At 62.2% G+C, this 115343-nt stretch carries 108 protein-coding genes, 4 tRNA genes and 1 pseudogene (2 of these 113 only partly in view); 48 read left to right on the forward strand and 65 right to left on the reverse strand.

The window, feature by feature from the left end:
- The 4 genes from guaB to rpmH form a co-directional block, all read right to left on the reverse strand.
- Positions 1-415: the 5' portion of an IMP dehydrogenase gene (gene guaB, locus ACLGGT_RS17615; protein ID WP_008281029.1), read on the reverse strand. It extends 1034 nt beyond the left edge of the window; the window shows 415 of its 1449 coding nt (coding positions 1-415); it begins with the start codon at positions 413-415; the stop codon falls past the left edge of the window.
- Positions 416-493: 78 nt separating this feature from the next.
- Entirely contained in the window at positions 494-742 is a 249-nt protein-coding gene (gene yidD, locus ACLGGT_RS17620; RefSeq protein ID WP_008281030.1) for a membrane protein insertion efficiency factor YidD, read from the reverse strand.
- Complete coding sequence (gene rnpA, locus ACLGGT_RS17625) at positions 739-1179, reverse strand: ribonuclease P protein component (RefSeq protein ID WP_081506196.1); 441 nt, start codon at positions 1177-1179, stop codon at positions 739-741. Before rnpA ends, yidD begins: the two co-directional genes overlap by 4 nt.
- A 23-nt stretch (positions 1180-1202) precedes the next feature.
- Positions 1203-1337: a 50S ribosomal protein L34 gene (rpmH, locus tag ACLGGT_RS17630; RefSeq protein ID WP_008281032.1), complete on the reverse strand. Its 135-nt coding sequence runs from the start codon at positions 1335-1337 to the stop codon at positions 1203-1205.
- A 294-nt stretch (positions 1338-1631) separates the two neighbouring features.
- On the opposite strand from rpmH, the gene ACLGGT_RS17635 reads away from it, so the two are divergent.
- From ACLGGT_RS17635 to ACLGGT_RS17650, 4 genes are all read left to right on the forward strand, one after another.
- Positions 1632-2372, forward strand: coding sequence for a TVP38/TMEM64 family protein (locus ACLGGT_RS17635; protein ID WP_081506197.1), 741 nt, complete (start codon positions 1632-1634; stop codon positions 2370-2372).
- Between the two features lie 2 nt (positions 2373-2374).
- Positions 2375-3793, forward strand: a complete 1419-nt coding sequence (locus tag ACLGGT_RS17640; RefSeq protein ID WP_219434425.1) for a dihydrolipoyl dehydrogenase family protein — start codon at positions 2375-2377, stop codon at positions 3791-3793.
- A gap of 27 nt (positions 3794-3820) precedes the next feature.
- Positions 3821-5212, forward strand: a complete 1392-nt coding sequence (locus ACLGGT_RS17645; protein ID WP_437197046.1) for a sensor histidine kinase — start codon at positions 3821-3823, stop codon at positions 5210-5212.
- Between the two features lie 56 nt (positions 5213-5268).
- Positions 5269-5345: transfer RNA gene (locus tag ACLGGT_RS17650), tRNA-Arg, on the forward strand.
- 238 nt (positions 5346-5583) lie between these two features.
- Here ACLGGT_RS17650 and ACLGGT_RS17655 read toward each other — a convergent pair.
- The 3 genes from ACLGGT_RS17655 to ACLGGT_RS17665 form a co-directional block, all read right to left on the reverse strand.
- Positions 5584-8766, reverse strand: a complete 3183-nt coding sequence (locus ACLGGT_RS17655; protein ID WP_437197047.1) for a Hint domain-containing protein — start codon at positions 8764-8766, stop codon at positions 5584-5586.
- Between the two features lie 726 nt (positions 8767-9492).
- A tRNA-Thr gene (locus ACLGGT_RS17660) sits at positions 9493-9568 on the reverse strand.
- A gap of 53 nt (positions 9569-9621) precedes the next feature.
- A complete protein-coding gene (locus ACLGGT_RS17665; protein ID WP_081506204.1) occupies positions 9622-10521 on the reverse strand; it encodes a hypothetical protein in 900 nt (299 codons plus the stop codon).
- 112 nt (positions 10522-10633) lie between these two features.
- Here ACLGGT_RS17665 and ACLGGT_RS17670 point away from each other — a divergent pair, with 112 nt between their 5' ends.
- From ACLGGT_RS17670 to ACLGGT_RS17685, 4 genes are all read left to right on the forward strand, one after another.
- Positions 10634-11095, forward strand: a complete 462-nt coding sequence (locus ACLGGT_RS17670) for a (2Fe-2S)-binding protein (protein ID WP_151979407.1) — start codon at positions 10634-10636, stop codon at positions 11093-11095.
- A gap of 3 nt (positions 11096-11098) precedes the next feature.
- Entirely contained in the window at positions 11099-13339 is a 2241-nt protein-coding gene (locus ACLGGT_RS17675) for a xanthine dehydrogenase family protein molybdopterin-binding subunit (protein WP_437197049.1), read from the forward strand.
- 43 nt (positions 13340-13382) lie between these two features.
- Entirely contained in the window at positions 13383-14435 is a 1053-nt protein-coding gene (locus ACLGGT_RS17680; protein WP_437197051.1) for an AbrB family transcriptional regulator, read from the forward strand.
- 108 nt (positions 14436-14543) lie between these two features.
- Positions 14544-15299 carry an SDR family NAD(P)-dependent oxidoreductase gene (locus ACLGGT_RS17685; RefSeq protein ID WP_375553561.1) on the forward strand — a complete coding sequence of 252 codons (756 nt, stop codon included), beginning with the start codon at positions 14544-14546 and terminating at the stop codon, positions 15297-15299.
- A 3-nt stretch (positions 15300-15302) separates the two neighbouring features.
- Here ACLGGT_RS17685 and ACLGGT_RS17690 read toward each other — a convergent pair whose 3' ends face one another.
- The 3 genes from ACLGGT_RS17690 to ACLGGT_RS17700 all read right to left on the reverse strand — a co-directional run bounded on the left by ACLGGT_RS17690 (position 15303) and on the right by ACLGGT_RS17700 (position 18436).
- On the reverse strand, positions 15303-17120 hold the full coding sequence (locus ACLGGT_RS17690) for an ABC-F family ATP-binding cassette domain-containing protein (protein WP_437197053.1): 1818 nt from the start codon (positions 17118-17120) through the stop codon (positions 15303-15305).
- Between the two features lie 41 nt (positions 17121-17161).
- The gene (locus tag ACLGGT_RS17695; RefSeq protein ID WP_437197054.1) at positions 17162-17899 is read right to left on the reverse strand and encodes a GNAT family N-acetyltransferase; all 738 of its coding nucleotides are present in this window, start codon (positions 17897-17899) and stop codon (positions 17162-17164) included.
- A 78-nt stretch (positions 17900-17977) separates the two neighbouring features.
- On the reverse strand, positions 17978-18436 hold the full coding sequence (locus tag ACLGGT_RS17700; protein WP_037297655.1) for an outer membrane protein assembly factor BamE: 459 nt from the start codon (positions 18434-18436) through the stop codon (positions 17978-17980).
- 88 nt (positions 18437-18524) lie between these two features.
- Between ACLGGT_RS17700 and ACLGGT_RS17705 the strand changes: the two genes are divergently transcribed.
- The 8 genes from ACLGGT_RS17705 to ACLGGT_RS17740 all read left to right on the forward strand — a co-directional run bounded on the left by ACLGGT_RS17705 (position 18525) and on the right by ACLGGT_RS17740 (position 24160).
- Positions 18525-19088 (forward strand): YceD family protein, encoded by a 564-nt coding sequence (locus ACLGGT_RS17705; protein ID WP_437197055.1) that lies wholly within the window; start codon positions 18525-18527, stop codon positions 19086-19088.
- Positions 19089-19247: 159 nt separating this feature from the next.
- Positions 19248-19454, forward strand: a complete 207-nt coding sequence (gene rpmF, locus ACLGGT_RS17710) for a 50S ribosomal protein L32 (RefSeq protein WP_008281050.1) — start codon at positions 19248-19250, stop codon at positions 19452-19454.
- 23 nt (positions 19455-19477) lie between these two features.
- Positions 19478-20584 (forward strand): phosphate acyltransferase PlsX, encoded by a 1107-nt coding sequence (gene plsX / locus ACLGGT_RS17715; RefSeq protein WP_008281051.1) that lies wholly within the window; start codon positions 19478-19480, stop codon positions 20582-20584.
- Complete coding sequence (locus ACLGGT_RS17720) at positions 20581-21555, forward strand: beta-ketoacyl-ACP synthase III (protein ID WP_008281052.1); 975 nt, start codon at positions 20581-20583, stop codon at positions 21553-21555. The genes plsX and ACLGGT_RS17720 overlap by 4 nt, the downstream gene beginning before the upstream one ends.
- 111 nt (positions 21556-21666) lie before the next feature.
- On the forward strand, positions 21667-21969 hold the full coding sequence (gene ihfA, locus ACLGGT_RS17725) for an integration host factor subunit alpha (protein WP_008281053.1): 303 nt from the start codon (positions 21667-21669) through the stop codon (positions 21967-21969).
- A gap of 14 nt (positions 21970-21983) precedes the next feature.
- Entirely contained in the window at positions 21984-22862 is an 879-nt protein-coding gene (locus ACLGGT_RS17730) for a MerR family transcriptional regulator (RefSeq protein ID WP_437197058.1), read from the forward strand.
- Positions 22863-22929: 67 nt separating this feature from the next.
- Positions 22930-23006: transfer RNA gene (locus ACLGGT_RS17735), tRNA-Pro, on the forward strand.
- 80 nt (positions 23007-23086) lie between these two features.
- The gene (locus ACLGGT_RS17740; protein WP_081506212.1) at positions 23087-24160 is read left to right on the forward strand and encodes a 2'-deoxycytidine 5'-triphosphate deaminase; all 1074 of its coding nucleotides are present in this window, start codon (positions 23087-23089) and stop codon (positions 24158-24160) included.
- A gap of 4 nt (positions 24161-24164) precedes the next feature.
- Here ACLGGT_RS17740 and ACLGGT_RS17745 read toward each other — a convergent pair whose 3' ends face one another.
- Entirely contained in the window at positions 24165-24341 is a 177-nt protein-coding gene (locus tag ACLGGT_RS17745) for a hypothetical protein (RefSeq protein ID WP_008281056.1), read from the reverse strand.
- Positions 24342-24575: 234 nt separating this feature from the next.
- Positions 24576-24863, reverse strand: coding sequence for an acyl carrier protein (locus ACLGGT_RS17750; RefSeq protein WP_151979399.1), 288 nt, complete (start codon positions 24861-24863; stop codon positions 24576-24578).
- A gap of 70 nt (positions 24864-24933) precedes the next feature.
- On the opposite strand from ACLGGT_RS17750, the gene ACLGGT_RS17755 reads away from it, so the two are divergent.
- On the forward strand, positions 24934-25713 hold the full coding sequence (locus tag ACLGGT_RS17755; RefSeq protein ID WP_375553551.1) for a class I SAM-dependent methyltransferase: 780 nt from the start codon (positions 24934-24936) through the stop codon (positions 25711-25713).
- On the opposite strand, the gene ACLGGT_RS17760 is transcribed toward ACLGGT_RS17755, so the two are convergent.
- Genes ACLGGT_RS17760 through ACLGGT_RS17770 form a run of 3 tightly spaced genes read right to left on the reverse strand, consistent with a single transcriptional unit; the run spans position 25708 to position 31101 of the window.
- Entirely contained in the window at positions 25708-27204 is a 1497-nt protein-coding gene (locus tag ACLGGT_RS17760; RefSeq protein ID WP_437197061.1) for a class I adenylate-forming enzyme family protein, read from the reverse strand. The genes ACLGGT_RS17755 and ACLGGT_RS17760 overlap by 6 nt on opposite strands.
- A gap of 4 nt (positions 27205-27208) precedes the next feature.
- Positions 27209-29050 carry a beta-ketoacyl synthase N-terminal-like domain-containing protein gene (locus ACLGGT_RS17765; protein ID WP_437197063.1) on the reverse strand — a complete coding sequence of 614 codons (1842 nt, stop codon included), beginning with the start codon at positions 29048-29050 and terminating at the stop codon, positions 27209-27211.
- Positions 29047-31101, reverse strand: coding sequence for an AMP-binding protein (locus ACLGGT_RS17770; protein WP_437197064.1), 2055 nt, complete (start codon positions 31099-31101; stop codon positions 29047-29049). The genes ACLGGT_RS17765 and ACLGGT_RS17770 overlap by 4 nt, the downstream gene beginning before the upstream one ends.
- A 104-nt stretch (positions 31102-31205) precedes the next feature.
- Between ACLGGT_RS17770 and ACLGGT_RS17775 the strand changes: the two genes are divergently transcribed.
- Positions 31206-32222 (forward strand): hypothetical protein, encoded by a 1017-nt coding sequence (locus ACLGGT_RS17775; protein WP_437197066.1) that lies wholly within the window; start codon positions 31206-31208, stop codon positions 32220-32222.
- Positions 32223-32259: 37 nt separating this feature from the next.
- On the opposite strand, the gene ACLGGT_RS17780 is transcribed toward ACLGGT_RS17775, so the two are convergent.
- The 8 genes from ACLGGT_RS17780 to ACLGGT_RS17815 form a co-directional block, all read right to left on the reverse strand.
- Positions 32260-34629, reverse strand: a complete 2370-nt coding sequence (locus tag ACLGGT_RS17780) for a class I SAM-dependent methyltransferase (protein ID WP_437197067.1) — start codon at positions 34627-34629, stop codon at positions 32260-32262.
- A 403-nt stretch (positions 34630-35032) separates the two neighbouring features.
- Positions 35033-35689 (reverse strand): SMC-Scp complex subunit ScpB, encoded by a 657-nt coding sequence (gene scpB / locus ACLGGT_RS17785; protein ID WP_219434485.1) that lies wholly within the window; start codon positions 35687-35689, stop codon positions 35033-35035.
- Positions 35690-35693: 4 nt separating this feature from the next.
- The gene (locus ACLGGT_RS17790) at positions 35694-36482 is read right to left on the reverse strand and encodes a segregation and condensation protein A (protein WP_081506219.1); all 789 of its coding nucleotides are present in this window, start codon (positions 36480-36482) and stop codon (positions 35694-35696) included.
- Complete coding sequence (gene nagZ / locus ACLGGT_RS17795; RefSeq protein ID WP_437197068.1) at positions 36475-37503, reverse strand: beta-N-acetylhexosaminidase; 1029 nt, start codon at positions 37501-37503, stop codon at positions 36475-36477. Before nagZ ends, ACLGGT_RS17790 begins: the two co-directional genes overlap by 8 nt.
- Positions 37479-38408 carry an SPOR domain-containing protein gene (locus ACLGGT_RS17800; protein ID WP_437197069.1) on the reverse strand — a complete coding sequence of 310 codons (930 nt, stop codon included), beginning with the start codon at positions 38406-38408 and terminating at the stop codon, positions 37479-37481. The genes nagZ and ACLGGT_RS17800 overlap by 25 nt, the downstream gene beginning before the upstream one ends.
- A 72-nt stretch (positions 38409-38480) precedes the next feature.
- A complete protein-coding gene (gene argS / locus ACLGGT_RS17805; RefSeq protein WP_437197070.1) occupies positions 38481-40226 on the reverse strand; it encodes an arginine--tRNA ligase in 1746 nt (581 codons plus the stop codon).
- Positions 40227-40277: 51 nt separating this feature from the next.
- Positions 40278-40922: a hypothetical protein gene (locus ACLGGT_RS17810; RefSeq protein WP_437197071.1), complete on the reverse strand. Its 645-nt coding sequence runs from the start codon at positions 40920-40922 to the stop codon at positions 40278-40280.
- A gap of 98 nt (positions 40923-41020) precedes the next feature.
- Positions 41021-42271, reverse strand: coding sequence for a deoxyguanosinetriphosphate triphosphohydrolase (locus tag ACLGGT_RS17815; RefSeq protein WP_437197072.1), 1251 nt, complete (start codon positions 42269-42271; stop codon positions 41021-41023).
- An 80-nt stretch (positions 42272-42351) separates the two neighbouring features.
- Here ACLGGT_RS17815 and ACLGGT_RS17820 point away from each other — a divergent pair, with 80 nt between their 5' ends.
- The 3 genes from ACLGGT_RS17820 to ACLGGT_RS17830 all read left to right on the forward strand — a co-directional run bounded on the left by ACLGGT_RS17820 (position 42352) and on the right by ACLGGT_RS17830 (position 43834).
- Positions 42352-42675 carry a HesB/IscA family protein gene (locus tag ACLGGT_RS17820; protein WP_008281073.1) on the forward strand — a complete coding sequence of 108 codons (324 nt, stop codon included), beginning with the start codon at positions 42352-42354 and terminating at the stop codon, positions 42673-42675.
- Positions 42676-42738: 63 nt separating this feature from the next.
- Positions 42739-43521, forward strand: coding sequence for an exodeoxyribonuclease III (gene xth, locus ACLGGT_RS17825; protein ID WP_219434490.1), 783 nt, complete (start codon positions 42739-42741; stop codon positions 43519-43521).
- Positions 43522-43630: 109 nt separating this feature from the next.
- Positions 43631-43834 carry a YgaP family membrane protein gene (locus ACLGGT_RS17830; RefSeq protein ID WP_437197073.1) on the forward strand — a complete coding sequence of 68 codons (204 nt, stop codon included), beginning with the start codon at positions 43631-43633 and terminating at the stop codon, positions 43832-43834.
- A 423-nt stretch (positions 43835-44257) separates the two neighbouring features.
- Here the strand turns inward: ACLGGT_RS17830 and ACLGGT_RS17835 are convergent, their stop codons facing one another.
- Both ACLGGT_RS17835 and uvrA read right to left on the reverse strand, forming a co-directional pair.
- Entirely contained in the window at positions 44258-45256 is a 999-nt protein-coding gene (locus tag ACLGGT_RS17835) for an Lnb N-terminal periplasmic domain-containing protein (protein WP_437197074.1), read from the reverse strand.
- A 2-nt stretch (positions 45257-45258) separates the two neighbouring features.
- Positions 45259-48117: an excinuclease ABC subunit UvrA gene (gene uvrA, locus ACLGGT_RS17840; RefSeq protein WP_151979387.1), complete on the reverse strand. Its 2859-nt coding sequence runs from the start codon at positions 48115-48117 to the stop codon at positions 45259-45261.
- Between the two features lie 218 nt (positions 48118-48335).
- On the opposite strand from uvrA, the gene ACLGGT_RS17845 reads away from it, so the two are divergent.
- Positions 48336-48704 carry a DUF6152 family protein gene (locus ACLGGT_RS17845; RefSeq protein WP_008281079.1) on the forward strand — a complete coding sequence of 123 codons (369 nt, stop codon included), beginning with the start codon at positions 48336-48338 and terminating at the stop codon, positions 48702-48704.
- On the forward strand, positions 48704-49135 hold the full coding sequence (locus tag ACLGGT_RS17850) for a hypothetical protein (RefSeq protein WP_437197076.1): 432 nt from the start codon (positions 48704-48706) through the stop codon (positions 49133-49135). The genes ACLGGT_RS17845 and ACLGGT_RS17850 overlap by 1 nt, the downstream gene beginning before the upstream one ends.
- A 26-nt stretch (positions 49136-49161) precedes the next feature.
- Here the strand turns inward: ACLGGT_RS17850 and ACLGGT_RS17855 are convergent, their stop codons facing one another.
- From ACLGGT_RS17855 to ACLGGT_RS17885, 7 genes are all read right to left on the reverse strand, one after another.
- On the reverse strand, positions 49162-50001 hold the full coding sequence (locus tag ACLGGT_RS17855; protein ID WP_219434494.1) for an ATP-binding protein: 840 nt from the start codon (positions 49999-50001) through the stop codon (positions 49162-49164).
- Positions 50002-50931, reverse strand: coding sequence for a twin-arginine translocase subunit TatC (gene tatC, locus ACLGGT_RS17860; protein WP_081506229.1), 930 nt, complete (start codon positions 50929-50931; stop codon positions 50002-50004).
- A complete protein-coding gene (tatB, locus tag ACLGGT_RS17865) occupies positions 50928-51410 on the reverse strand; it encodes a Sec-independent protein translocase protein TatB (protein ID WP_422001123.1) in 483 nt (160 codons plus the stop codon). The genes tatC and tatB overlap by 4 nt, the downstream gene beginning before the upstream one ends.
- Positions 51411-51417: 7 nt before the next feature.
- Positions 51418-51642, reverse strand: coding sequence for a twin-arginine translocase TatA/TatE family subunit (locus tag ACLGGT_RS17870; protein WP_008281084.1), 225 nt, complete (start codon positions 51640-51642; stop codon positions 51418-51420).
- Positions 51643-51803: 161 nt separating this feature from the next.
- On the reverse strand, positions 51804-52931 hold the full coding sequence (gene prfB / locus ACLGGT_RS17875; RefSeq protein ID WP_081506231.1) for a peptide chain release factor 2: 1128 nt from the start codon (positions 52929-52931) through the stop codon (positions 51804-51806).
- Between the two features lie 70 nt (positions 52932-53001).
- On the reverse strand, positions 53002-55506 hold the full coding sequence (locus ACLGGT_RS17880) for a penicillin-binding protein 1A (protein WP_437197077.1): 2505 nt from the start codon (positions 55504-55506) through the stop codon (positions 53002-53004).
- Between the two features lie 112 nt (positions 55507-55618).
- Positions 55619-56854 carry an N-acetylmuramoyl-L-alanine amidase gene (locus ACLGGT_RS17885; protein WP_437197079.1) on the reverse strand — a complete coding sequence of 412 codons (1236 nt, stop codon included), beginning with the start codon at positions 56852-56854 and terminating at the stop codon, positions 55619-55621.
- 148 nt (positions 56855-57002) lie between these two features.
- On the opposite strand from ACLGGT_RS17885, the gene ACLGGT_RS17890 reads away from it, so the two are divergent.
- Entirely contained in the window at positions 57003-58010 is a 1008-nt protein-coding gene (locus ACLGGT_RS17890; protein WP_008281088.1) for a GlxA family transcriptional regulator, read from the forward strand.
- On the opposite strand, the gene ACLGGT_RS17895 is transcribed toward ACLGGT_RS17890, so the two are convergent.
- The 5 genes from ACLGGT_RS17895 to ACLGGT_RS17915 form a co-directional block, all read right to left on the reverse strand.
- Entirely contained in the window at positions 58007-59059 is a 1053-nt protein-coding gene (locus ACLGGT_RS17895) for a glycosyltransferase family 4 protein (RefSeq protein WP_437197080.1), read from the reverse strand. The genes ACLGGT_RS17890 and ACLGGT_RS17895 overlap by 4 nt on opposite strands.
- Complete coding sequence (locus tag ACLGGT_RS17900; protein WP_437197081.1) at positions 59049-60014, reverse strand: zinc-dependent alcohol dehydrogenase; 966 nt, start codon at positions 60012-60014, stop codon at positions 59049-59051. The genes ACLGGT_RS17895 and ACLGGT_RS17900 overlap by 11 nt, the downstream gene beginning before the upstream one ends.
- Positions 60015-60019: 5 nt before the next feature.
- Positions 60020-60838 (reverse strand): RibD family protein, encoded by an 819-nt coding sequence (locus ACLGGT_RS17905; protein WP_437197083.1) that lies wholly within the window; start codon positions 60836-60838, stop codon positions 60020-60022.
- A gap of 110 nt (positions 60839-60948) precedes the next feature.
- The gene (locus ACLGGT_RS17910) at positions 60949-61722 is read right to left on the reverse strand and encodes a class I SAM-dependent methyltransferase (protein WP_437197084.1); all 774 of its coding nucleotides are present in this window, start codon (positions 61720-61722) and stop codon (positions 60949-60951) included.
- A 1-nt stretch (position 61723) separates the two neighbouring features.
- Complete coding sequence (locus tag ACLGGT_RS17915; RefSeq protein ID WP_008281093.1) at positions 61724-62119, reverse strand: 6-pyruvoyl trahydropterin synthase family protein; 396 nt, start codon at positions 62117-62119, stop codon at positions 61724-61726.
- A gap of 164 nt (positions 62120-62283) precedes the next feature.
- On the opposite strand from ACLGGT_RS17915, the gene mdoH reads away from it, so the two are divergent.
- From mdoH to ACLGGT_RS17945, 6 genes are all read left to right on the forward strand, one after another.
- Positions 62284-64074 (forward strand): glucans biosynthesis glucosyltransferase MdoH, encoded by a 1791-nt coding sequence (gene mdoH / locus ACLGGT_RS17920; RefSeq protein ID WP_237183512.1) that lies wholly within the window; start codon positions 62284-62286, stop codon positions 64072-64074.
- Positions 64075-64089: 15 nt separating this feature from the next.
- The gene (locus tag ACLGGT_RS17925) at positions 64090-64692 is read left to right on the forward strand and encodes a YceI family protein (RefSeq protein ID WP_008281095.1); all 603 of its coding nucleotides are present in this window, start codon (positions 64090-64092) and stop codon (positions 64690-64692) included.
- 113 nt (positions 64693-64805) lie between these two features.
- The gene (locus tag ACLGGT_RS17930; RefSeq protein ID WP_081506237.1) at positions 64806-66056 is read left to right on the forward strand and encodes a sarcosine oxidase subunit beta family protein; all 1251 of its coding nucleotides are present in this window, start codon (positions 64806-64808) and stop codon (positions 66054-66056) included.
- A 13-nt stretch (positions 66057-66069) separates the two neighbouring features.
- Entirely contained in the window at positions 66070-66357 is a 288-nt protein-coding gene (locus ACLGGT_RS17935; protein ID WP_008281097.1) for a sarcosine oxidase subunit delta, read from the forward strand.
- Positions 66354-69308 (forward strand): sarcosine oxidase subunit alpha family protein, encoded by a 2955-nt coding sequence (locus tag ACLGGT_RS17940; protein ID WP_151979378.1) that lies wholly within the window; start codon positions 66354-66356, stop codon positions 69306-69308. The genes ACLGGT_RS17935 and ACLGGT_RS17940 overlap by 4 nt, the downstream gene beginning before the upstream one ends.
- Positions 69301-69861, forward strand: coding sequence for a sarcosine oxidase subunit gamma (locus ACLGGT_RS17945; protein WP_437197087.1), 561 nt, complete (start codon positions 69301-69303; stop codon positions 69859-69861). Before ACLGGT_RS17940 ends, ACLGGT_RS17945 begins: the two co-directional genes overlap by 8 nt.
- 135 nt (positions 69862-69996) lie before the next feature.
- On the opposite strand, the gene ACLGGT_RS17950 is transcribed toward ACLGGT_RS17945, so the two are convergent.
- Genes ACLGGT_RS17950 through ACLGGT_RS17960 form a run of 3 tightly spaced genes read right to left on the reverse strand, consistent with a single transcriptional unit; the run spans position 69997 to position 72988 of the window.
- Positions 69997-71139 (reverse strand): trans-sulfuration enzyme family protein, encoded by a 1143-nt coding sequence (locus tag ACLGGT_RS17950; protein WP_437197090.1) that lies wholly within the window; start codon positions 71137-71139, stop codon positions 69997-69999.
- Positions 71136-71888, reverse strand: a complete 753-nt coding sequence (locus tag ACLGGT_RS17955) for a maleate cis-trans isomerase family protein (protein WP_008281101.1) — start codon at positions 71886-71888, stop codon at positions 71136-71138. Before ACLGGT_RS17955 ends, ACLGGT_RS17950 begins: the two co-directional genes overlap by 4 nt.
- Complete coding sequence (locus tag ACLGGT_RS17960) at positions 71888-72988, reverse strand: anhydro-N-acetylmuramic acid kinase (protein WP_422001099.1); 1101 nt, start codon at positions 72986-72988, stop codon at positions 71888-71890. The genes ACLGGT_RS17955 and ACLGGT_RS17960 overlap by 1 nt, the downstream gene beginning before the upstream one ends.
- A 63-nt stretch (positions 72989-73051) precedes the next feature.
- On the opposite strand from ACLGGT_RS17960, the gene tyrS reads away from it, so the two are divergent.
- Positions 73052-74305, forward strand: a complete 1254-nt coding sequence (gene tyrS / locus ACLGGT_RS17965; RefSeq protein ID WP_008281103.1) for a tyrosine--tRNA ligase — start codon at positions 73052-73054, stop codon at positions 74303-74305.
- A gap of 61 nt (positions 74306-74366) precedes the next feature.
- On the opposite strand, the gene aroB is transcribed toward tyrS, so the two are convergent.
- Together aroB and ACLGGT_RS17975 are read right to left on the reverse strand one after the other, a co-directional pair.
- Positions 74367-75485 carry a 3-dehydroquinate synthase gene (gene aroB, locus ACLGGT_RS17970; RefSeq protein ID WP_437197093.1) on the reverse strand — a complete coding sequence of 373 codons (1119 nt, stop codon included), beginning with the start codon at positions 75483-75485 and terminating at the stop codon, positions 74367-74369.
- Positions 75482-76063, reverse strand: coding sequence for a shikimate kinase (locus ACLGGT_RS17975; protein WP_219434507.1), 582 nt, complete (start codon positions 76061-76063; stop codon positions 75482-75484). The genes aroB and ACLGGT_RS17975 overlap by 4 nt, the downstream gene beginning before the upstream one ends.
- Positions 76064-76153: 90 nt before the next feature.
- Between ACLGGT_RS17975 and ACLGGT_RS17980 the strand changes: the two genes are divergently transcribed.
- Genes ACLGGT_RS17980 through ACLGGT_RS17990 form a run of 3 tightly spaced genes read left to right on the forward strand, consistent with a single transcriptional unit; the run spans position 76154 to position 78790 of the window.
- Positions 76154-76303, forward strand: a complete 150-nt coding sequence (locus ACLGGT_RS17980; protein ID WP_008281106.1) for a hypothetical protein — start codon at positions 76154-76156, stop codon at positions 76301-76303.
- The gene (locus ACLGGT_RS17985) at positions 76290-77822 is read left to right on the forward strand and encodes a hypothetical protein (protein WP_437197095.1); all 1533 of its coding nucleotides are present in this window, start codon (positions 76290-76292) and stop codon (positions 77820-77822) included. The genes ACLGGT_RS17980 and ACLGGT_RS17985 overlap by 14 nt, the downstream gene beginning before the upstream one ends.
- Positions 77819-78790, forward strand: coding sequence for a site-specific tyrosine recombinase XerD (locus tag ACLGGT_RS17990; RefSeq protein ID WP_437197096.1), 972 nt, complete (start codon positions 77819-77821; stop codon positions 78788-78790). Before ACLGGT_RS17985 ends, ACLGGT_RS17990 begins: the two co-directional genes overlap by 4 nt.
- Here the strand turns inward: ACLGGT_RS17990 and ACLGGT_RS17995 are convergent.
- Entirely contained in the window at positions 78727-79542 is an 816-nt protein-coding gene (locus ACLGGT_RS17995; protein WP_437197098.1) for a metallophosphoesterase family protein, read from the reverse strand. The genes ACLGGT_RS17990 and ACLGGT_RS17995 overlap by 64 nt on opposite strands.
- Before the next feature lie 70 nt (positions 79543-79612).
- On the opposite strand from ACLGGT_RS17995, the gene ACLGGT_RS18000 reads away from it, so the two are divergent.
- The gene (locus tag ACLGGT_RS18000) at positions 79613-80920 is read left to right on the forward strand and encodes an HlyC/CorC family transporter (RefSeq protein ID WP_008281110.1); all 1308 of its coding nucleotides are present in this window, start codon (positions 79613-79615) and stop codon (positions 80918-80920) included.
- Positions 80921-80929: 9 nt separating this feature from the next.
- On the opposite strand, the gene ACLGGT_RS18005 is transcribed toward ACLGGT_RS18000, so the two are convergent.
- A complete protein-coding gene (locus ACLGGT_RS18005) occupies positions 80930-81505 on the reverse strand; it encodes a hypothetical protein (RefSeq protein WP_237183514.1) in 576 nt (191 codons plus the stop codon).
- Positions 81506-81649: 144 nt separating this feature from the next.
- On the opposite strand from ACLGGT_RS18005, the gene ACLGGT_RS18010 reads away from it, so the two are divergent.
- The 8 genes from ACLGGT_RS18010 (at position 81650) to ACLGGT_RS18045 (ending at position 87296) form a co-directional block, all read left to right on the forward strand.
- Positions 81650-82087, forward strand: a complete 438-nt coding sequence (locus ACLGGT_RS18010) for a TerB family tellurite resistance protein (protein WP_008281113.1) — start codon at positions 81650-81652, stop codon at positions 82085-82087.
- A 42-nt stretch (positions 82088-82129) separates the two neighbouring features.
- Positions 82130-82570, forward strand: a complete 441-nt coding sequence (locus tag ACLGGT_RS18015; RefSeq protein ID WP_437197099.1) for a TerB family tellurite resistance protein — start codon at positions 82130-82132, stop codon at positions 82568-82570.
- Positions 82567-83322, forward strand: a complete 756-nt coding sequence (locus ACLGGT_RS18020) for a phosphate/phosphite/phosphonate ABC transporter substrate-binding protein (protein ID WP_437197101.1) — start codon at positions 82567-82569, stop codon at positions 83320-83322. The genes ACLGGT_RS18015 and ACLGGT_RS18020 overlap by 4 nt, the downstream gene beginning before the upstream one ends.
- Before the next feature lie 123 nt (positions 83323-83445).
- A complete protein-coding gene (locus ACLGGT_RS18025; RefSeq protein WP_437197103.1) occupies positions 83446-84222 on the forward strand; it encodes an ABC transporter ATP-binding protein in 777 nt (258 codons plus the stop codon).
- 30 nt (positions 84223-84252) lie between these two features.
- Positions 84253-84966, forward strand: coding sequence for a transporter substrate-binding domain-containing protein (locus tag ACLGGT_RS18030; protein ID WP_081506249.1), 714 nt, complete (start codon positions 84253-84255; stop codon positions 84964-84966).
- 58 nt (positions 84967-85024) lie between these two features.
- Entirely contained in the window at positions 85025-85906 is an 882-nt protein-coding gene (locus ACLGGT_RS18035) for an ABC transporter permease (RefSeq protein WP_081506250.1), read from the forward strand.
- Positions 85903-86709, forward strand: coding sequence for an ABC transporter permease (locus tag ACLGGT_RS18040; protein WP_008281120.1), 807 nt, complete (start codon positions 85903-85905; stop codon positions 86707-86709). The genes ACLGGT_RS18035 and ACLGGT_RS18040 overlap by 4 nt, the downstream gene beginning before the upstream one ends.
- The gene (locus ACLGGT_RS18045) at positions 86709-87296 is read left to right on the forward strand and encodes a nucleotidyltransferase family protein (RefSeq protein WP_437197106.1); all 588 of its coding nucleotides are present in this window, start codon (positions 86709-86711) and stop codon (positions 87294-87296) included. The genes ACLGGT_RS18040 and ACLGGT_RS18045 overlap by 1 nt, the downstream gene beginning before the upstream one ends.
- Here the strand turns inward: ACLGGT_RS18045 and ACLGGT_RS18050 are convergent.
- Genes ACLGGT_RS18050 through ACLGGT_RS18070 form a run of 5 tightly spaced genes read right to left on the reverse strand, consistent with a single transcriptional unit; the run spans position 87293 to position 92806 of the window.
- On the reverse strand, positions 87293-87976 hold the full coding sequence (locus tag ACLGGT_RS18050; RefSeq protein WP_437197108.1) for a DUF2339 domain-containing protein: 684 nt from the start codon (positions 87974-87976) through the stop codon (positions 87293-87295). The two genes, ACLGGT_RS18045 and ACLGGT_RS18050, sit on opposite strands and share 4 nt — an antisense overlap.
- A complete protein-coding gene (locus ACLGGT_RS18055) occupies positions 87952-89949 on the reverse strand; it encodes a DUF2339 domain-containing protein (RefSeq protein ID WP_437197109.1) in 1998 nt (665 codons plus the stop codon). Before ACLGGT_RS18055 ends, ACLGGT_RS18050 begins: the two co-directional genes overlap by 25 nt.
- A gap of 3 nt (positions 89950-89952) precedes the next feature.
- A complete protein-coding gene (locus ACLGGT_RS18060; RefSeq protein ID WP_081506253.1) occupies positions 89953-90954 on the reverse strand; it encodes a YcjF family protein in 1002 nt (333 codons plus the stop codon).
- A complete protein-coding gene (locus ACLGGT_RS18065) occupies positions 90951-91397 on the reverse strand; it encodes a GNAT family N-acetyltransferase (RefSeq protein ID WP_008281124.1) in 447 nt (148 codons plus the stop codon). The genes ACLGGT_RS18060 and ACLGGT_RS18065 overlap by 4 nt, the downstream gene beginning before the upstream one ends.
- Positions 91394-92806, reverse strand: coding sequence for a YcjX family protein (locus ACLGGT_RS18070; protein WP_008281125.1), 1413 nt, complete (start codon positions 92804-92806; stop codon positions 91394-91396). Before ACLGGT_RS18070 ends, ACLGGT_RS18065 begins: the two co-directional genes overlap by 4 nt.
- 198 nt (positions 92807-93004) lie before the next feature.
- Between ACLGGT_RS18070 and ACLGGT_RS18075 the strand changes: the two genes are divergently transcribed.
- A complete protein-coding gene (locus tag ACLGGT_RS18075) occupies positions 93005-93625 on the forward strand; it encodes a thiamine phosphate synthase (RefSeq protein WP_081506255.1) in 621 nt (206 codons plus the stop codon).
- A 9-nt stretch (positions 93626-93634) separates the two neighbouring features.
- On the opposite strand, the gene ACLGGT_RS18080 is transcribed toward ACLGGT_RS18075, so the two are convergent.
- The 3 genes and pseudogenes from ACLGGT_RS18080 to ACLGGT_RS18090 form a co-directional block, all read right to left on the reverse strand.
- On the reverse strand, positions 93635-94468 hold the full coding sequence (locus ACLGGT_RS18080; RefSeq protein WP_437197110.1) for a lysophospholipid acyltransferase family protein: 834 nt from the start codon (positions 94466-94468) through the stop codon (positions 93635-93637).
- Positions 94465-95231 (reverse strand): annotated as a pseudogene (locus ACLGGT_RS18085) (GNAT family N-acetyltransferase). Before ACLGGT_RS18085 ends, ACLGGT_RS18080 begins: the two are co-directional and overlap by 4 nt.
- Positions 95232-95339: 108 nt before the next feature.
- The gene (locus ACLGGT_RS18090; RefSeq protein WP_040651557.1) at positions 95340-95522 is read right to left on the reverse strand and encodes a DUF3553 domain-containing protein; all 183 of its coding nucleotides are present in this window, start codon (positions 95520-95522) and stop codon (positions 95340-95342) included.
- 26 nt (positions 95523-95548) lie between these two features.
- Here ACLGGT_RS18090 and ACLGGT_RS18095 point away from each other — a divergent pair, with 26 nt between their 5' ends.
- Positions 95549-96148 carry a histidine phosphotransferase family protein gene (locus ACLGGT_RS18095; RefSeq protein WP_437197111.1) on the forward strand — a complete coding sequence of 200 codons (600 nt, stop codon included), beginning with the start codon at positions 95549-95551 and terminating at the stop codon, positions 96146-96148.
- Here the strand turns inward: ACLGGT_RS18095 and ACLGGT_RS18100 are convergent.
- The 8 genes from ACLGGT_RS18100 to ACLGGT_RS18135 all read right to left on the reverse strand — a co-directional run bounded on the left by ACLGGT_RS18100 (position 96138) and on the right by ACLGGT_RS18135 (position 103069).
- Positions 96138-97403, reverse strand: coding sequence for a glutamate-5-semialdehyde dehydrogenase (locus ACLGGT_RS18100; protein WP_437197112.1), 1266 nt, complete (start codon positions 97401-97403; stop codon positions 96138-96140). The genes ACLGGT_RS18095 and ACLGGT_RS18100 overlap by 11 nt on opposite strands.
- A gap of 18 nt (positions 97404-97421) precedes the next feature.
- On the reverse strand, positions 97422-98528 hold the full coding sequence (gene proB, locus ACLGGT_RS18105) for a glutamate 5-kinase (protein ID WP_037297675.1): 1107 nt from the start codon (positions 98526-98528) through the stop codon (positions 97422-97424).
- Positions 98516-99559 carry a GTPase ObgE gene (gene obgE, locus ACLGGT_RS18110; protein ID WP_081506258.1) on the reverse strand — a complete coding sequence of 348 codons (1044 nt, stop codon included), beginning with the start codon at positions 99557-99559 and terminating at the stop codon, positions 98516-98518. Before obgE ends, proB begins: the two co-directional genes overlap by 13 nt.
- Before the next feature lie 35 nt (positions 99560-99594).
- Complete coding sequence (locus tag ACLGGT_RS18115) at positions 99595-100134, reverse strand: GNAT family N-acetyltransferase (protein ID WP_008281134.1); 540 nt, start codon at positions 100132-100134, stop codon at positions 99595-99597.
- A gap of 185 nt (positions 100135-100319) precedes the next feature.
- Positions 100320-100589: a 50S ribosomal protein L27 gene (gene rpmA / locus ACLGGT_RS18120; protein WP_008281135.1), complete on the reverse strand. Its 270-nt coding sequence runs from the start codon at positions 100587-100589 to the stop codon at positions 100320-100322.
- A gap of 11 nt (positions 100590-100600) precedes the next feature.
- Positions 100601-101215 carry a 50S ribosomal protein L21 gene (locus ACLGGT_RS18125; protein ID WP_008281136.1) on the reverse strand — a complete coding sequence of 205 codons (615 nt, stop codon included), beginning with the start codon at positions 101213-101215 and terminating at the stop codon, positions 100601-100603.
- 199 nt (positions 101216-101414) lie between these two features.
- The gene (locus ACLGGT_RS18130; protein ID WP_037297677.1) at positions 101415-102221 is read right to left on the reverse strand and encodes a hypothetical protein; all 807 of its coding nucleotides are present in this window, start codon (positions 102219-102221) and stop codon (positions 101415-101417) included.
- Positions 102222-102223: 2 nt separating this feature from the next.
- Positions 102224-103069: a DUF2059 domain-containing protein gene (locus ACLGGT_RS18135; RefSeq protein WP_219434522.1), complete on the reverse strand. Its 846-nt coding sequence runs from the start codon at positions 103067-103069 to the stop codon at positions 102224-102226.
- Between the two features lie 133 nt (positions 103070-103202).
- Between ACLGGT_RS18135 and ACLGGT_RS18140 the strand changes: the two genes are divergently transcribed.
- The 3 genes from ACLGGT_RS18140 to ACLGGT_RS18150 all read left to right on the forward strand — a co-directional run bounded on the left by ACLGGT_RS18140 (position 103203) and on the right by ACLGGT_RS18150 (position 108821).
- Positions 103203-103292: transfer RNA gene (locus ACLGGT_RS18140), tRNA-Ser, on the forward strand.
- A gap of 183 nt (positions 103293-103475) precedes the next feature.
- Entirely contained in the window at positions 103476-104411 is a 936-nt protein-coding gene (locus ACLGGT_RS18145; RefSeq protein WP_437197113.1) for a hypothetical protein, read from the forward strand.
- 138 nt (positions 104412-104549) lie between these two features.
- The gene (locus tag ACLGGT_RS18150) at positions 104550-108821 is read left to right on the forward strand and encodes a choice-of-anchor I family protein (protein WP_437197114.1); all 4272 of its coding nucleotides are present in this window, start codon (positions 104550-104552) and stop codon (positions 108819-108821) included.
- Between the two features lie 88 nt (positions 108822-108909).
- Here the strand turns inward: ACLGGT_RS18150 and ACLGGT_RS18155 are convergent, their stop codons facing one another.
- The 5 genes from ACLGGT_RS18155 to tgt all read right to left on the reverse strand — a co-directional run.
- On the reverse strand, positions 108910-109380 hold the full coding sequence (locus ACLGGT_RS18155) for a hypothetical protein (RefSeq protein WP_437197115.1): 471 nt from the start codon (positions 109378-109380) through the stop codon (positions 108910-108912).
- A 60-nt stretch (positions 109381-109440) separates the two neighbouring features.
- Complete coding sequence (lon, locus tag ACLGGT_RS18160; RefSeq protein ID WP_437197116.1) at positions 109441-111852, reverse strand: endopeptidase La; 2412 nt, start codon at positions 111850-111852, stop codon at positions 109441-109443.
- 186 nt (positions 111853-112038) lie between these two features.
- The gene (locus ACLGGT_RS18165; protein ID WP_219434526.1) at positions 112039-113280 is read right to left on the reverse strand and encodes a PAS domain-containing protein; all 1242 of its coding nucleotides are present in this window, start codon (positions 113278-113280) and stop codon (positions 112039-112041) included.
- A 225-nt stretch (positions 113281-113505) separates the two neighbouring features.
- Positions 113506-114582 (reverse strand): alkene reductase, encoded by a 1077-nt coding sequence (locus tag ACLGGT_RS18170; protein ID WP_219434527.1) that lies wholly within the window; start codon positions 114580-114582, stop codon positions 113506-113508.
- A gap of 141 nt (positions 114583-114723) precedes the next feature.
- Positions 114724-115343, reverse strand: the 3' portion of a protein-coding gene (gene tgt / locus ACLGGT_RS18175) for a tRNA guanosine(34) transglycosylase Tgt (RefSeq protein WP_437197117.1). 505 nt of this gene lie beyond the right edge of the window; only the last 620 of its 1125 coding nucleotides appear in the window; its start codon lies beyond the right edge, outside the window; it ends in the stop codon at positions 114724-114726.

The raw sequence follows: 115343 nt of genomic DNA on the forward strand, positions 1-115343 counted from the left end.
AGCGCATGTCGCGATTGGTCACAATCCCCACCACGCGCCCGGTCTCATCCACCACCGGAAAGCCGGTGACGTTATAGCGGTCCTGCAACGCCTTGGCATCGGCCAGCGTCTGATCGGGGCTGAGCGTGATGGGATTATAGACGATCCCGCTTTCGAACCGCTTCACGCGGCGCACTTCGCGCGCCTGTTCCTCGATGGTCAGGTTGCGATGGATCACCCCCATGCCACCCGATTGCGCCATGGAAATCGCCATACGCGCCTCGGTCACGGTATCCATGGCCGAGCTTAAAAGTGGAATGTTCAGCGTGATGGATTGCGTCACGCGCGTCCGTGTATCCGCCGTGTTGGGCAGCACACTCGATGCCGCCGGCACCAGCAGAACATCATCAAAGGTGAGGGCCTCGCGAATCTCCATCGCATATCTCCATGGACAGCTCGTTTGGCGCTTCCCTATTGCATGGATAGGCATGAGGTAAAAGGGCGATTCGTCCTTTTATTCCGCAGCGTCCCGCCTCTTGCGCGGCTCGGGCACCGGGTCATGGCCACATTGTCCCCAGGGGTTGCACCGCAGGATACGCCAGCCCGCCAACAGCCCCCCGCGCAACGCGCCATGCTTTTCCAGCGCGTCCAGCGCATACTGGCTGCACGTCGGATGATAGCGGCAATGCCAGCCCACCCAAGGGCTCAGGATCAGCCGATAGGCCCGAATAGGCAGCGCCAGCACATGCGCAAGCGGGCTCATGCCCCCCCCGACAATTTGCGCAGCGCATAAGACAGATCGCGCTTAAGCGCCTCATAGGGGCGCGCGCCGGTCTCTTCCGCCTTGCCGATCAGCACATAGTCCCATCCCGGCAGGCCCTGAGCGGGCAAGAGCTCGCGCGCCAAGGCGCGCAGACGCCGCTTGGCTCGGTTGCGCGCCACGGCATTGCCAACCTTCTTGGAACAGGTAAACCCAACCCGGATTGCCGTATCACCATCGCGCCGGTCACGCCCCTGCACGAGCATTGATCCGGTGCCCTGCCGCCGCGCCCGCGCCGCCGCCAGAAAATCAGCGCGCTTGCGCAGCACCGTCCATTTTTCCGGCACATGCCCTTGCGGCTCAGTGGCTCGCGGTGAACATGACGAAACCGCCGGTGGCGTTATCCCTGCATCACTGCGGGGGGCCTCCGGCGGTGTCATTTTCGTCTCGCTATCGCGCGCGCTTATGCGCAGAGCGACTTGCGGCCCCGTGCACGGCGCGCATTCAGAATCTTGCGGCCAGCTTTGGTTGCCATACGCGCACGGAACCCGTGGCGATGCTTGCGAACGAGGTTCGAGGGTTGAAAGGTGCGTTTCATCGCTCCGTCTCCGACTTATTGGGCCACGCGTCTGAGGAATCGCGCAACGATCATATCTATCCGAAGCCCGTCCTATAGAGCGCCCCTTTTCCCGTGTCAAACCCCGGGCCAGAGATTTGCAACAAAAACATGCTCCAACCGGGCCAATGAATGTTACAAACTCTGCATAACACAGGCCCAACACCGCGTCATCCCATCACCCATGATCACCCCCGCGTGAGGCCACTGGCGCAGGGCACCCGCAGCATGCAACTAGATGTCAGAGGCCCAACCCAAAGCGAGACGATAGCGATCATGGATCACAGTACAGGCAACAGCAAACGGGCAAAGCCCTCCGTCGCACGGCATCTGCCGCTGGCGATCATTCTGATCGTAGCGGTGGTCGGGTTCATCACGCTCCGCGATTATCTCACCTTCGATACGCTGCGCGACAACCGCGAGGCGCTCTTGGCCTATCGCGACGCGAATATCACCCTGATGGCGCTCGCCTTCATCGCAATCTATTTCGTGATCGTGGCCTTTTCGCTTCCCGGCGCGGCGGTGGCTTCGGTCACCGGCGGCTTTCTCTTCGGCCTCGTGCTGGGCACGGGCTTTAACGTGATCGCCGCCTCACTCGGGGCCTTCGCCATCTTTCTTGCGGCCCGCGCCGGGCTGGGCCAAACCCTCGCCGCCAAGCTCGAAACCTCCGATGGCACGCTCAAGCGGCTCAAGGAAGGGCTGCACGAGAACGAGATCAGCGTGCTCTTTCTCATGCGCCTCGTTCCAGCCGTGCCGTTTTTCGTGGCCAATCTCTTGCCCGCTCTGGTCGGCGTGCGCTTTTTCAACTTCGCCTTCACCACCGTGTTGGGCATCATTCCCGGTGCCGTCGTCTTCACTTGGATTGGCGTGGGCTTGGGCGAGGTGTTTGACCGGGGTGGAACCCCCGATCTTTCCCTGCTCTGGGAACCCCAAATCATCGGGCCTATTCTGGGCCTCAGCGCGCTTGCCGCCATGCCGATGATCCTCAAGGCCCTGCGTGGCAAAAAGGAAATCTGAACATGACACGATTGAAGACCGATCTTCTGGTCATCGGGGCCGGCTCCGGCGGCCTGTCGCTGGCCGCTGGCGCAGTGCAAATGGGCGCAAACGTGATCCTGCTCGAAGGGCACAAGATGGGCGGCGACTGCCTCAACTTTGGCTGCGTGCCCTCCAAGGCGCTGATCGCCAGCGGCAAAGCGGCCTATGCCCAGTCGCACGCCGCCCAATTCGGCATCGCGGATCAAAGCCCCAAGGTGGATTACGCTGCCGCCAAGGACCATGTCGCAGATATCATCGCCCAGATCGAACCCGTCGACAGCCAAGAGCGCTTCGAAGGCTTGGGCGTGCGCGTTCTGCGTGACTACGGCGAATTCCTCTCACCGACCGAGGTCAAGGCTGGCGAACACATCATCACCGCCCGTCGCATCGTCATTGCGACCGGCTCATCGCCCTTCGTCCCGCCCATTCCGGGGCTCGACACTGTGCCTTATGAAACCAACGAAACCCTCTTTGATCTGCGCGAACGCCCCGACCATCTGCTCGTTGTGGGCGGCGGCCCGATCGGCATGGAAATGGCGCAGGCGCACCGCCGCTTGGGCTGCGCCGTGACGGTGATCGAGGGGGCCAAGGTGCTCGGCAATGACGATCCCGAAATGGCCGCCGTGGTGATCGACCAATTCCGCGCCGAGGGCATCCAGATCGAAGAAGGGGCCTTGGCCGCCGAAATTCGCGGACAGGCGGGCGCCATCGAGATCGAGGCCAAAGACGGGCGCATTTTCAAAGGCTCTCACCTGCTCATGGCCGTGGGCCGCAAGTCCAACACAGACCGCCTCAATCTCGACGCCGCAGGCATCGAAACCACCAAACGCGGCATCAAGGTCGATGCGTCCATGCGCACCACCAACCGCCGCGTCTATGCCATTGGCGATGTCGCGGGCGGGCTGCAATTCACCCATGTTGCGGGCTATCACGCGGGCCTCATCATCCGTCAGGCGCTCTTGGGCCTGCCCGCGAAGAATCGCACCGATCACATTCCTTGGGCCACCTATACCGATCCCGAACTGGCCCAAGTCGGGCTAACCGAGGCTCAGGCGCGGCAGGAACACGGCGGCAATCTCGAAGTCGTCCGCTTCCATTATTCCCACAACGACCGCGCCATTGCAGACCGCAAAACCGCCGGTCTGATCAAGGTTATGGTGGTGCGCGGCCGCCCCGTCGGTGTCTCTATCGCGGGTGCACAAGCGGGCGAACTCATCAATCTCTGGGCGCTCGTCCTCGCCAACGGGCTCAAGATGAAACACGTGGCCAATATGGTTGCCCCCTACCCCACCATGGGCGAAATCAACAAACGCGCCGCCGGGGCCTATTTCTCGCCCCGCTTGTTTGACAGCGCAGGCGTCAAGCGTATCGTTGGCTTTGTGCAACGCTGGCTACCCTGATCGCAGCCATCCTCGGGAGGGGACATTTTGCTGAATTCGCTTTCCGGGCGCTTCCTGATCCTGACGGCCATTTTCGTGATGCTGGCCGAGATTTTGATCTTTGTCCCCTCCATCGCCCGCTTTCGCGAAGATTACCTGCTGACCCGGCTGGAACGGTCCCAAATCGCCTCGCTCGTGCTTTTGGCCGATGAAGAGGTAACGCCTGACCTCCAAGAAGAACTCTTGCGCAACGCCGAGGTGTTCAACGTCGTGCTGCTGCGCGATGATGCCCGCCAGTTGATCCTGTCCTCCCCCGTGCCCGAACCCGTAGCGCAGACCTTCGACCTGCGCGACGCCCCCGCCATTACCCTGATCCGCGATGCCATGATGCGGCTTGTCACACCCGAGCGCCAGATCATCCGTGTCATCGGCGAGCCGGTGCGCATGGGCGGGATGTTGATCGAGATCACCCTCGATTCCTCCGGCTTGCGCGCAGCGATGATCGACTACGGCCTGCGCATCCTCTGGCTCTCGCTGGTGATTTCCATCTTCACGGCTGTGCTGCTCTTTCTCGCCGTGCGCGTGACCCTCGTCAAACCGATCAAGCGCGTGGTTGCCGCCATGCAGACCTATGCCGCCGCCCCCGAGGATGTGCGCCGCGTGCTGCGCCCCACCGCCCGCGTCAAGGAACTGCGCCAGGCCGAGGAAACCCTGCAATCTCTGCAAACCCAACTCACCGGCGCACTCAAGCAAAAAGAGCATCTCGCCCAGTTGGGCGGGGCCGTGGCCAAGGTCAATCATGACCTGCGCAATATCCTCACCTCCGCCCAGCTTTTCACTGACCGGATCGAGACCAGCGAAGATCCCACCGTCAAACGCCTCGCCCCCAAACTCATCAACGCCCTCACCCGCGCCGTGCATCTGTGCGAAGCCACGCTGGCCTATGGCAAGGCCGAAGAGCCGGGGCCCGTCTTTGCCCGCCTCTATCTCGCGGATGTCGTGGCCGATGTGCTCGACAGCGAGCGTCTCGCCGCAGGCGATGCCGATGTCAGCTTTGCCGAGGATGTGCCCGGCGACCTCGTCGTGCTGGCCGATGCCGAACAGCTCTATCGCATCATCGGCAACCTCGTGCGCAACGCTCGCCAAGCCATCGTCAATAGCGGCCGCCCCGGTGAGATCAGCGTGATGGCCGTTGAGGATGCCGCCGAATGGATGATCCGCGTTGCGGACACCGGCCCAGGCCTGCCCCGACGGGCGCGCGAACATCTCTTCAAACCCTTTCAGGGCGGCACCACCAAGGGCGGCAGCGGCCTTGGCCTGACCATCGCCGCCGAACTGGTGCGCGGCCATGGCGGCACGCTCATTCTCGAACGCAGCGACGCCACGGGCACCGCCTTCTGTATCACCCTGCCCAAGGGAAATTTCGGCGCGACGTCATAATTTCTTCCAAAACGCCCTTGCATTGCCCGACGTCAGAGTCTAATTGCTGCCCTCACGGACCGATAGCTCAGCTGGATAGAGTACTTGACTACGAATCAAGGGGTCGGGGGTTCGAATCCTCCTCGGTCCGCCATTTATCCCCTTGATCCAGCTGAAATTCTTCTAACAATCTGATCTGCCCGCTGGCCCAGAAATCTGGGTCGTTTGCCCCGGCGTGTCGATGCACGATGCGGTGCTTTGCCGCCCCTCTGCGCGCAAAACACCCCTCACGCCCCTGCCCCAGCCGCCCCTCGCAAACCACCCATCAAAACGAAACAATCCCGGCTCTTAACCGGGATTGTCCACGTTTTGATAACAATCAGGCCCGCCGTTCAGCGCACCAGCAATTGCGCCTCATGCCGCTTGAGCGAGCGCCGCGCCGCCTGATAGGCTTCGATCCCCTCGACTGCGCGCAACTCCGGGAAGAGGTCATAGATCTCGTCCCGCTGTGCCGCGCCCATGCCGTCCAGAACCTGCTCACCGGGTTGGAAACTCTCGGTCCAGGTGCCGTTCGACAGAACCACCTCATGCTGGTCGCACATAAAGTGGATATAGGTCGCTGCGCGTGTCTCGACTTGGCTCACACCCTCGATCCCGATCAGGTGCTTGGCCGCGGCCAACACCTCACGCTCTTCGAAATAGAGCGCGGCACGATCCGAATTGAGCAGGATGCGGTGCTGCGGGCTCAAAAGCATGTCCCGCTCCGGCAAACCATGCCCCAGCGAACCGGCACGGATCAGGATTGGGCGCAGATGCGGCGAGCGCGCCAATTCGTCCCCGCTCAGCCCCCGCTGACCGATCCAACGGATCTCTTGCAGACCGTTGTCGCGGGTGATCACCTTGTCTCCAACCTTCAACTCTTCCACCAGCTTTTCGCCACGCGGCGTGGCAATCGCCGTGCCGGGGGTAAAGCAAGGAATAAGGTTCTCGATCTCGCCGAACACCAAAGATCCGGTAACCGTCCCATCACGATCCTGGAAGTTGACCGTGCCCGAGGTCGAATCGCCGTCCGGGTCCGTTGTTTGCCCGACAATCTCGAACCGACCCAGACCGCGCAGGTCGAGCGTGTCAAAATCGTCGCCGCCGGTGCCACCATCAATTGTGTCACCCGCGCCAACATCGACGAACACATCGCGGTCATCGAGGCCAACAAGACGATCTGCACCCAAACCACCGCTGATCGTGTCATTGCCGGCACCGCCGGTGATCGTGTCATCCCCCTGACCACCAATCAAAGAGTCGTTGCCGTCAGCGCCCACGATGAAATCGTTGTCAATGCCACCGTCGATCACATCATCCCCGGCACCGCCGAGAATTGTGTCATCATCGTCCTGACCAAAGATCGTGTCATTGCCATCGCCACCGTCGATCAGGTCCCGGCCATTGCCCGGCTCCGGATCGGTCGCATCGGGAATATTGATCGAGTCGGGAAAGCCTTCTTCAAGCCCGCCAAAGATCACATCGTCCCCGGCACCGCCGTTGATCGTGTCAGACCCTTCGCCACCGATCAGCGTGTCATTGTCGTCATCGCCGTCGATCACATCGGCATCAATGCCCCCGTCGATCAAATCCGCCCCGGCCCCGCCGGAAATCGTATCCGCATCGTCGCCTGTGGTGATCACATCGTCGCCATCACCGCCAAACACCAGATCGCGGTCATTCTCGGGATCAAGATCGGCCGGCACCGTGGTGCCGAAACCAAGATCAGGCAAAGGCAACGTCGACGTAGAGGTGCCGGAATCAATGGTGTCATTGCCCGCGCCGCCGTCAATCGTATCAGAGCCATCCTCGCCAAAGATCAGATCAGCCCCGTCAGCCCCGTCAACCTGATCATCGCCAACCCCGGCAAAGACCACGTCATCCCCGGCACCCGCCCGGATGCTGTCATCATTCGGCGCAGCCCCCGGCAAAAGCGCGTCATCGTTATCAACGAAATCGCCGTCCGGATCGCCTGCATAGCCCAGATCAATCAGATCGTCTCCAGCAGTGCCATCCACAATCCCGTCACGGGTGGGCGGCGGCGGCGGCGGGGCGATGCCCACCGTGACTGTCACGGTGGCCGTATCGGTGCCACCATTGCCATCCGAAATCGTGTAATCAAACGTATCCGTGCCGCTGAACCCGGCGTTCGGCGTATAGGTCACGGTGCCGTCGCCATTGACCGTGGTGGTGCCATTGGCCCCATCCGTGGCTCCTGTCACCGACAGCGGGTCGAAATCCGCATCGGTATCATTGGCCAGAACCGGAATCGTAACCTCTGTTTCAAATCCTGTTGTGACACCGTCGTCATTGACAGCATCCGGCACGGTATTGTCGGGCCGGATCAGGTTTTCGATCTCGGCAAAGGTCATGTCGCCGGTCACAGCCCCATCGCTGCCCAGAAATTCGACCCGACCAGAGGTCGAATTGCCATCCGGATCAACCGTCTCATCCACAACGCGCAGGGGGCCTGCACCGCGCAGATCAAGCGTGTCATTGTCCACGCCCGTGCTGCCGCCATCCACCACATCGCCCGCCGTGCCGCCGATGATCAAGTCTTCGTCAGCCCCGCCAGAGATATTGTCCGCACCGGCACCGCCCGACAGAACGTCGTTCCCGGCCTCACCCAAGAGCGTATCGTCACCCTCGCCGCCAACCAGCGTATCGTCGCCCGGCAATCCGGCATCGACCACGCCGCCCGTCAGCCCGAAATACACATCCGTGACATTCAGACCATCCGACGTGCCATCGGCATCAGAATACCGGATCACAAGCTGCGATACCGGTCCCGCAATCGACACCGTAAGACTATGCGCCGGGCCATCATCGGTGCCCGACCCCGCACCCATCGCTTGCTCCGCGCTCAGCACCGTCACGGCAGAGCCGCCGACAAGGGTCACGGGGATCAGGTTATCCGCCGCGTCAAAGGCAAAGATCTGCACATTCTCTGTGCCATCAAGGTCATTGATATTGAACGAAACATTCGAAACTTCGGACGAGAATTCAAGCTTGAGATCGGTCGATCCCGGCGCTGCCAGATCCGCCGACAGCGAACTGCCCCCATCAGCCACGGTGCCATCCGTGACAACCCCTGTCACATTCTGCGGATTGTCAGCAAAGGTGGTATCATCGGTCACGGTGCTGGTCAGCACCGAAAAGGTCACATCGACAGAGCCGGAATTCTGCGTAAACGCTGTGATTGGATCGCCCGCATCGATCGGATCGGCACCATTGGGATCGGGCGCCTCGCTCCACTGGAACACTTCCCGCGCACCCGCCGTCGCATCGGGCGTGTCGCCCACCAACAGATCATTGCCCGCGCCGCCCTCGACCGAGTCGCTTCCCGATCCGGCAAATACCGTATCGTTACCAGCACCCGCTAGAATGGTGTCATCGCCGCCAAATCCGTCCACGACGTCATCGTTAGACCCGTCGGGCGCATCATTTGCATCAATCCGATCCCCCTCGGGATCGCCCGCGTAGGCAATATCAATTCTATTTCCGGAATTGTCGCCGTCGACTCTGTTAATTGCCATGTTCCATCTCCCGTGCCTCACCGACACATGCTTGCGACCCTGTTCAAAACGCCTGCATCGATCCCGATTCAACGGAACAAGAGCGACCGGCACAGAACCAAAGGGAAGGAATGCCCAACGGCATTACACAACGGGACGAAACAGCCCAAAACTTCCAATAACAGCGATCATTCAAGAGTCGGGGATTGCGGCAGCTTTCCACGAAACATCGCGTTGGTTTTGTGCGGTCGCCCCCGCGACCTACAGACATGACCCCCCAGATGGGCTGTCCAGACATTATCCTTTTGAATAGTCTGGCCCAAGTGGAATCTGGCGCAAACGTGCCGAAAATACGCCTCTTAGGTTAATTTTGGCCTTGTTATCGCCACAAATCCCTCTCCCAAGACACGCCAACTGTTTCTGTCTCTGGGCAGGGATTCATCAAAAATTACGCGAAATTAAAGCAAAACGCTCGGATTTCAGCACGACTCACACGCATAGCGTGTGTTTGTTTCGGATCCCATGACATATCCGCGCAAACACGGGCTTCAGGGCGCCTCTGTGTTTAAAAAAAGGCAGAGCGGAAAATTCGGCAACAATGCACCACACAAAACGTCTCTGTTGCCAGATTGGAAACACGACTCTCCAAAGATAGCCGCGAATCTCTGAATAGCTGTGGATAACATCCCCGGCCACATCCGCATGACCGGCCTAAGCCTGCCGCCGTCTTGATCACATTTTGGGAAATGGTGCCCCCACACGGACTCGAACCGCGGACCTACTGATTACAAATCAGTTGCTCTACCAGCTGAGCTATAGGGGCTTGCGCGCCTGATTAGCCAAGCCTTTCCACCTCTGCAAGCAGAAATCGCGTGCTCAGGGCGTGATAACTTGAACGCCCTGCATGCGTTGGATCGTATACAGGTCCTCGTCATAGAGTTCCGTCAGTTTGGCCACCAGCGCATCGGTCCAGCCCGGCGCATCCAATTCTTCTTCGATCGCCGCCTCATCGGCGAACTTGTCAAGAAAGGCCGCCACCACCCGCCTCTTCTGCACCTCGGTCAGGCCGGGATGCGACGCCAGATAGCCGCGAAACCTCTCACGCCCCGCCGGGGTCATGATCTCTTCGATCAGGCTGAATTCCCCTTCAAATGCGACCGTCGGATCAATGCCCGCCATTTCCCGCACAACCTGGCTCCAGATCAGCGGCGTATCTTCGTTGCACCACACCGTCACTGGAATATCCGGATGATGCCGCAGCACCCGCGTGATCAACTCGGACCAGCGCAGATGCGCTGCATCATGGCCCCGCAACAGCGCCTCCACCGTGTCAAAGTCGGTCTCTTTCAGAAGAGGCGGCAGGAACGTCGCCGGATTGACCACCCCGATAAACAGTTCCAGATGATCATCCGGAAACAACTGCCGAAACAGGTTCAACCGATGTTCGGCCGCGCCATACAATACGCCCCCATTCACCGCCATCTTGGGCGTGCCGAAAAACCCCGGATTGGACAGGACCAGCCGATCGACAGCCCCCTCGTTGCTGATCGCATCCACCAAAACATCACGCGCATCCGGGGCAAGCCCCGAGTCCTGCGCGTGGTGCAATACATCGCGCACCAAACGGCGATAGCGCTGCGGATCGGGAACATTGGTTCCGTGACGCGCCAGCATCTCGCGATTGGCGGACAGGCAGTTGATCAGCCTGTCCTCGTCAGTGTGATGGGCGCCTGCGTGAATGACAACCTGCATCCGTTTTCCGGTCTCTTGGATCATTGCCCCTCACTATACGGTCTTTGCGCCCGAGTGAAACAGCAATTGCCATGCCATCTGGACAACTGAACCGATCAGTTTATCCTTGATCCTATCCCTGTCACAAAGGCCACCCATGCAACTCACCGTCAACGGCACCGCACATTCTCTTGAGGATCTCGAACCCGAGATGCCGCTCCTCTGGGCGCTGCGCGATGTTCTGGGCCTCACCGGGCCGAAATATGGCTGCGGCATCGCCCAATGCGGTGCCTGCACCGTCCATATCGACGGCGTGGCCACCCGCTCTTGTCAGGTGGCGGTGGGCGATGTCTGGGGGCCTGTGACCACGATCGAGGGGCTGGGCACCCCCAACGCGCCGCATCCCGTGCAGGCCGCATGGATCGCGCATCAGGTGGCGCAATGCGGCTATTGCCAGTCCGGCCAGATCATGCAGGCCGCAAGCCTCCTGAGTGAAACCCCCGATCCCACCGATACCGAGATTGACGACGCACTCTCCGGCAATCTCTGCCGCTGTGGCACCTATCCGCGTATCCGCGAGGCGGTCAAAACCGCCGCGCGCACGCTCAAGGGGGCATGACTCATGGGTCGCGCCAAAACCATCGCCCGCCGCACATTCCTGATCGGCTCCGCCGCGATTGCGGGTGGAGTGGCCTTCGGTGTCTGGCGGTACAAGACGCCCTATGCCAATCCGCTCTTGACCGATTTGCCCGAGGGGGCGACGGCCCTCACCCCCTATGTGCTGATCACCTCGGACGCGATCACCCTCATCACCCCCCGCGCCGACAAGGGGCAAGGGGCGGTATCCCTCCAGGCGGCCCTGATCGCCGAAGAACTCGATGTGGATCTGGACCAGATCAAAACCGATCCCGGCCCCCCCAGCCCCGCCTATTACAACACCGCCCTGTCGGGCGATGCCGTGCCCTTCCGCGCCACCGACGATAGCTGGCTTGCCGAAACCGTGCGCGGCCTTGCCGACGCGCCGATGAAATTTCTGGGCATGCAGATCACCGGCGGGTCCACCACTGTGCCTGATAGTTACGACAAACTGCGCCACGCCGGGGCCGTCGCGCGCGAAACGCTCAAAGCCACCGCCGCGCGGCTGCATAACATCTCCGTAACCGATTTACGCACCGACCGTGGCGCGGTGATCCTGCCCGATGGCACCGGTCTCAGCTACCAAAGCCTTGCCGCCGAGGCCGCAAACACCGATCCCGTAACCGATGTCACCCTGCGCGCGCCCTCCGAATGGCGCCTGATCGGCCAACCGATGCAACGGATCGACATCGTCGCCAAATCCACCGGCACGCAAAGCTACGGCATCGACGTCACCCTCCCAGACATGGCCCATGCCGCCCTCCGCCTCAACCCTGCTATGGGCGGCGCACGCCTTAGCCATGATGCCACCCCCGCCCTCGCAATGCGCGGCGTGATCAAGGTCGTGGCCCTGCCCGAAGGCGTCGCCGTCATCGCCGACAACACTTGGCGGGCAATGCAGGCGGTCGCCGCCATCCCCGTCGAATGGGGCCCCGCCCCCATCCCGCCCGAGATGGACGCCCATTGGCAGGCCCTCTCCGACAGTTTCACCCCCGACCGCCAAGACAGCCAATTCCGCGACGCGGGCGATGTGGAAACCGCCCTCTCAGAGGGCCCCGATCTTGAGGTCGAATACCGCGCGCCCTACCTCGCCCACGCCCCGCTTGAGCCGCTGAACGCGACCGTGCTCTACACACCCGACCGGGTCGATATCTGGACCGGCACCCAAGTGCCGCGCTTTGTACAAAATAACGTAGCAAAGCTTACAAACCTTACGCCTGACGCAATCCACGTTCACGCCCTGATGATCGGCGGCAGCTTTGGCCACCGCCTCGAAGACGAGGTGACGCGCCACGCCACCCGCATCGCCATGGAACTGCCCGGCAGGCCCGTGAAACTCACCTATTCCCGTGAAGAGGATATGACCCACGACTTTCCCCGCCAGATCGCTATGGCGCGCGGGCGCGGGCGCGTCGCCAATGGTCAGGTCGCGGCCTATGATCTGGGCATCGCCATGCCCTCGGTTCTCGCCTCGCAAATGGGCCGCCAAGGCATCCCCGCCCCCGGTCCAGACCTGCAAATCGTGGCCGGAGCATGGGATCAACCCTTTGATATTCCTCACTACCGTGTCACCGGATACCGTGCGCCCGAATTGGCCCCGATCTCGTCTTGGCGCTCGGTCGGGGCCTCGTCCAACGGGTTTTTTCACGACAGCCTGCTTGACGAATTGATCCACGCCGCCGGGGCCGATCCCTTGGCCGAGCGCCTGCGCCTCTGCAATCACGCCCCCTCGCGGCAGGTGCTCGAGGCGGTGGGCGAGATGTCGAACTGGGGCAGCCCGCTTGCCACAAATCAAGGGCGTGGCGTGGCCTTCTGCCTCTCCTTCGGTGTGCCCTGCGCGCAAGTCGTCGAGGTCACAAACACCGAAAACGGCCTGCGCCTAGACCACGTCTTCGTCGCCGCCGATGTGGGCCGCATCCTAGATCCCATCAACTTTGAAGGGCTGGTCAAAGGCGGTGTGCTCTTTGGTCTGGGCCATGCGATGCACGGTCAGATCACCTATGCCGGTGGCGCAGCAGAGCAGATGAATTTCGATACATTTCAATCGCTTCGCCTCAATCAATGCCCTGAAATCACCGTGCGCGGGCTGGAAAACGGCCCCAAGATCAAGGGCATCGGAGAGCCACCCGTGCCCCCCGCAGCCCCCGCGCTGGCCAATGCGATCTTTGCCGCCACGGGGCAACGCCTGCGTGAAATGCCCTTTGAGAAATTCGTCAAATTCCTCTGACCGCCCCTTGCCCCCGCCCGCGCCCGGTGCTTGAAGAGGCGCCATGCCGATCCACGCAACCACCCTCCTCCTGCTGACGTGCTCTGCTCTTTCGGGCTTTGTGGGCCAAGCCATTGGCCTGCCTCTGCCCTTCCTGTTGGGTCCGTTGGCGATCTCTGCCCTGATCGCCACCGCCCTGCCCGAACGCTTGCCCTGTGGCTACCGCTTTCCCCAAAAACTGCGCCTGATGTTCATCGCCATCATCGGCCTGATGATCGGGGCCCAAGTCACACCTGCCCTATTCACCGAGGCCCATCACTACGCGCTAACCTTTGGCGCTGTCACACTTTTCGTCGTTCTGGCCCATACCATGGGCTATACGATCTTTCGGCATCTCGGCGGCTATGACCCCACCACCGCCTTTTATGCCAGCACCCCCGGCGGGCTTTATGAAAGCATCGAACTGGGCGAGGCAGCAGGTGCCGACGTGACCCGCCTGATGATGCAGCAATTCCTGCGCATCATCGTGGTGGTGACGGCCCTGCCCCTTGGCCTCTCGCTCTGGCTTGGGGCCCCTGTGGGCAGCTCGGCGGGCATGACCATGGCCCGCCCGGATGTGCCCTGGTCAGACCTGCCGTTGATCGTGCTGGCGGGGCTGGGGGGATTGGGGCTGGGCCATCTGCTGCGCCTGCCAGCGGGGCAGATGACCGGGCCGATGGCCCTTGCCGCAGCCCTGTCACTTAGCGGCTGGCTCAGCTTTGACATCCCCCAATGGCTTGTAAATATGGCACAAATCGTGCCTGGAACAGCGCTGGGCATGCGCTTTACCGGGCTCAGCCGTGGCCTCTTGCTGCGCGGAACGGCGCTGGCCTTGGCGGCGATCGGGTCCATGTTGGCCTTGGGTGTGGTGCTGGCCGTTACGCTGCACGAGATGACAGGCGAGGCGGTCGATGTGCTCCTCATCACGCTCGCCCCCGGCGGTGTCACCGAAATGGCGCTGGTGGCGCTCAGCCTTCAGGCAAATCCGGCCTTCGTGACGATCCACCATATCTACCGCATCGTGCTGACCGTGCTGACGCTGGGGGTCATCACCCGCCTGCGACAGCGCAAAGGGTAAGCGAAGGGCTCGAGTATTTGTACCAAGAAGAGGCCCAAGACAGTCTTTGACAGGACAGGTCGCAGGCAGTATTTGAACATATGTTCATTTAAAACAAACGAGGGCACCATGCGCATAGAGGATACAGCCGCGATCATCACCGGTGGGGCCTCGGGGTTGGGCGAGGCGACCGCGCGGCATTTCCGCACCATGGGCGCTCAGGTGACGCTGCTCGACCGCGATGCAGAGCGTGGCGCGGCCATTGCCGCCGACATTGGCGCATATTTCGTCGAAACCGATGTGACAGATGAGGCATCAGTCGCCGCCGCCATCGCAGCAGCCACAACCGCCATGGGACGGATCACCGCCGCAATCAACTGCGCAGGCATCGCCACCGGCGCCAAGGTGCTGGGCCGCGATGGCCCCCACCCGCTCGATCTCTTTCGTCGCACGCTCGACATTAACCTTGTGGGCTCGTTCAACGTGGCACGGCTGGCCGCGGCGCAAATGGCGCTGAACACGCCCGACGCAGATGGCGCACGCGGCGTGATCATCAACACCGCCTCCATCGCCGCCTTTGACGGGCAAAAGGGCCAGGCCGCCTATGCCGCCTCCAAGGGGGGTATTGTTGGCCTCTCGCTGCCCATGGCGCGCGATCTGGCGCGCGAAGGCATCCGTGTTATGGCCATTGCCCCCGGCATCTTTGCGACGCCGATGCTGCGCGGATTGCCACAAGAGGTGCAGGACAGTCTGGCGGCTGAGGTGACATTTCCCAAACGCTTGGGTGATCCGGCAGAATATGCCCGGCTTGCCGCCTTCATCATCGACTGCGGCTATCTCAACGGCGAGGTGATCCGCCTCGATGGCGCGCTGCGGATGCAGTAACGCTCAGCCCTCTGCGCGCTCCGCCAAGGCCAGCCATTCCTCTTCCGCCTGGGCCAGAGCGCTCTGACGGGTGGTCAGCGCCTCGGTGGCTTTCTTGAACTTGACCGGCTCGCGGGTAAAAAGCGCGGCATCCGAAAGCAGATCTTCGAGCTTGCCAATCTCGGCGGCAAGCCGTGCCATCACGGCGGGCAGCTCCTCCAATCGGTGCTTTTCCGTAAAGCTGAGCCGCGTGACAGCGGCCTTGGATTGCTTCAACTCCGGTGCCTTGGTGTCTGTTTTATTGGCCTTTTTATCCGCCTCCATGGCGGCATCCGCGCCCCGCTGCGCGCGGTAATCCGACCAGCCCCCGGCATAGGTGGTGGCCCGGCCATCCCCCTCCATCGCGATGGTCGTGGTCGCCACACGGTCGAGAAAATCACGGTCATGGCTGACCAAAAGGACGGTGCCGTCGAAATCATCCAGCAACTCTTGCAAGAGGTCCAGCGTCTCGATGTCGAGATCGTTGGTCGGCTCGTCCAGCACCAACAGATTGCTTTCGCGCGCCATCAGCTTGGCCAGCAAAAGCCGGGCCTTCTCGCCCCCTGACAGCGATTTGACCGGCGCACGCGCCTGCCGCTCGTCAAACAGGAAATCCTTGAGATAGGCCACCACATGCCGGGGCTGCCCGCGCACCAGCACCTGATCCGCCTGCCCAGAGACGCGCATATCGGCATCCCCTGTCAGGCTCTCCCAGAGGGTCATCTCGGGGTCAAGCTGCGCTCGTGCCTGATCGAACACCGCCGGCACCAGATTTGTGCCATGGGTCACGGCACCGCTGTCGGGCTCGATCTCTTTGAGCAGCATCTTGAGCAATGTCGTCTTGCCTACCCCATTGGGGCCGACAAAGGCCACGCGATCCCCACGCAGGATCTTGATGCTGAACTTCTGCAAGATGAGCTTGTCACCGTAAGCCTTTGAAATATCAACGGCCTCGATCACTTTGCGGCCCGACGTTGGCCCCGAATCAAACGCCATGGCCGCCGTGCCCTGACGCCGGATCTGGCTGCTACGCTCGGCGCGCAATTCGGCCAAGGCGCGCACCCGACCCTGATTGCGCTTGCGCCGCGCACTGATGCCTTCGACCGCCCACCGCGCCTCGGACTTGATCTTGCGATCCAGCTTGTGGCGCTGCTGATCCTCATCATCCCAAACCTTGTCGCGCCAAGCCTCGAAATTCTCGAACCCTTTTTCCTGTCGCCGCGTCATTCCCCTGTCAATCCAGAGGGTTGCGCGCGTCAGTTCACGCAAAAACGCACGGTCATGGCTGATCAGAACAAAGCCCTTGCGCGTCTCGCGCAGCTCATTTTCCAACCAGGCAATCGCCTCGATATCAAGATGGTTGGTCGGCTCGTCGAGCAGCATCAGATCCGGGGCCTCGGCCATCAGCTTGGCCAGAGCCGCGCGCCGCCGCTCGCCCCCCGACGCCGTGCTGACCGGGCGCGCAGGATCAAATTTCAGTCCCTCACCCGCCATCTCAACGCGGTAGGCCTCAGCCGGGTCCAACAGGCTTGCGGCATAGTCGCCGAGCGTGGTGAACCCGACCATATCGGGCTCTTGTTCCATATAGCCCACGCTGATCCCCGGCGTCACAACCCGAAGCCCGCGATCTGGCTCGACCAGACCGGCCATCACCTTCATCAGCGTCGATTTTCCCGACCCGTTGCGCCCCACAAGCGCCACCCGGTCGCCGGGTTGCACCACTAGCGAGAGGTCATGAAACACAGGCTCACCCCCAAAGGTAAGCGAAATGTCGGTGAGCTGTAAAAGAGGTGCGCGTGCCATGGGCGCGGGCTATCCTGCCGCCTCGCCAGCGTCAAGGGACCTCAACCGGCAAGCGCGCGCAGCAGCCGCTTGCGCGTCGCCGGAATGGCCCCGATCTCGACACCGGTGAACACATGCAAGGTGTTCAGATGCCGGTCGATCACCGCATGATCGCTGACCCATCCGCCCATCATCAAATAGGTGCGCAAGAGGGGCGGCATATGCCGCATCGCCAGCTTCAGGTCGGGTTTGTGTCGCCGCAGCCGCTCTGCAAAGCGGAACACGGCCGGGGCCTTGACCTGCGGCCACCAGCGTCGCGGCGCAAGATGCCGTTCACGCAACATGGCAAATGCATCCAGATAGGTCTCGGTCTTGGTGCCATGAAAGGACGAACAGCCAAACAGCATCTCAACGCCATTGTCATCGACAAACCGCGTCATAGCGGCCCATGCCACCCTCAAGATATCGGGATCAAGCTGCCCCGGTGCGATACAGAACCGCCCCATCTCGGCCATTTTGCCTTCGAATCCCGCAAGCGCTGACAAGTCATAGAATTGCGCCGAATAGCTCTGCGCAATCTCGGCCCCGCCATTCAGCATCAACATCCGAAAGCAACACACCAACGCGCCGCTGCCCGTCTCTTCAATCAGAACATGCGTGCAGATATCATCGAAACGGTCGCAATCCAGCCCATCGGCTTCGCCCAGAAAGGCCCGTGCGCGCAACCGCTGTGCAGCAACCCGATCCTCGGGCGTGGTGCCGATCCGTGCCTGATACCGCTGATTGCCAAGCCCTGCCATGCCGCGACCTCGTCTGCGCTGAGCGACCCTAGTCCCGGTCGCTCTAGCACGCAAGCTGTGACAGCGGCATGACCCGGCCTAGTTGCCGAACCCTTCGACAGGGTTGATATTGCCGATATTGCTCAGGAGCTGACGCAAGAAGCCGTTGCTGACCACCGAAGAATCGGTCACGCGCCGCGCAAGTGGGACAACCTGACCATCTTCAAGCCCGAATTCCTCGATATTGGCGATCGTGTCATTGTCATTGAAGGAAATCGCCAGAACGCGGCGCTCCACCACCTGAGGGCGGAACATGCCATATTCCCGCACCCGGCTGCGCACATAATAATAATCGCCATCCGCCAGCACCCCCGAGAGCGATGGCGGCCCGATCACATCATCCACAGTGGCGCGGCTATCCACGCCCACCACGAGGTTTTGCAGATCTTCTTCGGGTGGAACATAACCGTGATTGCGATAGGTGGCAGCGCAGCCCGTTACGACCATCAGACAGCACAGCGCCAAGGCGCTGATCACTCGGTTTCGGATCGCTGTCATTTCTGCCCTCTTGTATCGGCCTGCTTCGGCTTTTATCCCGTTTACAGCAAGGTGATGCAATGGTTCAAGAAAGGAAGCGAGGGGAAAGATGTCACAACACCCGCAAAACACCCGAGCGATCCGCGTGGCCGACCTTTCGGCGCGCCGTCCCGTGACCTTCGATATCGCCCCCGACGCCGCAGAGATGGCCCGCATCGCAAGCGATCTTGGGGTGCTGGGTCTGCGCAAGCTGCGCCTGCGCGGCACGCTTACGGCTGAGGGGCGCGCCGACTGGCTCTTGCAGGCCGATCTGGGTGCCACCGTCTCGCAGCCCTGTGTCGTCACGCTTGAACCTGTGCAGACCCGCATCGACGAGTCGGTGATGCGCCGCTTTTCCCCCGACGCGCGGCTTGACGCCCCGGATCCGGGCGCCGAGATCGAGATGCCCGAGGATGACACACTCGAACCGCTGGGCACGGAAATCGACCTTGCGCGCGTGATGATCGAGGCGCTGAGCCTCGCCCTGCCCCCCTATCCCCGCAAGGATGGGGCCGAACTCGGCCAACTGACCGTGGCCGAAGAGGGCGTGACCCCGATGCAGGACGAAGAAACCAAACCATTCGCTGCCCTTTCGGGCTTGCGCGACAAGCTGGGCAAGCCCGACACGGAATGATCCCACCGCACGCCAAGAATCGCTTGCCCCGGCATTAAATCTCTGTATTTTCCCGCTCTCACCGGAATTTGGGGTTGAACCGGCGGCTCGTAACATACTAAGAGCCGCGAACACCCGTGAAACAGGGCCAGATCGGCCCACAGGAATTGAGGTTGCGACATGGCCGTCCAACAGAACAAAGTATCGAAATCGCGCCGCAACAATCGCCGCGCCCATGACGCGCTGGTTGCAGGCAACCCGAACGAGTGCACCAACTGCGGCGAACTGAAGCGCCCGCATCACGTGTGCTCGGCGTGTGGACACTATGCCGACCGTGAGGTCGTGGCATTGGTGGAAGAAATCGACCTGGAAGACGACGCGGCCTGAACCCGCAATAGGCGATTTGCTGCATGACCGCTCGCAGGGACCATTCCAAGGCGGGTGCAGGACGCACCATCATCTCGATTGACGCCATGGGCGGGGATCAGGGGCCGGCAACGGTTGTTGCCGGCATTGCCTATTCTGCGTCCAAAAACCCCGATATCGGCTTTATCGTTCACGGCCCGAAAGAAGAGCTTGAGCGTCTGATAGCCAAGCGTCGCGGCTTGGCCGAACGGTGCGAAATCCGGCATGCCCCCGAAGTCGTCACTATGAACGACAAGCCGTCGCATGTGGTGCGCCACGGGCGTGACACCTCTATGTGGTCCGCGCTCGAATCGGTGCGCATGGGCGAGGCAACCGTATGTGTGTCTTGCGGCAATACCGGCGCGCTCATGCTCATGTCTGTGCTGCGCCTGCGCAAACTGCCGGGCATCTACCGCCCGGCCATTGCCGTGATGTGGCCCTCGAAAAATCCGCAAAAGCATAACATCATGCTCGACGGTGGCGCGGATATCCGCGCCGATGCCAAGGACCTCATGCAATACGCCCTGATGGGTGCGTCTTATGCCCGCAACGGCTTTGGGCTCGAGCGCCCGCGCATTGGCTTGCTCAATGTCGGCACCGAAGAGCACAAGGGCCGCGCCGAGTTGAAAGAGGCCTATGATCTTATCGCCGCCAACGCCCGGATTGCAGATTTCGATTTCGTGGGCTTCGTCGAAGGCCGCGACCTGCCCGGCACCAAATGCGATGTGATCGTCACCGACGGCTTTACCGGCAACGTCGCTCTGAAGACCGGCGAAGGCATCGCCAAACTGATCGCCGACCTGCTGCGCGAGGCCTTTGCCTATTCCTTTCTCTCGCGGCTGGCCTCGGTGCTGGCCTATACCTCGCTTGCGCGCCTGAAAAAGCGGATCGACCCGCGCCGCGCCAATGGCGGGGTCTTCCTCGGGCTGAACGGCACCGTGGTCAAATCGCATGGTGCCGCCGATTCCATGGGCGTCTCCTCGGCGATCAAGCTGGCGTTCGAGCTGGCGCAATCCGGCTTTTCTGAACGGCTGGCGGCGCGGGTTGCCTCCGCCGCCCTGCTCGATCAGGATGCCCACCCAGAGCCCCAACCAGAGGCCGAATCTGAATGACACTGCGCGCCGTCGTCCAAGGCATCGGACATTATCTGCCTGAACGTATCGTTCCCAACGCGGAATTCGAAGCAACCCTCGACACGTCGGATGAGTGGATCCGCACGCGCTCTGGCATAGAACGCCGCCATTTCGCGGCCAAGGATCAACCCACCTCGGATCTTGCCGTGCGCGCCGCCCGCGCCGCGCTCGAACATGCGGGCCTCACGCCCGATGACATCGACGGTATCGTCGTGGCCACCTCTACCCCGGATCTGACCTTTCCCTCGGTCGCAACCATGGTGCAAAGCGAATTGGGCATGACCCGCGGCTTCGGCTTTGACGTGCAGGCCGTCTGCGCAGGCTTTATCTACGCGCTCACCACCGCCAACGCCCTCCTCCTGTCGGGTCAGGCGCAGCGCGTACTGGTGATCGGCGCAGAAACCTTCAGCCGCATCATGGACTGGACAGACCGCTCCACCTGCGTGCTGTTCGGCGATGGCGCAGGGGCTTTGGTGCTGGGCCTCGAAGAGGGGGCTGGTACATCCGAGGATCGCGGCATCCTCTCTGCCGATCTGAATTCCGACGGGCGCTACCGCGACATGCTCTATGTCGATGGCGGCGTGTCCACCACCGGCGAGGCGGGCAAATTGCGCATGCAAGGGAACCCGCTCTTTCGTCAAGCGGTGGAAAAACTGGCCTCAACCGCCGAGACAGCCCTGGCAAAAATCGGCCTCAGCGGTTCAGACGTGGATTGGATCGTACCGCATCAGGCCAACATCCGCATCATCCAGGGCACGGCCAAAAAACTGGGGCTGCCGATGGAGCGCGTGATCGTCACCGTGCAGGATCATGGCAATACCTCCGCCGCCTCCATCCCCCTCGCGCTCTCGGTTGGCGTGGCCTCGGGCAAGATCAAACGCGGCGATCTCCTCCTTGCCGAGGCGATTGGCGGCGGTCTGGCGTGGGGCGCGGTGGCCCTGCGCTGGTAAAACGTCGGAAAATGGGCGAAAACACGCGGGTGAACGGCTGCCGCTAAGTGGTTGAGATTGACTCGTAAAATTCTTCGCCGCAAAGTAACCGAAAAAAATCGCGGGGATGTGATGACTGACAAGACATTGACACGGATGGATTTGAGCGAGGCCATCTTTCGCGAGGTGGGGCTATCGCGCAATGATGCGGCCCAACTGGTCGAAAGCGTTCTGGGCCATATGTCCGACGCGCTGGTGCGCGGCGAGCAGGTTAAAATATCGTCTTTCGGCACCTTCTCGGTGCGTGACAAGACAGCGCGCGTGGGCCGCAACCCCAAGACTGGCGAAGAAGTGCCGATCAACCCGCGCCGTGTGCTGACCTTTAGGCCCTCTCACCTCATGAAAGACCGCGTCGCCGACGGCACCAAAAGCTAAGGATATCGCCGCCCATGGGCAAAGCCGCCGACGCCTTTCGAACCATCAGCGAAGTCGCGGATTGGCTTGAAGTCCCGGCGCATGTTCTGCGCTTTTGGGAGAGCAAGTTCACGCAGATCAAGCCGGTCAAACGCGCAGGTGGGCGCCGATACTATCGCCCCGCGGATATGGCCTTGCTTGGGGGCATCAAGGTTTTGCTGCACCATCAAGGCATGACCATCAAGGGCGCGCAGAAATACCTGCGCGAGAATGGCATCCAACAAGTGTCCGATATGTCGCCGCCCTTGGATGAAGAGGCCCAAGGTGCGCTCAGCGGCATTGCGCTTGATGTGCCCTCTGTTCCCGCCCGCCCCGCCGATGTGCTGGCCTTTACCCGCCCCGACGGGGCCGATGACCCCGCCGCTGACCCAGAGGACACGGCTGAGGTCGCAGTAGAGCCTGAGGCACTGGATGACGGCGCATATGAGGCAGACGCAGAGGCCCCGCTTTCGCCGCAGACCAAGGCCCCCGCACCCGACGAAGACTTGGACGCGCCTGCCTTACCGCCAATAGAAGACCAGACGCCTCACGAGGCGGCATCCGCCGCGCCAGAACTGTCCGACACAGCCCCCTCTTTTCACACAGCGCCGGAACCCGAGGGCGACACCGCAGCGAGCGCAGAGGATGAAACTCCGCCCTTGGAACCGGACGCGTCCCCTACGCAAACCGCGCCGCATCCACGCGCGTCCTCTGATCTGCCCGCCGATCCGTCTGATGATGTGGCTGCCGCTCCGGGTTTGCTCACGGCCCTCAGCGCCCTGCCCCGTCCCGTATCGCCGCAATTGGCCGCACGTCTGGCCCCGCTGGTCGCGGCCCTCCAGACCCATGCAGCCTCTGGCACAAAAGACCGCTAAATCCCTGCCCGATTTCGGGATTTACCTCTTGCCCCTGCGGTCAAAATCGCTATTAACGGCCCATCGTCGGGCTATAGCGCAGCCTGGTAGCGCGTCCGTCTGGGGGACGGAAGGTCGCAGGTTCAAGTCCTGCTAGCCCGACCATAATTACCGACGATCCTGCCCGCCTCGGCCCCTCGGGCACCCTGACCAAATCGCGGGGCGCAACGAGAGGGGGGGCAGAGATGACCGGGGTTCTTTCCAGCCAGCAAATCCGCGCCATGATCGAAACGGGCACCCTGTCGGGCACGCCCGCGATCCTGCCCGAACAGGTCCAGCCCGCCAGCCTCGATCTGCGCTTGGGTCAGGTGGCCTACCGCGTGCGCGCCTCTTTTCTGACCGGGGCCGGGCGTACGGTCACGGACCGCCTCGCAGAGTTCGAGATGCACCGCATCGACCTCAAGGCCGGGGCCGTGCTGGAAAAAGGCTGCGTCTATGTCGTGCCACTGATGGAATCGCTTGCCCTGCCCATGGGCGTGCAGGCTGTGGCCAACGCCAAATCTTCGACCGGGCGACTCGATCTGCTGACGCGCTTGATCACGGATGGTGGTGTGGAATTTGACCGCGTGACGCCCGGCTATGCTGGCCCTCTCTATGCCGAGATTTGCCCACGCTCCTTTTCGGTTCTGGTCCGCCCCGGCATGCGCCTCAATCAAATCCGCTTTCGCGCCGGTCAGGCGGTGCTTTCGGATGATGCCCTGCGCGCGCTCCACGCACAAACGCCGCTGGTGGATGGCACCGCGATGATCGACGACGGGCTTGGCTTTTCCGTCGATCTGCGTCCTGTCTCGGGCACGCTGGTGGGCTACCGCGCCAAGCCGCATACCGGCGTGATCGACCTTGACCGCATCGGCCACTACGATCCCGCCGCCTATTGGGAAGAGGTGCATTCCGAAAACGGCCAGATCATCCTTGATCCCGGCGCGTTCTATATCCTTGTCAGTCGAGAAGCCGTGCATATCCCGCCCGAATGCGCCGCCGAAATGGCCCCTTACGTGGCCATGGTGGGCGAATTCCGGGTGCATTACGCAGGCTTTTTCGATCCAGGCTTTGGCCATGCCGCCGCTGGCGGCACCGGATCACGCGGCGTGCTTGAGGTCCGCTGCCACGAGGCCCCCTTTGTTCTGGAACATGGCCAGATCGTCGGGCGGCTGGTCTATGAACGCATGGATCAGGTGCCCGACCATTTGTATGGCGCGGGCATTGCCTCGAACTACCAAGGCCAAGGATTGAAACTGTCCAAGCATTTCAAGGCGTAACGCCTCAGAAGCGCCCCATCTTGCGACCGATCTTCATCGCCTGCCGCCCCCGCTGCACGGTCTTGCGGGCCGCCGCGTCATCGCCGCCGCTCATGCGTTTGCTTACCGCATTCATGCCACTGCGCGTCACCCGTTGCAGGATCATCCGCACCACCATGTTGATCATCTGATTGGCGTTCATCGCGCCACTCCTCTTGCTGCCTCTGGCATCAACATAATGCCTAAACGTGCCGATTTGAGGGCAAGTCAGAATTAATCCGCAACTTTCGTATCATTTTTGCCCAACTCTCCCCGCCATAGGCTCCGACAACGCCCGAGCACCTGATGTCCGGATAACAGGCAAACGCAGCGGCAGCAGAATCAAGGACTGCTGCCATTCACAGGGCGCGCCCCACCGCACCATCATCACGCCTCTTCAGGCGGCGACGGACCGCTCGTCCAAGCGCTTGGCCAGATGTTGGGAAAAGGCGGTGACGCTTGGGTGGTCGAACACTTGATCGGGGTTCACTTCGATCTCGAACTCTTCTTCCATCATGCCGCACATGATGGTGATCTCGACCGAATCCAAACCGTAAGTGTCAAACCGATCATCCACCGGAAACGGGTCTTGCGCCACGTCGATCACAGAGCTGATGTAACTTGCCATCCAAGTTTCGATGCTCTTTGCGTCGGCACGTGCCGGCTGCTGCGTTTCAGAGGGCATGATCGACCTTTCAGAGCTGGAATGCGATTGTGTATTGCCTACACAGCAGTATTCAACAAAAACTAATGCTATGCAATCACACCCAGCAGATCAAGACGCGAACGAAAGCCTCCGGTTGTCAGAGCAAGCCTATGACACCGCCATTTTCCATCCACGGTTCCGGCAGTTCTATGGTGAGAGCGACCTCTACAACTTTGGCTTTTGGCATGACGCAGATGGGCAGCGGATTGACCATCCCGGCGAAGCGGCCCGCGAATTGGTCCGCCGCCACATCGCACAAGATCCCAACCGCGCGCGGGCACGCCGCGTGCTTGATGTGGGGTGCGGGCTGGGGGCCTGCACGGCGCAGATCGCATCCGCCTATCCGCAGGCAGACGTGATCGGGATCAATTATTCCAGCGCGCAGATTGACCATGCAAGCCGTCTTTACGCAGGCCCGCGCATCTCCTTCCAACGGATGCGCGCCGAAAGCATCGCCTTTCAGGATGATACCTTCGACTGCATTCATGCTATCGAGACCGCCATGCATTTCCGCACGCGCCAGCAATTCCTTGAAGAGGCGCGTCGGCTCTTGCGTCCCGGTGGGCGGTTGATCCTTACCGATGTCCTTGTTGATAAGCCAACGAGCTTTGTGCCCCACGAGAATGTTCTTCCCACGGTCGGGGCCTACCGCTCGGCTCTCGAAGCCGCAGGTCTGATGCCCGTGACAGTCGAGGATATTCACGCAGACACCACCCTACCCTTTGTCAGGATGCTGAAACGCAACGCGATGGCCGCCTATGCGCGCGGGCTTGAGCGGTCCATCAAAGCATACGTGATTGCCGTCGCCGAAAGACCGGATGAGTCATAAGGTGCCGTGCTCGCAGGCCTTGCGAAGAAGATCGCGCCGAAGCTTGCCCATGGCGTTTCGGGGCAAGGTCGACACCACATAGACACGCTTGGGGATTTTGGTTGCGGGCAATTTGCCGATCAATTCCGCGCGGATGGCGGCAGGTGTCAGGGTTGTGCCCACCGCCGAGACAACCGCGGCCATGACAGCCTGGCCTGCGTGCGGATGCGGAACGCCAAACACGCAGACATCAACGACCCCGTTGATCGCAACAAGCGCAGCCTCGACTTCGGAGGGCTGGATGTTCAGGCCTGCATAGATGATGAGGTCATCGGCACGCCCCGTGATATGCAGAAAGCCGTCCGTGTCGACCCATCCGACATCTCCGGTACGAAAAAAGTCGTCAGGCGCGGTTTTACGCGCCGTTTCCGCCCAGTCATCGAGATAGCTGGGCAGTGCGAGAGGGCCGCGGGCCTCTACCTCTCCGATCTCTTGCGGAGGCGCGGTTTCGTGCGTCACAAGGGACCTAATGCGCAGGCTCCACCCCGGAAGAGGCAGACCGACCGATCCGGCCCGGTTTCGTGCGGGGCTGTTGGCAGTCATAATCAGCGTCTCTGTCATCCCGTAACGTTCGAGCAACGGCAGCCCCAGCCTGTCTTCGACCTGTTCCCGGACCTCTGGAAGGATCGGAGCCGAGCCGCAGATAGCGAGCCTCAGCTGTCGGGCCGCGCCCGCCGTGAACTGCGGATGCTGAAGCAACTGCCCATAGTAAAAGGGCACGCCCATAAAGCAGGTGACCCGAGGCAACCACGCGACAGCATCGCCCGGATCAAAGCGGGGCCGCAAAACCACAGTGCCGCCTGCCAGCAGGATCGGCATGGGGGCAACGATCAGGCCATGAGCATGCGTCGTTGGCAAGACATGCAGCAGGCGATCGGACGCGTCGAGATCCCAGATGATCCTCAGCGCATCCGTGTTGGCGAACAAGGCACCGTGACTGTGGATCACGGCCTTGGGCCTCCCGGTGCTGCCAGAGGTAAACAGGATGATGGCACCGGCCTCGTCATCCACGGAAAATCTGTCCGGGTCGGTGTGCTCCGTCGCGTGGAGGGGATCGTGCGGCCTTGCGGGATCAGCGTCAAGACATCGGGACACCGCCGCAGGTCCGCTCTCCGTCCGCGCGCGCCATCCGTCCTCGCGCTCCCCGATCAGCAGAACAGGCCCGGTTCGGGAAATCTGGTCCGCCACAACCTCTGCGGGGCTATCCGGGTTCAGCGGTAGCACCACAAGCCCCGCCCGCAGAGCCCCAAGCAGCACGACGATCTGCGCCAGCGATTTCTGCATGGCAAGGCAAACCCGGTCACCGGGTTCAAGACCTTGGGCAAGGAACGCCGAGGCCGCGCGTCCCGTCGCCGCGTCCAATTCACCATAGGTAAGCGTGACCACCTCGTCGTCAAAAGCAATGGCATCCGCGTTGGCCCAGCCTGCCTTAAGTCGCTGATAAAAGGTCAATGTCTCATCCCCTAGGTGCTCGGGCCGGTCGTACTGCGTCGAACCAGTGCCGCTGTCGGTCAAAAGGATAGCCCGGCAGGTCCGTCCCATCCGCGGCTGACGGGCTGATCGCATCCAGGCAAAGCGTCGCGCCGGCAAGGTGCAGGGCAAGGACCGCGTCTTCCATCGTCTCGGGACGGGTGCCCGGATCGGGCACCGCCGCCTGCGACAAGCCAAGAGCGTAGCGGGGCCAGACCTGCTGCAAGACCCGATGCAGATCAGCCCGGTCTGAGGGGATATTGAGCGCAATCTCTCCCGCCGGTGCGACGGGCCCCGGAGAGGGCAACGCGAGACTGCGCGTGAGGGCCTCCTGCGCCTCCTCCTGCGATGCCGCGACAAATCCGGATCGGTAGCTCAGTCCGACCCACCGGCGCCGCGTCGCCAAGGCGATCTTTCCCAGATCGGCCCCCGGCGCGCGGAGCGTCTCCAGCAGTTGGCTTGTGCGCGTTCTCAGACTGTCGGGCGATGCGGCGGACAGCAGGAAAAGATGACGACCACCGGCAGGCAACGCCCGATGGAGTGACATGTCGGCATTGGACACAAGGATATGCGCATTCAGACCGCTCATGCCAAAGGAACTGACCCCCATCACCCGGCGGGGACCGGGCCAGACCCTCTGATCCCGCACAATCTCGAATGGCACCTCGTCCCAGTCGATCCGTGGCGACGGCGTCGCAAAGCAGGGCTGCCTTGGCATGAATCCGTCGCGGACCATCAAGATGGCCTTGATCAGACCGGCCACCCCAGCCGCAGCCTCTAGATGGCCGAGCGTCGCCTTCACCGATCCCACGACAACCTTTGTGTCAATCCGATCACCAAAGACGTCTGCCAATGCCGATATCTCAATCGTGTCACCCAATACGGTGGCAGATCCATGTGCCTCGATGGCCCCGATATCGGTGGGCTTTAGTCCGGCCGCCTCCACCGCTTGCAGAATGACGCGCGCCTGCGCCCGGCGCGAGGGCGCGCTCAGCCCGTTGCTGCGGCCATCCTGTCCCATCGCCCAGCCGGGCAAGACGGCATGGATGCGGTCGCCAGCCGCCAACGCGCATGACAGCCGTTTCAGAACCAGCACGCCACAGCCTTCACTGCGGACAAAGCCTGATGCGGTCGCGTCGAAACTGCGGGTTTCACCCTTGGCCGACAACACACTCATCCCGGAAAGTGCCCGAAAAGGTTCAACCGACAAAAGAGCATTAACGCCCCCTGCAAGCGCAACATCACAATGACCAAGGCGCAGATTGTCCCCCGCCAACGCGACGGCGGCGGCCCCCGAGGAACAGGCAGTATCGATGGTCAGGCTTGGCCCTGTCAGACCCAAGCAATAGCTGATACGCCCCGAAATCGCAGCATTCTGCGCGCCATTCGCACAATGGGGGTTTCCAGCACCGGATATGCCCGCTTGGGCCATCCGGAGCGCATAGTCAGACGACCCAGCCCCCATGAAGACGCCGATGGGCGCATCCTCAAGGCAAGCCGGCGAAAACCCGGCATCCTCAAGCGCGTGCCAGCTCGTTTCCAGAGCAAGCCGTTGCTGCGGGTCGATCAGCGGGGATTCGTTCGCCGAGATCCGAAACGGACGCCGGTCGAAGAACGCGATATCATCCAGAGTACCGGCCCGCGTGACGGGAAAACCTTCGCGCAGGGACAGGTCTTCGGACAGTCCCCACAAGGCCCATCGGTCGGGCGGAATGTCGCGGATGCCTGTCTGCCCCGAGCGGAGCAGCCGGTTCAGCTCTGCGGGTCCGTCCACTCCGGGAAACCTGCACGCAAGACCAATAACAGCGATCGGTTCGTCCGGCCTCATGACGAACCTTGCGCGAGCGCAAGCGCCAAGCCAGACGGGGTGGGAATTTCGAAAAGCAGTTCGGGCTGAATGTCGCGCCCAACCGCCTGTTCCAAATCCACCACCATTTCCGTGATCATCAAGGAATCCATGCCTTGGTCCGCCCAGGGCAGCTGAGGATCAACGTCTTGCGGCGCGCAATTGACCGCTGCGGCAACCCAATCGGTCAGAAAACGCAGATATGCGCCCGGCCCCGCGCTCTTCTGCGCGATAGCCCCGGCAAGGGTCCGGGTCGCCTCGATCTGTGCGCCGCGCGCTCTGAGCGGTCCCGGCTCCCAATCGAGCACCAGCAGCCCGCTCTCGGTCTCCAGCCTTGCGTGCGTGTCGCGGCGCCGGAGCTTGCCACTTGAGGTCCACATCAATGTGCCGGGCCGCGCCAGACGCACGCGCGCCACATCAACCCCAGACCCTGCCATGAGGTCGCGCCAGATCCGTTCGGCCACACCGGTGCCGCCATCCGCCCCTAGCCGGCCCTGCGCGATCTCAACAATCAGATCGACATTTCCTGCGTCCCGCTGATAGGCCGCGATCCGGCCGGGCCGGATAGCTGGATCTGCGCCGGTGATCAAAAGTTCCAGGTCAGCCGCGTGCAGGGTCCGGCCCCGCCAGAGCACGATGTCCTTGATGCGCCCCGTCACATACAATTCATCGTTCCAAAGAAATCCTAAATCCCCGCTGCGCAGATATGGTCCGTCGCCAGTCGCGGTGAACTGCCCGAATGTCGAAACGCTTTCCTCGGGTCGGTCATGATACCCAGAGCCGACGCTTTCCCCTGCAATCCAGATTTCGCCGATGCGGTCAGAGCGGCAGGGAACGCCAGTTTCCGGCTCGACAATCCGGACCCCGCCGGTCGTGCGAACCGGGCCGGAAGAAACAAGACAGCGCCCCGTTCCCGCCACCAGTGGCACAACCCTGCCCGCTTCAAGCGCCTCCGGATCGAACCAGTGGGTCGTGGCCCCGCCGCCACGTGCAGCACCCGACACCAAGAGCGTCGCCTCGGCCAGTCCATAACACGGCAGAAAGCACTGAGGATCAAAGCCCACAGGCTTGAACACGTCGGCAAAGCGGGCAAGGGTTTCGGGCTGGACAGGTTCCGCCCCGTTCAACGCGACACGCCAGCTTGACAGATCAAGGGTTTTTAGGCGGTCAGAAGGAATGCCGCGCGCGCAGAGGTCAAAGGCGAAATTCGGTGCAACCGAAACCGTGCCACGCCATTTGCTGATTGTATCAAGCCAGAGATAGGGACGCCGTATGAAGCTTTCGGGCGCGAGAACATAAGTCGGATCGCCACGCCAGAGATTGAAGAGCAGCCCGCCCATAAGCCCCATATCATGTTCGGGCGGCAGCCATGTGACCACGCGCTCCTCGCTCTCACTTCGCAGACAGAGGTCTATCGCACACATCTGGGCATGGAGCGCGCCTTGCGTCACCACTACCCCCCGCGGATGTCCTGTCGAGCCGGACGTATACTGAATGATGGCCACATCCTCGGGCACAATCCTGTCAGGAATTACCGATGCCGCACGGTCGACGGTGTCGAGCGCAATGACCGACGGCAAGGCCGCGATGCCGATCCCGTCCTCGGCAAGTGTTTTGGCGATGGCAGGCGACGTCAGCAGAACCGCACAGTCAGCCTCTGCCAAAATAGCGCCCGCCCGCGTTCTTTTCGTGTCATTGGTCGGCACCGCGACCGGCACCGCAGCACAGCCCGCAAAGAAGGCCCCGAAGAGGGCGATCACAAAACCCGGTCCATGCTCAAAGATCAACGCCACGCGCGCGCCATGGCTACAGCCTGCTGCGGTCAAGACCCCCGCGACATGTGACGCACGTGCAACCAGATCCTCGAAACTCAGCACATCCGGTGGTCCGGCCGGGTTGTGAAAGAAATAGCACGCCGCATCTGGCCGTGCCGCTGCATGCGCCAGCACCCTGCCCGGCACGGTTTGGCTTGCCAGTGCCGCTGCGGCACCTTCAGCACGCGCCACGCAGTGTTCGAAAAGCGATTGCGTCATGGCGCAACCTCAGGTCTGATCAAGGGCGGGGGTATCGTCAGCGCCTCGGTCATGGTTTGGCCGCCGCGCAAGGTGTGTCCCAACATCGCTGCAAGGGGACCTAAATGCCAACCCGCCGTCTCTTGATCATCGGCTTCTCTAACGTGGCCACAAGATCCGGCTTCTCCGATCCCACCATCGACCGGCTTCGTGCCGAGACACCAGACGTTACCGTGCTTCGGGTCGGGCTGGGCGCCCAACAGCCGCATGTGATCCCCCCCTACCTGCGCCTTGCCGCCGCAAAGCTCGGGCCATTCAGCCACGTTCTGTTCGAGGTAAACGCGTCGGCCTTTGCCCTGCATCCCCTGACGACCCCGGCGCGCGGGCGCGAACTGCTTCTCGACATGGCACTTGTGGCTCAGGATATAGGGGCCGACCCGGCTTTTTTTCTTCACCACCGCCGTTGGACATCGCCGGTTCATCACGATTTCAACGCGCAAACCCGCGAATTCTGCAAGGAATTTCGCATCCCATTGTTGGACATGGCCGAAGGATGGCTTGCCGAGGTTGGGGCCGATGTCGTGGCGGGCCTCCTGCGCGATGATGTCCACACGACCTACGAAGGTGGTGAGGTCATGGCAGACCGCGTCACCCCGTTCCTGAAACGCTGCCTCGATCAGGCTGCTTGGTTCCACGCCGTTTCCTTGCCCAAACCGATCTGGCGCCGCGGTCTCCTCGACACAGATGCAATTCAGCACGACCACCCGATGGAGCGTCATGACTGCATGGATTTGCCCCTCCACTACATGCGTCTCGAAAACACGGGCGCAGTCCTGCGATTTGGGCAAGAGTATCATGCCCAGGCTCTCGTCCACCTGTTCCACCGGGCTGGCGGGCACATCAACCTGCGCCTCGACCCATCGGGCCATAGTCTGCAAGTCTCCACCGTCGATCCTTTCAGCTACGCACCCAGAATCGGAACCGTCGCCTTCGATTTCTACCGCGGCCTCCACCTGCGTGAGATAACGATATCCCCCACCGTGGAAGCCCCCGAAATCAAACTGCTCAAGGGCGAACCAGAGCGGCCCTTGCGCAGCTACATCGGCCCGCTTCTCACGCTCGAGCCTGCGACCCCGTCCTGACGCCCCCCCCATGGCTATTACCCGATGGGCGCCCGGCCTACCTCTCACGGTGCAAGATCCAAGACTGCCGCAGATCCTCGATATCGAACCCATGATCCTGCGCGAATGCCTTGATGCTGTGTTGCACGACAAATGCACCCGTCTGGTCCTGCCACAGCCAGTTATCGCCGCACAACACGGCGTCGGGAAAGAGGTCATGCGCCACATCAAGCTCGTCGCGGTGCTTGAAGCCGTCAAGGTAGATCAGCTCAATAGGGATGTCGCGCCGCCGCAAGTCGTGCAACGCCTCTGGAGATGCACAGCCCAACGGAACCAAGCGATCCTTGAACAAGCGTAGTGCGTTCAGGGCAACGGCGAAATTGCCGTACTTTCGCAGTAGGCGGGCGATGCGCGTGACCTCAGCGTCGGACAGATGATTGGCATGGGGCGCCATCCCTTCGACAAAGCTGGCCCAATCTCCATCCCACGGGTCTATCCCAATGACCGTCAGATCAGGCTTTGCCTTGAGCCAATGCAGCAAAGACCCCCCAAGGAAACACCCCACCTCGGCCATCAATCGGATGTCCCGGTTCAGGATCTGTCGCAAGATGATCTCGCGACCGCCATCACCGTCCGCGTCGCGCGCAAGGTGAAACGGTGCGTGTTCATCCCATGGAAACTCCGGCCAGGGATTATCCCTCTGCAAGGCGTCGAGGCCCAGGATGACGGGCGATCCCGTTGGGGCGTTCGCGGCAAGATCGGCCTCTTGCGTCTTGGGCTTTGCGCCCTGCGGCCCGCTCGCAGCATTTGGGGCCAGCGACCACCCCACATCAGACGGCGGTGCCGCGTCCACCTGCGTAGTCAGCATCTCTGCCGGAGGTCTGGCACCCTTGCGATAGTGAAAGATGCTGTGACCCGACACGCCTTGCCAAGCAACCGTCGGAATGACGGCGCGGCGCAGATCGTCGCGCGCGAACAACTCGACAGGCACGATCAGATGCTGTCCCGGCCCCCATACTTTGGTCAGAAGCGCCTGTAGATCCACCGCCCCGAAAATACGCATATGGTCTTCTTGACCAAAGCGCGTCAGTCGATCGACCGGGCGAAGATCTGGCGACAGATCCTCTAGCGTGTGTTCGCCGCGGACTGGAACCGACAGGAAATGCAACCCGCCGGGTGCAAGAATGCGGTCAAGGTCCTGCAGCACGCCATCAACTGAGCAAGGCAGATGTTCCAGAACATGACTATGCACGATCAGGTCATAACTTGCATCCGGGATACCGGCCAGATCGACGCACAGATCAAGCTTTCGGACCGTGAGAAACTTGCTCTTGTAGCGCTCCGCATCAAGATCCGCACCATGATAGGCATCCCCGGAAAGCTCGACAAATTTTCGGGCCAGTCCCAACTCCGGCGCAAGATGAAGGATGCGTTTGCCTTTCTCGAAAGCGCCCAGTCGATCAAGCACCATCCACATAAGCCGGTTGCGCTCCACCCCCCGACAGGATGAACACCGCGCATGGGAGCGACCGTTGAAATCCTCAAACTCGGTCCCGTGACAGATCGGGCAACAAAGATCCTCGTCAACCGTCCGGATCGTGGTGGGGGCACCCTGAACGGATTTCACCTCGGCCACAGGTTTGTCCGCACCAGAGAGCGAGGACACCGGGCGCCGTCTGCCCGCCGATGCAATCTTGCGCAGGATGAATGTGGCGTTGGTGTTGAGAGGTTCGACAGGACCGCCGCGGCGCGTGATGGTCAGCCTGCCCCCAAGCGAGCGGATCATGTCCGCAAGATCGGCCCCGTAATCCGTATAGACCAAGCATTTCGTCCCGTCGCCAGCGTTGTGGTAGCGCTCCGGCTTCAGGTGCACCTCCGCCCCCTCCTCTACCCGAACCCTCGGTTCGGTCCGGTCAGGAAAGGGATAGTCATTCGGAATGGTAAAGACGTGAATCCCGCCGGGCCGAAGAACGCGCAGGGTTTCGGCAAATGCGCTTTCGACATCGGGAAGATGCTCCATCACATCGCTCGTGATGATGAGATCAAAGCTGTCCTCGTCAAAGGTCAGCTTGGTCAGGTCCTCGTTACGCACGCCATCAGGTGCTAGTGCCCCGATCGCAAGGTCGGGCCGAAAATAGGATCTTGTATAGTGCGGCAGCGTATTAAAACGCGCAACGAAAGGTCCCCGCAAGGCTGGCTCATAGACGGCGACATTGGACAGAAAGCCTCGTGCCACCAATTCGTCAATCGACAAAGCCTGCCCGCGTCCGAATTCATCAAGGATAACGGCCGCCTGGTCACGCCAGCGCATCGTGAACCGACAATTTGGGCAGGGATAGGACTCGCGCAAAGAGCGGTGATCGCCACGTCGAAATACGCCCACATGGCCGCAAATCGTGCACAGACCCTGAAATTCATTCTCCGGCACGAATATATTTCTCCTTTTAGACTGGGTAGATGGCCGAAAAACCCAACCGGACGCCTGCACGCAGCTCGATAGTTGAGACCGGCACTTGCCTTGTCAATTGTATTCATCCGGAAAGCGCCGTCTTTTGGGCTGAGGATTTTTGCCCCGGATCTGACACCCTCTCCGGCAATCGGTATAGACTCAAAGTCGAGATCTTACATCTCACCGATAAAGGCCACCATCAGCACTGGACAGATGCCGCGCAGGTTCGGATTGCAAAAGAAGAATGTAGCCGCCGCAGGCCTGTAACCAAGACGGCCCGCACGCTTAGGGTACTCTGGCGGAAGACTGGCGATCCCTCTTATCCATGGCCAACGCCCTTCAATCGCCGCCGCAATCGCGCCGACGGCACGGATGTGCCGCGTCAGTCCTCGAAGAGCTCGTTCTGTCCCGGTGCACTCTCGTCCTCGTCCTCTTCGCTGCCCATCTGCGGCATGGTCCCCGGCGGCGGGCGATTGTCCAACAGGCCCGCAGCCCGCAACTCCTTGAGCCCAGGCAGGTCCCGCGCGCTCTCTAGCCCGAAATGATCCAGAAACTCTTGCGTCACCACAAAGGTCACAGGCCGCCCGGGCGTCATCTTGCGCCGCCCGAACCGGATCCACTCCATCTCCAGTAATTGATCCACCGTGCCCCGGCTGACCGCCACGCCGCGAATCTCCTCGATTTCGGCACGCGTCACCGGCTGGTGATAGGCGATGATCGCCAATGTCTCGATCGCAGCCCGGCTCAGCTTGCGGGTCTCAACCGTCTCGCGGCTCATCAAATAGCCAAGGTCCGGCGCAGTGCGGATGGCCCAGGCATCACCCACCTTGACCACACGCACGCCGCGCCCCTCATAGCGTTTGCGCAGATGCACCAGCGCTTCGGCAGGATCGCTGCCATGCGGCATCCGCTCGGCCATGTCGCGGGTGGTCAGCGGCTCGGTGCTCGCAAACAGCATCGCCTCAATCATCCGCTCCTGCTCGCCAATGGGGGGCGCTTGAAACAGGCTTTGTTCTTTTTCTTCAGGTGCTTCCGACATACTCTTAATCCTTGCGCCGCAGCTCGATAGCGGCGAAAACCTCCGCTTGCCGCACCTCTGCCCGCCCTTCCTTGACCAGTTCCAGCGCCGCCGCAAAGGTCGAGGCCGTGGCCGATCGCCGCCGCCCCGGATCGGTGGTGAACCCCTCTGGCAAATAGCTCAGGATATCGGTCCAGGTGCCTGCATAGCCGATCAAACCCCGCATCCGCTCCAACGCCTGCTCCATGGTAAAGATCGCATCGCGATCCATCACAAAGGGGCGGAATTCGTCGCGCGTCCTGATCCGGGCATAGCCCTGCATGAGGTCAAGCAGCGTCGCCGTATAGGTCACACGCCGCAGGCGCGCCACGTCCTCTGGCACCCCGCGTGCAAAGAAATCGCGCCCCAGCCGGTCCCGTCCCATCAGACGCGCCGCGCAATCGCGCATCGCCTGCAAGCGCTCCAACTGAAACGCCAGATGCGCCGCCAATTCCTCGCCCGAGGGTCCGTCTTCGCTCGGGTCTGGCGGCAACAGCAGCCGCGATTTGAGAAAGGCAAGCCACGCCGCCATCACCAGATAATCCGCCGCCAGTTCCAGCCGCAGCGCCTTGGCGCGTTCCACAAAGGCCAGATATTGCCGCGCCAGTTCCAGCACCGAAATCTTGCGCAGGTCCACCTTTTGCGTCCGGCTCAGCGTCAGCAAAAGGTCAAGCGGCCCCTCGAACCCATCGACATCGACAATCAGCGCCTCAGCGGCCAACCGCTCGGCGACATTGACCGGCCCCTCATCCCTGTCGAAATCGTCCTCACTCATGCGCACACCCGCCCGTCAGCGCATCAAGCTGTGCCGATAGGGCGGAAATGTCAATCTCTTGGGGGGTCTTGCGCCATGTCAACGCCCGGTCGGCACGGATTTGCGCAGGCTCGGTCATCTCGCCGGCTGCCTCTGCCACCGCCTGCCGTTCCGCCAGGGTCCCGTTGCAATGCAGGATCACATCGCACCCGGCCTGCAAGGCCGCCCGCGACAGGTCCGGCAAGGTGCCACGCAACGCTTTCATGGAAATGTCATCAGTCATAATCAGCCCGTCAAAGCCGATTTCGTCCCGGATCACCTGCATCATCGGTGCGGATAGGGTCGCAGGCGCGGCATCAATCGCGCTATAGACCAGATGCGCCGTCATCCCCAAAGGCAGGTCGTTCAACGCTCTAAAAGGCGCAAAATCAGTATCTTGCAGGTCACTCTTCAGCGCCGTGACCACCGGAAGATCATGGTGGCTATCCGCCTCGGCGCGACCATGTCCGGGGATATGTTTGACCACAGGCAATACGCCCCCGTCTAGCAGCCCATTCGCCACCGCACGGCCCAGATGCGCCACCGTATGGGGATCAACGCCATAGCAGCGATTACGCAGAAACGGATGCGTCGCAGGCCCCGCCACATCCACCAACGGCGCGCAATTGCTGTCGATGCCAAGCGCGTGCAACTCTGCCGCAATCAGACGATAGCGCAGATACATCGCCTCAGCCGCGCGGCTGCCCGCCGCCTCTGCCTGATCCAACGGCGCAGGCCACTCGCGCCATAGCGGCGCGCGCAATCGCTGCACGCGCCCTCCCTCCTGATCAATCGTGACCATCGCGTCATGACCAGCCGCTTCGCGCATCTCTGCCACAAGGGCGCGCACCTGATCCGGGCTGTCGATATTGCGCGCGAAGAGAATGAATCCAAAAGGGCGCGTGTCGCGAAACAGCGACTTTTCCTCTGCCGTCAGCCGCAGACCCTCCGCATCGAGGATCGTCGCCCCAAACCGCGTCACCGCGTGACCACCGGGATGCACTCGGCGCGCTCCGCGACCAGTGCCGAACAGAACCGCCGCGCATCCCCCAGATCGGCAAAGCCCATGGCCCGCAACCGGTAGAATGTGCGCCCGCCACTTTCAGCGCGCTGAATAACCCGTTGTTTTCCATCAAGGAAATCACCGAACCGCCCCGCCAGACGGTCCCATTCCGCGCGCGCCACCTCGGCCGAGTCAAACGCGCCAAGCTGCGCCAACCGCGTGCCAAGTGGGATCGTTTCCGCATCCACCTCCTCCGAGGGCGCAGATCGCGCCGCCGCCACCGCAAGGGCGACTGCTTCGGACACCGAGGTAAGCGATGCAGGGCGCGCACGCGGGCGCACGACCGCTTGCGCAACGGCCACGTCTTCCACGTCAGGGGTCTCGACCGCCTCCGGGCCCGTCACCTCTTCCTCCAGCGGGGTTATCGGCGCGGCCCCCGCCGCAATCTGATCCGCAAGCGCAAGGATTGAGGCGTTTTGAACCTCCTCCGGCACAGCTTGTGGCGCAGGCTCTGTGACTTCTGCACGCGGAGTGGCCTCTGCGACCTCCGACGTCGGGGTCAGCGGGGCCACATCCTCCAGCGACAATTCAAGCGGTGGAGGGGCCAGAACCAACCGATCTGCCGGGGCCGCTGCCGTGCCTTCGGCGGCCACGGCATTAACCGACAGCCCTTGATTGGCTGCAGCATCGCCACCGGGATCGGCGGGTGCCTCGCGCATTGGCCCTTCGGCCGCGCGCACCACCGGCACGCCTGACACATCGCGCAGGACCATCTTGGTGCCCCACACCCCAACGCCCGCGATCAGCGCAAGCGAGAGTGCCGCGCCGGTCAGATTGGTCAGCCTGACAATGAGCTTTGCGCGCTCAGGCCCCGGTTCGGGCCGTGCATAGTGCATATCTGCCATGTCGCCTCTTGCTCTCCGGCGATACATGGTCGCCGGGGATGTACTGTTCTGCCTCATCCCCGGCTTGGTGCGTTAACGCATCTCTTCCGCCGGAGTTACGCCCAGAATACCAAGGCCTGCGGAAATAACAACGGTTACAGCACGCGCAAGGGCGATTTTCGCCTGTGATGTGGCCACATCGCCCTCTTGGATGAAACGCAGCGACGCATCGTCATTGCCCCGGTTCCACAAGGCATGCAAATCAGACGCCAGATCATAGAGATAGAATGCCACGCGATGCGGCTCATTGCTGCGCCCGGCAATCTCGACCAAGCGTGGCCATTCCGCGATCTTGCGCGCCACCGCCAGCTCTGCCTCATGGGTCAACCCGCTGAGGTCCGCTTGCGCCAATGTCGCATCCTCCACCGCAATTCCGGCCTCTGCCGCCTTGCGCAGCACCGAATTCACCCGCGCATTGGCATATTGCACGTAGAACACCGGGTTATCCTTGGATTGCTCCAAAACCTTGTCGAAATCGAAATCCAAAGGCGCATCGTTCTTGCGCGTCAGCATCACAAAACGGGTCACATCCGCGCCCACCTGATCAACCACATCGCGCAGCGTCACAAAGGTGCCCGCGCGCTTCGACATCTTGAACGGCTCGCCGTTCTTATACAGCTTCACCAGTTGGCACAGCTTGATATCCACCGGCACCCGGCCATTCGACAGCGCCGACACCGCCGCCTTCATCCGCTTGACATAGCCGCCATGATCCGCGCCAAAGACGTCGATCAAGAGGTCAAAGCCCCGGCTGATCTTGTCATAATGATAGGCGATATCAGGCGCGAAATAGGTCCAGCCACCGTCCGACTTCATGATCGGACGGTCCACATCATCGCCATGTTCGGTGGATTTGAACAGCGTCTGCTCGCGCGGCTCCCAATCCTCGGGCATTTTGCCCTTGGGCGGCTCCAGCACACCGCGATAGATCAAGCCCTTGCTGCGCAAATCCTCGATCGCCGCCTCGATCAACCCGGTGCCATAAAGCGACTTTTCCGAATAGAACACGTCCATCTCGACGCCAAGCGCCGCAAGATCCTCGCGGATCAGCGCCATCATCTTGTCCGTGGCGAAATCGCGGATCGGCTCTAGCCAAACCTCCTCGGGCTGCCCAACATAGGCATCGCCCACTTGCACCTTCAGCGCCTCACCCACCTCGATCAGGTAATCACCGGGATAGGTGCCATCGGCAAAGGCCACCGCCTGCCCATGCGCCTCAAGATACCGCAGATAAACCGACCGGGCCAGCACATCGACCTGCGCACCGCCATCATTGATGTAATATTCGCGCGTGACCTCATAGCCCACATAATCCAGCAACCGCGCCAGAGCATCGCCAAACACCGCGCCCCGCGTATGGCCCACATGCAGTGGCCCCGTCGGATTGGCGCTGACATATTCCACATTCACCCGCTTGCCCGCCCCAAGGGTCGAGCGACCATAGCCCGTGCCCTCGGTCAGCGCCGCACGCGCCACCCGCTGCCACACCGCAGGGACCAGCCGCAGGTTAAGAAACCCCGGCCCCGCCACCTCGGCGCTCTCGACACGGCCATCCTCGGCCAGCCGTGCCGCCAAAGCATCGGCAATCTCGCGCGGCTTGAGGCCCGCAGGCTTGGCCAGCACCATCGCCGCATTGGTTGCCATATCGCCATGCGCCGCATCGCGCGGCGGCTCGACCGTCACACTGGCCATATCCAGCCCCACGGGCAACTGGCCGCCTGCCTGCATTGCCGCCAGCGTTTCCAGCACGAGGTCGCGCATATCGGTAAAAAGGTTCATAAAAGCTATCCTTGCTGCCTTGGCTCGGGTTATCCAACGGCGCGCGGCGCGTCAATCACAAGCGGCGCAAACCGTCACGCAAGACGACTGCACCCCGCCCTCACCCCCAGGTGCAAAGCCCAGAAATATAGCAGGCTCCAACACCACCGACAGCGCAGCCGTCGTGCCCCGTCGCAGCCCCTCGGCCCGCAGCAAACGCAGCGTGTGAACCGGCTGCGCACCACCTGCCTCTTGGGCCAGATAGCCGCCCAAATGATCCAGACCCAGACGGCACGCCCGTTCCGCCGCCCCTGCCCCCGCGCAGGGGACTGCGTTGACAATCAAGCTCCGGCCCTGCCCCGCCCGCAAACCGGGGCGCAGCGCGCGGCTCAACCCGGCAATGCCCAGCGTCACCGCCCCCAAGCGCGCCGCCATGCGCAAAGGTTGCAAATGGATCAGCAAATCAATCGGTGTCTGCCCCCAAAGCGCCCCCAACCGCGCGCAGACCGACGGGCGCAGCACATCCAGCGCCAGCGTCTCGATGCGCCCCGGAACCAACCGCGCCAGTGCCTGACACCGCCGATCTTCCCGGTCAATCACGATCACCTGCGCCCCGGCCCGCGCCAACCCCTGCGCGAGCACAACACCCGCCGCACAGCCCGCCGCAGCGATCAGCACGGTCTTGCCCGCAACATGCTCCGCGAAACCCACTATCACCAAAGCGCCCCAAATAGCATGAGATGGTTAGCATCAGGCCGCACAGCACACAACGCAGGCTGCACGCAGAAGCGTATAAACTTTTTCGTTATAAGAGCCTAGACACCGTTATCGGAGAAATCACGCGCGCCTTCACCCGTTAGGCTTGCATATTCCTGCAGGGCAAACCGATCCGTCATCCCTGCGATATAGTCACTAACCAGCCGCGCCAGCGCGGTCTCATCCGCCGCCTGCGCCACGTCGCGGCGCCACTCCTCGGGCAGGTGATCCGGCGCGTTCAGATAATGGGGAAACAGCGTGCTCACCACCCCATGCACCCGCAGGCGCATGTCGTTGACTTCGGGCGCGCGATACATGCGCGCAAAAAGAAACGCCCGGATTTGCTTTAAATCCCCCCAAAGCGCATCCGAGAACCGGATCACCGGACGCCCCAGATGCCGCACCTGTGCCACCGAAACTGGAGCAGCGTCCTCCAACAGATACCGTGACCGCGTGATCACATCCCCCACCATCACCCCGAACACGCGGCGCAGCGCCTCATGCCTGCGGCGTTTGCGATCGAGCCCGGGATAGAGCCGGTCCACCTCGGCATAACAATCCCCCACAATGGGCAAGCCTGCGATTTCGTCATCGTCAAACAACCGCGCGCGCAACCCGTCATGCAGATCGTGATTGTTATAGGCAATATCATCCGACAGGGCCGCCACCTGCGCTTCGGCACTGGCATGGGTGTGCAATTCCAGATCATGCCGCGCATTGTAATCCGCCAAGGCATAGGGCAACGACCCCGTCACAGGGTCATCACTCCTGAGGGGCGTTACAGGGCCATGGCCCCGGAGGGGCGTCACAGGCCCATCGCCCCGGAGGGGCGTCACAGGCCCATTATGCTTGGCCAACCCCTCCAGCGTCTCCCATGTTAGGTTCAGCCCGTCGAACTCGGCGTAATGCCGCTCTAGCGATGTCACGATCCGTACCGCCTGCGCGTTGTGGTCAAACCCGCCATAGGGTGCCATCAACGCATCCAGCGTGTCCTCACCCGCATGGGCAAAGGGCGGATGCCCCAGATCATGCGCCAGCGCCACCGCCTCGGTCAGCTCGCCATTCAGGCCAAGCGCACCCGCAATCGTGCGCGCCACCTGCGCCACTTCGATGGAATGGGTCAGCCGTGTGCGGAAATAATCCCCCTCATGCGCCACAAACACCTGCGTCTTGTGCTTGAGCCGCCGAAACGCGCTGGAATGGATGATGCGATCCCGGTCGCGCTGAAAGGGCGAGCGAAACGCGCTTTCCTCTTCCGCAACACGCCGCCCACGCACCTGCGCGGGATCAGAGGCATAGGGGGCCGTCATCGCTGCTTATCCTTGTCGCCAGAGGTCAGGCCCCATATATTGCACCTGACAGCAAACGTGAACCAGTCAGGAGCATTCCGATGCAATTGCCGCCCAAGGTGACCCCCCGCGCCTTTGCCCGCCTCGCCGAAATCGGTGCAGGCGATCAGGGTCAAGCCCTGCGCGTCGCCGTCGAGGGCGGCGGCTGCTCTGGCTTTCAATACGAAATCAAACTCGACGAGCCCGCCCAAGACGATCTGATTCTCGAAGGCGACGGGCAAAAGGTCGTGGTTGATTCCACCTCCCTGCCGTTTCTTGCCGGGGCCACGATTGATTTCTCCGAGGAATTGATTGGCGCGCGCTTTATCATCGACAACCCCAACGCCTCCTCGTCCTGCGGCTGCGGCACGTCGTTTTCGATGTGACCGCTTGTCACCCCCGCCCCCCTGCGCGATAGAGAATGCCAGAGGACAAAAGGGGGCCGCGCCATGAAAATCGCCACGTTCAATATCAACGGCATCAAAGCCCGGATTGACGCCCTGCCCGCTTGGCTTGACGAGGCGTCCCCCGATGTGGCCCTTCTGCAAGAGATCAAATCCGTCGATGACGGCTTCCCGCGCGAGATTTTCGAAGAGCGCGGCTATAACGTCGAAACCCATGGGCAAAAGGGCTTTAACGGCGTGGCGATCCTCTCGAAGCGCCCGCTCGAGGATGTCACGCGCGGTCTGCCCGGCGACGACACAGACGAACAGGCCCGCTGGATCGAGGCAACAGTTGTCGGCGATCACCGCGCGTTGCGCCTCTGCGGTCTCTACCTACCCAATGGCAATCCCGCACCGGGGCCGAAATACGACTATAAACTCGCATGGATGGACCGCCTGCACGCCCGCGCCCGCGACCTTCTGGCCAGCGAAGAACCGGTGCTGATGGGCGGCGATTACAACATCATCCCGCAGGATGAGGATGCCGCCCGCCCCGACGCATGGCGCGAGGATGCGCTGGCCCGCCCCGAAAGCCGCGCCGCCTTTCGCCGCATCCTCAACCTCGGCTTTACCGAGGCGTTTCGCGCGCAGGTACAGGGGCCGGGGCATTACACCTTCTGGGATTATCAGGCCGGCGCTTGGAACAAGAACGACGGCATTCGCATCGACCACTTCCTGCTCAGCCCGCAGGCAGCAGACCTGATGACCGATTGCGGCATCGACAAGGATATACGTGGCCGCGACAAACCCTCGGATCACGTCCCGCTCTGGGTTGAACTCAACGCCTGAGCCGCCGATCTGTCCCCCTCTGTGACCAGATCACAGACGCTGCCCCCACCCGCATGCGACTATGGCGCATCAACCGGGCCTCCGCGCCCCTCAATCCATAGGTGATCCCATGCTCAAGAAAAATGTTGGCTCTATCGACCGCGCCCTGCGCATCCTCTTTGGCCTCGCGCTGCTGGCAGGTTTCGCGCTCAACCGCGAGAGCGCCTATAGCTGGCTCTATCTGATCGGGATCATCCCGCTGGTGACAGGTCTCATGTCCTCCTGCCCGCTCTATTCGATCCTCGGCCTCTCGACCTGCCCGCTCAAGAAATAACGGCAAGGTTTCGCCCAAGGCGCACGCCCCGTCTTGGCATCGGGCGTGACACGGCCCATGTCTGTCGTACACACGAAAGGACAGGCCATGAAACACACGATGATCCTGTTGATGTTGGGTATCACCTTTGGCGGGGCCCCGGCCTTTGCGGCCAACGGCCATTGACCGCCGGGACTGGCCAAGAAACACAACGGCTGTCAGCCCCCCGGTCAGGCGAAGAAGCAAGGATATTACCGCATCGGCGACCGCATCAACGAGGATTACATCATTCTGCGCAATCCCGGTCGCTACGGTCTGGACCGGAACGAGACCTATTACCGCGTTGGCGATCAGATTTACCGCGTGAACCGCGAAACACGCGAAATTCTCGACCTGATCGGCGCTGCGGCGGCGGTTCTGAACTGACCGTTTCGCGATAAGGCGCTAGTCGCGCCACCCCTGCCGCAGCAGCCGCGAATAGTCCTGACTGCTCAGCCCGTCAACCGGGCTGGGCGGCAAGACGGCGCGCGCTTTCAGCTCTGCCAACGGCACCGTCTCTGCCCCCGGCAAAACCCCCAGATCATAAAGATATCCGGGCAACCGCCCCGACAAGATGACCCGCAGGTCAAACACCAGACCCTCCGCAATGCCGCGCACCAACCGATAGGGCATTGTCGTGCAATTGGTCCAAAGCGTGTGATACCAGCGCGGTTCCTCGGCCAAGGCGTTGCCATAGTCCAGAAACGCCCGAAACAACGCCGCCCGCTGCCCAGCACTCATCGCCACCGGATAGAGCGACACTGACTCGCCTCGCGCATTGGTGCGCAGATGCACGATGTCGCGCTCGTCGGCGGCAATCAACACCAGCTCATAGCGCTTGAAAAAACCGCCAATGGCCGAAAATTCTTCGCCTACTTCCCTGCGGATCTCGCCGGAAAACACGATATGCCGCCCATCGGCAAACCCGAAACTGACCAGCGTATGCGCGATCTCCGGACTATCCCAGACCGACATGATCATATCAACAGAGGTGATCTGCTCCGGCTGAACCTCCAGATCATACCAGCGCTCAACCGCCTCGGTCGGGCTTGACCAGCGAAAATCCCGGATGTTGCGCACCAGAACCGCGCCTTCGCGCACCGGCTCTGCGGTGACGCCGCGCGCCACTTCCGCCATCCAATCCCGGTCCTGTCGCGGCGCAATCCCGCCCCACCACAGCGCCCAGACCGCCAAAACCACGGCACTCAGCCCCAAGGCCCGGCGCAAACGCCCCTGCAACAGCATCCGCACAAGCGCAAGCCAGACGAACACCCCCACCAGATAAAGCAGATAAATCCAAGGTGCCGCGATCTGGAAATGCAGGCTTAGCCCAATCCAGACCGCAAGCCCCAAAAGCCAAGCGATCCCCAAGCCGCGTCCACAGATCGCCGCAGCGCGCCGCATCCCTATTCCGCAGCCACGCGCCGCGCCGCCAATATCTCCTTGAGATAGCGCCCGGTATGGCTGCGCGGCTCTTCGGCCACCTCTTCCGGCGTGCCCACCGCCACAATCTCGCCGCCGCCATCGCCGCCCTCAGGGCCAATGTCGATGATGTGATCAGCCGTCTTGATCACATCAAGGTTATGCTCGATCACAATGACCGAATTGCCCTGATCAACCAATTCATGCAGCACTTCCAACAGCTTGTTCACATCCTCGAAATGCAGCCCCGTCGTCGGCTCGTCAAGAATATAGAGCGTGCGGCCCGTGGACCGCTTGGCCAGCTCTTTCGACAGCTTCACCCGCTGCGCCTCGCCCCCCGAAAGGGTCGTCGCCTGCTGGCCCACCTTGATATAGCCAAGCCCCACGCGCATCAGCGCATCCATCTTTTCACGGATGCTCGGCACCGCCTTGAAAAACTCCTGCGCCTCTTCCACCGTCATATCAAGAACGTCCGCTATGCTCTTGCCCTTAAAGCGGATTTCCAGCGTCTCGCGGTTATAGCGCGCGCCTTTGCAGGTCTCGCATTCCACATAGACATCCGGCAGGAAATGCATCTCGATCTTGATCAGACCATCACCCTGACAGGCCTCGCAGCGCCCGCCCTTAACGTTAAAGCTGAAACGCCCCGGCTTATAGCCGCGCGCCTTGGCCTCTGGCAGACCGGCGAACCAATCGCGGATCGGTGTAAACGCCCCCGTGTAGGTTGCGGGGTTCGAACGCGGCGTGCGCCCGATGGGCCGCTGATCAATATCAATCACCTTGTCGAGATGCTCCAGCCCCTTGATCGTCTCGCAGGGGGCCGGCGTCTGCCGCGCGCCATTGAGGCGCATCGAGGCGGTCTTGAACAGCGTCTCAATCGTCAGCGTCGATTTCCCCCCGCCCGACACGCCCGACACACAAACAAACTGACCCAGCGGAAAGGTCGCCGTCACCTCCTTGAGGTTGTTGCCCGTCGCCTTGACCACCGTCAGCTTCTTCTTGTTGCCCTTGCGCCGTACCTCGGGCACCGCAATCTCGCGCGCGCCTGACAGGTATTGCCCGGTCAGCGATGCAGGATCAGCCGCCACCGCGTCAGGCGTGCCATGGCTCACCACCCGGCCGCCATGCACCCCGGCACCGGGGCCAATGTCAAACACGTAGTCAGCGGTGCGAATGGCCTCTTCGTCATGCTCGACCACGATCACCGTATTGCCCTGATCCCGCAGATTGCGCAGGGTTTCCAACAGTCGCCCATTGTCGCGCTGATGCAGGCCAATCGACGGCTCATCCAGCACATAAAGCACGCCCGTCAACCCGCTGCCGATCTGGCTGGCCAGCCGAATTCGCTGGCTCTCACCACCCGACAGCGTGCCCGCATTGCGGCTCAGCGTCAGGTAATCCAGCCCCACGTTGTTGAGAAACCCCAACCGCTCGCGGATTTCTTTAAGAATGGCGCGCGCAATCTCGTTTTTCTGCTTGCCCAGATGATCCGGCACCGTGCGGCACCACTCCAGCGCCTCGCGGATCGACATCTGCACCACTTGGCCCACATGCAGGCCCGCAATCCGCACCGCCAGCGCCTCGGCCCGCAGGCGATAGCCACCGCAGGCCCCGCAAGGGCGGTTGTTCTGATAGCGCTCGAATTCCTCGCGCACCCAGCTTGAATCGGTCTCTCGATAGCGGCGTTCCATATTGGGAATAACGCCCTCGAACACCCGGCTCACCTGATAGACACGCCCGCCCTCATCATAGCGAAATCCGATCTCTTCCTCACCAGACCCGTGCAAGAACACCTGCTTCACATGCGGGGGCAGGTCTTTCCACGGGCTGTTGCGATCAAATTCGTAATGTTTGGCAATGGAATTGATGGTCTGCGTGAAATAGGGGCTCTTGCCCTTGCGCCAGGGTGCAATTGCCCCATCCGCCAGCTTCAGCGCCTCATCCGGCACCACCAACCGCTCGTCAAAGAACAGCTCCGCCCCCAACCCGTCACACTCGGGACAGGCCCCAAAGGGCGCGTTGAACGAAAAAAGCCGCGGCTCGATTTCCGGAATGGTAAAGCCACTGACCGGACAGGCGAATTTCTCGGAAAAGATCATCCGCTCCGGATCACCCTCCTTGGGCGCGGTTTCCAGCACGGCAATGCCATCCGCCAAATCAAGCGCCGTGCGGAAACTATCCGCAAGCCGGGTCTGCAACCCGTCTTTGACCACCAGCCGGTCCACCACAACATCAATGTCATGGCGGAATTTCTTGTCGAGCGTGGGCGGTTCATCCAATTCGTAAAACTGCCCGTCGACCTTGACCCGCTGAAACCCGGATTTGCGCAGTTCCAGAAATTCCTTGCGATACTCGCCCTTGCGGTCGCGCACGATGGGGGCCAGCAGATAGGCGCGCGTGCCCTCCTCCATCGCCATCACCCGGTCCACCATATCCTGCACCTGTTGCGCCTCGATGGGCAGGCCGGTGGCGGGCGAATAGGGCGTGCCGACGCGGGCAAAGAGCAGCCGGAGGTAGTCGTAAATCTCCGTCACCGTGCCCACGGTCGAACGGGGATTCTTGCTTGTCGTCTTTTGCTCAATCGAAATCGCCGGGCTCAGACCGCTGATATGATCCACATCCGGCTTTTCCATCATGTCGAGGAACTGCCGCGCATAGGCGCTCAAGCTCTCGACATAGCGTCGCTGCCCCTCGGCATAGATCGTGTCAAAGGCGAGGCTGGATTTGCCAGAGCCCGACAGCCCGGTGATCACCACCAGCTGATCGCGTGGAATATCCACGTCGATATTCTTGAGGTTATGCTCGCGCGCCCCGCGCACCTCGATATATTTCAGATCGGCCATTCTGACCCCCCGGATCACCATTCCCCACACATAGGCGAGAGCCGCGCCGCTTCCAAGGTAATTTTGTGAACAGAGCGCGAACATGCAACAATCGCCCTGCCCGTTCTCGGCGCATCGCCGCCCGTACAGAACCGCGCCGCAAAATGATCAGGCAAAATTCATTTGACCTGGCCCTGCCGCGCCCCCACCTACTTGGCACAGCACGAAAGGAGACCGCTATGACCCTGACACGCCGTTTCATCGCGCTTGGCCTACCCGCGCTCCTCTTTGCCCGGCCCGCCATCGCCCATCACGGCTGGCGCTGGACCGACGATGGGCGGTTCGAATTGCGGGGCCTCATCACCGAGGCACGCTTGGGCAATCCGCATGGCGTCTTGACCATCGACGCAGAGGGCGAGATCTGGAAGGCCGAGGTCGGCCAACCATGGCGCAACGAACGCGCCGGTCTAACCGACGCCATGCTTGCCCCCGGCACGGACATAAAGATCATTGGCAAACGCGCCGCTGATCCCAAGGAGCGTCTGGTCAAGGCCGAGGCGATCGAGCTTTCAGGCGCGCTCTTTGAGCTGTACCCCGAACGCCTTTGATGGATTGGGCGGCAACGCTTGAGGCCCAGCCCTTCGCTCAGGCCCTGCGGGCCTCGCGCTGGACATATCCGCTGGGGAATGCGGGTCATATCCTTGGTCTGGCCCTGTTGATCGGGGCCGTCGTGCCCATGGATGTCCGGCTCTTGCGCGGCGATCTGCGCGCGATCAGGATGCTACGCGTCTATGCGATTGGCGGGCTCTGTCTCGCGCTTGCCTGCGGCAGCCTGCTCTTTGCGGCGCAAGCGTCGGACTATGTGGCAAATAGCTGGTTCCGCTGGAAAATCGCACTTTTGGTCGTGGCTCTGGTGAACGCGGCCTTGCATCTGCATCCGCTGGCACTGTCACGCCCCCGCCAATGCGCGGCGGCCATACTGTCGCTTTGCCTGTGGATCGCCGTCCTGCTCTGCGGTCGGATGATCGCCTATTCCTGAGGCGCAGCAGGCACGGCATCCCGCCCCTAACCGACGCTGACGCCCCGCCGCCCCGCCAAATCGGTGAAGTATTGCCACGCCACCCGGCCCGACCGCGCCCCGCGCGTGGCCTGCCATTCAATCGCCTCAGCGCGCAGCGTGTCTTCGTCAATCTCGACACCGTAGGCATCGCAATAGCCCCGGATCATCGCCAGATACTGATCCTGATCGCAGGCATGAAACCCAAGCCAAAGCCCGAACCGATCCGACAAAGACACCTTTTCCTCGACCGCCTCAGACGGGTTGATCGCCGATGACCGCTCATTCTCGATCATGTCGCGGGGCATCAGATGCCGACGGTTTGACGTGGCATAGAACACCACATTGTCTGGCCGCCCCTCGATCCCGCCATCCAGAACCGCCTTGAGCGATTTGTAATGCTGATCGTCATGGGAAAAACTGAGGTCATCACAAAACAGCAAGAACCGGGTTTGCGCACCGCGCAAAAGGTTCAGCAACCGGCTGACCGACGGCAAGTCTTCGCGCTGCAATTCCACGATCTTGAGCGGCAGGCCCTCTGCCCGAACCGCCGCATGCACCGCTTTCACAAGGCTGGATTTTCCCATGCCCCGCGCGCCCCACAAGAGGGCGTTATTGGCGGGCAGCCCCCGCGCGAATTGCAGCGTGTTTTGCAACAGCGTATCGCGCGACCGATCCACCCCCACCAAAAGGCCCATATCGACCCGGCTCACGTGGCGCACCGGCTCCAACCGATCTGGGCTGACATGCCAGACAAAGGCATCCGCAGTATCGAAATCAGGGGCCGAAAGCGGTGCCGGGGCCATCCGCTCCAGCGCGGCGGCGATACGGTCCAACGGATCACTCATTCAATTCTTGCCTTTTTCCTCGGACGCGTCGGCCTCAGCAGCATCCGCCGCCTCTTCCTCGTCAAACCACAGCCCCTGCGCACGCAATTCCGCCTCACGCTTTTTCTCAACCCACGTCACCAGTTGGATTGAAATCTCGTACAGGCCGTAAACCACCACGAAAAGGATCAGTTGCGTCACCACATCAGGCGGCGTCACCAGCGCGGCCAGAACAAGGATACCGATCACGGCATATTTGCGCACCGATTTCAGACCAATCGCACTCACCAACCCCGCTTTCCCCATCAGCGTCAGCAAGACCGGCAATTGAAAGCAAAGCCCAAAGGCGATGATGAATTTCAGCGTGATATCAAGGCTTTCGTTGACCTTACCAAAAAAGGTGATGCGAATGCCCGTAGCCTCAGGGGCCGCCGCCGCACCCGGCACCACCTCTGGCCCAACCAACCCCGTCATCAGATCGGCAATGATCGAGGGCACATCGGCAAAGCCAAGAAAGAACGCCATCGCAAGTGGCGTCACCACCAAATGCGCAAAGGATGCCCCCAACAGGAACATCATCGGCGACGCGATCATGAACGGCAAAAACGCGTTCTTTTCCTGCTTATAAAGCCCCGGCGCCACAAAGCGCCACATCTGGAACCCGATCACCGGAAAGGCCAGCGCAAAGCCGAACACCATCGAAATGCGGAACAACGTAAAGAGATATTCCTGCGGGCTGGTATATTGCATCGTGGGCGACGGGTCGCCCAACTCGCGCAATGTCGCCTCGATCGGCTCTAGCAGGAATTGCAAAATCGGCTCGGCCACGGCAAAGGCCAAACAGATCCCGATGATAAAGGCGATCACCGACCGGATCAGCCGGGTGCGCAGCTCGGCCAGATGCTCGATCAGCGGCGCACTGCTGTCCTCGATCTCGTCGCGCGGGGTCATGCCTCGTCCTCTGGCTTGGACGTCTTCCCTTTCGGCGCAGCCTTGGGCTTCGCGGCGGCCTTGGGCTTGGACGCCACCTTGTCCGGCGCGGCCTCAGCCTCGGCTTTCGCAGCTTTGCGCGCCTCTGCCATCTCAGCGGTGGCGGCGCGGCCCTTTTCGGCCGAGGCCTGCTGTTCGGCGCTCAGCGTGGGCTTGGTCACATCGTTCAGATCGCGCGTGACGCTGTCCGTCGTCTTGCGCACCTCATCCATCGCGGTCTTCATAGGGTTTGCAGCGGATTTAAAGGTTTTTTGAATGTCGCCCACGCCGGATTGATCGGCGGCATCATTCATCGCGCGGCTAAATTCGCGGGCCATGCCCTTGGCCTTGCCCACAAAATTCCCCACAGCCCGAAACATTCCCGGCAGGTCCTTGGGGCCCACCACGATCAAGGCCACGATGCCGATAAGCAAAAGCTCCGTCCAGCCAAGATCGAACATTTAAGGATCAGACCTTGTCTTTGTCTTCGGTCGGGGTCACGTCGCGCGCGGTCTCAGCAGACTCTTTGCTGGTGTCATCCAGTTCCTTGGTGCCCTCGGCCACGCCCTTTTTGAAAGAGGTGATACCCTTGCCCACTTCACCCATGAGCGACGAAATCTTGCCGCGCCCAAAAAGCACCAGCACCACCACCGCGATCAGAAGAAGCCCCGGAAGGCCAATATTGTTCAGCATTTCAATTTCTCCCTTTCTCGGGGGTCGGTTGTCGTCCCCGGGAATTTCAACTTCGTATCTAATGGGTCATCCCGGCGGATAAAAGCGGCAAAGCAGCGATGCCCCCCGGATTCCCTACTTATTTGCCCGGACCATACCCTACGCAGGCCAACCCGCATGGGTCAATCACCCCCCTGCGCCTCGGCCCGGCTCTTGCCGCTCACATTCATCGCCAGCGTGGCGGCCATGAATTCATCCAGATCACCATCCAGCACACCTTTGGTGTCCGATGTTTCAACACCGGTGCGCAGATCCTTGACCATCTGATAGGGCTGCAACACATACGACCGGATCTGATTGCCCCAGCCCGCATCGCCCTTGGCATCATGGGCTTCGTTGATGGCCGCGTTGCGCCGGTCCAATTCCAACTGGTATAGCCGCGATTTCAGCGCCTTCATGGCGATGTCGCGGTTCTGATGCTGCGATTTCTGGCTGCTCGTCACAACAATGCCCGTGGGCATATGCGTGATCCGCACCGCCGAGTCGGTGGTGTTCACGTGCTGCCCACCCGCACCAGACGAACGATAGGTGTCGATGCGAATATCAGACGGGTTCACCTCGATCTCGATATTGTCATCCACCACCGGGTAAACCCAGACCGACGAAAACGATGTGTGCCGCTTGGCCGCCGAATCAAACGGCGAAATCCGCACCAGACGATGCACGCCCGATTCGGATTTTAGCCACCCATAGGCATTGTGACCGCTGATTTTATAGGCAGCGGATTTGATCCCCGCCTCGTCACCCGCCGATTCCGATTGCAGTTCGACCGTATAGCCACGCTTTTCCGCCCAGCGAACATACATCCGCGCCAGCATCGACGCCCAGTCGCAGCTCTCGGTGCCGCCAGCACCCGCGTTGATCTCCAGAAACGTATCGTTGGAATCCGCCTCACCATCCAGCAGCGCCTCCAACTCCTTGGCGGCGGCCACCTTGGCCAGCGCCTTGATCGCGGCCTCGGCCTCGCCCACGACCTCGGCGTCACTTTCAGCCTCGCCCAGCTCGATCAGCCCAAGATTATCCTCTAGCTCGTTCTTGATGCTGTCATGGGTCTCCAGCGCATCCACCAGCGCCTGCCGCTCGCGCATCAGTGTCTGCGCCCGCGCGGGATCATCCCAAAGCGTGGGATCTTCGACACGCGCGTTGAATTCCTCCAGCCGGTGGCGGGCCGTCTCCCACCCCAGCCGCTGCCGCAAGAGCTCCAACGACTTTTCGATCTCAGCCACGAGGTTCTGGGTTTCTGCGCGCATCGGAATGTCCTTGTCTGGTCAGGTGCGGGTGATAGCGCAGCGCGCCGGGCCGGGCAAGAGAGCCCGAAGCCTAGTAAAGCCCGCCCGAACTCATAGACCCGAAACTGGCCTTGCCCCCCACCCGCGCCTTTTCGCCGGTCGAGGTCGTAACCTCCTGAACCTGCTCGCGTTCGCCCGCACTGAACAGCTCAAGGTCATTGCCCATGGCAAAGCCCCCGTCATAGGCCACGCCAAACACCGGCTCTTCGCCGTCGCGGAAATATTCGGCCACCACATTGTCGCCCTCGGCAGTATCCGGCAGCCGCGCGCCAGTGAACCGGTCGATCTTTATGAAATGCCCGCCGGGGGGCACTTCGAACGGACCACCGCCATATTTCTTCACAGCCTCGACCATGAAATCCTGAAACACCGGCCCGCACAGCGACGAACCATAGGCCGACCGTCCAAGACCCCGAGGCTGGTCATGGCCAATGTAACAGCCCGCCGCGATATTGCTGGTAAAGCCCACGAACCACACATCACGCGCGTCATTGGTGGTGCCGGTCTTGCCCGCCACCGGCACCGGCAGGTTGATGGCTCCCGACGCCGTGCCGCGATCCACCACCCCTTTGAGCATCGAGGTCAGCTGATAGGCCGTGACCGCATTCATCACCCGCTCCCGATCCGACACGATGCGCGGGCCGCGATCCGCAGGGATTCCGGCATCACCGCAATCGACGCAATCGCGCTGATCATGGCGGTAAACTGTCTTGCCATAGCGGTCCTGCACGCGGTCAACCAGCGTTGGGCGCACCCGCTCGCCGCCATTGGCAAACATCGCATAGGCCGCAACCATATTATAAAGCGTAGTCTCTTCGGACCCCAGCGAATTGGCCAAAAACCGGCCCATATTTTCATAAACGCCAAACCGCTCGGCATAATCCGCGACCACATCCATGCCCACCTCTTGCGCCAGACGGATGGTCATAAGGTTCCGCGACTGTTCGATGCCGGTGCGCAGCGGCGTGGGGCCGTAAAACTTGTTCGACGAATTCCGTGGTCTCCACAGGCCTTGCGGCGTGTTGATCTCGATTGGGGCGTCGATCACGATGGTGGCGGGCGAATAGCCGCTGTCCAGCGCGGCCGCATACACAAACGGCTTGAACGACGATCCCGGCTGCCGCAACGCCTGCGTCGTGCGGTTAAAGACCGAGGCCTGATAGGAAAACCCGCCCTGCATCGAAATCACGCGGCCCGTGTTCACATCCATTGCGACAAAGCCGCCCTGAACCTCAGGCACCTGCCGCAACGACCAATTCACAAAGGTCCCCTCCTGGGTCACGGCGCGCACATGCACCACATCGCCCAGATCAAAGGTCGCCTCGAAATCGCCGGGCAACCATTTGATATCGCTGCGCGGCACCTCCTGCACGCCGTCGACGCCCTCAATGCCCACCTGCATTGCCTGATCGCCGATGCCCAGCACCACTGCCGGATGCCAGACCCCATCCAGATCCACATCCCGGGCTACGCTGACACTTGCCAGCGCCGCACGCCAAGCGGCCTCAGCCCCCAACGCCTCGGCGGGCAGGCTCTCGCCCGTGCCGCGCCACCGTCCTTGCCCCCGGTCATAGCTCTCCAACTGCCGCCGCAACGCCCGCGCGGCATGAACCTGCAATTCGGGATCAATGGTCGCGCGCACAGACAAACCGCCGCTAAAAAATTCGCCCTCACCGAAATCAAGGCTCAGCTGCCGTCGGATTTCATCGGTGAAATAATCACGCGGCGGCAATTCGGCGCTGAACGGCGGAAAATCCCCATTCTGCACAGAGCGCAGCGGTGCGGCCCGCTCCTCCTCATAGGCGGCCTGCGTCAGATACCCGTTCTCCCACATCTCGCGCAGCACGAAATTGCGCCGTTCCAGCAACCGCTCTTTCTCGCGCACCGGATGATAATCACTCGGGGCTTTCGGCATCGCAGCAATCGTAGCGGCCTCATGCGGCGCAAGGTCCGTGAGGGTCTTGTTGAAATAGGTCTGTGCCGCGGCAGTCACGCCATAGCTGTTCTGACCCAGAAAAATCTCGTTGAGATAGAGTTCAAGGATATCATCCTTGCTCAGAGTTTCCTCAATCCGCGTGGCAAGGATAATCTCCTTGATCTTGCGCTCCATCTGCCGGTCGCCGGATAGCAGGAAATTCTTCATCACCTGCTGCGTGATGGTCGAGGCACCGCGTACATTGCGCCCCCGCGACTTCACCGCATCCACGATAGCCGAGGCGATACCCACGGCGTCATAGCCACCATGGGTATAGAAATTCTTGTCCTCCGCGCTGATGAACGCCTGCTTTACCAGATCAGGAATATCCTCAGCGGGCGTGAACAACCGCCGCTCGCGCGCGAATTCGTCGATGATCCGCCCCTCGCCCGAATAAATCCGGCTGATGGTCGGCGGCGTGTAATTGGCAAGGCTCTCATGGCTCGGCAAATCCTGACCATAGATATGCAGCACGGCACCAATGCTCAGGCCGATCACCACCACAACCAGCGTGATCAAACTGAACACAGTCCCAAAAAGGCTGAGAATCGCACGTATCACAAGGGCCCCCGCATGCTTGCTGCGCCGGGTATAGGCCTAGTGGGCCTCAGGGTCAAAAGGGAATGGGCCAAGCGTCGCGTCACTGTCCGCCGGGTATCGCTGCGCGCCCCCCTCATTGCCGCACCAATCCCGCGCGCGCCGCATCAGCGTCGCGCCAGGCAGTCAGCGCCGCGCGCAGCGCTGCGGCGATCCGGGCCCGCCCTTCCTCATCGCGCAACCGCGCCAGATCACGCGGGCTCGACAGAAACCCCAATTCGATCAAAACAGATGGAATATCAGGGGCTTTCAGCACCGAAAACCCTGCCTCCCGCAGGGGGCGCGACAACAGCGGCAGCTCATGCGCGGCAAAGCTCTCGATCAAGGCTTGGGCCAGATGCGCGGTGCGCGGCTGCGTCTCGACCCGCGCCAGATCCATCAGCACATCTGCCACCACATCATCCTTACCGCTCAGGTCCACACCCGCCAGCATATCGGCACGATTGTGCCGTTCGGCAAGCGCCGCACTCGCCTTGTCCGAGGCGCTCTCGGACAGGGTATAAACCGACAGCCCCCGCGCCTGCGCCCCCGACAGCGCATCCGCATGCAGCGACAAGAACACATCCGCCCCGGCCCAATGCGCTAGGGCGACCCGCCGCTCAAGGCTCACGAATTCGTCACGCTCGCGCGTCAGCACCACCTCAAATCCGCCAGCGCGCAGCAATTCATCGCGCAATTCCTGCGCAAACTGCAGCATCAGCGCCTTTTCGGTCAGCTCTCCCTCTTGGGCTCCGGGATCAATGCCGCCATGGCCCGGATCAAGGACCACCACCAGCGGCCCCTCGCCCGGCACCCCCACCGGCACCGCCGCCAGCGCATCCTTGGGATCGGGCAGGTCCCAGCCGGGCAACGCAGGCGTGCCCGCAGTGGCGGCAAACCGCTCGGAATCCGCCGCCCCAAGGGCAACCTTCAACGTCGCCCGCCCGCTCACGCGGTCAATCTCCAACCCCGCCTGCTCCAGCGGATAAGGCGCGTCCAGATCGGCCACCATGCGCGACCAGCCCGGCCGAATCTGTCCCAGCCGCAAGCCTTTGACGCGCGCGCCAGCGATCAGATCCTCAGCCCCGATGCCCTGCCAATCCACCTCTTGAAAATCAAGCACCAGACGCGGCGGCGCATCAAGCGTATAGACGCGATAGGGCACTCCCTGCGACAGGCTCAAGGTCACCTCCACCCCGCGGCGGCTGTCCGTAATGCTGCTGGCGTTCGCCTCCAGCCGCGCCAAACCGCTAAACACGCTCTCCTGCGCCCGCACAGCCGCGCCGCCCATCACCAGCGCAAGCGCTAGCCCTATGCCAATGATCCTGCTCATACGCCGTTTCCCGGTTCGTTCTCCCGCGCAGAATACACGAGCACCGCCCCGCGCAACAGCCCCGATGTCCCACCTGTAACAAGCGCTTGATCCTGCCGCGCATTCAATCGAGGTTTTTATCCCGCACGTTCCAGTCTATAGAATCGCCATGACCAACCAGACGCCACGCCCCGTTGTCACCCATGAGGACCCAAAGGTTCTCTTTGAAATCTTTGTGCAGCGAAAATTCTGCGATCTCGAACTTGCGTCGGTCATCCACACCCTGCAAACCGCCAATATGGTGCATGGCTCCGCGCATTTTGGCTGGCGGATCATCTCGGACCGACCGGGGCTCGTTCAGGGTAACGGCGTTTGTCTCGTGCGCGCAGAGCCGGTGATCCCCGATCACTGCATGGCCGATTTCCTGATTGTCATCGCGTCGAAAACCGCCGATCCCGCCGTCTGGATGGCCCGCATCCGCAGCATGCGGCGGCTCGGGCGCTCGGTGATCCTCTTGGCGGATGCCTCCACCACCTTCATCGCCCGCACCCAGATCGAGACGGGCGCGGTTACAACCCATTGGGCCGATGCCGTGGTGCTGCGCGAGACCCAAGATCAACCGCGCCTTACGGAAAACCTGTCAGAATTTTCCAACGGCATCATCACGGCCGCGGGACGCGGCGCCACAGCAGAGCTTGTGATTGGCCTTCTGGCCCGTGATCTGCCCGTGTCCGACATCACCGAGATTGGCCGCCACCTGCTCTTGCCGGAAATCCGCACCAGCTCCAGCACTCAGCCCTTCGCCCCCGAAGCGTTTCACAAATTCTACGACAAGGCCGTGTCAGACGCGCTCGCCATCATGGAGGACAATCTGACCGATCCACTCTCCATCGCGGAAATCGCCGATGAGGTGGACACTTCGCAACGCTGTCTCGAACGCCGCTTTCGCGCGGTATTTGAAACCTCACCGGGGCATTATTACAAGCAATTGCGCGTGCGCCGTGCCCATCACCTGATCCAGAGCACGAAATTGCCGCTGATCGACATCGCCACCGCCACCGGCTTTGGCTCGACCGGCACACTCGCCACCGCCTTCAAGAAATTCTACGGTGTCACGCCCTCGGATATGCGCGGCAAACACCGCGAACGCGTGCTCGACTATTCCGCCGATGTCTAAGGGCGGTTAAGCGCCGCCGCCACAACCTCTGCCGCCGCCGCCCAATCGCCCAAACCCTGCGCCGCCTTCCGCGCCGCGCAGGCACAACCCGCCCGCAACGCAGGCTCGCTCAGCATCCGCCTCAGCGCCTCTGCAAAGGCCGCGTCATCCTCGGGGCGCACCAAAATTCCCGCACCGGCGGCTACGGTATCTGGCACCGCCCCCGCCTGCGTGCTCACGATCGGCAACCCGTGGCCCATCGCCTCGTCAAACACGATGCCATAACCTTCATAGCGCGTCGCCAGTGCAAAGACCGTCGCCCGCCCATAAAGCGCGTCCAGATCCGATTGCGATACCTCCCCCGCAATCTCGACCCGCTCCACCAGCCCCAAGGCATCGCGCAGCCCCTGCAACTCTGCGACCGTCTCGGGCTCATGCAAGCGCCCGACAATCACTGCCCGCCAGTCCAGATCGGCAATCCGCGCCAAGGCCCGCAACAGCACATCATGCCCCTTGCGCCGCGCGAGCAATCCCACCGACAGGATCAGTGGCGGCACATCGGGCATTGCGTTGGCACGCGGTGCCACAAACCCCGGTCGCGCCACGCTGATCCGCTCTGGGGCCACACCATAGGCCTCGCGCAAAAGGCCTGCGATATGCCCGCTCGTCACCACGATATGCCGCGCCCGGCCCAGATTGGCCCGCTCGCGCGCCGCCATATCTGCAGCCTGCGCCGCACTCAACCCCGGCTCCAGCGCCAGCGGATGATGCACCAGCGCCACCATGGGTGCCGCCAAACGCGCCGCCCCCTCAGGGTCCAGCGCACCATAAGCCAGCCCATCCACCAAGGCCGGGCAATCACGCGGCAACGCCGAAAGCTGCGCCAAGGCATCCGCCATATCCCGCGCATCGGGATGCGGAAAACTATCGCCCAGCCGCAGATGCCGCAGCCTGAGACCCCGCGCAACCAGCGCCTCTCCCAACCGCCGATCATAAAGATAGCCGCCCGTCGTCAACCCCGGATCACCGGGCACGGCAAAGGCGATGTCGCGCCCGTCTTCAGTCGCCATAGCGCACCCGATGGCACAGCGTCCCCGCCGCCGCCAAGATCCCCGCATAGGCGCGCGGCAGATCATCAAACCGCGTTTCCCCCGAAATCAACACATCCAGCACCGGATCGGCCAGCAGTCGCAGCGCAACCTCCATCCGCCGCCGGTAATCCCACCGCGCCGCATGGCTCGCCGGAATTCGCCCCACCTGCGACGAGACGACCTGCAACCGCCGCTGATGAAATGCCCCGCCAAGCGCCACGGGAATATCGCCGCTGCCATACCAACTGGCCTCAACCACCCGCGCCTCAATCCCGGCAAGTCGGATCGCTGTGGCCAATCCCGCCGCGCTGGCCGTCGCATGGATCACCACATCCGCGCGGTCCTCCGCCTGCTCCGGTGCCGCAAAGCCACAGCCAAACGCCTCAGCCAAAGGCCCCCGCGCCGCGTCGCGATCAATCAAGGTCACCTCTGTGCCCGGCACCCGCGCTGCAAGATATCCAACCAACGCCCCCACCGTGCCCGCACCCACAACCGCCACCCGGTCCCCGGCAGCGATCTGCGCATCCCACAGGATATTGAGCGCGGTTTCCATATTGGCCGCCAGCACCGCACGCCCCGGCGGCACGCCCTCGGGCACTGGCACCGCCATCGGTGCAGGACAGGCAAACCGCGTCTGATGCGGATGCAGCACGAACACCACCTGCCCCGCCGCGGCCCCGGCGGTCACGCGCCCCACGGCGCAGTACCCATATTTGACCGGATAGGGAAAATCTCCCTCCTGCAAGGGCGCGCGCATGGTGCCATGCTCGCTCTCGGGCACCCGGCCGTCCAAGACCAGCCGCTCGGTCCCCCGGCTGATGCCGGTGTATAGCGTTTCGATCACAACCTCATCCGCGCCGGGCGCAACCGTGACAGGCCGCACCTCCACCTGCCCCGGTGCCACAATCCAAAGCGCGCGCGCGCCCTCAGACACGCCGCTCACCCCAGCCGCACAGCGGGTTGGCGCGCGTGGGGCCAGACCTCTGCCGCCACCCGCGCGCCCATGACGCAATCAAAAAGCACATCCGTGCCCAACCCATAAACCTGCGTTTCCGGCCGCCGCGCCTGCGCCAACCGTGCCACGGGCCGCGTCGTCAATCCTTGCGGTCCCGCCCCGATCAAGAGCGGCGCCACCGCCACATGCAGACGCGCCAGCAAATCTGCCTCGATGAATCGCGCAATAGTGATCGCCCCACCTTCAACCATCAAATGATGCAGGCCCACCTTGCGCAGGGCGCTTACAATGGCGGGGGGTGAAATCCAGTCACTCCGCGGCAATTGAATGACCTCGACACCGGCGGGACGGGACTTGTCCACCTCCTGGATGACGATGCGCCGCGTGCCATCCTCTGCGAATAGCCGCGCGTCATTGGGCAGCCGCCCCGAGGGATCAATCACCACCCGCGCCGGGTTTTGCCCCGACACAAGCCGCACCGTCAGGCGCGGGTTGTCATGCAACGCCGTCTTGACCCCCACGATCACCGCATCCACCAGCGCCCGCATCCGGTGCAGATGCGCCAACCCATCCGGCCCCGAAACATCCGCCGCGTCCCCCGTGACCGTAGCCACCCGACCATCCAGTGATTGTCCGATCTGTGCCACGACCTGCGGCGTGCCGGGCGCGGCCATCATCGAGCCATAGAGCGCCATCGCCGCACGCTCGCCCGGTGCCCAGTCTCCACAGCATAAACACGCCTGCCCCGCGCGCGCAGCCAAAATATGCTCCCAGACCTTGGGGGTGACATCAGCACTTTGCATCCGGGTCTCCGTTTTGCATTACGTCTCGGCGTTTCGCCATGGTTGAACACGCGCCACTCGGGCGCGCCTTTATCGTGTGCATATCAGAGATAGACGGCTTTTCAAAAATGTCATGCCCGCTGAACCAGCCCCGGCGGCAGTGCCAAAAGGTCAATATGGCCGATTTCGGCCCAACCATCGGCAAGAACTTGCGCGCGCCGCCCATGCCATGCCTCGGCCCCGGCGAATTCCGCCTCGCCTGCCGCCTGCGCAATGCCCGCCAGCAAAAGACGCTGCATTTCCGCATCTTGCGGCCCCAGCCGCCACGGGCTCGGTGCATAATGCACCTCATAGCCGAGCGCCTCAAAGACCGCCGCCGTCACCTTTGCCGCCTCGGGCCCAAGCGCCGGACCAAAGCCCTTGTCGCCCCTCTGGTGGGCGTTGAAACGCGTCGTCACGATCGCGTCATCAGGGTCTTCGGGATGCCAGCGCATCACCCCGTCATAGCTCAGCGCCGCATAAAGCGCAGTGCCAGCCCCCGCCAACCGTGCTGCAAATCGCTCGACCCACGCCCGCGACACCAGATCAAACAGCGCCGACGCGGTCACCAAACCTACACCTTCAAGCGGCAGATCCTCCACCCTGGCCAGATCCCCCTGATGGATCACCGCCTCAGGATGCCAGGCTGCGGCCCGCGCCAACAAATCCGCGTCATGATCAAACAGCCGCCAGCCCGCGCCCGTCACCCGCTCTCCGGCAAAGGCGCGCAGGGTCGATCCCGTGCCGCACCCCAGATCAAGCACCGCCCCATCGGCCAGCGCCACCGCCCGACCCAACAGCGCCGCATCCCGCGCCGCCCTGTCCGCCGGTTCCCGCAGCGCCAGCCATTCGGGGGCAAACCCCATCTCAGATATCCGCCTCGTACCAGCCGCGCGCCATATGGCTTTCATGCAGCTTCACTCGGATGCGCCGCAACCGCCCCGCATCGCCCAACCCCTCGGACCGGGCAATGTCACGCAGGCCGGTCCAAATGTGATGACACAAAAATTCGGTGGTGGTGAACTTGCCTTTGAATTCTGGCTTGTCATCCAGATTGCCATAGCGCAACGGGGCCAACACCCGCGCCAGAGCGTCAGAGGCAAGGCCAATGTCCACAACCAGCCCGTGCGCATCAATATCTTCGGTGTAAAACGCGGCGTCGACCACGAAGGTCGCACCATGCACCCCCTGCGCAGGGCCGAACACCGGATTGGGCAGGGAATGGGCGATCATGATGTGATCGCGAACTTCGACGGCAAACATGGAACTTTCCTTCTTTGAATGGCAGCCGAGACCTAACACGCACCTTGATTGCGTCAAGCCTCAGGACCAAATCGGCGAAACACCGCGCGCACCCGAGAAATTCATTGGACCTGCCGACGCGCCGCCATAACTGTGTGCAGCGAAACCGCATCGAGAGAGTGACCGTGACAGAGTTGACCCCAAGCCGCCCGACCTCCCCCGACGTGACGCCGCTCGCGCCGCGCCTGCGCCGCGCGCCCGCGCTCGCCACCCGCCGCCGCCTCGTGCTGGCGCTCAATGTGGTGACGGTCGCGGCGCTCTTTTCCGCGATGCTCGCACTCTTTTTGCCGCTAGGCATCACTTGGGCCGAAGGCGCGATGCTCACCGCCTTCCTGCTCACGCTTCCCTGGCTTTCGATCGGCCTCTGGAACAGCATCCTTGGCCTGCTGCTTGATTTGCGCCACGGTGCGGGGGCCGCCGCCCATGTCACCCCGGCCCTGTCGCGCATTCGCGGGGATGAGGCCATCACCGCCCGCGTCGCCGTCGTCATGCCCCTGCGCAACGAAGACCCGGACGCCTCCATCGCCCGCCTGCGGCGTCTGGAAGAGGAAATCGCCTGTAGCCCCTATGCCGGGCGCTTCTCCTACCACGTGCTCAGCGATACCGATGACGCCCATGTCGCGCTCAAGGAAGAGGCGCGCATCGCGCAATGGCGCAGCGCACGGCCCACAGCCGCGATCCACTACCGCCGCCGCACCGACAATACCGGCTACAAGGCGGGCAATATCGCCGAGTTCCTGCACAGCCCCGAAGGTGCCAGCGATCTTTTCCTGCCGCTCGACGCCGATAGCGAAATGGGCGCCGATACGGTCTTTCGCCTGATCCGCGTCATGCAGGTCAGCCCTGAAATCGGCATGTTGCAAAGCCTTGTCACCGGCCTGCCCGCGCGCAGCCTCTTTACCCGCGCCTTCCAGTTCGGCATGCGCCACGGCATGCGCTCTTACACGCTTGGCTCTGCTTGGTGGCAGGGCGATTGCGGCCCCAACTGGGGCCATAACATCGTGATCCGCACCACCCCCTTCCGCGAACAATGTATGCTGCCGGTCCTCAAGGGGCGCGGGCCGCTTTCCGGCGCGATCCTCAGCCACGATCAGGTCGAGGCGGTGCTCATGCGTCGCGCGGGCTATGAGGTGCGCGTTCTGGCCGAAGAATCCGAAAGCTATGAGGAAAATCCGCCCAGCCTCGTGGATTTCATCCGCCGCGAACTCCGCTGGATGAATGGCAACATGCAATACTTCAAACTGCTCTCGATGCCCGGCCTGAAACCTGTGAGCCGCCTGCAACTGGGGCTGGCTATCCTCATGTATATCAGCGCCCCGGCATGGATTGCCTTTATTCTGATCGGTGCCGCCCTCGCAGGCACAGCAGACCAGATCAACGCCATTCCCGCCGCCGCCGGTCTGACACTCTTTGCCGTGCTCATGACGCTCAGCCTCAGCCCAAAACTCATGGGGCTTGCACAGGTGCTCTGCTCTTCCGCGCGCTCTGCGGCCTATGGTGGGCGCGCGCGTGTCCTTTTGGGCGGCCTCGCAGAGATTGTGTTTTCCATGCTCACCTCGCCTGTGGTGGCTGTGGCGCTCACACAATTCGCCATCGGGCTCGTGTTTGGCCAGCGCATCGGTTGGAGCGCGCAACAACGCAGCCGCGACCGGCTCGAATGGCATGAGGCCGCGCGCGTGCTCTGGCCGCAAACCCTGCTTGGCGGCGCGCTTTGCCTGTGGTTCTGGATTCAGGCCCCTTGGGCGCTGATCTTTGGCGCGCCGGTGCTGCTGGCGCTTCTCCTCTCGATCCCGGTGGCGGTGCTGTCGACCCTGCCCCGCCCCAGCCGCTGGTCGCAGGCCACCGGCCTGTTTGACATCCCCGAAGATCGCCGCCCCGCGCTGCAATCCGCCCCCCTCCACGCCAACACCGCCTGACATGGGAGAGACCGCATGACCGCTTTCAGACTGACCGCTTTTGGCACCACACTCTGCACCACCCTCGCGCTTGGCTTGGCACATCCCGCTCAGGCCGCCCCCGCCACATGGACAATCGACCCCGAACATACGGTGGTGGCCTTCACCATCATGCACGCAGGCTATGCCAAGGTCTTGGGCCGCTTTTCCGACATCGAGGGCAGCTTTGTCTATGACCCCGAGACGCAGGAACTGGGCGAGGTGACCGCCCGCATCGGTGCCGCAAGCGTCAACACAGACCACGAAAAGCGGGACGAACATGTCCGTTCGCCTGATTTTCTGGATGCGGGCGGCCATCCGATGATCACCTTCACCGCCACCGACAGCACGCCCACCTCTGAAACAACCGGCACCGTAACGGGTGATCTGACCATTCGCGGCGTGACCCAGCCCGTGACCCTCGACGTGACCCTGAACAAACGCGCGGTCTACCCCTGCTGCCACGGCAAAGAGACGCTTGGCATCTCTGCCACTGCCGAAATCCTGCGCAGCGATTTCGGCAGCACCTATGCCCTGCCCGAGTTCGTGGGCGATGCTGTCGGGATCATCCTCGAATTCGAAGCGATCCGCGCCGACTAGGCATCGCGCGCAATCAATTTGTCACAGAGTCCGATTTGTGACCGGCTTTGACCGAATTCGATATACCATAGCGGCCCTTTTTGCCCGAAATTGGGGCAAAGGAGTCGGATACAATGCGCTATTCAGGATTCAAGGTCATCAAAGAGGCCCTCACCGGCCACCGGGGCTGGGGCCCCGCTTGGCGTGATGCCACGCCGCAGGCGTCCTATGATTACGTCATCATAGGCGGAGGCGGGCATGGGCTGGCGACGGCCTATTATCTGGCCAAGGAATTCAAGCAGGCGCGCATCGCCGTGCTGGAAAAGGGCTGGATCGGCGGCGGCAACGTGGGCCGCAACACCACCATCATCCGTTCCAACTACCTGCTTGATGGGAATGAACCCTTCTATGAATTCTCGCTCAAGCTCTGGGAGGGGCTGGAGCAAGACCTGAACTACAACGCCATGGTCAGTCAGCGTGGCATCCTGAACCTCATTCACACCGACGCACAGCGCGACGCCTTCATTCGGCGCGGCAATGCGATGATGCTGAACGGGGCCGATGCCGACCTGCTCAGCACCGCGCAGATCGTCGCGCGCTACCCTTTCCTCAACGTGAATGACGCCCGCTTCCCGATCAAAGGCGGCTTGGCGCAGCATCGCGGCGGCACCGTGCGCCATGATGCGGTGGCATGGGGCTATGCCCGCGCCGCCGATCAGCGCGGCGTGGACATCATCCAGAATTGCGAAGTCACGGGTTTCCGCATCGAGAACGGCACATGCCTTGGCGTTGAAACCTCGCGCGGCTTCATCGGTGCCAAAAAGGTCGGCGCTTGCGTTGCCGGCTCGTCCTCGCGCCTCATGTCCCACGCGGGCATGCGCCTGCCGATTGAAAGCCATGTGTTGCAGGCCTTTGTGTCAGAGGGCCTCAAACCCGTGCTGCCCGGCGTCATCACCTTTGGCGCAGGCCATTTCTATTGTAGCCAATCCGACAAGGGCGGGCTTGTGTTCGGCGGCGACATCGACGGCTACAATTCCTACGCCCAACGCGGCAACCTGCCCGTGGTCGAGGATGTCTGCGAAGGCGGCATGGCGATCTTTCCGATGATCGGGCGCGCGCGGCTCCTGCGCATGTGGGGCGGCATCATGGACATGAGCATGGACGGCTCGCCCATCATCGACCACACCCACATTAAGGGGCTCTATTTCAACGGCGGCTGGTGCTATGGCGGGTTCAAGGCAACGCCCGCCTCGGGCTTTGTCTATGCCCATTTGCTCGCCACCGACACGCCCCATCCCACCGCCACCGCCTATCGCTTCGATCGCTTCGCCAAAGGGCTGATGATCGACGAAAAAGGCATGGGCAACCAGCCCAACCTGCATTGAGGGAGACCGCGCCATGCTGATCAATCACCCCCTCCTCGGCCCCCGCGACGCCAGCGAATTCGTCTACAAAGGCGACGCCGCCCTTATCAACCGCCCCGACCCGGACGCACCCGATGCGCTGGCGCAGTTCATCGACTACGGCTATCTGCGCGACAATCCCGCCGGGGCACATCGCGAACTGTGGTTTCACGAACAGGGCGACCGCTCTTGGCTGGTCGTCACCCGCAACACGCTCACCCATGAAATCACCGCTGTGGAACTGGCCCGCGACGTGGCCCGCCGCGAGGGACGCTCCAAATGACCCAAGTAAATCGCCTCAAGGGCGGGCTGATCGACCAGAGCCGCGCCATCTCTTTCCGCTTCGATGACAAATGGATGAAGGGCCACCCCGGCGACACGCTTGCCTCGGCACTTCTGGCCAATGGCGTGCGCCTGATGGGCCGCTCGTTCAAATACCACCGCCCGCGCGGCCCGCTCTCGGCTGGCTCGGAAGAGCCGAACGCGATCGTGGAACTGCGCGACGGCGCACGGCGCGAGCCCAACACCCGCGCCACCACCGCAGAACTGTTCGACGGCCTGACCGCGCAATCGCAAAACCGTTGGCCCTCGCTCGCCTTCGATGCGCTCTCGATCAATGACCGCCTCTCCAGCTTCTTTGCTGCCGGGTTTTATTACAAAACCTTCATGTGGCCCGCGGCCTTCTGGGAAAAACTCTACGAACCGATCATCCGCCGCGCCGCCGGTCTGGGATCGCTCAGCCTGCAAGCCGACCCTGACAGCTACGACAAGGGCTATCTGCATTGCGACCTGCTGATCATCGGCGCAGGCCCCGCAGGCTTGGCCGCCGCCCTCACGGCGGGCGAATCCGGTCTCAACGTCATCCTCGCGGATGAAGATTCCCTGCCCGGTGGCCGCCTCAATGCCGAAACCTTTGCCATGGGCCAGCAGCCCGGCCATGACTGGGCGGCAGAAACCGCCGAACGGCTTGCCGCCCTGCCCAATGTGCGCCTGATGACCCGCACCACCGTGCTCGGGGCCTTCGATCACGGCATCTACGGTGCGCTGGAACGGGTCAGCGATCACCTGCCCGTCCCCCCCGAGGGCAAGCCGCGCCAGATCCTCTGGCGCATCTATTCCACCCGCGCCATTCTCGCCGCAGGGGCCACCGAACGCCCCATCGTCTTCGAGAATAACGACCGCCCCGGCATCATGATGGCAGGCGCGTTGCGCGCCTATGCCAACCGCTGGGCCACCACCCCGGCGCAAGAGATCGCCGTCTTCACCAATAATGACGACGGCCATCGCACCGCGCGGGATCTTTTGGCCAAGGGCGTCACCGTCACCGCCGTGATCGACACCCGCCCCGATGCGCCCAAAGGCACCGGCTATGAGGTCATCGCGGGCGGCACCATCACCAATACCTCAGGCCGCCTTGGCCTGACCAAGGTCGAGGTCACGGATGCGCGCGGCACTCGTCGCAGCGTGACCTGTGGTGCGCTTGGCGTCTCTGGCGGCTGGAACCCCAACGTCAGCCTCACCTGCCATCAGCGTGGCCGCCCCACATGGAACGCGGATATTCACGCCTTCGTGCCCGGCGGCACCCTGCCTCAGGGCATGGTGGTTGCGGGCGCGGCCAATGGCCTCTTCTCGACTCATGCCGCCCTGACCTCGGGGGCCGATATCGCCGCCCAGATTGCGGCCGACCTTGGCCACACCGCCACGCGCCCCGATCTGCCGCAGGCCGAGGATACACCGCTGGCGATCACCCCCTTCTGGCATGTGCAGGGGGCCAAGCGCGCCTGGGTCGATCAACAAAACGACGTGACCGCCAAGGATATCAAACTGGCGCATCAGGAAAACTTCACCTCCGTCGAACATCTCAAGCGCTATACCACGCTTGGCATGGCCACCGATCAGGGCAAAACCTCGAACACCGCAGGCATGGCGATCATGGCCGAGGTGGCGGGCAAATCCATCCCCGAGGTGGGCACCACCATGTTCCGCCCGCCCTATACGCCCACCGCCATCGGCGCCTTTGCGGGCCGCGCGCGCGGCAAGGATTTCCGCCCCACCCGCAAAACCCCCAGCCATTTCTGGGCCGAGGAACAGGGCGCTGTCTTTGTCGAGGTCGGCATGTGGCTGCGCGCCCAATGGTTCCCGCGCGCCGGCGAAACCCACTGGCGGCAGAGCGTGGACCGCGAGGTGCTGCAAACCCGCGCTTCCGTTGGCATCTGCGATGTGACGACCTTGGGCAAGATCGACGTGCAGGGGGCCGATGCCGCCGCCTTCCTCAACAAGATCTATTGCAACGCCTTCGCCAAACTGCCCGTCGGGCGCGTCCGCTATGGCCTCATGCTGCGCGAGGACGGGATTGCCATGGATGACGGCACCGCCGCGCGTCTGGCCGAGGATCACTTCGTTGTGACAACCACCACCGCCAACGCGGTCACGGTCTATCGCCACATGGAATTCGTGCGCCAATGCCTCTGCCCCGACATGGATGTGCAACTCATCTCCACGACCGAGGCTTGGGCGCAGTTCTCCGTCGCTGGCCCCAATGCCCGCAAACTGCTGCAAAAGGTGGTGGACCCGGAATTCGACCTCTCGAACGACGGCTTCCCCTTCATGGCCTGCGGCGAGATCACCGTTTGCGGCGGCCTGCCCGCGCGCCTCTTCCGCATCTCCTTTTCGGGCGAATTGGCCTATGAAATCGCCGTGCCCACGCGCTATGGCGATGCCATGATCCGCCGGTTGATGGAGGCAGGGCGCGAGTTTGACGTGGTGGCCTATGGCACCGAAGCGCTCGGCGTCATGCGCATCGAAAAGGGCCACGCGGCAGGCAACGAACTCAATGGCACCACCACCGCCCTCAATCTCGGGATGGGCAAGATGGTCTCGGCCAACAAGGATTCCATCGGGGCCGTGCTCTCGCGCCGCGACGGTCTCAATGCACCGGACGCGCTGCGCCTTGTCGGCCTGCGCCCGGTAGACCGCTCCAAACCCGTGCCCGCAGGCGCGCATCTGATGACCAAGGGCAGCCCGGTCGATGCCGCTCATGATCAGGGCTATGTGACCTCCGCCTGCTACTCGCCCAATCTCGGGCATTCCATCGCGCTGGCCTTCCTTAAATCCGGCGATACCCGCATGGGCGAAACTCTGCGCCTTGTGTCCCCCCTGACCGGCGTCGAACATGACGTCGAAGTCGTCAGCGCCCATTTCGTCGATCCAGAAGGAGAGCGCCTCCGTGCATGATCTCATCGCCATCACCCCGCTCGGGGCGACCCGTCCCCGTATCGACAGCCACGGCCCCGTGACCCTGACCGAAGTCACCGACCGCGCCTTGGCCTCTGTCGCCGCCCGCCTTGGGCATGAGGCGCAGACAAGCGCGCTCATAGCCGCCCTGATCGGCACCCCGGCCCCCGGCCCGGCCCGCATGGGCGGTGACACACTCACCGCCTTCTGGATGGGACCGGATCAATGGATGCTGTCAGCCCCGGTTGAAACCCACGAGGATTTGGCCAAGCAGGTCAAGGCGCAGGCCAAAGGGGCCGCAAGCGTCACGGACCAAACCGGCGCATGGTGCCGCTTTGACCTCAGCGGCGATGGGCTGGCCGATGTGCTGGAACGCCTCACCAACGCCAATACCCGCGCCTTTACGGGCGGCGAGGCGCAGCGTGCCGCGGTCGAGCATATGGGCTGCTTCCTCTTGTGCCACAGCCCGCGCCATATCTCGGTGATCGGCCCCCGCTCCTCGGCGGGCTCCCTGCTTCACGCGCTCCTGACCGCGATCCGCTCGGCGCACTAACCCCATCCCGGGCTCGACCCGGGACCTCATAGACGAAAAGCAAGAGGCCCCGGCTCAAGGCCGGGGCCTGTCCTCCTTAGGGGCCGTCCCGGGCCTGACCCGGGACCTAACTCAGCCCCCTAAAACAACCCCAGCCTATCCCTCCAACGCCTGCGCCAGATCAGCCATCAAGTCGCCCGCATCCTCGATCCCCACGGAAAACCGCAACAACCCCTCGGGAATGCCGGTATGCGGCTCGATCGTGTGGCGATGCTCCACCAGGCTCTCGACCCCGCCTAGCGATGTGGCGCGCTGGAACAGCTGCAACCGCCCCGCCACCTCCAGCGCCCGCTCCCGCCCGCCCGCCACCACGGCGGACAGCAAATAGCCATAGCCGCCACACATCTGCCGCGTGGCAATGGCATGGCCCGCATGGCTGGCCAATCCGGGGTAAAACACCGTCTCAACCTTCGGATGCTCCTCAAGATACCGCGCCACCGCCAGCGCATTCTCACACATCCGCTCCATCCTGAGCGGCAGCGTCCGCATGCCGCGCATCAACAGCCACGCCTCGAACGGCCCCATCACCGCGCCCGCATCATGCCGGTCTGTCGCGATCTCTTGCCACATCGGATTGCCCGGCTCGCGGCACGACAGCACCCCCGCCAACACATCCGAATGCCCGTTGAGCGCCTTGGTGCCCGAATGCATGACAATATCCGCGCCCAGATCCAGCGCCCGCGTCAGCACCGGCGTCGCCGCTGTGCCGTCAACCACCAACAGCGCCCCCGCCTTATGTGCCATGCCCGCCGCCGTGGCGATCTCGACCGTTTTCAGCCACGGATTTGACGGCGTCTCGATCCAGACCATATCCGCCGAGGATCGGCATGCCGCCGCCAGCGCCGCCGGGTCCGCCGCGTCAATCTCATCAAGCAGGATGGCGCGCCGCACACAATAGGCCCGCACCCACTTCAACGTGCCCCAGTAGATGCCATTCTGCATCACCACCCGCGCGCCACTGGGCAACGCCCGAAACACCGCCGCCACCGCCGCCATACCGCTGGGAAAGAGCAGCGTCGCCGCCGCGCCCTCGAGTTGCCGGATCACCTCTTCCGCCTGCCGCACCGTATCATTCTGATCGCGCCCATAGATATTGTCGGGGCGCAGCAGGGCATAATCGGCCCCCCGCGTATAGGTCGCGGCCAACGAAATTCCCGGCACCACGCCCGCCGTGGCACTGTCCTTGGCCCCCGCTGCCTGCGCGGCGATTGTTGCGGGTTTCAGCGGTTCGTTCTTCATGCGTCGATCTTTCCATAGTCCATCGTGAATAACCGCCCCGGCCCCCATCCCAGTGCCCCAGCCCCGGCCCGCCGCAGCATATCCCAAAAAAGCGCCTGATTCGAGGTCACGACCGGCAGGCCCAATTCCGCCTCAACCGCGTCAATCACCCCATAGGTGCGTAAATTGGTGCAACTGGCAAAAACCGCCTCAACCCCCGGCACGCGCCCTGCCTCCAGCATCGCACGCCGCGTGCTTGTTTCAGCAATCCGCGCGACGGTCCAATCCTCTTTCTGACCGAAACTAACCGAATGGATCACCTCGATCCCCGCCGCGCCAAGCGCCGCCGCCATCGGCCCGCTGACCTCGCGCACATAGGGCGTCACCATGGCGATCCGCCGCACCTGCAACCGATGCAAGGCCGCGATCACCGCACTCAGCGGGTTCGTCACCGGCACGCCCGGGTGCGCCAGATTGATCAACCGCGCCACCTCGTCCGATCCGATGATCGTCGCCCCCGACGTGCAGGCATAGGCCACCGCCCGCAAATCGCGTGGCAAGAGCGCCGCCGTGCGCGTCATCTCGGGCGCCATGCTGGCCAGATCCTCGGGCGTCACATCGGCCTTCGCCGGAATACGCGCATGCATCAGGTTCACATCGCGCCCCGCCAGCACCATCCGCGCCTCATATTCCACCGTCTCATCCGTGCTGAGCATGATCATGCCCAGCCGAAGCCCCGCCCCCGCGCCCTCATCCAGATCGTACTGCATCACACCCCCTCAACCCGGCTGATTGTTCCACCCGAAACTGCGGCCCGCACCCCCGTGGTGCTGGCACAAGAGGTGGGCAACCCCCGCGCCACCCGCACCGCCAGATAGGCAAAGGCCTGCGCCTCCAGCATATCGCCATCCAGCCCCACCGCCTCGACCGGCTCAACCGGGCAATCAAGGGCGGCACGCAACATCTGCATCATCACGCGATTATGCCGCCCGCCCCCGGTCACCAGCAATCGCACCGGCGGGCGCGGGCAATGCTCCATGCCGCGCAACACCGCCGCCGCCGCCATTCCGGTCAATGTCGCCACCGCATCGGCATCGCCCAACTCTCCCACCAATCCGATCATGTCGGCAAATGTGTCCCGGTCCAGTGACTTGGGCGGCATGCGCAGGAAATAGGGCTCGTCCAGAAACAGCTCCAACGCCCCCTGCGCCACTTCCCCCTGACGCGCCAAGGCGCCATCACGGTCAAACGCCTCGCCCCGCCGCGCCAGCATCAAATCGTTGATCGGCGCATTGGCAGGCCCGGTGTCAAAGGCCAGCACCGCCCCCGCCTCTTCAGGCCGCTCGAAACTTGGATCAACCCAAGTGATATTGCCCACCCCGCCAAGGTTCAGAAACGCCAGCGGCTCCGTCGCCCCAATCCATTTGGCACAGGCGAAATGGAAAAACGGGGCCAGCGGCGCGCCTTCACCGCCCAGCCGAACATCCGCGCTGCGAAAATCCCAGACCACCGGCAGGCCCAGCCCCTCGGCCAAACGCGCCCCATCCCCCAGCTGATGCGTGCCCCGCCCGCGCGGCTCATGCGCCAAGGTCTGCCCGTGAAACCCCACCAGCGCCGCGCCGTCAAACCGGCTCAAAACCTCCAGATGCGCGCTCTCAACCAGCGCTTGTGCCTCCGCCAAATCTTCGCCCGGCCACTTGCCCAACGCCGCCGCCAACACCGCTTGCTCCTCGGCGGAATAGGCACGATAAGCGCTTGGACCAAAGGCATAAATTGCCGCGCCATCAGTCTCGACCATGGCCGCATCCACCCCATCCAAAGAGGTGCCCGACATCGCCCCCAACGCCCAGAGGCGCTCCGCCTTCAACATGGCCTTTTCCTTTGCCCACCGACTGCATATACATGCCGCGCAAACCAAGCCGGGACAAGCATTATGACCTATCGCCCCAAATCCGAATTCCTGAACGTGATGATGTCGCGGGGCTATCTCGCCGACTGCACCGATTATCAGGGTCTGGACGAGGCATTGAGTGCTGGAACCGTCACCGCCTATATCGGCTACGACGCCACGGCGAAATCTTTGCATGTTGGGCACCTGCTCAACATCATGATGCTGCGTTGGCTGCAAAAGACCGGGCACCGCCCGATCACGCTCATGGGCGGCGGCACCACCAAGGTGGGCGATCCCTCGTTCCGCTCGGATGAACGCCCGCTGCTCTCACCCGCGCAAATCGACGACAATATCGCTGGCATGAACCGCGTCTTCGCCCGCTACCTTGCCTACGGCGAGGGGCCGCAGGACGCCATGATGCTCAACAACGCCGAATGGCTCGACGGTCTCAACTACCTCGAATTCCTGCGTGACATCGGGCGGCATTTCTCCGTGAACCGGATGCTGTCCTTTGAATCGGTGAAATCGCGCCTCGACCGCGAGCAATCGCTGTCCTTCCTCGAATTCAACTACATGATCCTGCAAGCCTATGATTTCCTTGAACTGAACCGTCGCCACGGCTGTGTGCTGCAAATGGGCGGCTCGGATCAATGGGGCAATATCATCAACGGCATCGACCTCACCCGCCGCGTGATCGACCACGAGGTATTCGGCCTCACGTCGCCGCTTCTGACCACCTCGGATGGGCGCAAGATGGGCAAATCGGCGGGCGGCGCAGTCTGGCTTTCGGGCGATATGCTCAGCCCCTATGAATTCTGGCAATTCTGGCGCAACACCACCGACGCCGACACCGGGCGCTTCCTCAAACTCTACACCGAACTGCCGGTTGAAGAATGCGACCGCCTTGGCGCTTTGGAAGGCTCCGACATCAACGCCGCCAAGATCATTCTCGCCAACGCCGTCACAACCCTCCTGCATGGGCCCGAGGCGGCGGCGGCGGCCGAGGCCACCGCGCGCGAGGTGTTCGAACATGGCGGCGTGGGTGATGACCTCCCCACCGTCGAGGTGACAGCGGATGAACTGGCCGAGGGGATTTCCATCGTACAGCTCATCGTGCGCGCCGGTCTTGCCAAATCCGGCAAAGAGGCCAAGCGCCTGATCACTGAAAACGGCGCGCGTCTGGATGACGAACCGTTAACCGACGCGGGCCTGATGATCGACGCCGCAGCCCTGACATCGCCGATCAAGCTGTCGGCGGGCAAGAAACGTCACGCTCTCGTCAAGCTGTCAGACTAAGCGGCTAACGGTAACAGCGGACCTTACAAAATCAGCTTACGATTTGTAAGGTCCGTAAGGGTCACCCCCGCCCGCGCAGCGCCTCGCGCAGCACGTCGCGCACCACATCCGGCGGCACGTCCGAGGTGATGAACGCCTCACCAATCCCGCGCGCAAGGATGAACCGCAGTTTGCCATCAACAACCTTTTTATCCTGCCCCATCAGGGCAATCAGCCCATCGGCATCTGGCAAATCTCCTGCAATATCAGAAAGATCAACCTTCATCTTCATGTCGCGCAGATGCGCCCGCACTCGGCTTGGGTCTTCCTGCGAACACAAGCCAAGCCGCGCCGACACCTCGAACGCAAGCGCGCAACCAATCGCAACCCCCTCCCCATGCAAGAGCCGCGACCCATCATACTGTGTGGCAGACTCCAACGCATGACAAAATGTATGACCCAGATTAAGCAAGGCCCTGTCACCTTGCTCGGTCTCATCGCGCGTCACAATCTCGGCCTTCATCTCGACCGACCGCGTCACAAGATAAAGTCGCGCTGCCATATCACCGCTCGCGGCACGTGAAGCATTGCCTTCAAGCCACTGAAAGAATTCACTATCTCCAAGCAATCCGTACTTGACCACCTCGCCATATCCGGCCAGATAATCGCGTTCCGTCAGCGTTCCCAACACCTCGATATCCGCCAAAACAAGGCTTGGTTGATGAAACGCTCCGATCAGGTTCTTGCCTTGTGGCGCGTTGATCCCGGTCTTGCCCCCCACAGAGCTGTCGACCTGCGCCAGCAAACTCGTCGGAACCTGAACAAAGCGTACGCCCCGACGCAGCACCGCCGCCGCGAACCCGACCAGATCACCAATCACGCCACCGCCAAAGGCGATCACCACGTCATTGCGCTCAACCTTTTCCTCCAGCAACCATTCGACCACCCGCTCGAAATGCGGCCAGGATTTGGTCGCCTCCCCGGCCGGAAGCGTCAGGGAAACCGAAGAAATACCGTTATTCTCCAATCCCTTGCAAAGCGTTGCTAAGTGCAGAGGCCCCACCGTCTCATCGGTCACAATCGCCACGCGCGGACGTCGCAACAGCGGGGCAATCAGCGCCCCGGACTGCCCCAACAGACCCGGCCCGATGTGAATATCATACTCCCGTCCCGGGAGGCCCACATGCACGATTTCGGTCATTCCACCCACTCCAATACGTCCTTGCGCGCGCTGAGCGCGTTAAGAACTTGCTCGGCCATTGCCTCGACACTGTACTCCGGCCGCGCCCGCACCCGGATCTCTGCCAACTCATAGATCGGCACACGGGCATTATAGATATCCGCAAGCGTCTCATATGGATGAGCTGTGCGCAGTAAGGGCCTGGTATTCTTTCCTTTTACCCGCGACCACAAAAGCGGAAGATCCGCATCGAGCCAGACCGAAACCCCCTTGCGCGCCACAAGATCCCGGTTGCGCTCCGCCAAAAACGCGCCCCCACCCGTGGACAGGATCGCTCGCGGCCCATCGAGCAAACGGTCGATCACCTCGGTCTCCCGCGCCCGAAAAAACGTCTCGCCATCCCTTTGAAATATCTCGGAAATCGCCATATTCGCGGCCTTCTCGATCTCGGCATCCGAATCGAGAAACGGCACGCCAATCCGGGCCGCCAGCGCCTTGCCCACCGCCGTCTTGCCCGCCCCCATCATGCCCACCAGCACAACCGTCTTGCCCAATGTCCAGTGCCCTTTGCCCGACACTTTCGGCGCTCCCTTGCCCATTCACAAAGTTTTTCACTCAATGACGTGATCTTGCGCAAAAGGCCAGTTATAACTTGGGAAAAAGAACGGGCAATTCAGGCAGGGGATAACATGCTGCGATTGATCAAGTGGCTGATTTATCTGGCTATTCTAGGCTTCATTGCCTTAGTGGCCTATGCCTATATCGGGCCATTCTTTGGCGCGGATTTCTCACCTGACCAGACCGAGATTCGGCAGGACATCATTCTTGAGACGGATTAGCACGGTAGTTTTCCTTGGATTGACCACGACGGGTGCCGCCCTCGCGCAGCAACCGCTTTCTGCGATTGAGTGGTTGGATGAGGCCAGCACCGCAGCCGTCACGACCGTACCGCGCCCCTCATTCTCGGAACCGCCCTCCGCCAATGCTGTCACCGTACCAAACGTGACCGTCACCGCGCTGGACGCACCGCGTGCGGATGCTGTCGGCCTACTGCCCAGCACCACCACAGGCTTGCCAGTAACCCTTTGGGAAAAAAGCACAACTTCAACGCTTTTACGTGCCCTGTCACATCTAGAATCCGAACCCTTGCCTGCCATTCAGGCGCTCTATTACACCCTGCTGCTGGCCGAGGCGAATGCCCCTCTTGATGCCGGATCAGATGCCGCATTCCTGCAAGCACGCCTCAAGGCGCTGCGCAGCTTTGGCGCGATAGAACCCGCACAGGCCATGGCAGAGCGGGCCGGACCCATGACGAAATCACTTTTTGATCAATGGTTTGACCTCTCTCTTCTGCTCGGACAAGAGGACCCCGCCTGCGCCATGCTCAGCCGCAAGCCGCGTCTGACGTCGGATATCGGCGCGCGTATCTACTGCGCCGCCCGCAGTGGCGACTGGAACATCGCCGCGCTCACCTATCACAGCGCGACCGCCCTCGGCACGCTCTCCGAAACCGATGCCACTCTTCTGGCACTCTACCTTGATCCCGAATTGATCGAGGAAACCGAACCGCCGGAACCACCCCAATCCCTTACAGCGCTGCAATTTCGCCTTTTTGAGGCTATCGGCACCGCCCTGCCAACCCATAATCTGCCGCGCGCCTTCGCCATGGCTGATTTGCGCGGCAATTCCGGCTGGAAGGCCGAAATCGAGGCGGCAGAACGTCTTGCGCGCACAGGTGCCGTGCCTGCCTCGCGCCTTTTGGGCCTTTATACAGATCGCCGCCCGGCTGCCTCAGGCGGCGTCTGGGATCGAGTTGCGGCAATTCAGGCGCTTGATCAGGCGCTAAGCGAAGGGGCATCACAAGACCTTGTCGAAGCCTTGCCAAGAGCCTGGCGCGCCGCGCGCGACCAACGGCTAGAGGTGATCTTTGCCGAGCTTTTTGCAGAGCGCCTTGATGCTGCGGAAATCCCGCAAAACATCGCCTCGCAAGTCTTTGAAATCATGCTTTTATCAGAGCAATATGAAACTGCTTCTGCGCGGCTTTCCTCGCCCTCGTCGGATCAACAGTTCCTGATTGATACCGCCCGTGGTGCCCCATCGGCCGAAACGGCGCGCACCTCACTCCAAAGTGCGATCGCCGCAGGATTCGCCAACAACGCCCCGCCGGCAGATCATCAGGCCCTGATCGACGCCGGACGACTGGGCGAGGCGATTCTGGCCGCTGCGCGACAGATCGGCCATGGCGACCGGGCGCGCGATGCGCTGCCTGGGGCAATTGCCACGCTGCGCACCCTGGGGCTAGAGGACACCGCCCGCCGCGCGGCTTTACAATTGCTGCTGTTGGACCCACGCGGGTGACCGAGGCTACGCGCTGGATTGATCTCTTTCTCGAGGCGCAGGCCGCCGAGCTTGGAGCCGCTAAAAACACGCTGCTCGCCTATGCACGGGATCTCAAAGACTTTTCCGAATGGGTTGAAAATCAAGGGCTAGCGCTGCAATCTCTCACTCAGCCTGACATTGATCGCTATCTTGTCTTCTGCGATGCACAGGGCCTCGCGCGGGCCACGCGGGCGCGCAGGCTTTCGGCGATTCGTCAGCTTTACCGCTTTGCTTTTGATGAGCGGTTGCGCGCGGATAACCCCGCCATTCGCATCAAAGGGCCGGGTAAGGCACAGCGCCTGCCCAAGACCCTCAGCGAAGAAGAGGTCAGCCGCTTGCTAGACATGGCCCCCGCTCATGGGCGCACAGCGTCGGAGCGCAGCCGCAACGCCTGCCTTGTGGCGCTGCTCTATGCCACGGGCATGCGCGTCAGCGAGCTGGTGTCCTTGCCACTTGGTGCCGCGCGGGGCGATCCACGCATGATTTTGGTGCGCGGCAAAGGCGGCAAGGAACGCATGGTGCCACTCTCGCCGCCCGCGCGCGCAGCCCTCAGCGACTGGCTTGCGATTCGCGATGCCGAAGAGAGCGCCCGCCGCGCCAAAGGCGTGCAATCCTCCCCCTATCTCTTCGCCTCAGGGGGTGCCTCCGGGCACCTCACGCGCCATAGATTTTACCACCTTATCAAAGAAATATCTGTCAAAGCTCATGTTGATCCCGGCAAGGTTACGCCGCATACCCTGCGCCATGCCTTTGCCACGCATCTTTTGGCCAACGGTGCCGATTTGCGCGTGATCCAGACGCTTCTTGGTCATGCCGATGTCGCCACGACCGAGATTTATACCCATGTGCTTGAAGCCCGCCTTCAGGCGCTTGTGCAAGAGCATCACCCGTTGGCACAGGCCGCCCGGCGCAAGACCGGAGGCAAAACCTCCTCGGATGGCCAATAGCCAGATGTAAGGGCCGTATCATAACCCTGCACCAGCCCCGCCGCCCGCATCGCAGCCTGCGCGCCCAGATAATCATAGGCGAGACGATGAAAGGTCACGTGCGCGTCCAGTACGGCAAATCCGGTCTCGACTCGTCCATCATGGGGCGGCATGCCGATTGCACCCGCATTAATCCAGTCCACCGCGCCGATACGACGCTGAAACATCACCCCGGAATGGCCTGAGAAAACATAATCAATATGGCCTGCAACCTCTTGAATATGTGATATTTCCTCAAGAAAAGCTGCCTCATCCGACACTGGCCAGACGAATCGGCTGACATCCGTCAGACCGCCATGGATCACGGCCGCGCGTCGACCAGCATGCGTGAACAGGATGAGATCTGGCAGCGTCTCCATCCAGCCCCGATCCGCAGCCCCAATGAAACGATCGGCGTGGCGATACCACCCCGCCGACAAAAGATCGCATTGCGTGCCCGCACCAAAGCCACAGCCGCAGTCCAGTTCATTGCGCGCCAACTGTCGCTCACAATTGCCCGCAAGCACAGGACACTGCGCCGTACGAATAAGGGCCACTGTTTCGTCAGGGTTCGCACAATAGGCCACGACATCGCCCGTACAAATCCGGCGCTCCGGGGGAAAGTGATGTGCATCTGCCCATGCCAGCAACGCCTGCGTCGCCTGCAAATTAGAATAGGGCCCACCGAAAATCAGCACAGGACCAAACAACTCTCCCAAATCCATGATCCGCATGGCCCATGCTCCCTTGAATGCAGGGGACGGACACCCCATAACCCAATAAATTAAAAGGGACTGCAAAGAGATGGAAGCCGCGTCAAGCGCAACCGACCTGACATTTTGGATCACCTGCGGTGCGATCGTCACCCTGCTGGTCATGTCTGCCTATTTCTCGGGCAGCGAAACTGCGCTTACTGCCGCCTCCCGCGGGAAACTTCGGGCGCAGGCGGAAAAGGGCTCGCGCGGGGCGGAAACGGCGCTGCGGATCACCGAGGATAACGAGCGGCTCATCGGCTCGGTTCTGCTTGGCAACAACATGGTGAACATTCTGGCCGCGTCGCTGGCCACAGCGCTCTTTACCCGCCTCTTTGGCGAGAGCGGTGTTGCCCTTGCCACGCTGGTGATGACCCTTCTCGTGCTGGTCTTTGCCGAAGTCCTGCCCAAGACCTATGCCATCACCAATGCCGAGGCCGCCGCTGCGCGCACCGCGCCCATCATCGTCTGGGTGATCAAGATCTTTTCCCCGATCGTCACCGCCGTGCGTTGGTTCGTGCGCCGGGTTCTGGCGCTTTTTGGCGTGCAAACCGATCCTGACAGCCACATTCTGGCCGTGCGCGAGGAAATCGCTGGTGCGCTATACCTTGGGCAATCCGAAGGGGTGGTGGAAAAGGAAGACCGCGACCGTATCCTTGGCGCGCTCGACCTCGGAGAACGTGCTGTCGAGGAAATCATGCTGCATCGCTCGCGGATCGAGATGATCGACGCCGAAGCAGAGCCTGACGCGATTCTCGATCAATGCCTCAAGAGCAACCACACCCGCTTACCGCTTTATCGCGACGACCCTGACAACATCATCGGCGTGGTACACGCCAAGGATCTGTTGCGCGCCATGCACAAACTGGTGACAGAATCGCAGGATGGCGCTGCCGCGCTCAAGAATTTCGACGTCTGCAGTATCGCGCGCAAACCCTATTTCGTGCCTGAAACCACAACGCTCGACGACCAGATGCGCCAATTTCTGCGGATGCGCAGCCATTTCGCCATGGTGGTTGATGAATATGGCACGCTTCAGGGTCTGATCACGCTCGAGGATATTCTGGAAGAAATCGTCGGCGAGATCACCGATGAATTCGACCCGGATGCCGAACATCCCGTGCGCCGGACCGAAGACAATCAGTTTCTCGTCGATGGGGCGATGACCATCCGCGACCTCAACCGCGCCAACGACTGGAACCTCCCCGACGAGGCCGCCAATACCGTCGCAGGGCTTGTGATCCATGAGGCGCAGATGATCCCCAAGGTGGATCAGGTCTTTATCTTTCACGGCTTCCGGTTTCAGGTCATGGCCCGCAAGGACAACCGCATCACGCGATTGAAAGTGCGCAAGCTCTGAGGGCGCGTGTCACAAACGGTCTTTGTATTTCAGAACGTCGCGATCCACCCCCAGCCCGATGAGCGGGCTCAGCAAATCGCGCCAGAGGCTCGGGCGCGGCTTGTTCACCGGGGCCTGATCGCGCGGCAAGCGCAGATCATCCTGTAGCATCGGTTCCAGAATACGCTCATCCAGCATCCATCGCCCCCGCCGCCCTTCGTCGCGGTCCGCCTGCTGGTAGCACAGCCACTTCGAGAGCCGGTGCTGGCAACACGGGAGTTTACCGGGATAAATCAGGTAAAATCCACTGTTGACCCGCAAACAGATATTATCCAGCACCCGTGCCACGCCACGATATGGCTCTGGCACATGTGGCTTTGGCATGTAATTGAACCGCCCCGGATCGCCGTTGAAAAAAACGGAAAGCGCTGTGCACAGATCAATACCCCGTTGCGCCATGGCCCAGCCCAAGACAGGCTCAGGCGCAAGCGCCCAGTCATACTCGATGAGCGCCTGATGAAACGACTCTGGCGCTAGGCCACGCAAATACTCGATTTGCTCGGCAACAGGGCTTGCGGACCAATCAAACGGACTGGCTTGCGGCATCATCGGCTCCGTAACTATCGCGAAAAAACAATGCGCTATCTCTGCGCGCCGAAAGTGCGCTTTCTGCGGAACAACTGTGACGCCATTTGGGCAGCCCATAAAAATTTGCTTGGGGCGCGCTGCTTTGGCGCGTAAACTTTGGGTATGTTGAATCGCCTTCTACACAGCTTCTCTGCGTCAAAACCCGGCCCCCTGCCAGAGCCGGATGAGAAACTTGCCTTGGCCGCCTTGATGGTGCGTGTCGCGAAATCCGATCACCATTACGAATTGGCCGAAATCAAGCGGATAGATCGTCTGTTGGCGCGCATTTATGGGCTTGGGCCGGTTGAGGCGGCCAAGATGCGCGCAGTCTCGGAACGGATTGAGCACGCCGCCCCCGATACGGATCGCTTTGGCCACATCATCCGCGAGACCGTCAGCCTCGAGGCCCGCCTTGGTGCGCTCGAGGCGCTGTGGGAAGTGGTGCTGTCAGACGGCGCAAGCCAGCCAGAAGAGTTGCAGGTGATAGACGCCGCTCGAGAGGCGATGGGCCTGAGCCATGCCGATAGTGACGCCGCCCGCGCCCTGGCCGAGGCGCAGTAATTCCCCATTGGCGCGTCGCGGTCGGCACCCTATACCTATGGCATGTTCGCAGATTTCCTCAAACGGCTGATCCAACCAGCCCCCGAGCCCCTGACCGGCGGTGATGCCCGTCTGGCGCTCTGTGCCCTCCTCGTGCGCGTTGCGCGCACCGATGGAGATTATTCCGCCGCCGAGATCATCCGCATCACGCGCATCATCTCTGCCCGCTACGGCCTGCCTCAGGCAGAGGCCGAAGCCCTGCGCCAAGAGGCCGAAACGCTTGAGGGCGAAGCCCCCGACACCGTGCGCTTCACGCGCGCCATCAAGGACGCGGTGCCGCATGAGGATCGCCTTGGTGTGATCGAAGCGCTCTGGCAAGTGGCCTTGGCCGATGGGGTGCGCGAGGCCGATGAGGACGCGCTCTTGCGTCTGGTGGCCAGCCTCTTGGGCATCACCGATCAGGAAAGCGCGCGCGCCCGTCAGCGCGTCATGGGCGGCACGTGATCGTCAGCCTGCCCATGTATGACCGCCCCGAGACGGCGGCGTGCAACGATGCCCTGTGGCACGCCATGCGCGCAGCCTTGGGCGATGGGCCAGAGACCCTCACCCGGGACGGCAACCTCTGGGATCACTGGCGTAGCCCTGATCTGCTCTTGTCGCAAACCTGCGGCTATCCCTACCGTGCGCGGCTGCACGGGCATGTAACGCTGGTGGCCAGTCCCGTGCTTGACCTGCCAAGCTGCCCACCGGGATATTACCATAGCGTATTTGTTGCGCGTGCAGATGATCCACGCACCCATCCCGAGGCGTTCGCCACCGCGCGTCTGGCCTATAACGACGGTCTGTCGCAATCGGGTTGGGCCGCGCCACAGAACTGGGCCGCCGCGCGTGGATTTTCCTTTACCACGCCCGTCCACACCGGCGCGCATCGCGCCTCGGCCATGGCCGTGGCCGAAGGGCGCGCCGATATTGCCGCGCTCGATGTGCTGAGTTGGCACCTGATGCAGGCACATGATCCCTTCACGACGGGGTTGCGCGTGTTGGCCCATACCGATCCTACCCCGGCGCTGCCCTACATTACCGCGCTCGGGCGCGATGCAGACGCACTGCGCGACGCCCTTGAGGCAGCAATCATGGCGCTGCCTGCGGCGGCGCGCGCAACCCTTGGGTTAAAGGGCGTGACCTATATTGCCGCCGAGGATTATTTGGCCCCGCCCAATCCTGCGCCGCCCCCGCCACTCACGCCTCCGAATTGAGCTGACGGCGCGTCAAATCGCACAAACCGCCCCCCAATCGCCCGTTTTGCAAGTTGCATCGGCCCATTTTTTCGGCCCTATTGTCATAAAGCCGTCAAAATCGCACCAAAACGGAAGCACCCCTTGTCAGACACGCCCCCGGTTATCGAGATACGCAACCTGCACAAGGCTTATGGCGCGCTTGAGGTGATCAAGGGGGTCGATATTGCCGCCCATCGCGGCGATGTTGTGTCGCTCATTGGGTCTTCGGGCTCTGGTAAATCGACCATCCTGCGCTGCGCCAACCTGCTTGAAGATAGCCAACAGGGCGACATCCTCTTCAAGGGCGAGCCGGTTCAGTGGAAGGGCGCAGGCTTGGCGCGCCACCCTGCTGACCCCAAACAAGTGCTGCGTATCCGCACCAATCTCAGCATGGTATTTCAGCAATTCAATCTCTGGGCGCATCTCACGATCCTGCAGAACGTGATGGAGGCACCCGTTACGGTCTTGGGCCGGGATCGGCACGAGGTTGAGGCCGCCGCGCGCAAATATCTCGACAAGGTGGGTATTGGCGACAAATGCGATGTTTACCCGGCGCAATTGTCCGGTGGTCAACAACAACGCGCAGCGATCGCCCGTGCCCTGTGCATGGAGCCAGAGGCGCTCTTGTTTGACGAACCCACCTCCGCGCTTGACCCAGAACTGGAACAAGAGGTGATCCGCGTCATCAAGGATCTGGCCAATGAGGGCCGCACCATGATGATCGTCACCCATGATATGAAAATGGCCGCTGATGTCAGCGACCATGTCGTGTTCCTGCACCAAGGGCTAATCGAAGAACAGGGTCCGCCCGACACCCTCTTTGGCGCGCCGAAATCGAAGCGCCTGCAACAATTCCTCAGTTCCACCACTGGCGGCTGAGGCAAGACCACCACTCAAAGGGAGAACACCATGAAGAAACTACTACTCACCACCGCCGCACTGGCCCTCTCGGCTGGATTTGCCATGGCCGACACCGTTCGGCTGGGCACCGAAGGCGCCTACCCTCCGTATAACTTCATCAACGACAAAGGCGAAGTTGACGGGTTCGAGCGCGAGTTGGGCGATGAGCTGTGCAAGCGCGCCGAACTGACCTGCGAATGGGTCACGAATGACTGGGACAGCATTATTCCCAACCTTGTGTCGGGCAACTATGACGTGATCATCGCAGGCATGTCGATTACCGAAGAACGCGATCAGGTCATCGACTTTACCCAGAACTACACCCTGCCCGATCCCTCGGCCTATCTTGCCCCGTCGGCGGATGTCGATGTGAAATCCGGCGTCATCGCGGCCCAGTCGGGCACCATTCAGGCGTCCTACGTAGCCAGCAGCGGTGCCACGCTGGTGGAATATGCCACGCCCGAAGAATCCATCGCCGCCGTGCGCAATGGCGAAGCAGATGCCGTGCTGGCCGACCGCGCCTTCCTTTTGCCAGTGGCAGAAGAGGATGCAGGGCTCGAACTGCTTGAAGAGATGGTGATGATCGGCGGCGGCATCGGCCTTGGCCTGCGCGAAAGCGACACCGAACTCAAAGGCAAACTCGACGCCGCCATCCAATCCATGAAGGACGACGGCAGCCTGAACGCGCTCATCGAGAAATGGGAAATCGGCCTGACCTTCTGAGGTTGACCGACCGGCGGGGTCCGATGCGGCCCCGCCCCCTCCAACAAGGCTGAATGCGATGTTTGCCTTTTGCTCCGATCCGGCCAATCTCGACGGGCTAGCGTGGCTGAGCTGTTATCTCACCACGTCCAAACACCTGCAACTTTACTATGCGGTGGGCACTGTGCTGTTGCTGCTGGCGATCACGGCACCTGCGGCCCTCGCCTTTGGCTTTGGCGGGGCCATGGCCGCGCGGGCGCATATCGCCCCGGTCCGCTGGCTCGGCAAAGCCTATATCGCAATCGTGCGCGGCGTGCCCGACATCGCGTTTTTCCTCTTTTTTGTCATCGCTCTTGACCAGGCGTTTGAATGGGCGCGGCATCAAATCCTCTGCCCTGACTGGGATCAACCGATCCGTCAAGGCAATGATTTCGTGGTCTGTCAGGCCGCCAAACTGCCGCTCGGTTCTGCCCCACAATGGGTGCATGAAACCTACGGCTTCACCCTTGCAGTGCTGACCTTTGCCATTGTCTTTGGTGCTTTTGCCGCCAACGTGCTCTTTGGCGCGATGCGTGCCGTGCCGCGCGCCCAGATGGAAACCGCAGAGGCCTATGGCATGACCCGGCGTCAGGCGTTTTGGCGGATCATGGTGCCGCAGATGTGGGTTTACGCCCTGCCCGGCCTTGGCAATCTCTGGATGGTGCTGATCAAAGCCACGCCGTTGCTCTTTCTCTTGGGGGTCGAGGATATCGTCTATTGGGCGCGCGAACTCGGTGCCACCGCCAACCCGCGCTTTACCGAATACCCGCATGGCGACTGGCGGATGTGGTATTTCCTCGGGCTGATGGTGTTTTACCTTGGCTTTACCCGCATCTCCGAAGTGGTGCTGGAACGCCTGATGCAGCGCCTCACTCTGGGGCAGGCCACCACCGGCGGTGAAGCGCAAAGGAAAGCGGCATGAGCTGCCTTGAGACCATTCAGGCCTACGGACTGCGCGCCATTGGTATTGGGGAACGCCTTCTGCCACAAAGCGATTTCACCCTATGCCAGCAATTCACCCTTATCGGTTCTGGCCTGATCTGGAATGTCTATTTCGGGTTCTTCGCGCTCATCAGCGGCTTCATCCTTGCCACTGCCGTGGCCCTTGGCAAAGGCTCTCGCAACCGCGTGATCCGCAAGCTGTCGGAATGGTTCATCTTTGTCTTTCGCGGATCGCCGCTCTTTATCCAGTTCTTCTTTGCCTATTTCTTCTTTCTATCGCTCAAATCCGTCTCACCCTTCTTTGACATTCTGACCTCGGCGTGGCTCGGGGCGCTGATCGTGCTTTTCCTCAACACCGCAGCCTATTCCGGCGAGATTTTCTATGGCGCGCTCCGCTCCATTCCCAAGGGCGATGTCGAGGCGGCGGATGCCTACGGGTTTTCCGGCTGGCCCCGCTTTCGCCGGATCATCTGGCCCACCATGCTGCGGCTCGCATGGCCCGCCTATACGAATGAGGCGATCTTTCTCTTTCACGCCACCACGCTGGTGTTCTTTTCGGGCTTTCCGGTCTGGCAACAGCGCGGCGATGCGCTGTACTACGCCAAGTATTTTGCCGACAAGACCTTTAACCCCTTCGTGCCCTACCCCATTCTTGCCGGCTATTTCATCTTGCTCACGCTGGTTGTGATCGGTGTCTTTGGCCTGATCAATCGCCGGCTCAACCGCCATCTGCCGCAGGAGTACCGCCGCAAGCTCAGCCTGCGGATGAACCTGATCCGCTGATGGGGGCTGTGGCGATTCTCGTGCCCGCGGCCGGGGCATCTTCGCGGATGCGGGGGACGGACAAGCTCTTGGAAATGGTGCGTGGCCAACCGCTTCTGCGGGACCGCGTGACGCTTGCGCTTGGCACCGGATGCGACGTGGCCGTCACCCTGCCACCAGAGGGGCTTGCACGCCGCACGGCGTTAAAGGGTTTAGATGCCACTCTCCTGCCTGTGCCTGATGCCGCAACCGGCATGTCCGCCTCATTGCGCGCCGGGGCGACATGGGCAATGGCCGAAGGGGTCACAGCCCTTATGGTCTTGCTCCCCGACCTGCCGGACCTGACCGCTGATGACATGAAGATCATGCTGCAAGTCAACGATTATGAACATATCTTTCGGGCATGCGATGCGGATGGCACCCCCGGCCATCCAGTCATCCTGCCCGCGCGCCTTCTGCCAGACTTAGCCCAGATCACCGGCGACACTGGCGCGCGCGACCTCTTGCGCACGCATCCCGTGACGCCCGTTCCCTTGCCCGGTCAGCATGCCACAACCGACCTTGACACACCCGAGGCTTGGGCGGCATGGCGCGCCGCTCAGGGCTAAACTGCCCCGCGCCCCATATGCTCGGCAATCCGCCGGTTGAGCCACGCCAGCCCCGCCAGAGACAGGCCAAGCCCAAGGAACGAGGCCACCCGCACCAGCCCCGCCAATCCTGCCATATCGACCAGAAACACCTTGGCCACGGTCAACGCGACCCCGGCCATCGCCACCCGCCGCAGCGTCTCGGACCGTCGCAGCAATGCAAGCATCAAAAGCAGCACCGAGACCAGAATGAGCGCGACCGTGTAGCTGTAAAGCTCACCATCGCTGACCCCCGGCACGCTCAAATCATCCCCCTGCCAAAGTCGCCGGATTTCAAGCCCGAGATACCACGCGCCATAGCCCGCGCCCGCCACGACAAAGACCTGCCGCAGCAAACGTGGCAGATGATCCAGTTTCCACGCGGCCAAGGCAAAAACCAAGGCAACGGGCAAATAGGCGGCGGCCAATGTATCAAGGATCAGTGGCCCGCTCACGAACTCCTTGCGCCAGAGCACCGGCACAAGCGGATTGGTCAACAGCGCCTGCGCCACCAGCGTCACGAGCGCCACCGCGCCCATAGCCGCCGCCAGAGCCAACCGCAGCCATCGCACCACGCGCCCGCCCGCGCGCAAACGCCAGAGTTGTACCATGGCAGAGGCCAGCCACACCACCGCCGTCAGGCCCAGACCCGCATGGCCCATCGCCCCCGGCCCCCCAGCCAACGCTGCAAAAGCACACTGAGCAAGATCGCCGTGATGCTCCAAACAGCGCTTTCAATCACCACCCGCGTCGTGCCACCGGCCCGCGCCGCCATGACAAACCATGCCGCCCCAAGCAATATCAGCGGCCCCAGATGCGACAGCAACACATCCCCCAAGCCCGCCTCGCGCACCGCCCAAGAAAGACCGGGATCAATCACCAAACGGTAGCCGATCACCGCAACGCCCACCTGCGCCACCCCGCCCAAGAGCGGCAGATTGAACCGCCGATCAATCATCGCCGTCGCCAGCACCATCACCCCAAGCGCCAGCGTCAACGCCGCCTGGCTCAGCATCACAAAAAGCGCCAGGGTTATCAGCACCAGCGCTGCCCCAGCGAATACCGCTGCCACCAACCGGGCCTCAGATCCCCGTGCCCGCACCGCGAACACCACCATGAGCCCCGCCAGGGCCATCACCTGCAAAGCCCAACCATAGGCACCGATCACCATGGCCGGGGTCCAAAGCAGTTCAAGGATCAGCGCCAGCCCCGGCGCCATCACCGCCGCCCCAAGGCTCCACAGAATCACCGGCACCGTCCCCGCCGCATATCGGGCGCGAAAGGCAAAAACGACCGAGGCCACCGCCCCGCCCGCCAGAATGACACTCGCCGCCATGGGCATCGGGGATTCGGGCAAGCGCTCGATCCCGGCCATGAACCCCGACCAGACTGGCCCCTTCCCAAACCCTTCGAGCGTCACCAGCACCAGCGCCGCCAAAGCCGGAACCAGTGGCACATCTTCCAGCGCCTCAGCCCGCCGCGTGCCAAGGGTCAATGCTGCCAGCAATCCCGCAAGCAGGCTCAGTGCACCCCAGACCACCAGTGCCTCGCCCGCGTCACGCGCCAGCATCAGCGCAGCAAGGCTTGCCAATACCACCACGGCCCAGACCAGCCGCACCGGAAAATCAGGATATGCGCCCCCAGCCATGACGCGTCGCAGCAGCGAATTTCCCGCGTGCTGGGGTATCATCCGCGCCTCGGGCACCAGCAGCGTCAAAACAACCAGCCCGGCCCAGAACGCCAGATACAGCAGCGCTCCAGCCTCCCCCAGATATAGCAGCGTTGCACCGCCCATGCTGACCATCAATGCCAAGACTGAAATCCATGCCCAACGGCGCGCGGCATCCACCGCCAGCCCGACGGCCGCAAGCAGCGCGTAGAAGCCGTAAAACACCCCCGGCGTATCAGACTGTCCGCCCACCAGGAACGGTGCCACACCTGCGCCGATCAAGCCGAGCGCCGTCAACACCGGCCCATGGAACCAGCCAAGTACAACCGCCCCGGCCCCAACACCTACCAGCCCCGCCAAGGCCATGCCCGGCCCGATCAGATCATACAGGCCCCGCGCCGCCAAAACGCCTGCAAAAAGCGCGATCACCCCCGCCCCCGACAGAACCGAGGGCAGGCCCGTGACCGCGCCCGCCGCTTCGTCGCCATAGCGCCGCCGCAGCCGCTCGCCCGCTGCAATCAGCGCGGCGCCAAGCGCCAGCGCGCCCATTACCCGCCAAAACGGCGTAAGCACCCCTTGCTCGACGCCGTATTGCACCATGAAGACGCCCGCCAAGGCCAGCGAGACACCCGCAACGGCCAAGGCCCAATTGGCCCTCAGCCACGCCATCAGTGCCCCAAGCCGGTCCGCCCGCAGCACAAAGGCGCGCGGCGGTGTGTCCGTTGGCTCGGTCTGAGGCGCAACAACAGATGCGCTTGCCCAGGGTCCGGCCCGGTCCTCGACCACAGGCGCACCCACAGTCTCTGTCACAACTTCTGTCACAACTTCTGGCGTCGTTTGTCCCAACCCCGCCTCAAGCCGCGCCACCCGCGCCTTGAGCCGCGCATGCGACACCAAGAGATAGGGCACCCCGATCACGAGGAGCGCCAGTATCCCAAGCCCAATGACAACTGCCAGCGCGTCCATGGATCACCCCTGCCCAAACAGGCCAGTCAGTGCCCGACGCACGACACCTGTCACCGAGGGCCTGCGCCCGCGCTGAAACGGCAATGGGCGACACACCTCGATCGCAGCCACGCCCACCCGCGCCGTCAGCGCACCATTGACCACGCCTTCGCCAAACCGTCGCGACACCTTTGACAGCACGCCGCCCCCAGCCACACTGCTGATCAGGTCATCCCCCACGGCCACAGCCCCGGTGGCCAAAAGATGCGCCATCACCGCACGTGCCAAGCGCCAACTGCCAAGAAATCCCGCGCGTCCGCCATATATCTCGGCCACTGCCCGGATCATGCGCAGATTAGAGACAAGCGCCCCCACCACATCGGCCAAGGCCAGCGGCACCAAAGCCGTAATCATTGCCACCTGCCGCGCCGCAGTCTCGACCTCGCGCAACGCGAGCGCATCGAGAGGGGCCAGAACCTCGGCCTCCGCCAGCCCCAACAGCGCCTCGGCGTCAAACTGATCCGCCTGCTGTTCTGCAAGCCGCTCAAGCCCCCAAGCCGCCTCGGGGCGCGCGGCGTAAAGCGCGCGCAGCCGCGCCACGACCGCTCGCGCCGCCTCCAGATCGCCTCCGGTCAGCGCCGCAGCGGCCTCGCGCCGCAGGGTATCGAGCCGCCCCAATCGGGCGAATCCTGCCATCTCGCGCAGCCCGATCATCGCTGCCACCAGCAAAAGGCCCACGCCCATCGCCGCGACGCCATAGCCCAGCACCGGCACCCGAGCGATCAATCCAACTGCGAAATCCCATGCCGCCACCGATACGGCGGCCCCCATCAGCCCAAGCGCCAAACCCCAAAACAGCCGACCCAGCCAAGACGGCCCCGCCGCACCGCGCGTGATCACCGCCCGCATCGCCCGCCCGTCTGGCCGCTCAACCAGATCGGGCACGGGCGGCGCGCGGTCCGGTCCCTCGGCGGCACGCTCCTCCATCTCAATCAATACCGGGCCCTTGGCCTTATCAACGCTCACGCGCTCACTCCCTCGCCACGCCAGACCATCAGGATATCCGGCAGCCCTTCATCATTTCCCAGACCCGCACTGCGCGCCGCCTCGACGAATCCTTGGCGCGCATAGAATGCTCGGGCGGCGGCATTGGCCTCGACCACCCAAAGGCGCAGCACGCCCGCTTCGGCCTTGGCTTCGGCCAAAAGTGCCCGGCCAAACCCCTGCCCACGCAGCACCGGATGGACATAGAGCGCGTGCAGGATATCGCCGTCGCGCACCAGAAATCCGGCGACGCGGCCCTGCTCGCGGATCACGCGCACCCATCCCCAACGGATGACCCGTGCCAGCGCGCGAAGATCGTCCCAGTGACTGCGCACCCTTGGCAACCATGGCGTGGCACGCGTAAACGCCCAAAGGATCATGGCAAGACGCGGCAAATGCCAAAGCCGCCCACGCGCCGTCTTCATAGCTTGTCCCCCAACAGGAACTGCGCCGCCCGGTCCAGCCGAATATGCGGCGGGCCCTCGCCGGGCCGCAGGTTGAGCGGAGCAGGCGCAAACCGCATCACCTGATAGTCCCGCCCCAACCACTCCTTAGCCCCCGCCCGTGCCGGGGCCAAGAGTTGCCCCGGATCATCCGGCAGATCGCCTGCATAAAACGCCGCCTGCCGCCCGGTCTCGAGCAGCCGTCCACGGACACAGTCGAGCATCTCGCCATTATGGCTTACCCGTTCCTCGACCGTGGCGCGCAATGCGGCCAAGGCCATTGCCTGCGTCGTGGCCCCTGCAAACTCGGCCCGGTCCCGCGCCTCACGCAAGAGGGCCGCCATGATCCCCGTCAGTCGCCCATGCTGCGCATGATGCAGGTGATCCGCCTTGGTCGCGGCAAAGAGAATGCGCTCTACGCGCCGCCCCAAGAACAACTGTGTCAGGAACGCATTGCGGCCCGGCCGGAACGCGCTCAGGATATCCGCCATCGCCCGGCGCATATCCTCGACCGCCTGCGGCCCCTTGTGGATGGCATCAAGCGCATCCACCAAAACCACCTGCCGATCGATCTTGGCAAAGTGATCGCGAAAAAACGGCTTTACGACCTCACGCTTGTAGGCGTCATAGCGCCGTGCCATCTCGGCGCGCAGGCTGCCCCGGCCCGCCTTGCCCTCAGGCAGGGGCGCGAAGGTGACCACCGGCGATCCCGCAAGATCCCCCGGCAAAATGAATCGCCCTGGCGTGCAATCATAGAAACCAGCGGCACGCGCCGCATGCAAATAAGCAGTAAAACCAGCGGCCAAAGCCTGCGCCAATGGCTCATCAAGCGGTGCCGCCGTATCCACCTCTGTCACCTGTGCGAGATAGGCAGCCGCCTCGCTGCGCGCCCCGATCCGCGCCAGCACCTCGGCGGCCCATTCCTCATAGCTTTTGTCCAACAAAGCCAGATCCAGCAGCCACTCGCCGGGATAATCCACGATATCAAGATGGATCACACGTGGCCCCGTGACCCCCGACAAAAGCCCCGCAGGCCGCACGCGCAGCGACAGCCGAAGCTCGGACACGGTGCGCGTGCTCTCGGGCCAATGCGGTTCCGGGCCGGTCAGCGCGGCCAAATGCGACTCATAGTCAAAACGCGGCAAGGTCACATCGGGCTGCGGCTGCAGATAGGCCGCCAGAATTCGCCCCTCGCCCTGCGCCAAAAGGCCGGGCATCCGCCCCCGGTCCATCAGATTGGCGATGAGAGAGGTGATGAACACCGTCTTGCCAGCGCGCGCAAGGCCCGTCACACCGACGCGGATCACCGGCTCGAACAATGCCTGCCCAACCCGGTCGCCCAAGCCTTCGATGCTGCGCACCACCCCGTCTGCCAAACCTGCAATCGCCAAGAACTGCCCCTTTTTCTCGTGCGCTCAAGATAGAGACCCGCCAGAGGGGTTGCTAGGGGCAATTGCGCCCGGGCGTTCCCCGCAGGCCTGAACCAGAGCGAGACGGTTTGCATCTGACCCAAGAGGAAGCCCGACCTGCCCAATGGTCAAAGCCGCTTTTCCACGGTATAGGGGCAAAAATCCATCAGGAGCGCCCCAATGGCCGAGACCGAGCAGCCACAGATTTACCTCATCACCCCGCCCGAATTCGAGCTGAGCGTCTTTCCCGACACATTGGCCCGCGTGCTCGACAGTCATCCCGTCGCCTGCGTGCGTTTGGCCCTTGCCAGCCGTGACGAGGATCGCATCGCGCGTGCGGCCGATGCCTGTCGTGAGGTGACACATGCCCGTGACGTGGCCTTGGTCATCGAGAGCCACTTGATGCTGGTCGAGCGGCATGGGTTGGACGGTGTGCATCTTCCCGATGCCGGACGCTCGGTGCGCGCCGCGCGCAAAGAATTGGGCGAGGATGCCATTGTCGGCTGTTTCTGCGGCACATCCCGCCATGACGGTATGAACGCAGGCGAGGCAGGCGCTGATTACATCAGCTTTGGTCCCGTGGGGGCCAGCCCGCTAGACGACGGCGCGCGGGTTGATATGGATGTGTTCGACTGGTGGTCCAAGGTGATCGAACTGCCGGTCGTGGCCGAAGGCGCGCTTGATCTGGCGCTGGTGGCGCAACTGACGCCTATGGCGGATTTTCTGGCCTTTGGCGAAGAAATCTGGCGCGAAGAGGACCCGGTTGCCGCCCTTGGCCGCTTCATCGCCGCGATGGGCTGAACCTCGTCCCTATTGCCCCCGGCGCGCCTCTGGCATGCCGCTGCGCACCTGCGCCTCGGCCCAAGCGGCCAGCGCCTTGCGGTCCGCAAAGGAATCGACACGCGCCGGGGCGTGATAGACCACACGCACCCGGCCCTGAGGCCGAACCGCCAAAACACGCAAAAGATGCGTGCCAAAATCCATATCGCCCCACCAGCCATAAAAACGGGCATCTTGACCCACGGGGGCCTGATAGATCACCGAAACCGGCTGAACGTGGATTGAATGCTCTAGCCGTTTGCTAAAGAACGCCTGAAAGAGCGTTGATTTAAAAGGGATAACGCGCATCCCATCGGTAGAGCTTCCCTCTGGAAAAAACAAAAGCTTGTGGCCCGCCAACAGGCGCTCTTCAAAGATCTCGGTCTGCGCCTTGGCTTCTTTCGGATCGCGGGTGATGAACACCGTGCCCACCAGCCGCGCCAAATGCCCGATGCCGGGCCAACCCGCCACCTCGGATTTTGACACGAAATACACCCGCTTACAGGCATTGAGCGCGAAAATATCCAGCCAAGAGACGTGGTTGGCCACCACCGCACCGGGCACATGCATCGGCGTGCCCACCACCTCATGCCGCATGCCCAGCACGCGAAACACCGCCCAACACACCCATTGCGTCACATAGGGCGTCCACGGACGGTGCACGCCGTACAAGGGCCGCTCGACCAGCCGCAATGCGACCGCGATGACCACGCCCAGCAGAATCACCAGCGCCATAGCCAGCCCCCGCAGGCCCACGCGCAACCACCCGCCGGGTGTCAGCGTGAACTCAGGGGGCGGCACCTCGGACTGCCACCTGAACTTCAAGACGTAATACTCTGTTGATAAATGTTTTTCTGCTTTTCACTTAGACGGTCTGTATCGAGAATCAGGCAGACATCGGTCGTATTGAACTGATGGTCCACAAAAGCGCCATCGCCAACATAGCCCCCAATCGCAGATAGGCCTTGATCAGCGCGGGCACTTGGCGCATCGCCGCGCGCCGGTCTAGATCGCGCGCGGCAATCAGGTCCATGCGCTGAAAATGTCCTTCCCGCGCCCGCACACGCAGGGTTTCTGGCGCCAGATGTCGCTGATGCAGAAAGCTTAGTGACGGGGCCAGATGCGCGATATCTGTGCCATGAAAACTGGCCACACCGAACAGGATCTCGATGCCATGATCCGTCACATAGCGGCCCAGACCGTTCCAGAGATGATACATGCCCGGTCCCCCGCGATAAGATTTCGCCAGACAGGACCGCCCCAATTCCATCAGCCGCCGACCACTGGTCTTGAGCGCGCTCAGATCGTATTCGTCTTCGGAATAAAATTGGCCTGCGCGCGCGGCCTGATCGTCACGCAACAGGCGGTAAACGCCGACAACGGCAGCATTATTCGCATCGTCCAGCAACAACAGGTGGTCAAAGAACGGATCAAAGCGGTCGCGTTCCAACCGCGCCGCGTGATCGACCAGCGGCCCATCACCGCCCAATTCCTCGACAAAGACCTCGTAGCGCAAGCGTTGAGCCGCGCGCAATTCCTCGGGCGTATCGGCCAGCTTCACACGGAACTTGGGGGCGCTTGCGATCATCGGCCTTGTCTCTGAGGTCTGCGCCGCCTTTTAGGCAAGAGCGCCACCAAGTGCAACGATACCACTGGTCGCAAGGTTCGGCGGTTGTTAACCTTTTGCTAACCTCGATCAGGGATCAAGAAGAGGTATCAGTTCCACGCGATTGCCATCAATCACCACTTTACCCTCTTCGCGAAAGTTAACCGTGATCCGTCCGCCAATGTTGGATTGCACCTGCCCCGTTCCCCAATCCGGCCTCTGCGGATGCAGCACCAGCATTCCTGGCTCAAGTATCGAATTCATATCCGTCATGCTGCATCCCGTCCCGGAGTCATCTCATGCCCCAACATACCCATGCTCTTGGCGCTTTGATAGCCTCGCGCATCTGCCATGATCTCGTCAGCCCGCTGGGGGCGATCGGCAATGGGCTAGAGTTGATGGGCCTGTCCGGCACTATGGAAGGGCCGGAAATGGCGCTAATCGCGGCCTCGGCAGCGCAGGCCTTGGCGCGGGTGCGGCTCTTTCGGCTGGCCTTTGGTCTGGCTGAGGACGATCACGTCACGCGGGCCGAAGAACTGCGCGACATTCTTGGCACCCTGCACGCGGGGGGGCGCATCACGCTTACCCTTCAGATCACCGCTCCGCTGCCACGCCCGATGGCGCAAATCCTGCTGCTTGGCTTGCTGTGCGTGGAACAGGCCCTGCCGCAGGGCGGGCAACTCGCCGTCAGCCAAACGCCTGAAGGATGGCAGATCGTGGCCACTGCGGCCCGTCTTGCCCCGGATGTGGATCTTTGGCGCGCGCTCTGCGCAGAGGGGCCTTGGCCCCGGCCTACCCCCGCGCAGGTGCATTTCCAGCTCTTGCATCACTGCCTCGCGGCGCAGGGCGCAACCCTTCAGCGCCAACTCACCGACACAGAGTTTCGCGTCACGCTCTGACGGTCCCATCCCCTTCAACCAGATACTTGAAACTGGTCAGTTGCGCCGCCCCCACCGGGCCGCGCGCATGCATCTTGCCGGTAGCGATGCCAATTTCCGCACCCATGCCGAATTCGCCCCCATCGGCAAATTGCGTCGAGGCGTTGCGCATCAGAATCGCACTGTCCAGCCGGGCAAAGAACCTCTCCGCCGCCGCATCAGCTTCGGTCACGATGCATTCGGTATGGTTCGACCCGTAGCGACGGATATGCGCGATGGCATCATCAATGTTTTCAACAACTTTGACGGCGATGATACTGTCTAGGTATTCGCGGCCCCAATCCTCGTCCGTGGCCGGCACAGTTCCCGCAATCCCCTGCAACGCCGCATCGGCGCGCACCTCGACCCCGGCCTCGATCAGCGCGCGGATCACATTCTGGCCGATGGTGTCGACAATATCGCGATGAATAAGCAGACATTCCGCCGCCCCGCAGATCCCGGTGCGCCGGGTCTTGGCATTGAGCACAACCCGAAGCGCCTTGGCCGCATCCGCCGCCGCATCGAGATAAATATGCACGATCCCCTCAAGATGGGCAAAGACCGGCACCCGCGCGTCACGCTGCACAAGGCCCACAAGGCCCTTGCCGCCGCGCGGAATGATCACATCAATCGTGTCGGTCATGGTCAACATTGCCTCAACCGCGGCGCGGTCCCGCGTCGGCACAAGCTGAATCGCATCCTCTGGCAGGCCCGCCGCGCGCAATCCCGCGACCAGACAGGCATGGATCGCACCCGAGGAATGAAAACTTTCTGACCCGCCGCGCAAGATCACCGCATTGCCGGATTTCACGCAGAGGGCACCGGCATCCGCCGTCACATTCGGGCGGCTTTCATAGATCACGCCGACCACCCCCAATGGCGTGCGCACCCGGCGGATATGCAGGCCCGTGGGCCGGTCCCATTCCGCCAAAACCTCGCCCACTGGATCGTCCTGCGCCGCAACCGCACGCAACCCGTCGACAATACCCTGAATACGCGCCTCATCGAGCGCCAGCCGGTCCATCATCGCATGAGACAGCCCCTTGTCACGACCATAGTCCAGATCGCGGGCATTGGCGGCCAGGATCTCGCCCCGCCCGGCCCAGACCGCCTCTGCCGCCGCCTCTAACGCTGCGCGCTTGCTCGCGGCATCGGCAATGGCCAAATCCGCAGATGCCGCACGCGCCCGCGCCCCGATTTCGGCCATCAGCGCCGCAATCTCTGTCTGGTCTTTCATAGTCCGCCCTCCGGGCTCTCAGAATGCCATATCGTCACGATGCATCAAAGGCCCCCGCGCTGGATACCCCAGCACCGCCTCGATCTGATCCGAACGCAGCCGCTTGATCCGCTCCGCATCCGCCGCATCATAGCGCGTAAGCCCTTGGCCAAGCACGCGCCCCGCTGCATCGGCCACCTCAACCGGATCGCCCCGGCCAAACCGGCCTGAGACCTCTGTCACACCGGCAGCAAGCAGGCTGCTGCCCGCTGTAAGAGCGCGCGCAGCGCCCTCATCAACGATGACACGCCCCTTGGGCTTCATCGCGGCAATCCACGCCTTGCGCTTTTGCTGCGGATCGCCTTGCGCCAGAAACCATGTCGCGGCGGCCCCCTCATTTAGCGCGCGCACCGGATGCAGCACATCGCCTTGCGTGATCGCCATCACGCAGCCCCCCGCCGTGGCAGTCTTGGCCGCCAAAAGCTTGGTCTTCATGCCACCCTTGCTCAGGCCCGATACGGCGTCACCCGCCATCGCCTCGATTTCGGGCGTGATCAGGGCCACGGTGTCAAACCGTCGCGCGGTCGGGTCCTGCGCAGGGTTGGCGGTATAGAACCCGTCCACATCGCTAAGCAGGATCAACTGATCCGCACCTGCCGTCACTGCAACCTGCGCCGCCAGCCGATCATTATCGCCATAGCGGATTTCATCCGTGGCCACGGTGTCATTCTCATTGACGATGGGCACAGCCCCCAAGCGCAAAAGCTGTTCCAGAGTGGCCCGGGAATTGAGATAGCGCCGCCGGTCGGTGCTATCCTCGAGCGTCACCAAGACCTGCGCCGCCGTCAACCCATGCGCGGCCAAGGCAGCATCATAGGCCCCCGCCAGCCGGATTTGCCCTACGGCGGCGGCTGCCTGCGACTGCTCCAGCGTCAGCACACTTTGCGGCAGGTTCAACACCCGACGCCCAAGCGCGATAGACCCAGACGAGACAAGGATCACATCCGTGCCGCGCTGCCGCAACCAGACAACATCCTCGATCAGCGCGCCCAGCCATTCGGCCCGCAAGGCCCCACCGACCCGGTCCACCAACAGGGCCGAGCCGATCTTGATCACCAGTCGTTTTGCGTCAGTTACGGTTGCCACGGTGCGTCTTCTTCGTCCTCGTCACTCACCTTGTGGCGCAGGCGGTCCGCGTCGATGCGCTCGCGCAGCGCGCGCAGCACCTCCGTCACGCCTTCACCGGACACGCCAGACATAAGCATCACCGGCGTGCCGCAGGCGGCCTCCAGCTCATCGCGCAGAAACGCGCGCTCTTCATCATCCAAGGTGTCAATCTTGTTCAACACCGTCACACGCGGCTTATCCGCCAAACCCCCGCCATAGGCCTCAAGTTCGGTGATGATGGTCTGATAATCGCCCACGAGATCGCCTGAACTGCCATCGACCAGATGCAGCAGCACCGCACACCGCTCGACATGGCCCAGAAAAAGATCACCAAGTCCGCGCCCCTCAGACGCGCCTTCGATCAGCCCCGGAATATCGGCCACCACGAATTCCACATTATCCACGCCCACAACCCCCAGATTGGGATGCAGCGTGGTAAAGGGATAATCGGCAATCTTGGGCCGCGCGTTCGACGTGGCGGCAAGAAATGTCGATTTTCCCGCATTGGGCAAACCCAAAAGCCCGACATCGGCAATCAGCTTGAGCCGCAACCAGATCGTGCGCTCGATCCCCTCTTGCCCGGGATTGGCGCGGCGCGGGGCCTGATTGGTCGAGGTTTTGAAATGCAGATTGCCCCAGCCCCCGTTGCCGCCCTGGGCCAAAAGCACGCGCTGCCCGATTTCGGTCATGTCGGCCAGGACTGTTTCCATGTCCTCATCAAGGATTTCCGTGCCCACCGGCACGCGCAAAACGATGTCATCCCCGCTCGCGCCGGTGCGCTGGCGCCCCATGCCCGGCGTGCCGCTTCTGGCAAAAAAGTGCTGCTGATAGCGAAAATCAATCAGCGTATTCAGCCCATCCACAGCCTCTGCCCAGACCGAACCGCCATTGCCGCCGTCGCCGCCATCCGGCCCGCCAAATTCAATGAACTTTTCGCGGCGAAAGCTGACGCTGCCCGCGCCGCCGCCGCCAGAGCGGATATAGACCTTTGCGAGATCGAGAAATTTCATAGTCTGTCCTTATCGCAAAGGCCCAGTGCGGGGCCTCAGATCATCTTTTTACTATAGGTCCAGGTCAGAACCTTGGCCCCACGCGCAACACTGAACGCTTCGGCATCTCCAAGATACTGAAACCCGCAATTCGTCAAGACCCGTGCCGAGGCCGCATTGTCCTGAAACACCGAGGCAAAGATCGTGCGCGCCCGGTGCGGATTGGCCGTCAAGAGCGCCTCAACCGCCGCCGAGGCCACCCCTGTATTCCAATAGGCCGGAGCCACCCAATAGGCGATTTCGGACTGTCCGTCATCCACCCGTTCAAGGCTGATGAGGCCCATCACCTCAGAGCCGCCCGCCTTGGTGCCGTCGATCGCCCAGATATCCTCGGACCGGTCCTCGGCCTGTGCCCGGGTGATCAACGCCTCCGTGGCTCCCGGTGGCAGGGGATGCGGGATGCTTCGGGTAAAGCGCGCCACGCGCTCATCCCCGGCATTCATCCCGATCAACCCCGCATCCGACACCCGCAAAGGGCGCAGATCGAACCGTTCCGCCGGCATCACCGGTTGGTTGACAATCGTTTCGTATTTCATGCGCCTGCTCCTCCGATCAGCGCCAAAGTCATGGCAAGAGATGGCCCCTCTCCGCCAAAGCACAACGGCACGCTCGCGCAATTGTGCAGTGTCGTCACCCCGCGAGCACGCTCCCCAGCCCGCAAAAGCGAAAAGGGACCGGCGGTCTCGCCGATCCCCTCTAGTCTAAAAACCCTAAGGACGGCTTATTCAGCGGCCTCCGCCACTGGCAGAACCGAAACAAAGGTGCGGCCCTTGAGGCCCTTGTGGAACTTCACAGCGCCTTCCGCGACGGCAAACAGCGTGTGATCCTTGCCTTCGCCCACGTTCAGACCCGGCCAGAACTTGTTGCCGCGCTGACGCACGAGGATATTGCCGGAAATAACGGCTTCGCCACCGTATTTCTTGACGCCAAGGCGACGACCATCAGAGTCGCGCCCGTTACGGGATGAACCGCCTGCTTTTTTATGTGCCATTTGGTCTCTCCTTAGCCTTTAGCCAACTCTTTGGCCTGTTCGATCCAGCCTTCACGCTCGATCCGGCCCTTGAACGACAGTTTTTCGTCCATGGCAGCCACATCGGCTTCGGTCCATGCCGCCACTTGGGCAAAGGTGGTTACACCCGCTTCAAGCAGCTTCTTCTCAAGTGCGGGGCCAACGCCCGACAACCGCTTGAGATCATCGCCACCCGCTGCCGGCTTGGCGCTGGATTTCTTGGCGGGCTTCGCTTCGACCACAGTCGCAACCGAGCCGGAACCGACAGCTGCTTTGACGCCTGTTGCGTCTGCACCGCTGGCCAGAATCTCGGTGACACGCAGAAGCGTCAGCTTCTGACGATGGCCACGGGTACGCTGCGAGCCGTGCTTACGGCGACGTTTGACAAAGTTGATAACCTTGTCACCCTTGATTTGATCAACGACCTCGGCCTGAACGGCCGCACCGGCCACAAAAGGCGCACCGATCACGGGGGCATCGCCACCGAGCATCAGGATATCGTTGAACTGAACTTTCTCACCAGCATCAGCTGCAAGTTTCTCAACACGAAGAATGTCGCCCGACGACACCTTGTATTGCTTGCCACCGGTCTTGAGGACCGCAAACATGGGCTCTTCCTTTTCTCTCCGCGCTCTGTGGTCCCCGGATGAACCGGGCGTTTTCGGCCCTCAGGCCACCTCGAACTGCGCCCCTATAGGGGTGTATATCAAAGACAAACCCGGCAAGATCATCCCGCCGGGTTGCGCGCTGATGCCAAACTCCATCGTCAGAGTCAAGGCCCAGCCGGGCAAAACCACGCCAAATCCCTCATAAATCCTCGCCTTGCATCGTCAAAGCGGTGGCCAACCCAAGTTGATAGGACAACTCTTCATACATCGCATCAAAGGCCACGAACAGCGCATGATTCAACTGCTGGCCCTCGGCACTGCGGTAAAGGGCAATATAGGCCTCAAGCACCTCTTGCGGCAACGGCTGATAGGCCATGGTCAGATAGGCCTGCAACCAATCGCGGGTCTCCTCGCGCATCTCAGGCTCCTGCGCCCAGATTTCCGCCAGCATTTCCTGTTCGCTCAGATCAAGACCGCCGCCATCAGCCAGCCCTCGATAAAATCCAAGGTTGGCATTCAGTGCCCCCGCGACATTGCGCTCGATCAGATCACTATCGGCAATAAGGGTCGCCACATGGCGCACAATCGGCGCATCCGCCGCCGCCAACTCGGCATAGCGCGCCTCTGCCGCAGCCTCTGTGCCGTCATCCAACAGCGCCCGACGCCCGGCAATTTCCAAGGCGACAACCTCAGCACCCTGCCCTTCGAAAAACCCAAGCAAAGCGCCGGTGTCGGCGCCGTCCATCGCCTGTGCGAACCGGCTTTGCACCTGCGCCAGCATCCGATCCGCATCATAGACACGGCCCACCACCCGATCCCAACGGGCCCGCTCGACCGCGCTCAACATTTCGTCGCCCACATCGCCGCCATAGCGCAGCCCTTCGGCCCGCATGATCGCCACGGTTTCTTCAAAGTGCAGCGCGGCCATCAGCCGATCAACCTCGCCCGCGCGCAGTGGCAGCGCCGCCAGCAGCAGCGCCGCACAGGCAAACAGAACCGCCCGCACCCTCACAGCTCCTGCGCCGGGGTCAGCCCCCGCATCCGCGCCGCCAAAACCTCGAACCGGTTGGCCATGATCTCATATTGCACGGCATTCATAAGCTCATAAACCCGCGCCATGATCGGATGCTCGAGCGCCGCAACATAGGCGCGCAGATCCTCAATAGGCAGGCTCTGATAGGTATAGGCCGCACTGGCCAGCGCCGAGGCGCGCAGGCTCTCGCGCAATTCGTCTTCGTCCTCCGCCAAAAGCGCCCGGAGCATGGTTTCGTCGATCTCGCTTTCCAGCACCCCCGCATAAGAGGCCGCAAGCAAGAACCGCACCTGAATTTCCTGCACCGCACGCACCCCGGTGCCCGCACTGTCCACCGCCGCATTCATCGCGCGCAGCACCTCGACACGCTCAGGCGGCATCGCGGCCAACAGCGCCTCACCTTCAGCCCGCTTGGCGTCGTCATCCTCATGCAGATGCGCGGCATTCTCGACCAAAACCAGACGCTGCCCCAAATCCGAGGCATAGAATTCGGCCGCATGGCCCAACATCTCGTCGTCCATCGCCTCTTCGAGGATGCTCAATCCCATCTCACGCATCCGTGCGGTCTCAAACACCTCATCGGCCAGCGTGCTCCAGCCCTGCCCGAAATCACTGGCCGAAAGCCCCAGCATCGCCGGCGCGCCCGAGGCCGAGAGCGCGATACTGTCCAGCGCCACGCCAAAGCCAGTCACCTCCAGAAACGCCTCCAGCCGCGCCCGATCCGCCGCACGCAGAGGCCCTGCGATCAACGCCATCAACACCACCGCCAGAACCGTCAAAACGACGCCGCGCGCCGGTGACCGCAAGCGAACCTCGCTCATGACACGTCATCCTTTCCAGATCGCTTCGCTCAGACCTTAGCCCAACCTAGGCAAATTATCCCGCGAAACAATGCAAATCCCCCTTGCCCCCCCCGCCAAAGGCAAATAAACGCTTGCTCCACCAGACCCCCGCGGAGAGGTGCCGGAGTGGTCGAACGGGGCGGTCTCGAAAACCGTTGTGGGGGCAACCCCACCCAGGGTTCGAATCCCTGTCTCTCCGCCACTATCCCCTTAAGTCATTTACCTACTTCAAATCTTTTGGGCGGGCTGTGTGTTTGCTGGCATCGCTCCTCATTGTGGTGTCTCCTAAAATCCGCGAGACTGCTGCGCCAAGAGGTTATGCAGTTGCAACGATCAGTGCCGCCGAGGTGAGGCCTGAGCAGGCCAAGCACAGAGACAAAACGCCATGCCACTCGTTACGGATTTCGAGACTATCCTGCCGAAGAACCGCCTGTCCTTCACGGCGGCTGGGCCCGTGCTGGTTGTGTCCTTTGACAATGCCGTCGCGGCGCAGCGCAGGGCACCGAACAGGCGGGCTTGGGGGCATGGGTTCTTTTTGCAAGAGGGGCATTCCGTTCTGGGTGTCCTGGCGGATGACACCGATTGGTTCAGATGCCCTGCCCTGCACGCCAGCCTGCTGGCGCTGCGCGACCAGGGTTTTTTCCAAAACTTCGCGCAGGTCATCATGACCGGCACCTCTATGGGCGGCTTTGGTGCGGCGGCCTTTTCGTCATTGGCCCCCGGCTGCCGCGTGATCAGCTATACCCCACAAAGCACCCTGAATACCGATCTAGTGCCTTGGGAAACCAACCACGGCAAAGGACGTCGGCAACGCTGGGATGGTCTCTTCAACGATGCCGCCGTCGAATCGCGTCAGGCCACCGAGGTCTATCTGTTCTATGATCCGTTCCACAGCGAAGATCGCCGTCATGCCGCACGCTTTACCGGGGAAAATGTCCGGCACCTGCGCAGCCCTTTGCTTGGGCACGGCCTGCCCGAAGCCTTTGACGCCATGGGTCTTTTGAAGGAGGTGTTCCGCAAGGCCAGCACCGGCACGCTGGACAACGCCTGGTTTTATTCCGAGATGCGCGCCCGCAAGACGCTGCCCAAATATCACAAGGAAATGCTGCAGGCCCTCGCACGGCATCGCCACCTCAAAACCGGTGCCGCCGTCGCGCGCCGCGCCTTTGAGACATTCGCCGACCCCTTCTTTGCAGAGCGCGAAGCGCTGTTCACAGCCGCCACGGGAAACATCCTGCAAGCGATGAACCAAGTGGACAGGCTCGCTCGGGCGCAGCGCCTGCGCAGTCGCGCGCGCGCAGAGACACCAGAACGCGACTAAGCGCAAACCACGCGCCACATCTGTCAGACGGACCACCGCGCGCGCCGTTTACGCAGACGTTACAAATCTCTCAAACCCACGTCACAAACCGCCTCTATCGGTCCCCGGTATCATGTCTCAATCTGGGTGGACCCTCCTATGGCCTATACGCTCCAACTTCTGCATGCCAACGATCTTGAGGGTGGCGTTGCCGCTCTGGACAACGCGCCGAATTTTGCCGCGATCGTCGACACGCTCGAAGATACATTCGAGAACACGATCCTGCTTTCTGCCGGAGACAATTACATTCCCGGCCCATTCTTTTCGACCGCAGCGGATTTCTCGATGGGGGCCACCCTGACCGCCGCTTATGAACGCTTTTACACAGAGGTTCTGGGCCTTGATCTGACCGGCGTGACGCTCGACATCGACGAAGGCCCGGGCCGCGTCGACATCACTATCATGAATGTGCTCGGCTTTGACGCCTCGGCAGTCGGCAATCACGAATTCGACCCCGGCACCAATGCCTTTGCCGGCATCATCAATGCCTCTGGCGGCAATGGCGAGATCAACTGGGTGGGTGCCCTCTTCCCCTATCTTTCCGCAAACATCGACTTTTCGGGTGACAACAGCCTTGGTCGCCTCTTTACCGACGAGATCCTGACCTCGGATATCTTCGCGGAATCGTTGGCCGATCTGGCGGCGCGCAATATCGGCCCGGCCATCGCCCCCGCCACTCTGATCGAAGAAGGCGGCGAGTTGATCGGCGTGGTCGGGGCCACCACCCAGATCATCGAGACGATTTCCTCGACCGGCGGCACCAATGAGATCACCGGCGGGGCCAACAATATGGCCGCTCTCGCCGCCGTCATTCAGCCGCAGATCGACGCGTTGATCGCGGCGGGGGCCAACAAGATCATCCTCACCTCGCATCTTCAGCAGATTTCGCTGGAAAAGGAACTGGCAGGGCTGCTTGACGGGGTGGATATCATCATCGCGGGCGGCTCTAACACGCTTCAGGCCGATGCCAATGACCGGCTGCGCGATGGCGATGCAGCGGCCGAATCCTATCCTTTCCTGACCGTGGATGCGAATGGCAATCCCGTGGCGATCGTCTCGACTGATGGCGAATACAGCTACCTTGGCCGCCTCGTGGTCGAATTCGACGATAACGGCGTTCTTGTGGCCGATTCCATCGACACCGCCGTCTCGGGCACTTTCGCAACCGATGCGCAGGGCGTTCTCGACGTGACCGGTGCCGCCACTTTGACAGAAGCGCTCGACGCTTCGGCCAAGGCCAGCATCGTGCAGGACCTGACCGATGCGGTGCAGGTCATTGTGGACGAGGCCGACGCCATCGCCTTTGGCAACCATGACGTGTTCCTTGACGGACGCCGCGAAACCGTGCGCACCGAGGAAAGCAACCTTGGCAACCTGACTGCCGATGCCAATCTCTCGGCGGCACGGGGTGCCGATACCACCGTCAACGTCTCTTTCAAGAACGGTGGCGGCATCCGCGCCGAAATCGGCTCGGCCACCAATACCGGCACTGATGCAGGCGACGGCGTGCTGTCGCAGCTTGACCTGCAAAACTCGCTGCGGTTCAACAACGGTCTGGCCGTCGCCACCGTGACCAAAGAAGGCTTTCTCATGCTGCTCGAGCATGGCGTGGCCGACACCGATACCGACGCAGGCAACACCCCCGGTCGTTTCTTTCAGATCGGCGGTTTCCGCGTCAGCTTTGATGAGGCAGGCATCGCCCAGCAACTCGTGACCGATGCGAATGGCGATTACGTGGTCGATCCGGCCACCGACCGCCCGCAAGTGGCCGTCGCAGGCGACCGGATCAAGACGGTGGCCTTGATTGATCCCGAAACCGGCGATGACATCGTGATCTTTCGCGATGGCGCCTTTACGGCTGAGGCCCCCGAGACGATCCGCATGGTCACGCTCGATTTCCTCATGCAGAGCAATGGCGACGGCTATCCGTTTCAAGAACTGATCTCGGATGTGCAATTCCTGACGCCTGAGGGCGGCATCACATCCGACACAGAGGCGGATCGCCTTGGCGAACAGCAGGCCTTGGGCGATTTCATGTCCGAGAATTTCCCCGACGAAGACACCGCCTTTGCCAATGCCGAAACCGATGTGGTCAACGACCTGCGCATTGTTCAATTGGCGCGCAATGGCGGGATTGACCGCATTCTGCTGGACGAAAACACCCCAACGCTTGAGGTGTCCATCGCTGCCAACCTGCTCAGCGGCGAGACCGAGCTTTTCACCGGCGGCTCCGAAGTGGTCTCGGTGGACGCAGGCCGCGCCTATGTCACCAACGGCGCACAAAACCGGGTTGACGTATTCGATGCCGCCACCGGCGAGAAGCTCTTTGAATTCGATCTAGATCAGGTTCAGGGTTTTGACGGCGTGCAATCGGTCGCTGCCAAAAACGGTCTTGTCGCCGCGGCCATTTCGGTCACACCGGCCGAGGCCAATGGCGTGGTTGCGATCTTTGATCTCGAAGGCACCCTGCTCAACACCATTGAGGTCGGCAATCTGCCCGACATGCTGACCTTCACCCCCGATGGCACGCGCATCCTCGTGGCCAATGAGGGTGAACCGCTCGACGGCACCGATCCGCTCGGGTCTGTGTCCATCATCGACCTCAGCGGCGGCGCGGCCAATGCCACCGCCGTCACGCTCGATTTCTCGGCCTTCGACGGCCAAGAGGACAGCTTGCGCGAGGCCGGCGTTCTGATCCAACCGGGCAACTCCGCCTCGCAGGATCTGGAGCCGGAATATATCACCGTGCTGCCCGATGGCGTCACCGCATGGGTCAGCCTGCAAGAGGCCAATGCCTACGCGGTCATCGACCTCACGACCAACACCGTGACCGACATCCGCAGCTTCGGCCTCGTGGATCGTTCGCTTCCGGGCAACGAGATCGACGCCTCCAACCGCGACAACGCGATCAACCTGCAAACCTATGACAACCTCTTCGGCATGCGCCAGCCTGACGCGATCACCTCGATCGAAATCGGCGGCGAAACCTATATCTTCACCGCCAACGAAGGCGACGCCCGCGATGCGACCGAGGCCCGCATAGGCAGCCTTGATCTTGACCCAACGGCCTTTCCAAATGCCGATATCCTGCAACTGAACGAAAACCTTGGCCGCCTCAACGTGCGCACCGATCTGGGCGACACCGACGGCGATGGCGATTACGATCAGCTGTTCCACTACGGCGCGCGCTCCTTCACCGTCTATAATGCGGCGGGCGAGATCGTCTTTGACAGCGGGTCGCAGTTCTCGCAGCTTATCGCCGAAATCCGGCCCGAGCTCTTCAATCAGGACGAAGGCGAGTTCGACAACCGTTCAGACGACAAAGGGGTTGAGCCCGAGGCCATCGCCGTGGGTGTTGTCGAAGGCAAACCCTATGTCTTCATCGGGCTTGAGCGCGACAGCGGCATTATGGTGTTCGACATCTCGGACCCCGCAAACCCGGTGTTCGACAGCTATATCGACAGCGAGGCCAACGGCAACATCAGCCCCGAAACCATCGCCTTTATCCCGGCAGAGCAGAGCGCGACAGGATTTGCCCAGATCGCCATCGCCTATGAGGGCGACGGCAACACCGCAATCTACAACCTCGACAACCTCGGCGTGGACAGCTCCCCGACCGGGCGCAGTGATGGCGACGACACATTGGTGGGCACCGACGGTGACGATGGTTTTGGCGCAGGCGCGGGCGACGACCTCGTGAACGGCGGCGCAGGCAATGACAACCTCGGCGGTGGCTTTGGCAATGATACGGTGAACGGCGGAGCTGGCAACGACACCATCGGGGCTGGCTTGGGTGACGACATCGTCAACGGCGGTGCTGGAAACGATGTGGCCAATGGCGGCGCAGGCAACGATCTGGTGCGGGGCGAGGACGGTAATGACCGCCTCGGTGGCGGTCAAGGCGCCGACACGGTCGAGGGTGGCACCGGCGATGACTTCATCGGCGGCGGCGCAGGCACTGACCTGCTTGATGGGGGCGAAGGCAACGACAGCCTCGGCGGCGGCTTGGGTGACGATACCGTTCTGGGTGGCGCAGGCGATGACTTTGTCGCAGGCGGCGGGCGCGATGACGCGCTGGATGGCGGCGCAGGCAATGACACGCTCAACGGCGGTTCGGGTAATGACCTGATGACCGGCGGCGAGGGTGTGGATACCTTCGTCTTCAACACGCTGACCAGCGGCGAGGCCGACATCATCACCGATTTCGATGCCAGCACCGAAACCGTCATCCTGCGCAGCGTGGCCAGTTTCGACACGCTCGACATCACCGATACGGTCGCCGGTGCGGTTGTAGCGGTCGACGGCCAGACCATCACCTTCGAGGCGGTTCTCGCGGCAGACCTCACCGCAGATAACTTCCTCTTCGGATAAATACTGGTCCAGGCAAAAATTCACCGGCCCCGTTCAACAGCGGGGCCGGTTTCCTTTCGGCCGCCTTTTCCAGATACGCGCGCTCGCCTCAGACACGCGGAATTCGGTCTTTCAATATTTCAAGAATGGCATCGCTGTCACACCCATATAAATAAAGACTACCGACCTTGTCCCAACACCAGAACGCCCCCGTAACGATACGTCGCTCTTTCGTCGCCATCTTTAGCCGCAGTCCGCCAAGAGACCGGGGCGGCGTGTCACGCCGGTCCATCCAGCTTGGCACCTCCATCCCGTCGATGTCGGCAAAGCGCAGCTCCGCCCCGACCGGCAGAAACAGCAGGCGCTCAGCGTCGATGCGGATTTCGCGCACGTTCCAAGCAGACTTGAGACTGTATAGTCCAATGGCCAGCCCCAAAATGGCAACGATCAGGATTTTGCGTTCATAGGGCGGCCCTTCGGCAAGCGAGACCGCAACGTAGACCGGAATCAGTATCAGCCAGAACCAACCAAACCACAGCAACAACCGACGCCGTACCGGAAAAACTCGCTCTTCACTCATACCGATACCCCATCAAGAAAATGCCCCGGATCATCTCCGGGGCATTTTTTTACAGCTTTCTCAGTGCGCCACGGCCCCCCGGCCCTCTTCGCCGGATTTCAGCGCGGCCTCGGCAGCGGCGGCCTCTTCGGCCTCTTCGTCCCATTCCACAGGCTCCGGTGCCCGCACCAGCGCCAGTTTCAGCACGTCGCGCACGTGATCGACAGGGATAATATCCAGCCCCTCTTTCACATTGTCCGGGATCTCGGCCAGATCCTTTTCGTTCTCACGCGGAATTAGAACGGTCTTGATCCCGCCCCGCAACGCCGCCAGCAGCTTTTCCTTCAGGCCACCAATAGGCAGCGCATTGCCGCGCAGCGTGACCTCGCCAGTCATGGCGATATCCTTGCGAATGGGAATGCCGGTCAGCACCGATACGATGGAGGTCACCATCGCAAGGCCAGCCGAGGGGCCATCCTTGGGCGTCGCGCCTTCGGGAACATGGACGTGAATATCCCATTTCTCGAACTTGGGCGGCTTGATCCCCAAATCAGGTGCCACAGAGCGGACATAGCTTGAGGCAGCGTCAATCGACTCTTTCATGACATCGCCCAGCTTGCCGGTGGTCTTCATCCGGCCCTTGCCCGGCAGGCGCAGCGCTTCGATATTCAGCAACTCACCGCCCACAGAAGTATAGGCCAGCCCGGTGACAACACCCACCTGATCGCTCTCTTCGGCCAGACCGAACTTGTATTTGCGCACCCCAAGGAAATCATCAAGGTTTTCAGGCGTGATCGTGATCGCCTTGTCCGTCCCCTTGATGATCCGCGTCACCGCCTTGCGCGCCAGCTTGGCAATCTCACGCTCAAGGTTCCGCACCCCGGCTTCGCGGGTGTAATAGCGGATCACGTCGGTCAGTGCCGCATCGGTCAGCGCAAATTCACCCTTCTTGAGGCCGTTGTTCTTGACCTGCTTGTCGACCAGATGTTGCTTGGCAATCTCGCGCTTTTCATCCTCGGTATAGCCCGCCAGCGGAATGATCTCCATCCGGTCGAGCAGAGGCCCCGGCATGTTATAGCTATTGGCCGTGGTCAGGAACATCACGTTCGAAAGGTCGTATTCCACCTCAAGACAGTGATCGACAAAGGTCGAGTTCTGCTCGGGATCAAGCACCTCAAGCATCGCCGACGCCGGATCACCCCGGAAATCCTGCCCCATCTTGTCGATCTCATCGAGCAGGATCAGCGGATTGGTGGTCTTGGCCTTTTTCAACGCCTGAATGATCTTGCCGGGCATCGACCCGATATAGGTCCGCCGGTGGCCACGGATCTCAGACTCGTCGCGCACCCCACCCAGAGAAATCCGAATGAACTCACGCCCCGTCGCCCGCGCCACGGATTTACCAAGGCTGGTCTTACCCACACCCGGCGGGCCGACAAGGCACATGATCGGGCCCTTCAGCTTTTGGCTGCGTTGCTGCACCGCGAGATATTCGACGATCCGCTCTTTGACCTTGTCCAGACCATAGTGATCGGCATCAAGGATATCCTGCGCCTTGTGCAGGTCCTTTTTGGTGCGGCTTTTGACACCCCATGGAATGCTCAGCATCCAGTCGAGATAGTTGCGCACCACAGTCGCCTCAGCGCTCATCGGGCTCATGCTTTTGAGCTTTTTCAGCTCGGCTTCGGCCTTTTCTGCGGCTTCCTTGCTCAGCTTGGTCTTGGCGATGCGCTCTTCCAGCTCGGCAATCTCGCCCGCGCCATCCTCGCCATCCCCCAATTCCTTCTGAATGGCTTTCATTTGCTCATTCAGATAATACTCGCGCTGCGTGCGCTCCATCTGGGATTTGACGCGCGTCTTGATCTTCTTCTCGACCTGAAGAACGCTCATTTCGCCCTGCATGAGGCCGTAAACCTTCTCCAGACGCTCGCTCACGCTCAACGTCTCAAGCAGTTCCTGCTTGCGGCCCACATCCAGCCCAAGATGACCCGCCACCAGATCCGCCAACTTGGCCGGCTCTTCGGACTCGGTGACAGCGGCCATCGCCTCGTCGGGGATGTTCTTTTTCACTTTGGCATAGCGCGCGAATTCATCGCCGACCGTGCGCAACAGCGCCGCGATCGTGGTCGCATCGCCGGGAATTTCGCTCAGATACTCGGCCTTGGCCTCGAAGAATTCGGAATTGGCCAGATACTCGGTGATCCGCACCCGCGCCACGCCCTCGACCAGCACCTTGACGGTGCCATCGGGCAGCTTGAGCAGTTGCAGCACATTGGCCAGCACGCCCACGCGGTAAATGCCGGACTCGGCGGGATCGTCATCTGCGGGATCAATCTGGCTCGACAGCAGGATCTGCTTGTCATCGGCCATGACCTCTTCCAGGGCGCGCACAGATTTCTCGCGCCCCACAAAGAGCGGCACGATCATATGCGGGAACACCACGATATCCCGCAGCGGCAGGACCGGATAAGAGGCGTTGAGGGTGTCTTGCATGCTCGTATTCCTGTTTTTAGCAAGAGGGCACCGGTCCCGCGCGGCGGCAACCACGGCCCTCTCCGTTACGTTAGCCCTAACTTGGGGCGGACCCCGTCAGGTTTCAACAGATTCGGCAAACATTGCCCGCAGATCAGGTCGGGCACAAGGGCGCATCATAGCCTAGGCCCCGCTTTGCATGGTGTCTCAGGCCGCCAGACTGCGGTCGCGCATCAACGACGTCACCGCGTCCTGCACCCGCTCCAGCGCGGCACTCACCTCGTCATGAAAGCGGTCCAACTGCCCCAAGATGGATTGCAGCCCCGACAAGCGCTCGCGCAGAATACCCGCTTCGACACGCAGCACGACCCGCACCATCGCCAACCCCGTGACCATGCGCCGGATCATCTCGGCATCCGCCGACAACTGCCGGACTGCGCGATAGCCGTCCTGCATGGCGCGATCCGCCTCGATCCGATACCGATCCCGCAGGCCCGCGACCACCTCCATCTCGGCGGTCGCACCCAGATGGTTTTCGCGCTCCGCTTCTTGGGTAAAGAACGTGACCATTTCCTCCATAAGATCGGCCACGGCAATCATGAACACCGATTTTGCTTCGTCGGCCACATCCCAAGTCCCCTGATCGTCGCGCAGGGTCTGGATCACGCGCGGATGATTGCGAATATCGCGCATCATCATTTCGTAATTCTTGGCAATCTCGTTGATCGGCCCTCTGTCAGACTTGAGCTTGCAGGCTTGGATCTTCATATTGGTGGTGATCAGCTCAGCCTCTTTGAGATTGACGCAAAGCACCCGCAATTCCTGCTCAATCTCGCGCTTGACGTCAAAAAGATGACCCGACGCAGCCAAGGCAGGCGTGACCGCGCGTTTGCGCGCTCCTTCGCGTGACGCATGTTCGCGGCGCAATGCCTCGATCTGAAACACGCCATAATTGGCAAAGCCCGCGTCCATCAAATCGGCCTCAATGGCCGCTGCACTTTGCTCAGGCGTCAGACTGCGCTCGCGCTCGCGGCCCAAGGCGCGGGCATATACCTCTTTCACAGTCGTGAAGAGCGCACTCGTCGGCTTCAACCGCACCGACAAATAGCCGCCATCAACCGGCGAAACCACGGCGAACACCCAATAGAACCGCCCATCCTTGGCCCGGTTCTTGACATAGGCCCCAACCGAATGGCCACGTTTCAACCCTTCCCACATCAACCAGAACACACCTTTGGGCATGTCGGGATGCCGCACCAGCTTGTGCGGCGCGCCGACCAGTTCCTCGGCACTGTAGCCCCCGACACGGGCAAACACGGGGTTGAACGCCCGGATCACCCCGCGCGTGTCGGTGCGGGAAAAGAACAGCTCATCTGCTCGAAAAGGAACCTCTTGGTCGACAAGTGTTTTGTCGGCCCTTGGGCCAGACCGTGCGGCGTCGGCGTGCATATCCACCTCGTGCAGTATGTTTCATGGTCAGAAGGGTCAGACAACACCGCCTGCGTCTTTGGCTAAACGGTCATGCTTTATACAACTTTAGGGTCAGACCGGCACAAATCGTCCTGCGCTGTCCAAGTCCCTTATCCCTCGTCACCTGCTGCGATCCTGCACGTATCGCGCCATCTTTGCGCGCAGCCCAACAGGCCGCGCGCAAAATATCATGTCAGACGATCCTTAAACGGTCTCAAGCGTCGGATAATCGGTATAGCCCTCTGCCCCGCCGCCATAATACGTCGCCTGATCACCCTCATTCAGCGGCGCATTCAGCTCTAGCCGCTCGGCCAGATCGGGATTGGCGATATAGGGCCGCCCAAAGGCCACCAGATCAACCTTGCCCGTCGCCACCCGCGTCAGCGCCAGATCGCGGTCATAGCCATTATTGGCCATGTAAACCCCGGTCCATTTGGCCCGCAGCGCGTCAAACGCGCCGTCGCGTGCGCCACCCGTGCTGCCCTCGATCAGGTGCAGATAGGCCAGACCCCGCCGGTTAAGCTGCTCGACCACCCAGCCAAAGCTGGTATCAGGATCGCTGTCCGTCGCGTCATTGAACCCCGACCACGGCGAAAGGCGAATACCGATTTCCCCCGGTGCCCAGACGGTTTCCAGCCCGTCCAATACCTCAAACAGCAACCGCGCCCGATTGCCCACTGATCCGCCATAGGCATCTTCGCGGGTGTTCGGACCGTCCTTCAGGAACTGATCCAGCAAATAGCCATTGGCGGCATGCAATTCGATTCCGTCAAACCCGGCCTCCTTGGCCGCCTTGGCGGCATGGACATAATCCGCAACCAGCCGCAGCATCTCATCTGCGCGCAGGGCGCGCGGCGTCGATGTGTCCTCGAACCCGGCCGTCGTGACGGTCTGTGCCTTGGCCGCCACCGCCACCGGCGCAACCGGGGCCTGCGCATCGGGCTGCAGCGACGTATGGCTGATCCGCCCCACATGCCAGAGCTGAATGACGATCTTGCCCCCCTTGGCATGCACCGCCTCTGTCACCTTTTTCCACGCGGCAACCTGCCCGGGGCTGTAAATGCCCGGCGTGCCGACATAGCCCTTGCCCTCGGGGCTGATCTGCGCGGCCTCGGTGATGATCAACCCGGCCCCGGCGCGCTGCCCATAATAATCCACATGCAGCGCACCAACCTCGCCCGTGTCATTATCGGCGCGGTTGCGTGTCAGCGGGGCCATGACAACCCGGTTGGACAGATCAAGATCACCAGCTTTGGTGCCGGAAAACAGTTTGTGGCTCATGGGGAATGCTCCTTGTGCATGCGATTTACGCTTGCACTCAACCTATGCCCCCGCTGCCGCCACACAAGTCCGCCAGCTGCGCCCTATCCCACAGGCCTTGCCGCACCACCGCACAGAACCCGGCCATTGACAGGCGCGCGCTTAGAGCGGGTCGATATCGCCCTCTGCGCGGCCTGCGTGAAACGCGGCCTCCCACGCTTCAAACTGCCCCTCGGCAATCGCTGCGCGCATCTCTGACATGATCTGTTGGAAATAATGCAGGTTGTGCCATGTCAGCAGCATCGAGCTGATGATCTCCTGCGACCGGAACACATGATGCAGATAGGCGCGGGAATAATTCCGACAGGCCGGACAGGTGCAGGCCTCATCCAATGGCCTCGGATCATCCTGATGCCGCGCGTTCTTGATATTGACCACACCATGCCGGGTAAACACCTGCCCGGTGCGCCCCGACCGGCTGGGCAGCACACAATCCATCATGTCGATGCCACGCTTCACGGCCCCCACGATGTCATCGGGCTTACCCACCCCCATGAGGTAGCGCGGGCGATCCTCCGGCAAAAAGCCCGGCGCATAGTCAAGCACGCCAAACATCGCCTCTTGCCCCTCCCCCACGGCCAGACCGCCCACGGCATAGCCGTCAAAACCAATGGCTTTCAGGGCCTCGGCACTCTCTTCGCGCAACTCGGGCGTAACACCCCCCTGCATGATCCCGAAGAGCGCGTGACCCGGCCGGTCGCCAAACGCCTCTTTCGAGCGCG

The organism is Roseovarius sp. MS2 (assembly GCF_051447875.1).
Taxonomy (GTDB): Bacteria; Pseudomonadota; Alphaproteobacteria; order Rhodobacterales; family Rhodobacteraceae; genus Roseovarius; species Roseovarius mucosus_A.

Bases quoted from the DNA above. Each gene is read 5' to 3' on its own strand.
- yidD (WP_008281030.1), bottom strand. From the start codon at position 742: ATGAGCCCGCTTGCGCATGTGCTGGCGCTGCCTATTCGGGCCTATCGG.
- rnpA (WP_081506196.1), bottom strand. From the start codon at position 1,179: ATGACACCGCCGGAGGCCCCCCGCAGTGATGCAGGGATAACGCCACCG.
- rpmH (WP_008281032.1), bottom strand. From the start codon at position 1,337: ATGAAACGCACCTTTCAACCCTCGAACCTCGTTCGCAAGCATCGCCAC.
- ACLGGT_RS17635 (WP_081506197.1), top strand. From the start codon at position 1,632: ATGGATCACAGTACAGGCAACAGCAAACGGGCAAAGCCCTCCGTCGCA.
- ACLGGT_RS17640 (WP_219434425.1), top strand. From the start codon at position 2,375: ATGACACGATTGAAGACCGATCTTCTGGTCATCGGGGCCGGCTCCGGC.
- ACLGGT_RS17655 (WP_437197047.1), bottom strand. From the start codon at position 8,766: ATGGCAATTAACAGAGTCGACGGCGACAATTCCGGAAATAGAATTGAT.
- ACLGGT_RS17665 (WP_081506204.1), bottom strand. From the start codon at position 10,521: ATGATCCAAGAGACCGGAAAACGGATGCAGGTTGTCATTCACGCAGGC.
- ACLGGT_RS17670 (WP_151979407.1), top strand. From the start codon at position 10,634: ATGCAACTCACCGTCAACGGCACCGCACATTCTCTTGAGGATCTCGAA.
- ACLGGT_RS17675 (WP_437197049.1), top strand. From the start codon at position 11,099: ATGGGTCGCGCCAAAACCATCGCCCGCCGCACATTCCTGATCGGCTCC.
- ACLGGT_RS17680 (WP_437197051.1), top strand. From the start codon at position 13,383: ATGCCGATCCACGCAACCACCCTCCTCCTGCTGACGTGCTCTGCTCTT.
- ACLGGT_RS17685 (WP_375553561.1), top strand. From the start codon at position 14,544: ATGCGCATAGAGGATACAGCCGCGATCATCACCGGTGGGGCCTCGGGG.
- ACLGGT_RS17690 (WP_437197053.1), bottom strand. From the start codon at position 17,120: ATGGCACGCGCACCTCTTTTACAGCTCACCGACATTTCGCTTACCTTT.
- ACLGGT_RS17695 (WP_437197054.1), bottom strand. From the start codon at position 17,899: ATGGCAGGGCTTGGCAATCAGCGGTATCAGGCACGGATCGGCACCACG.
- ACLGGT_RS17700 (WP_037297655.1), bottom strand. From the start codon at position 18,436: ATGACAGCGATCCGAAACCGAGTGATCAGCGCCTTGGCGCTGTGCTGT.
- ACLGGT_RS17705 (WP_437197055.1), top strand. From the start codon at position 18,525: ATGTCACAACACCCGCAAAACACCCGAGCGATCCGCGTGGCCGACCTT.
- rpmF (WP_008281050.1), top strand. From the start codon at position 19,248: ATGGCCGTCCAACAGAACAAAGTATCGAAATCGCGCCGCAACAATCGC.
- plsX (WP_008281051.1), top strand. From the start codon at position 19,478: ATGACCGCTCGCAGGGACCATTCCAAGGCGGGTGCAGGACGCACCATC.
- ACLGGT_RS17720 (WP_008281052.1), top strand. From the start codon at position 20,581: ATGACACTGCGCGCCGTCGTCCAAGGCATCGGACATTATCTGCCTGAA.
- ihfA (WP_008281053.1), top strand. From the start codon at position 21,667: ATGACTGACAAGACATTGACACGGATGGATTTGAGCGAGGCCATCTTT.
- ACLGGT_RS17730 (WP_437197058.1), top strand. From the start codon at position 21,984: ATGGGCAAAGCCGCCGACGCCTTTCGAACCATCAGCGAAGTCGCGGAT.
- ACLGGT_RS17740 (WP_081506212.1), top strand. From the start codon at position 23,087: ATGACCGGGGTTCTTTCCAGCCAGCAAATCCGCGCCATGATCGAAACG.
- ACLGGT_RS17745 (WP_008281056.1), bottom strand. From the start codon at position 24,341: ATGAACGCCAATCAGATGATCAACATGGTGGTGCGGATGATCCTGCAA.
- ACLGGT_RS17750 (WP_151979399.1), bottom strand. From the start codon at position 24,863: ATGCCCTCTGAAACGCAGCAGCCGGCACGTGCCGACGCAAAGAGCATC.
- ACLGGT_RS17755 (WP_375553551.1), top strand. From the start codon at position 24,934: ATGCAATCACACCCAGCAGATCAAGACGCGAACGAAAGCCTCCGGTTG.
- ACLGGT_RS17765 (WP_437197063.1), bottom strand. From the start codon at position 29,050: ATGAGGCCGGACGAACCGATCGCTGTTATTGGTCTTGCGTGCAGGTTT.
- ACLGGT_RS17770 (WP_437197064.1), bottom strand. From the start codon at position 31,101: ATGACGCAATCGCTTTTCGAACACTGCGTGGCGCGTGCTGAAGGTGCC.
- ACLGGT_RS17775 (WP_437197066.1), top strand. From the start codon at position 31,206: ATGCCAACCCGCCGTCTCTTGATCATCGGCTTCTCTAACGTGGCCACA.
- scpB (WP_219434485.1), bottom strand. From the start codon at position 35,689: ATGTCGGAAGCACCTGAAGAAAAAGAACAAAGCCTGTTTCAAGCGCCC.
- ACLGGT_RS17790 (WP_081506219.1), bottom strand. From the start codon at position 36,482: ATGAGTGAGGACGATTTCGACAGGGATGAGGGGCCGGTCAATGTCGCC.
- ACLGGT_RS17800 (WP_437197069.1), bottom strand. From the start codon at position 38,408: ATGGCAGATATGCACTATGCACGGCCCGAACCGGGGCCTGAGCGCGCA.
- argS (WP_437197070.1), bottom strand. From the start codon at position 40,226: ATGAACCTTTTTACCGATATGCGCGACCTCGTGCTGGAAACGCTGGCG.
- ACLGGT_RS17815 (WP_437197072.1), bottom strand. From the start codon at position 42,271: ATGACGGCCCCCTATGCCTCTGATCCCGCGCAGGTGCGTGGGCGGCGT.
- ACLGGT_RS17820 (WP_008281073.1), top strand. From the start codon at position 42,352: ATGCAATTGCCGCCCAAGGTGACCCCCCGCGCCTTTGCCCGCCTCGCC.
- xth (WP_219434490.1), top strand. From the start codon at position 42,739: ATGAAAATCGCCACGTTCAATATCAACGGCATCAAAGCCCGGATTGAC.
- ACLGGT_RS17830 (WP_437197073.1), top strand. From the start codon at position 43,631: ATGCTCAAGAAAAATGTTGGCTCTATCGACCGCGCCCTGCGCATCCTC.
- ACLGGT_RS17835 (WP_437197074.1), bottom strand. From the start codon at position 45,256: ATGCGGCGCGCTGCGGCGATCTGTGGACGCGGCTTGGGGATCGCTTGG.
- uvrA (WP_151979387.1), bottom strand. From the start codon at position 48,117: ATGGCCGATCTGAAATATATCGAGGTGCGCGGGGCGCGCGAGCATAAC.
- ACLGGT_RS17845 (WP_008281079.1), top strand. From the start codon at position 48,336: ATGACCCTGACACGCCGTTTCATCGCGCTTGGCCTACCCGCGCTCCTC.
- ACLGGT_RS17850 (WP_437197076.1), top strand. From the start codon at position 48,704: ATGGATTGGGCGGCAACGCTTGAGGCCCAGCCCTTCGCTCAGGCCCTG.
- ACLGGT_RS17855 (WP_219434494.1), bottom strand. From the start codon at position 50,001: ATGAGTGATCCGTTGGACCGTATCGCCGCCGCGCTGGAGCGGATGGCC.
- tatC (WP_081506229.1), bottom strand. From the start codon at position 50,931: ATGACCCCGCGCGACGAGATCGAGGACAGCAGTGCGCCGCTGATCGAG.
- tatB (WP_422001123.1), bottom strand. From the start codon at position 51,410: ATGTTCGATCTTGGCTGGACGGAGCTTTTGCTTATCGGCATCGTGGCC.
- ACLGGT_RS17870 (WP_008281084.1), bottom strand. From the start codon at position 51,642: ATGCTGAACAATATTGGCCTTCCGGGGCTTCTTCTGATCGCGGTGGTG.
- prfB (WP_081506231.1), bottom strand. From the start codon at position 52,931: ATGCGCGCAGAAACCCAGAACCTCGTGGCTGAGATCGAAAAGTCGTTG.
- ACLGGT_RS17885 (WP_437197079.1), bottom strand. From the start codon at position 56,854: ATGAGCAGGATCATTGGCATAGGGCTAGCGCTTGCGCTGGTGATGGGC.
- ACLGGT_RS17890 (WP_008281088.1), top strand. From the start codon at position 57,003: ATGACCAACCAGACGCCACGCCCCGTTGTCACCCATGAGGACCCAAAG.
- ACLGGT_RS17895 (WP_437197080.1), bottom strand. From the start codon at position 59,059: ATGGCGACTGAAGACGGGCGCGACATCGCCTTTGCCGTGCCCGGTGAT.
- ACLGGT_RS17905 (WP_437197083.1), bottom strand. From the start codon at position 60,838: ATGCAAAGTGCTGATGTCACCCCCAAGGTCTGGGAGCATATTTTGGCT.
- ACLGGT_RS17910 (WP_437197084.1), bottom strand. From the start codon at position 61,722: ATGGGGTTTGCCCCCGAATGGCTGGCGCTGCGGGAACCGGCGGACAGG.
- ACLGGT_RS17915 (WP_008281093.1), bottom strand. From the start codon at position 62,119: ATGTTTGCCGTCGAAGTTCGCGATCACATCATGATCGCCCATTCCCTG.
- ACLGGT_RS17925 (WP_008281095.1), top strand. From the start codon at position 64,090: ATGACCGCTTTCAGACTGACCGCTTTTGGCACCACACTCTGCACCACC.
- ACLGGT_RS17930 (WP_081506237.1), top strand. From the start codon at position 64,806: ATGCGCTATTCAGGATTCAAGGTCATCAAAGAGGCCCTCACCGGCCAC.
- ACLGGT_RS17935 (WP_008281097.1), top strand. From the start codon at position 66,070: ATGCTGATCAATCACCCCCTCCTCGGCCCCCGCGACGCCAGCGAATTC.
- ACLGGT_RS17940 (WP_151979378.1), top strand. From the start codon at position 66,354: ATGACCCAAGTAAATCGCCTCAAGGGCGGGCTGATCGACCAGAGCCGC.
- ACLGGT_RS17950 (WP_437197090.1), bottom strand. From the start codon at position 71,139: ATGAAGAACGAACCGCTGAAACCCGCAACAATCGCCGCGCAGGCAGCG.
- ACLGGT_RS17955 (WP_008281101.1), bottom strand. From the start codon at position 71,888: ATGCAGTACGATCTGGATGAGGGCGCGGGGGCGGGGCTTCGGCTGGGC.
- ACLGGT_RS17960 (WP_422001099.1), bottom strand. From the start codon at position 72,988: ATGTTGAAGGCGGAGCGCCTCTGGGCGTTGGGGGCGATGTCGGGCACC.
- tyrS (WP_008281103.1), top strand. From the start codon at position 73,052: ATGACCTATCGCCCCAAATCCGAATTCCTGAACGTGATGATGTCGCGG.
- aroB (WP_437197093.1), bottom strand. From the start codon at position 75,485: ATGACCGAAATCGTGCATGTGGGCCTCCCGGGACGGGAGTATGATATT.
- ACLGGT_RS17975 (WP_219434507.1), bottom strand. From the start codon at position 76,063: ATGGGCAAGGGAGCGCCGAAAGTGTCGGGCAAAGGGCACTGGACATTG.
- ACLGGT_RS17980 (WP_008281106.1), top strand. From the start codon at position 76,154: ATGCTGCGATTGATCAAGTGGCTGATTTATCTGGCTATTCTAGGCTTC.
- ACLGGT_RS17995 (WP_437197098.1), bottom strand. From the start codon at position 79,542: ATGCGGATCATGGATTTGGGAGAGTTGTTTGGTCCTGTGCTGATTTTC.
- ACLGGT_RS18000 (WP_008281110.1), top strand. From the start codon at position 79,613: ATGGAAGCCGCGTCAAGCGCAACCGACCTGACATTTTGGATCACCTGC.
- ACLGGT_RS18005 (WP_237183514.1), bottom strand. From the start codon at position 81,505: ATGCCGCAAGCCAGTCCGTTTGATTGGTCCGCAAGCCCTGTTGCCGAG.
- ACLGGT_RS18010 (WP_008281113.1), top strand. From the start codon at position 81,650: ATGTTGAATCGCCTTCTACACAGCTTCTCTGCGTCAAAACCCGGCCCC.
- ACLGGT_RS18015 (WP_437197099.1), top strand. From the start codon at position 82,130: ATGTTCGCAGATTTCCTCAAACGGCTGATCCAACCAGCCCCCGAGCCC.
- ACLGGT_RS18030 (WP_081506249.1), top strand. From the start codon at position 84,253: ATGAAGAAACTACTACTCACCACCGCCGCACTGGCCCTCTCGGCTGGA.
- ACLGGT_RS18035 (WP_081506250.1), top strand. From the start codon at position 85,025: ATGTTTGCCTTTTGCTCCGATCCGGCCAATCTCGACGGGCTAGCGTGG.
- ACLGGT_RS18040 (WP_008281120.1), top strand. From the start codon at position 85,903: ATGAGCTGCCTTGAGACCATTCAGGCCTACGGACTGCGCGCCATTGGT.
- ACLGGT_RS18045 (WP_437197106.1), top strand. From the start codon at position 86,709: ATGGGGGCTGTGGCGATTCTCGTGCCCGCGGCCGGGGCATCTTCGCGG.
- ACLGGT_RS18050 (WP_437197108.1), bottom strand. From the start codon at position 87,976: ATGGGCCATGCGGGTCTGGGCCTGACGGCGGTGGTGTGGCTGGCCTCT.
- ACLGGT_RS18055 (WP_437197109.1), bottom strand. From the start codon at position 89,949: ATGGACGCGCTGGCAGTTGTCATTGGGCTTGGGATACTGGCGCTCCTC.
- ACLGGT_RS18065 (WP_008281124.1), bottom strand. From the start codon at position 91,397: ATGAAGACGGCGCGTGGGCGGCTTTGGCATTTGCCGCGTCTTGCCATG.
- ACLGGT_RS18075 (WP_081506255.1), top strand. From the start codon at position 93,005: ATGGCCGAGACCGAGCAGCCACAGATTTACCTCATCACCCCGCCCGAA.
- ACLGGT_RS18090 (WP_040651557.1), bottom strand. From the start codon at position 95,522: ATGACGGATATGAATTCGATACTTGAGCCAGGAATGCTGGTGCTGCAT.
- ACLGGT_RS18095 (WP_437197111.1), top strand. From the start codon at position 95,549: ATGCCCCAACATACCCATGCTCTTGGCGCTTTGATAGCCTCGCGCATC.
- ACLGGT_RS18100 (WP_437197112.1), bottom strand. From the start codon at position 97,403: ATGAAAGACCAGACAGAGATTGCGGCGCTGATGGCCGAAATCGGGGCG.
- obgE (WP_081506258.1), bottom strand. From the start codon at position 99,559: ATGAAATTTCTCGATCTCGCAAAGGTCTATATCCGCTCTGGCGGCGGC.
- ACLGGT_RS18115 (WP_008281134.1), bottom strand. From the start codon at position 100,134: ATGAAATACGAAACGATTGTCAACCAACCGGTGATGCCGGCGGAACGG.
- rpmA (WP_008281135.1), bottom strand. From the start codon at position 100,589: ATGGCACATAAAAAAGCAGGCGGTTCATCCCGTAACGGGCGCGACTCT.
- ACLGGT_RS18125 (WP_008281136.1), bottom strand. From the start codon at position 101,215: ATGTTTGCGGTCCTCAAGACCGGTGGCAAGCAATACAAGGTGTCGTCG.
- ACLGGT_RS18135 (WP_219434522.1), bottom strand. From the start codon at position 103,069: ATGAGCGAGGTTCGCTTGCGGTCACCGGCGCGCGGCGTCGTTTTGACG.
- ACLGGT_RS18145 (WP_437197113.1), top strand. From the start codon at position 103,476: ATGCCACTCGTTACGGATTTCGAGACTATCCTGCCGAAGAACCGCCTG.
- ACLGGT_RS18150 (WP_437197114.1), top strand. From the start codon at position 104,550: ATGGCCTATACGCTCCAACTTCTGCATGCCAACGATCTTGAGGGTGGC.
- ACLGGT_RS18155 (WP_437197115.1), bottom strand. From the start codon at position 109,380: ATGAGTGAAGAGCGAGTTTTTCCGGTACGGCGTCGGTTGTTGCTGTGG.
- lon (WP_437197116.1), bottom strand. From the start codon at position 111,852: ATGCAAGACACCCTCAACGCCTCTTATCCGGTCCTGCCGCTGCGGGAT.
- ACLGGT_RS18165 (WP_219434526.1), bottom strand. From the start codon at position 113,280: ATGCACGCCGACGCCGCACGGTCTGGCCCAAGGGCCGACAAAACACTT.
- ACLGGT_RS18170 (WP_219434527.1), bottom strand. From the start codon at position 114,582: ATGAGCCACAAACTGTTTTCCGGCACCAAAGCTGGTGATCTTGATCTG.